Raw genomic sequence first — 115,343 nt, 5'->3', positions numbered from 1 at the left:
TCCAGTTCATCCACTTGTACATGCAGTTGGGATGGGCGGCCTTGGCCGCGACCATCCAGGTGTCCGACCAGCCCGTGGACCCCTCCTTGGGCAGCACTGTGTTGACCTGGACCCTGTTGTCCGCGCCGATGGTGTTGGCGATCACCTGCCAGGTCGTCCCGATCACCGACGTGCCCGACTCGAACGCCTGGACCTCCTTGGTGTAGTCCGACCAGTACTCGCTGACGTTCTCCCGTTGCGCCTTGAGCAGCTCGACGGCCGCGTCGAGTTGCTCGGAGGTCAGCGAGTACGGGTCCTCGATGCCCAACTCCGGCTTGGTCTTCGACAGGTACAGCGCGGCGTCGGCGATGTAGATCGGCGAGTCGTAGGCAGTCACCCTGCCCTTGTACTTACCCGCGTCCGTGAACACCGCCGCCCAGGAGTTGGGTGCGTCGCGCACGACGTCGACGTTGTACATCAACAGGTTCGCGCCCCAGCCGTGCGGGATTCCGTACATCTGGCCGTCGACGGAGTTCCATGGCCGGTCCTTGAGGAACCCGGTGATGGTCTCGTAGTTGGGTACCAGGGAGGTGTTGACCGGGGCGACGTCCCCCGCGTAGATCAAGCGCAGGGTGGCGTCACCGGACGCCGAAACACCGTCGTATTGACCGGTTCTCATCAGCTGAACCATCTCGTCGGAGGTGTTGCCGAGCTTGACGTTGACCTGGCACCCGGTCTCCTTTTCGAAGGGGGTGACCCAGTCGGCGGTGGGATCGTTGGAGCCGTCCTCGGCATAACCCGCCCAGGCAACCAGGTTCAGTTCGCCCTCGCCGTCACCGAGGGCGCTGAGCGGCTCGAGTTTGGGTGGTGCCTGACCGCCGCCCTCCTGCGCTCCGGAGCATCCGACCATCAGCGCCGCACATGCGGTGATGATCAGGCCGAGCTTGATCGCGTGTGACTTCATGGGCGCTCCTCGGGTTGGTGGTCGGGAGTCACCTCGGAGAGGTGATGTACGGCGTCCTCGGGCCAGGCCAAGGTGACCGGTGCGCCGTGGTCGAGGTTGTCGGGCAGCGTGGCGGCCGCGTTGAGCACGGTGGCGGTCAGCGTCGTTCCCGCGGCGGCGACCGCGGCGACCCTAGTGGTCGACCCGCCGTAGATGACCTCGGCGACAGTGGCTTCCACCGTGCGTGTGCCCGGTGGGCCGATACCGCCGGGTGGCAGGACGGCGATCCGCTCTGGCCGCACGGCGAACGAACCGGAGCGACCGAGCAGGGTGCGGGCCGCATCCCCGTCCAGCACATTGGACGTGCCGACGAAGTCGGCGACGAACCGATTCGCGGGATGCTCGTAGACCTCGCGGGAACTCCCTATCTGCTCGATGCGGCCGTCGTTGAAGACCGCGAGCCGGTCGCACAGTGTCAGCGCCTCGTCCTGATCGTGCGTCACGATGACGAACGTGATGCCGACGTCGCGTTGAATCGCCTTGAGTTCCAACTGCATCTGTTCGCGAAGCTTGAGATCGAGTGCGCCGAGCGGCTCATCCAGCAGTAACACCCGCGGGCGGCCGACCAGCGCGCGAGCCAACGCCACGCGTTGTCGTTGGCCGCCTGAGAGCCGGGCCGGGTGTCGCGGTGCGAGGTCGGTGAGGCGCACCATGTCCAGGGCGTCCGCGGTGCGACGGCGACGTTCGGCCCTCGGCACTCCGCGGACCTTCATTCCGTACTCGACGTTCTGGGCGACGGTCATGTGGGGGAACAGTGCGTACTCCTGGAACACCGTGTTGACGTCGCGGCGGCGCGCAGGGAGCGCGGTCACGTCGGCGCCGCCGAGGCGGATCGTACCCGCGGTGGGTTCCTCGAAACCCGCGATCATTCGCAGCACGGTGGTCTTGCCCGAACCCGACGGGCCGAGGATCGCGAACAACTCGCCGTCGTGGACGCTCAGGTCGGCACCCGCCACGGCGATGACCTCCGCGCCGCGTCGGCTGCTCCGGTCGCGGAACACCTTGCGCACACCGACAAGTTCGATCTGCGGACTGGGCGACGCCGCACGCACGGCCGCACGATGGACGGCGATGGGTCCAGAGGACATGGCTGATCCTATGAATTCCCGCGCGCCATCGCAGCGGCATTGCGGGATTCCGCGGGTGTTGAGCGGTCGCACAGCTAGGCTCGCTCACCATGCCTGGACAACGCGCGCCGCGACAGATGAAGAAACTCGTGATCGGCGCCAGTGGCTTTGTCGGCTCGCACGTCGTGCGGCGGCTGGTGACCGACGGGGAAGACGTTCGCGTGATGTTGCGAAAGACGAGTTCCACCAAGGGGATCGATGACCTCGCGGTGGAGCGGTGCTACGGAGACGTCTTCGATGGCGACGCGCTGCGGGCGGCCATGGCCGGATGTGACGTCGTGTACTACTGCGTCGTCGACGCGCGGGTGTGGCTGCGCGACCCGGCGCCGCTGTTCCGCACGAATGTCGAAGGGCTCCGGCATGTGCTCGACGTTGCGGTTGACGCCGGCCTGTCACGGTTCGTCTTCACGAGCACCATCGGCACGTTGGCGATCAGTGATGGCAGGCCCGTGACCGAGGAGGATCCGCACAACTGGGACGACGGTGGTCCCTACATCGAGGCCCGCGTGGCCGCCGAGGATCTTGTCCTGCGCTACGCACGGGAGCGGGGACTGCCTGCGATCGCCATGTGCATCTCGAACACCTACGGACCGGGTGACTGGGGGCCCACGCCGCACGGGGGCCTGCTCGCGCGCGTCGCGGCCGGCCAGTTCCCCCTCCACCTCGGATTCTCGATGGAGGTGGTGGGGATCGAGGATGTGGCTCGGGCCATGGTCCTGGCGGGCGAACGCGGCCGGGTGGGGGAGCGCTACATCATCTCCGACCGCTACCTCAGCACCAAGGAGGTGCATCGGATCGCTGCCGAGGCCGTCGGTGTCCGCGCGCCCCGCATCGGCGTGCCGGTGGCGGTTCTGCTCGCCGCGTCGCGTCTCAACGATCTGGCGGCACGACTGCTGCGGCGCGATCTGCCGTTCGCGAGGGCGGGAGTGAAGATGGCCGACCTGATGTCACCGCTGGATCACCGCAAAGCCGAGCAAGAGCTTGGTTGGGTGCCGCGCCCGGTCGAGGAGTCCATCGCAGCGGCGGCGCGATTCTTCCGGGATCAGCAAGCCTGACGCCAAGGGCGGTGCGGGGCGCCGGGCCGCGGCGCGGATGCTCCCCCCATGCCGCGAGCGCCCAAACGCGCGTGGGAAATCTGGGAATCTCGATACAGATGTGACCGGTGGCGTCAATGAGAGGCCTGGTGCATTTGTCATGTTCTGTGACTCGTGCCAGCTTCTCGGCGTGCCGCACTGAAGTGCGCCGCGGCCGCGCCAGCCGTCCTGGGAATCGGTGGTGCGCTGACGGCGTTGTCGTCGGCCCTCGTGCCGCCGACTGCCACGGCCGCGCCGCTGGGGATCCTGCTCGACTACGCGGCGGGTGTCATCAAGGCGGCCGACATCAAGGCCGCCGGTGCGCACGGAGCCATCAGATAGGTCTCGGACCGCCGACCCGGCGGGGCGTGGATGCTCAGCAAGCCGATTCAGCTTCCTGAGGCGCGTGACCTGTATCAGGGCGGACTGAAGATCGTCTCCTGCTACCAGTACGGCAAGCAGGACACCGCCGACTGGCTGGCGGGGCAGGAGGCCGGTGTGCGGCACGCCAAACGGGGTTGGGAGTTGCACGTCGCGGCGGGCGGGTCACACGGTGCGCCGACCTACACCTCGATCGACGACGACCCCACCTATGAGCAGTACAAGGCGCAGGTTGCCCCATATCTGCGCGGCTGGGAGTCGGTGATCGGCCACGAGCGCACCGGCGTGTACGCCAACTCGAAGACCATCGAGTGGGCGGTGCAGGACGGTCTCGGCGCGCACTTCTGGCAGCACAACTGGGGATCGCCCAAGGGGCTGGCCCATCCGGCGGCGCATCTGCACCAAGTGGAGATCGACAAGCGCAAGGTGGGCGGTGTCGGTGTGGACATCAACCACATCCTCAAGCCGGCATTCGGTCAGTGGGACTGACACTCGCCGATGAGTGAGTAACGGCACTTACCGATGAGTAAGTAACCACAGCAAACTAATCCTCGCCGCGAGAGCGGGCGGGTCGACATGTCGGCCCGATCTGCCGCCATCTGGCTGGCCGCCCGCAGACGCTTCCACCGCCGCGAAATGAACATAACGATTCGATAACAATACTGCTGTGATCTGCGGAGTTATAGCTACTCGACCGTAACCACTCGCATGCAGGACATTTGTCACGGAAGGCTCACGGGCGCTCGGAAGACCGCGTTATCCAATCCTGGGTTACTTGAGCGTAGAACTCGCCAGTAACCATTTGGGGCCCGAAACTGGTCCTAGGCCTTATGACACTCTTAGTACGGCTGCCCGTTGCGGGGCTACCGGAAGATGTCTGGCCGAGCGCCCAAGATCTGGGTGACGCTGGACGGCCGAAGACGGTGCCAGCCGAGATTCGACGCCGAATCACCCCCGACCTCGCAGGGTAGCGAGGTCCACGAGACGACCCGCCGCAGACGAAGCGATACGCGCGAGACAGCGCACGAGGAGAAGACGTGACGATCAACGAACACGACCGGGTGTCCACCAGCCGCAATGGCGAGGTGAGTGACAGGTCGTCCTCGGCCCACAGTGCGCACGCCCTGGTCGATCTCCTCAATGCCGGTGAGCCCTATGCCGTCGCATTCGGTGGTCAGGGCGGCAACTGGCTGGAGAACCTCGAGGAACTGATCAGCTCGGCGGGCATCGAGTCCGAACTGAGCGAGGTCGTCGGCGAGGCCGCACTGCTGCTCGAGCCCGTCGCACGCGAGCTGGTCGTCGTGCGGCCGATCGGCTTCGAGCCGATGCAGTGGGTCCGCGCGCTGGCCGCCGATGAGCCGTTGCCGACCCCCAAGCAGCTCATCACTGCCGCGATCTCGGGCCCGGGCATCCTGCTCAGCCAGATGGCCGCAATTCGCGCTGTGACGCGCCAGGGGCTCGATCTGGCGGGTACCCCGCCGGTCGCCATGGCAGGTCACTCGCAGGGCGTCGTCGCGGCGGAGGCGCTCAAGGCCGGCGGCAGCCGCGACGCCGAACTGCTGGCGCTCCTTCAGCTCATCGGTGCGGCCGGCTCGTTGGTGTCCCGACGCCGGGGCATGGTGGGCCGCGGGGACAAGTCGCCCATGGTGTCGGTGACCAACGCCGACCCCGAGCGCATCGCCGAGCTCCTGGAGGACTTCTCCACCGACGTTCGCACGGTCCTCCCACCCGTCCTGTCGATCCGGAACGGGCGGCGGTCGGTCGTCATCACCGGTACGCCCGAACAGCTGGCCCGATTCGAGCTGTACTGCAGCAAGATCACCGAGCGAGAAGAGGCCGAGCGCAAGAACAAGACGCGCGGTGGCGCCGTCTTCAGCCCGGTGTTCAACGGGATTCAGGTCGAGGTGGGCTTCCACACTCCTCGGCTGGCGGACGGCGTGGAGGTCGTCACCAACTGGGCGGCCCGCACGGGCATCGACCCGGAGCTCGCTCGCTTCCTGACGGAGTCGATCTTCGTTAAGCCGATCAACTGGGTCGGCGAGGTGGAGCGCCTGCACGAGGCCGGCGCCAAGTGGATCATCGACCTCGGCCCGAGCGACACCCTGACCCGGTTGACCGCACCTGTGATCCGCGGACTCGGCGTCGGCATCGTCCCCGCCGCGACCCGCGCCGGTCAGCGCAGCCTGTTCACCGTCGGGGCAGCCCCCGAGGTGGCACCCGCATGGTCGAGCTACGCACCGTCCGCCGTGACGTTGCCGGATGGCTCGGTCAAGCTCTCGACCAAGTTCACCCGCCTCACCGGCCGCTCGCCGATCCTTCTGGCGGGTATGACGCCGACAACGGTCGACGCGAAGATCGTCGCGGCCGCCGCCAACGCCGGCCACTGGGCCGAGCTCGCCGGTGGCGGTCAGGTCACCGAGCCCATCTTCGACGCCCGCATCGAGGAGCTCACTCAGCTGCTCGAGCCCGGCCGGGCCGTGCAGTTCAACTCGCTGTTCCTCGACCCGTACCTGTGGAAGCTGCAGCTGGGCGGAAAGCGCCTGGTGCAGAAGGCCCGTCAGTCGGGCGCGCCGATCGACGGCGTCGTGGTCACCGCGGGCATCCCCGAGCTCGAAGAGGCCGTGGACCTTATCGAGGAACTCAACGGCATCGGCATCAGTAACGTCGTGTTCAAGCCGGGCACCGTCGAGCAGATCAAGTCGGTCATCAAGATCGCCGCCGAGGTGCCCGACCGCGAGGTCATCGTGCACATAGAGGGCGGCCGCGCCGGAGGCCACCACTCCTGGGAGGACCTCGACGACCTCCTGGTCTCGACCTACGGTGACCTCCGCAAGGGCTCCAACATCACGATCTGCGTCGGTGGCGGCATCGGTACCCCGGAGCGGGCCGCCGACTACCTGTCCGGCCGCTGGGCCACGCAGTACGGCTTCCCCCTGATGCCCGTTGACGGCATCCTCGTCGGCACCGCGGCGATGGCGGCGCTCGAGGCCACCACCTCGCCTGCGGTCAAGCAGATGCTCGTCGAGACCTGCGGCACCGAGCGCTGGGTGGCGGCCGGAAAGGCCCAGGGCGGCATGGCATCCGGGCGCAGCCAGCTCGGTGCCGACATCCACGAGATCGATAACGCCGCATCACGCTGCGGCCGCCTGCTCGATGACGTCGCCGGTGACGCCGACGCCGTCGCCGAGCGCCGCGACGAGATCATCGCCGCGATGGGCGTCACGGCCAAGCCGTACTTCGGTGACGTCGACGACATGACGTTCCTGCAGTGGCTGCAGCGCTACGTCGAGTTGGCGATCGGCGACGGCGACAGCACCGCCGACACCCGCAGCGGTGACTCGCCGTGGCTCGACATCAGCTGGCGCGACCGCTTCGAGGAGATGCTCAAGCGAGCCGAGGCGCGTCTGCACCCGGCCGACTCCGGACCCATCCCGACGCTCTTTGGCGCCGACGCCGAAGGCGAAGCGCTGCTGGAGGATCCGCAGGCCGCGATCGCCGCACTGCTGGCGCAGTACCCCGACGCGGAGACCGTCAAGCTGCACCCCGCCGACGTGCCGTTCTTCATCACGCTGTGCAAGACGCTCGGCAAGCCCGTCAACTTCGTGCCCGTCATCGACAAGGACGTGCGGCGCTGGTGGCGCAGCGACTCGCTGTGGCAGGCGCACGATGCCCGCTACACCGCCGACCAGGTCTGCATCATCCCCGGCACCCAGGCCGTCGAGGGCATCACACGCGTCGACGAGCCGATCGGCGAGCTGCTCGACCGCTTCGAGCAGGCGTCGATCGACGAGGCAGTCGCGCTGCTGGCGCAAAAGGGTGAGACCCCGGTTGCCGTGGTGTCGCGCCGTCAGGCCCGTGCCGACGTCGTCGGCCCCCTGGCCGTCGTCCTCGACTCGCCCGACGTCCTGTGGGCGGGTCGCACCGCGATCAACCCGGTGCACCGCATCGGGGAGCCCAGCGAGTGGCAGGTCAACGAGAACCGTTCCGCCACACACCCATCGACGGGTGCGCGCCTGGAACTGGCCGACGGCCAGGTCACGCTGAGCGTGCCGCTGTCCGACATCTGGATCACCATCCGGTTCACCCTCGGTGAGGTCACCGTCGACGGTGGCATGCCGGTCGTCACCACCGAGGACGCATCGGCGGCGATGCGCGCCGTGCTGGCCATCGCGGCCAATGTCGATGGCCCCGAGGCGCTTCCGCCGGTCGTCAACGACAGCACCACCGTCACGGTCAGCTGGGACCCGGAGGAGGTCGCCGACCACACCGGTGTCACCGCCACCTTCGGCGCACCGCTGGCCCCCGGCCTGACCCTGGTGCCCGACGCATTGGTCGGTCGCTGCTGGCCCGCGGTGTTCTCCGTCATCGGGTCCGCGCTCACCGAGGCCGGCTTCCCGGTCGTCGAGGGCCTGCTGAGCTTGGTCCACCTCGACCACGCCGCGCACCTGCTGGCGCCCATGCCGAAGACGAAGGCCGAACTCACCGTCACCGCAACGGCTTCCGCTGCGATCGACACCGAGGTCGGGCGCGTGGTGCCGGTCGACGTCGTCATCACCGACGCTGAGGGCACCGAACTCGCCAAGCTGCAGGAGCGGTTCTCGATCCTGGGCCGCAGTGGCTCGGCCGAGCTGGCCGACCCGCCGCGCGCAGGCGGTGCGATCACCGATAACGCCACCGACACACCGCGGCGTCGCCGCCGCGACGTGTCCGTCACCGCCCCCACCGACATGAGGGCGTTCGCGGTGGTGTCCGGGGACCACAATCCGATTCACACCGACCGGGCCGCCGCGCTGCTGGCCGGTCTGAAATCGCCTATCGTCCACGGCATGTGGCTGTCCGCGGCCGCGCAGCACGTCGTCACCGCCACGGACGGCCAGGCCACCCCGCCTGCCCGCCTCGTCGGTTGGACGTCGCGCTTCTTGGGCATGGTGCTTCCGGGCGACGAGATCGAGTTCCGCGTCGACCGAGTCGGTATCGACCGCGGCGCCGAGATCATCGAGGTCACCGCGAAGGTCGACAACGAGCTGGTCATGGCGGCGAGCGCGCAGCTCGCGGCGCCCAAGACCGTGTACGCCTTCCCCGGCCAGGGCATTCAGCACAAGGGCATGGGCATGGAGGTCCGCGCCCGGTCCAAGGCCGCCCGCAAGGTATGGGACGACGCCGACAAGTTCACCCGCAACACGCTGGGCTTCTCGGTGCTACACGTGGTGCGCGACAACCCGACGAGCCTCATCGCCAGCGGTGTGCACTACCAGCACCCCGAGGGCGTGCTGTTCCTGACGCAGTTCACCCAGGTGGCGATGGCCACGGTCGCGGCGGCCCAGGTCGCCGAGATGCGCGAGCAGGGTGCGTTCGTCGAGGGCGCGATCGCCTGCGGTCACTCCGTCGGCGAGTACACCGCGCTGGCGTGCGTGTCTGGCGTGTACTCGCTGGAGGGCCTGCTGGAGGCCGTGTTCCACCGCGGCAGCAAGATGCACGACATCGTGCCGCGCGACGCACAGGGACGGTCCAACTACCGCCTCGCGGCGATCCGGCCGTCGCAGATCGACCTGCCCGATGACGACGTGAACGACTTCGTCGAGCAGATCGCCGAGCGCACAGGCGAATTCCTGCAGATCGTGAACTACAACCTGCGTGGCTCGCAGTACGCGATCGCCGGCACGGTCCGTGGTTTGGAGGCGCTGGAGGAAGAGGTCGAGCGTCGTCGGGAGATCAGCGGTGGCAAGCGGTCATTCATCCTGATCCCCGGTATCGATGTGCCGTTCCACTCGTCGGTGCTGCGCGTTGGCGTCGATGACTTCCGGCGTGCGCTGCAGCGCGTGCTGCCGGAAGACACCGATCCGGCGCTGGTGGTCGGGCGCTACATCCCCAACCTGGTGCCGCGGCCGTTCACCCTGGACCGTGACTTCATCCAGGAGATCCGCGATCTGGTGCCCGCCGAGCCGCTCGACGAGGTGCTCGCCGACTACGACACCTGGATCAACGAGAAGCCGTGGGAGCTGTGCCGGCTGCTCGTCATCGAGCTGTTGGCCTGGCAGTTCGCCAGCCCTGTGCGGTGGATCGAGACCCAGGACCTGCTCTTCATCGAGGAGGCCGCAGGCGGTCTGGGCATGGAGCGCTTCGTCGAGATCGGCGTGAAGTCGGCGCCGACCGTCGCGGGTCTGGCGACCAACACGCTCAAGCTGCCCGAGTACTCGCACAACACCACCGAGGTGCTCAACGCCGAGCGTGACGCCGCCGTGCTGTTCGCCACCGATACCGATCCGGAGCCCGACGACGACGAGCCCGCTCCCGCGGCGGCCCCGGTCGCCGAGGCAGCCCCGGCCGAAGCCGCACCCGCGGCGCCGGTGGCACCCGCCGCACCCAGCGGCGGCCCGCGCCCCGACGACATCGTGTTCGACGCCGCCGACGCCACCGTGGCGCTCATCGCGCTGTCGGCCAAGATGCGCCTGGATCAGATCGAGGCACTGGACTCCATCGAGTCCATCACCGACGGCGCGTCGTCCCGCCGCAACCAGCTGCTGGTCGATCTCGGCTCCGAGCTGAACCTCGGCGCCATCGACGGTGCCGCCGAGGCCGACCTCGGCGCGCTCAAGGGACAGGTCTCCAAGCTCGCGCGTACCTACAAGCCGTTCGGTCCCGTCCTCAGCGACGCGATCAACGACCAACTGCGCACGATCCTCGGGCCGTCCGGCAAGCGCCCGGCGTACCTGACCGAACGCGTCACCAAGACATGGGAACTCGGACCGGGCTGGGCCAAGCACGTCACCGTCGAGGTGGCGCTGGGCACCCGCGAGGGATCCAGCGTCCGCAACGGCGCACTGGGCGGGCTGCATGACGGCGCCCTGGCCGACGCCGCAGCGGTGGACAAGGTCATCGACGCCGCAGTCTCTGCGGTCGGCGCGCGCAAGGGCATCGCGGTGTCCCTGCCCTCGGCGGGCGGTGGGGCCGGTGGCGTTGTCGACTCGGCAGCACTGAATGAGTTCGCCGAGAAGGTCACCGGGCGCGACGGCGTGCTCGCGTCGACTGCCCGGATGATCCTCGGGCAGCTCGGCCTGGACAACCCGGTCAGTGCCCCCGACGCCACCGACACCGAACTGATCGACCTGGTCACCGCCGAACTCGGTTCGGACTGGCCGCGTCTGGTCGCCCCGGCGTTCGACGGCCGCAAGGCTGTGCTGTTCGACGACCGGTGGGCCAGTGCGCGTGAGGATCTCGCGCGGCTGTGGCTGACCGACGAGGGTGACATCGACACCGACTGGGAGCGGCTGTCCGAGCGCTTCGAGGGTGCCGGACACATCGTGGCCACCCAGGCGAACTGGTGGCAGGGCAGGGCGCTCGCCGCGGGACGCAACGTCCACGCGGCGCTCTACGGCCGTGCCGCTGCGGGAGCGGAGAACCCCGACAATGGCCGCTACACCCAGGAGATCGCCGTTGTCACCGGTGCATCGAAGGGATCGATCGCCGCGTCCGTCATCGGCCAGCTGCTCAACGGTGGCGCCACGGTCATCGCCACCACCTCCAAGCTGAACGACGACCGCCTGGCGTTCTACCGCACGCTCTACCGGGACAACGCTCGCTTCGGTGCTCAACTGTGGGTGGTGCCGGCCAACATGGCGTCCTACTCCGACATCGATGCACTCGTCGAGTGGGTCGGCAACGAGCAGATCGAAAGCGTTGGGCCGCAGGCGATCCACCTCAAGGACGCACTCACCCCCACGCTGCTGTTCCCGTTCGCGGCGCCGCGCGTGGCCGGTGACCTGTCGGAGGCCGGTTCGCGCTCCGAGATGGAGATGAAGGTCCTGCTGTGGGCCGTTCAGCGTCTCATCGGCGGGCTGTCGCACATCGGTGCCGAGCGCGATATCGCCGCACGCCTGCACGTCGTGCTGCCGGGATCGCCCAACCGCGGCATGTTCGGCGGTGACGGTGCCTACGGCGAGGCGAAGGCCGCACTCGATGCAGTGGTGTCCCGGTGGAAGGCCGAGACGTCGTGGGCGCAGCGGGTTTCGCTGGCGCACGCGCTGATCGGCTGGACCAAGGGCACCGGCCTGATGGGTCACAACGACGCCATCGTCGGCGCGGTCGAAGAGGCGGGTCTGACCACCTACTCGACCGAGCAGATGGCGTCGATGCTGCTCGACCTGTGCGATATCGAGTCCAAGGTCGCCGCGGCGCGTGAGCCCCTGACGGCCGATCTCACCGGCGGGCTCGGCGAGATCGAGATCGACATGGCCGAACTCGCGGCGAAGGCGCGCGAGGACGCGGCGGCCGAGGCGCCGGACGACGACGATGACGTCCCGACCGGCACCATCTCGGCACTGCCGTCGCCGCCGCGCGGCTACGCGTCGGCTCCGCCGCCCGCGTGGGCCGACCTGGACGTCGATCCGGCCGATCTGGTGGTCATCGTCGGTGGCGCCGAGCTCGGGCCGTACGGCTCGTCGCGGACCCGCTTCGAGGTCGAGACCTCCGGTGAGCTGTCGGCGGCCGGCGTCCTCGAGCTGGCGTGGACCACTGGCCTGGTCAAGTGGGAGGAAGACCCGAAGCCGGGTTGGTACGACACGCAGACCGGCGACATGGTCGACGAGGGCGAACTGGTGGAGCGCTACCACGACGCCGTCATCGAGCGGGTCGGCATCCGCGAGTTCGTCGACGACGGTGCGATGCCTGCCGATCACGGTGCGCCGCTGCTGGTCTCGGTGTTCCTCGACAAGGACTTCACCTTCGTGGTGTCGTCTGAGGAGGAGGCGCGGGCATTCGCGCAGTTCGATCCCGAGCACACGGTCATCACGCCCGCACCCGAGGGCTCCGACTGGAAGGTCACCCGCAAGGCCGGCACCGAGATCCGGGTGCCGCGCACGGTGAAGCTGTCCCGCAGCGTCGGCGCGCAGATCCCGTCCGGCTTCGATCCGACCGTCTACGGCATTGGCCAGGACATGGCCGGCTCGATCGACCGCGTGGCGCTGTGGAACCTCGTCACGACGGTGGACGCGTTCCTGTCGTCCGGGTTCACCCCGGCCGAGCTGATGCGTTGGGTGCACCCCAGCCTGGTGGCCAGCACGCAGGGCACGGGTATGGGCGGCATGACCTCGATGCAGCGGATGTACCACGGCAACCTGCTGGGCAGGAGCAAGCCGAACGACATCCTCCAGGAGGTGCTGCCGAACGTCTTCGCAGGCCACGTCGTGCAGTCGTATGTGGGCAGCTACGGCGCGATGATCCACCCTGTCGCGGCATGCGCGACGGCGGCGGTCTCGGTCGAGGAGGGCGTCGACAAGATCAAGCTGGGCAAGGCTCAGTTCGTGGTCGCAGGCGGCTACGACGATCTGACGCTGGAGGCGGTCATCGGGTTCGGTGACATGTCGGCCACCGCCGAGACCGACACCATGCGGGCCAAGGGCATCAGCGACTCGAAGTTCTCCCGCGCCAACGACCGGCGCCGGTTGGGCTTCGTGGAGTCCCAGGGCGGCGGCACGATTCTGCTGGCCCGCGGTGACCTCGCTTTGGCGATGGGTCTGCCGGTGCTCGCGGTCGTGGGCTACGCGTCATCGTTCGGCGATGGCGTCCACACGTCGATCCCCGCACCGGGGCTGGGCGCACTGGCCGCAGGCCGTGGCGGCCGGGAGTCGGAGTTGGCTCGCTCGTTGGCGAAGCTCGGCGTCGGCGCGGACGATATCGCTGTGGTGTCCAAGCACGACACGTCGACATTGGCCAACGACCCCAACGAGACGGAGCTGCACGAGCGGCTCGCGGCGGCGATGGGACGTTCGGCGGGTGCGCCACTGTTCATCGTCAGCCAGAAGAGCCTCACCGGTCACAGCAAGGGCGGTGCGGCGGCGTTCCAGATGATGGGCATGTGCCAGATGCTGCGCGACGGCGTGATTCCGCCGAACCGCAGCCTGGACTGTGTCGATGACGAGCTGGCCCACGCATCGCACTTCGTGTGGGTGCGCGAGACCCTGCATCTGGGCGAGAAGTTCCCGCTCAAGGCCGGTCTGGTGACGAGCCTCGGGTTCGGTCACGTGTCGGGCCTCGTCGCGCTGGTGCACCCGGAGGCCTTCCTGAGGTCGCTGACCGCTGAGCAGCGCGAGGACTACCGTCGTCGCGCGGGTGAGCGGGTGCTGAACGGTCAGCGCAGGCTGGCGTCGGCGATTGCCGGCGGGCCCGCGCTGTACGAGAAGCCCGCTGACAGGCGCTTCAACCACGACTCGCCGGAGAAGCGGCAGGAGGCCGACATGCTGCTCGACCCGACGTCGCGCCTCGGCGAGGACGGTTGGTACACGCAGCGATGAGGGCACGTGCCGGGAACACGGTGAGTGCGTGCGCGGGCAGCCGTACGCGGTGCGGTAGCTTCTGCGCGTGAGCATCGTCGGGGTCGGCATCGACCTGGTCAACATTCCGGATTTCGCTGAGCAGGTCGATCAGCCGGGCACTGTGTTCGCTGAGACGTTCACGCCGGGGGAGCGCCGCGACGCCGCGGACAAGAGTTCGTCGGCGGCGCGGCACCTCGCGGCGCGTTGGGCGGCCAAGGAGGCCGTGATCAAGGCGTGGTCGGGTTCGCGGTTCAGCAAGCGGCCGGTGCTGCCTGAGGGCATCCACCGCGATATCGAGATCGTCACCGACATGTGGGGGCGGCCCAAGGTGCGGCTGTCGGGCGCAATCGCTGAACACCTCAAGGACGTGACGATCCATCTGTCGCTGACACACGAGGCGGATACAGCGGCCGCGGTCGCCGTCCTGGAGTCCTAGTTTTCTGCCTCGAACTCGCGGGAGACTGCGCCGTTCAGTCCTTGCGTCCGGTGAATGCGAGGCTGACGCCGAGACCAACCATCGCGACTCCGCCGGCACCGCCGATCGCGGCGATTCTGCGGGGGGACTGAGCGAACCAATCTCGCGCGAGACTGGCGGTCAGGGCCCAGACACTGTCGGAAATCACGGCGATGAGAAGGAAGACGACACCTAGCGTGAGCATCTGGGCCAAAACGTGTCCCGCGGCCGTGTCGACAACCTGAGGCAGTGCCGCAACGAAGAACACGATGGTCTTGGGATTGGTCACACCCACGATGAACCCGTCCGCCAGCACTCTGCTCGGCCGTGCCGCGGGCGAGCCGCCGGCGAGTGCCTCGCCCAACGCGTGCCGGTGCCGGATGGCCTGGACGCCGAGGTACACCAGGTAGGCCACGCCGATCATCTTGATGATGCTGAACGCCAACGCCGAGGCGAATATCAGTGCTCCAGCACCCAGGGCCACGGCAAGGATCTGGATATAGGCGCCCACCGCGTTACCCGCCACGGTCAACAACGCCTGGCGTCGGCCGACTGTCAGCGCCCGACCGACGGTGAACAGGACGCTTGGCCCCGGAATCACAATCACCAGGAACGAGATCAGCCCGAACGCGAGCAGGTGAGTCATGGACGGCATGCAGTGACGATACGTCGACGGACTAGCCTCACGGACATGGTTGATCTGGTCGATCGGGTCCGTGAACTTCTGCCATCGGTGCGTGCCGATCTCGAGGATCTGGTGCGGATCGAGTCGGTGTGGGCCGATCCGGCGCGTCGTGACGAGGTCCGGCGCAGCGCGGAGGCCGTGTCGAAGTTGTTGTCGGCCGCGGGCTTCGGCGATGTACGGATCGTCAGCGAGGGCGGGGCACCCGCTGTGATCGCACACCATCCCGCACCGCCGGGTGCGCCGACGGTTCTGCTGTACGCCCATCACGACGTACAACCCGAAGGCGATCGCGCGCAGTGGAACTCACCGCCGTTTGAGCCGACAGAGCGTGACGGGCGCCTCTACGGGCGTGGTACCGCAGACGACAAGGCCGGGATCGCAACGCATCTGGCGGCGTTCCGGGCCCACGGCGGGAATCCGCCGGTCGGCGTCACGGTGTTCGTGGAGGGGGAGGAGGAGTCCGGCTCGCCGTCCCTTGGCGCGCTGCTGGCCGCCCATTCCGACGCGCTGGCCGCCGACGTGATCGTCATCGCAGACTCCGAGAACTGGAGCACCGAGATCCCGTCCCTGACGGTGTCGCTGCGGGGGCTCGCCGACTGCGTCGTGGAGGTCGCGACGCTCGACCACGGTCTGCACTCCGGGCTGTGGGGCGGGGTGGTGCCCGACGCCCTCACCGCGCTGGTGCGGCTGCTGGCGAGCCTGCATGACGACGATGGCAACGTGGCGGTGGACGGTCTGCACGAGGGGCTGGCCGCCGACGTCGACTACCCGGCGGGCCGGGTCCGCGCCGAATCGGGTCTGCTCGACGGGGTCCGCGAGATCGGTTCCGGCTCGGTGGTTCAACGTCTCTGGGCCAAGCCGGCCATCACCGTCATCGGCATCGACACCACGCCGATAGCGGCGTCGTCGAACACCCTGATCCCGCGTGCGCGGGCGAAGGTCAGCATGCGGGTGGCCCCCGGTGGTGACGCGCGTGCGCACCTCGCGGCCCTTACCCGCCACCTGGAGGCGCACGCACCGTGGGGTGCGCACGTCACCGTGACGCCGGGTGACGTGGGTCAGCCCTACGCGATCGACGCCGCGGGGCCGGTCTATGACGCGGCGCGGGCCGCGTTCCGGAAGGCGTGGGGACGCGATCCGATCGATATGGGGATGGGCGGGTCGATTCCGTTCATCGCCGAGTTCGCCAACGCCTACCCCGACGCCAGGATTCTGGTCACCGGCGTCGAGGATCCAGGGACCCAGGCGCACAGCATCAACGAGAGCTTGCACCTCGGGGTGCTGGAGCGCGCGGCCATCGCCGAGGCGCTGCTGCTGGAGTCGCTGGGTGGCGAGGCCGGGCGCTAGACCGAGATGTCGCGTCGAAGCTTGGCGACGTGTCCGGTGGCCTTGACGTTGTACTGGGCGACCTCGATATTGCCCTTCTCGTCGACGACGAACGTCGACCGGATGACGCCCTGAACGGTCTTGCCGTACATCGACTTCTCGCCGAACGCGCCCCACGCCGTCAGCACCTCGCGGCTCGGGTCGGACAGCAGGGGGAACGTCAGTCCCTCATTGTCGCGGAACTTGGCGAGCTTCTCGGGCTTGTCGGGGGAGATGCCGATGACATCCAGACCGGCCTCATTCAGTTCGGACAGGCTGTCCCGGAAGTCGCACGCCTGCTTGGTGCACCCTGGTGTGGAGGCTGCCGGGTAGAAGTAGACGATCACCTTGCGGCCCTTGAAGTCGCTCAGTTTGACCGTGTTGCCGTCGGCATCGGACAGGCTGAACGCGGGCGCTTTGGCGCCTACCTCCAGGCGGGGCGTCGGTGACATTCGGGATCCCTTCTGGTTGGCCGTGCGCGGCGTCGCGGATCGGCTCAACTAGGGTAGATCGACAAGGCGTAGGCAAGGTGAAGGGGCTGACGTGGCGGACAGGGATCCCGACGACATCAAGCAGGAGATCGACAAGGCCCGCGATCAGTTGGCCTTGACTGTGGACGCACTCGCCGAGCGGGCCAATCCCAGCCGCATCGCCGACGATGTCAAGGCCGGTGTCCTCGATTTCGTGAAGAAGCCCGTGGTGGCGGTGTCCATCGCCGGGCTGGGCACGATCGTCCTCGTTGTGTTCATCCGGCGGATCAAGAACCGCTGACGTCCCCGGGTCGCTGCGTCAGCGGCGGCGGAGCCGGAACAGGTCGGTGAATGAGAATCGCGGCGGATTCGCCGTGCGTCCAAGCCGACTGCAGTTGTAGACCACCACAACGCTTTGCGCTGCGGCTTCGTGCTGTGCCTCGACGACAGGTGGGAGAGTCGAGGTCGTGGCAACAGATGTTGTCATCTAGCTAATTCCTCGCTTCCCTCTCGATCGTTCCTCGATGTCTCGCTCGCGGACTCTACAGCTAACTTCAGCTTAGCAGTCCGTACCCACCGGAGTGGTATTCAAAACATCCAGAAAAGCCTGTTCGCGAAGTTTGTCAGTCTGCGACGCGTTTTCTGAAACAGCTGAAAAGCGACTCATTTGGCGATTACAGCACACCACCGGAATGCTTGCTGGCTAGCGCCGCCAGCAATTTACCACGACGTCAGTCGCAATGCGCGGGGGATAGCCAGAACTGCATCGCCGCGACGGTTTGCGCGGCCGCGATCGCGTCAACCCGAGCTGAGTTGGCTGGTAGCGGGGTGGCCGATCGATTCATCGGCCGTCCGAGGCGTGGAACTTCGCTGGCATTGCAGCGGGGCGCAGAGTTGCTCGGATGGCGATCATGAGCGCCGACTCGAGTGAGCTACCTCATCGGCGTTCCGCCCTGTTGCGGATCGGCGGGGAACCCGGCGGACCTGAGAGCTGAAACTGTCCTGAAACCACAAAAGCCGCAGAGTCTCTGCGGCTTTCGGTGGTGCGCCGTCAGGGTTTCGAACCCCGGACCCGCTGATTAAGAGTCAGCTGCTCTACCAACTGAGCTAACGGCGCGCGTGGAAGACGATAACAGGCAACTGCGGCGCAGATGAAATCCGCATGTCAGACAAACCCGGACGCGTGTAACGATCGCGCCCCTGTCGGCGGTTTCCCTTAGACTACTGCCAAGTAGTGCAACCCCCTGGTCCCGTCCAAACCCCGTTGTGAGGTGCAAGTAGTCATGTGGCGAGTCCATTCGGTGGCCCGTCCGCGTCGGAGGTTGACGAGGGTGGCAGCACTCCTGGTCATGCCCGCCGTTGTATTCGGCCTGAGCGCGTGCAGCGGTTCGGCCGCCGCCCCGTCGCAGCAGCAGACCATCACCGAAAAGGGAACGCCCTTCGGGGACCTTCTGGTGCCCAAGCTGACCGCATCGGTGACCGACGGTGCCGTCGGGGTCACGGTCGACGCTCCGGTGACGGTGAGCGCAGAGGACGGCGTCCTGGGTGCGGTCAGCATGACCGACGAGGACGGCGCGCCGGTCGCCGGTCGACTCAGTCGCGACGAGCTGACGTGGACCACCACCGATCCGCTGGACTACAACGCGCGGTACACACTGAGCGCGCAGTCTCTGGGACTTGGCGGCGTCACCACGCGCTCGATGACGTTCCAGACGCACTCGCCCGACAACCTCACCATGCCGTACGTGTCGCCGGCCGAGGGTGAGGTCGTCGGCGTCGGGCAGCCGGTCGCGGTCCGTTTCGACGAGAACATCCCCAACCGTCGCGCCGCCGAGGCCGCAATCAAGGTCACCACCAAGCCTGCCGTCGAGGGTGCCTTCTACTGGCTCAACAACCGCGAGGTGCGCTGGCGCCCCGCGGCCTACTGGAAGCCGGGCACCACGGTCGATGTCGCCGTCAACACCTACGGCGTGGACCTCGGGGACGGACTGTTCGGTCAGGAGAACGTCAGCACGCACTTCACCATCGGCGACGAGTTGATCGCGACGGCAGACGACAGCACCAAGACGCTGACCATCCGGCGCAACGGTGAGGTGGTCAAGACGATGCCGATCTCGATGGGCAAGAACAGCACGCCCACCGACAACGGCACCTACATCATCGGCGACCGGCTCTCCCACATGGTGATGGACTCCTCGACGTATGGCGTGCCGACGAACTCGCCCAACGGATATCGCACCGAGGTCGACTGGGCCACCCAGATGTCCTACAGCGGCATCTACGTGCACGGTGCGCCGTGGTCGGTGGGCAGCCAGGGCTATAGCAATGTGAGCCACGGCTGCCTCAACGTCAGCACGAGCAATGCGAAGTGGTTCTACGAGAACACCAAGCGTGGCGACATCGTCGAGGTGTCCAACACGGTCGGTTCACGGCTGTCGGGAACCGAAGGACTCGGTGACTGGAACATCCCCTGGGCGCAGTGGAAGGCCGGCAACGCCAACCTCTGACCGTCGAGCGTCGAGCGTCACGACGACCGCACTTCCGCGACATGTCAGTGGCTCGCGGAATCATGTCGAGCATGAGCATCGACAACGAGCTGCTGCGGTCCCTTAGCCGTCACCCTGCGACTGGACCGCGATTGGTTGAGTACGTGGTCACCGGCAAGTGGGCCAAGCCCAAGGCGGGCCTTGCCTTGGCGGACTCAGACGCACCCGCAAGCTGCGACCGCCCGCCGAAGTCGCTGCTGTGGCGGTAGGTCTCATCAACTCCCAAGGCTGAGTTGATGTTCGGGACATCGTCAGTGCCCAGAGACCTGGCCGGGCTCCCAGAGGGTTGAGTTGTGCACCTGGTCGGCTTGGATGCCGTCGTCGTCGGCGATGGAGGTCACACCACTTCCTTCGTGAACTTCGACAAGTTCGTCGTAGGTCCCCGTATCGGGCGATGGTGTTGCCACGGCGTGGCCGACACCGCCAAACACGGCGAAACCGGCCAGGCCGATCGCCAAACTACTTGCGGCAAACAACTTCTTTGTGGTGCTGGAAACCTGCTCGTTCACGGTATTACCCCCCGGTAGGACCCCCGACCAGCCAAGGCGGCAGGTCGTTCTGTTGAAGACCTGTCCATCCCACGCCGATTCCACGCGCGCGTCAATGGTTAGCAAACTATCCGACGCACTGGGGGTCAGGGGTGCCCGGACGCGCGGCGTTCGGCCCACGGGAATGCAAAAGGTGGGAGGGCCAAAAGGCCCTCCCACCTGCTTGGGTGGCTGACGGGACTCGAACCCGCGACAGCCAGGATCACAACCTGGTGCTCTACCAACTGAACTACAGCCACCATTGCTGCTGTGTCGTCTCCGGCACTGCAGCGACGTCGATACTAGCCTCTCGGAGGCTCAGTCGCCGAATCAGATGTCGCCTGCCCGTTGCCTGGCGGACCCAATTCGGCGGCCACCGCGGCGATGTCGCTGGTGGAGGGGCCTGGCTCGGTGACGAACGCGGTGCGGCGGTAGTACTTCAGTTCCCGGATCGACTCGTGGATGTCGGCGAGCGCGCGGTGCGACAGGCCCTTCTCGGGCTGACCGAAGTAGATCCTCGGGTACCAGCGGCGGCACAGCTCCTTGATCGAGCTGACGTCGATCATCCGGTAGTGCAGGAACCCGTCGAGGACGGGCATGTCCCTGGCGATGAATCCGCGGTCGGTGGAGATCGAATTACCGCACAGCGGTGCCGTGTTCGGCTGTTTGACGTGACTTCGGATGTAGTCCAGGACCATCGCCTCGGCGGTGGCCAGATCCGTTGTGGACCTGCGCACCTCCTCGGTGAGGCCGGACTTGCGGTGCATCGTGGCGACCACCTCGACCATGCCGTCCAAGGCGGCATCGTCGGCGTGGATCACCACGTCCACCCCGTCCCCGAGGACGTTCAACTCGGCATCGGTCACCAACGCCGCGATCTCTATGAGTCGGTCCGACCCCAGATCGAGGCCAGTCATCTCACAGTCGATCCAGACCAGTTCGTCACGCACAGCGGTCCACAGTATTCCCACGGCCGACATGCGCCCGACAACACCCACCGAACGCCGGGTCTGACACGTTAGGGTCGGCGCATGACGACGGAATCGACCGCCACCCCCGCGCAGCAGATAGCCGCTGGTTACGTCGGCGAGGGACCCGCTCTGGAGCTCGGCACAGTCGTCGTCGACGGCGTCGTCGACCCGTCCGCGCAGGTGCGGATTCCGCTCGCGACGGTGAACCGGCACGGCTTGGTGGCCGGTGCGACCGGCACCGGCAAGACCAAGTCGCTTCAGGTGATCGCCGAGCAGCTGTCGGCGGCGGGTGTGCCGGTCCTCATGGCCGATGTGAAGGGCGACCTGTCCGGACTGTCCCGCCCGGGCGAGCCAGGAGAGAAGACCACCCAGCGGGCCACCGACACCGGGGACAGCTGGACGCCGACGGCCTATCCGGTCGAGTTCCTGTCCCTGGGGACTAGCGGTATCGGCGTGCCGGTGCGCGCCACGATCACCAGCTTCGGCCCGATCCTGCTGTCGAAGGTGTTGGACCTCAACGCCACCCAGGAGTCCACCCTCGGGCTGATCTTTCACTGGGCCGACCAGAAGGGTCTGTCGCTGCTGGACCTGAAGGATCTGCGCGCGGTGATCCAGTACCTCACCAGTGACGAGGGCAAGCCCGAACTCAAGGCGCTTGGCGCGGTGTCACCCGCGACCGCCGGGGTCATCCTGCGCGCGCTGGTCAACCTCGAGGCCGAGGGCGCGGACACGTTCTTCGGCGAACCCGAACTCGAACCCAAGGACCTGATCCGCTTCGACGCCCAGGGCCGCGGGATCATCACGCTGCTGGAGCTGGGCAACCAGGCGGCGCGGCCGGTGATGTTCTCCACGTTCCTGATGTGGGTGCTGGCCGACCTGTTCACGACACTGCCCGAGGTCGGCGACGTCGAGAAGCCGAACCTGGTGTTCTTCTTCGACGAGGCCCACCTGCTGTTCACCGACGCCTCCAAGGCCTTCCTCGAACAGGTCGAGCAGACGGTCAAGCTGATCCGCTCCAAGGGTGTCGGCGTGTTCTTCTGCACCCAGCTGCCGACCGATATCCCCAACAACGTGCTCAGCCAGCTCGGCGCCCGAGTCCAGCACGCCCTGCGGGCGTTCACCCCGGACGACCAGAAGGCACTCACCAAGACCGTGCGGACCTACCCGAAGACGTCCGTCTACGACCTGGAGGAGGCGTTGACCTCACTGGGAATCGGCGAGGCGATCGTCACCGTGCTGTCGGAGCGGGGCGCGCCGACCCCGGTCGCGTGGACCCGGATGCGCGCGCCGCGCTCACTGATGGACACCATCGGCAACGACGCCATCGCCGCGGCCGCCAAGGCGTCCCCGCTGCAGGCCGAGTACGGCCAGACCATCGACCGCGAGTCCGCCTACGAGCGACTCAACGCGCGCGTCGCCGAACCGGAGACCACCGAGCTGCCGCCGCCCGTGCCGACAGCCGCTCCCGGCGGCGCGAGCGTCTCGGGACAGGTCAAGGTCACGCACGTCACCGAGCCCGGAATGCTGGACAAGATGATGAGCAGCCCCGCGTTCAAGAGCGCGATGCGTTCGGCGGGCACCGTCATCGGCCGCGAGATCACCCGCAGCATCTTCGGCACCGGACGGCGCAAGCGCTGACCGCTCGTTTGGATCCTCGAGACTGCTGGGAGATCGCGATATCTCGCAATTCGACGATCTCACAGCAGTCTCGGCGACTGGGGCTGACGTGCCGCGCGAAGCCGCTAGCCGCCGCCGAGACGTTTGTAGACCGCGCCGACGATCGGCGTGACGATCGAGCGCGGCGCGTACCCGCTGGCCACCGACATCGCCTTGGACGTCACGCCGGGCACGACGCGCATCTTGTTGCGCTCCAGGGCATCCAGCGAGATCTTCGCGGTGTACTCGGTCGAGATCCACAGGAAGTCGGGGATCAGCTTCTCGACGAGCGACTGCTCGGTCTCATCGGGCAGCGTCTCGCGGACCGGGCCGGGCGCCAGCAGCGTGACGTGGATGCCCAGACGCTTGACCTCACCGCGCAGCGACTCGCTGAACGTGTTCGCGAACGCCTTGGACGCCGCATAGGTGGCGTTGTTGGGGATGGGGGAGTTGCCCGCCGCCGAACCCGAGATCAGGATGCCGCCGGCACGCCGTCGCGCCATGCCCGGCAGCACCGCCAGGGCGAGGTCGTGCACGCCAAGCACGTTGAGCTGCACCTGCGCCTTCTCCCCGTCGACGTCGAGGTCGGCGACCGGGCCGAACGTCGCGGTGCCCGCATTCGCACACAGGATGGAGATGTCGCGCTGCGCCAGCTCCTCGCAGAACACATCACGCGCGGCCGGGTCTGTGAGGTCGACCGCGCGCACCTCGACCGTCACCCCGTAACGCTCGGTGAGCCGTTCGGCCAGGGCCGTCAGCACCTCCTCGCGGCGCGCCGTGATGATCAGGTGATGCCCGCGAGCGGCGAGTTCGGTGGCCAGCGCCTCGCCGATGTTCTGCGAAGCGCCGGTGACGACCGCGCGGGCGTCGGGATGGGGAGCGGGTACTGGCATGGCGCCAATCGTAGGGACCCGTCGTGCGACCAATAGAGTTGAGGCCATGACCAGCCCCGGCACGGTGTCGCTGACCGCCGGGAGGTCGCGAGTCGCGGCGTGGGCGCTGTGGGACACCGGCGCCACAGGGATGAACGCCATCGTGGTGACGTTCGTCTTCTCGGTGTATCTCACCGGACAGGTGGGCGCGGGTCTGGACGGGCCCGTCACGCCGGCGGAGTGGCTTGGCCGCGCGCTGACGGCGTCCGGGCTCGTGGTCGCCGTACTGGCCCCCGCGACGGGGATCTGGGTCGACGCCGCGCACCGCAGACGGACGGTGCTCACGGTGCTGACGGGCGCCGCCGTTCTTCTGACGGCCTCGATGAGCCTCATCCGCGACGATCCCGACTACCTGTGGCCGGGACTGGCACTACTGGCGTGTACCGCGGCGTGCAGTGATCTGGCCACGGTGCCCTACAACGCGATGCTCCGCGATCTGTCCACGCCGCAGACATCGGGTCGAATCTCCGGATTCGGTTCCGCAGCGGGCTATTTCGGCACAGTCCTGCTGTTGTTGGTGGTCTACCTCGGCTTGGTCGCCGGTGACGGTGACACCCGCGGGCTGCTGGGAATCCCCGCCGACGACGGCTGGCCGGTGCGGTCGGCGATGCTGCTGACGGCGGCCTGGTTCACGCTGTTCGCGCTGCCGCTGCTGCTGTCCCGTCGTACCGAGGCCGTTGTCGACGACACACCTCGCGTGGGCCTGCTCGGCGCGTACCGCAAACTCTGGGCAGAGTTGACCGACCAGTGGAAACGCGATCACAACATCGTCTACTACCTGATCGCCAGCGCGATCTTCCGCGACGGGTTGACCGGCGTCTTCACCTTCGGGGCGGTACTCGGCGTCACCGTGTACGGCATATCGCAGGCCGACGTCCTGCTGTTCGGCATCTGCGCGTGCATCGTCGCCGCCCTGGGGGCGGTACTGGGCGGACTGATCGACGACCGCGTCGGATCCAAACCCGTCATCGTCACGTCGCTGTCCGCGATGATCGTGGTGGCATCCACCCTGATAAGCCTCGACGGGCCCATCGCGTTCTGGATCTGCGGGCTGCTCCTGTGTCTGTTCATCGGGCCCACCCAGTCATCAGCGCGCACGCAGATGCTGCGCCTGACGGCCGAGGGCAAGGAGGGCGTGTCGTTCGGCCTTTACACGACGACGGGTCGGGCGGCATCGCCGTTGGCGCCGTGGTTCTTCGCGATGGCCATCGCGATATTCGGGACGGACCGCGCCGGCATGGGCGGGCTGGTCGCCGTCCTGGCGCTCGGGTTGTTCGCGATGCTGCTGGTGCGAACGCCCAGATCAGCTGACCGGACTGCAGATAGTCAGGCCTGAGCCCGACCGCTCCTGAAGCGGCACGCCGTTGATCGAGATGGAGCAACCGATCTCGCGACCGACGTTGATGATGCTGACACTCGCCGACTGCTCGGCGGGCGCCGAGAGTTCCACCTGCTTGCTCCAGGGCAGCATGACGTTGAACTCGGTCTGGAACATGCCGCCGCTGTCGATGTAGGTGATGTTGATGGCGCGGCCGGTGCCGGTGACGTCGTAGACGACGGTCTCGGTCTCACCCGGTGTGGCGGACCCTCCCGGCGGTGTTGGGCCCGGAATCGGGAACGGCAGTGGCAGCCGGGGTGCGCTCGGTGTGAGCGTGGTCGTCGGGGGAGCCGTGGTGAAACTCGGCTCGGGAGGCGAGGTGGGGGGTGCGACGACCGTCTCCTGCTGCGATGTGTTGACGACGACCAGCGCGATGACGAGACCGATGACTATGACCACCGACAGCGCCGCCAGCGCCCACAACCACAGCCGCGTGGGGGGCCCCTCTGGCTCGGGGGGCTCGGGCGGTTGGCCAGCCGGGGGGTACTGCGCACCGAACTGCTCGGTCGGCGGCGGCTGATAGGTGTGGGGCGAGTACGGAGGCAGTTGCTGAGTCTGGTCGGGCGTCGGCGGAGCCTGATAGGACGGGCCGTACGACGCCTGGTTCGCGTAAGCCGGATCGGCGTAGCCCGGGTACTCGTAGGGCAGTTGCTGCGTCGGATCCGACTCGTCGCGTCGTGAATCCGTCATGACCACCTCATGGGCGCAAGGGTACCCGCGTGTCGAACGGGCGTGCAGAGACGCCGATCGGGGGTCAACCACCCGTCGGTTTGGGTTTAGCCGAATTTTCGCGTGGGTAAAACAAGATCACGCGCCGTTGGGGCGCAGAGAAATGGAGGCCAATCATGCGAGGACTTCTCGGCGTAATTGTGCTCGTCTGGTTGCTGATCGGTGTGGTCGCCGCCTATCAACGCGACTACTTCAAGACGGCGGAAAACAGTTGCGGCACAGCGGGGACCATCGCGCTCACCGTGGTGGCAGGCCCGCTCAATTATGCGGGCGTCAACCCCAAGGTGACGGATTGCAACGTTCCAGAGCCCAGCCAGTGACCGACCGGTCCTGAGCCTTACAGATTGATTACGAAGGGGATTTAACCATGATTGCCATTGGCGTGATTCTGCTCATTCTCGGCCTGATCTTCTCGGTGCCGATCCTGACCTACATCGGCGTCGTCGCCCTGGTTATCGGGGCGGTGTTCTGGATGCTCGGCGCTGCCGGGCACGCGGTGGGTGGCCGCAAGGTCTGGTATTAGCCGCGCGGAGCGGACATCATTGCCGCCACCGTCATTGCGCGCAGCACTGCGCGGGATGACGGTGGCGGTGTCTGTTTGACGCTGTGCGATACGGAGTTGATCAATCCGAAGCTGGCGTGCGCCATGAGCCGTGCGTCGTCCTCGCCGAGCGCGTCATCGAATCGGCGCAGGACGTCCACCCAGATCTCCACGTACTGACGCTGTGCGCGGCGAACCTGACGCTCGGCCGGAGCGGGCAGCTGTCCGAGGTCGCGGTCCTGGATCCTGATCAGATCGGACTCGCCGAGCGCGAAGTCGAGGTGGAAGTCGATGAGGCCGTGCAGCGTGGTCTCCGCGTCTTCGCCGCGCGCCACAACCTCGGTGGCACCTGCGAGCAGCCGGGTACTGATACCGACCAGGATCTCGACGAGCAGCGCCTCCTTGTTGGGGAAGTGGCGGTAGATCGCCGGTCCGCTGACACCTGCTGCGGCACCGATGTCCTCGAGCCGCACAGAGGTGAACCCGCGCTCGGCGACGAGGTGTTCGGCGGCCGCGATCAGCTGGCTGCGACGGTCGGATTTGGCTCTGCTGCGGGGTGTCTCGACCGTGCCGTGGTCGGCTGACCCGCTGGGCGTGTTCGACACGCGAATCTCCTGACCCGTGGTGGACATTTCAGTTAATCGTTACTAACATCCTACGAGTTAGTCTTCATTAACTCAACTGAATGGGTCCACGATGGCAACGCGGGCATCTCATCGCGAGCAACACCTGGAGCTGGTGGCGCAGTTGCGCACCAAGCTCTCGGCCGCCGCACTCGGCGGCCCCGAGCGCGCCCGGGAGCGTCACGTCAGCAGGGGCAAGCTCTTGCCGCGCGACCGCGTCGACGGACTGCTCGACCCCGGCTCGCCATTTCTGGAACTCGCGCCGCTGGCCGCCAACGGCATGTACGACGACGAGTGCCCGGGGGCGGGAATCATCGCCGGCATCGGCCGGGTGGCCGGGCGCGAGTGCATGGTTGTCGCCAACGATGCGACCGTCAAGGGCGGTACCTATTACCCGCTGACGGTCAAGAAGCATCTGCGCGCACAGGAGATCGCAGGCCAGAACCGGTTGCCCTGCGTCTACCTCGTTGACTCCGGCGGGGCGTTCCTGCCGCGTCAGGACGAGGTCTTCCCCGACCGCGACCACTTCGGCCGCATCTTCTTCAACCAGGCCAATCTCAGTGCCCGGGGCATACCGCAGATCGCGGCGGTGCTCGGATCCTGCACCGCCGGTGGCGCGTACGTGCCCGCCATGAGCGACGAGGCCGTCATCGTGCGGAACCAGGGCACCATCTTCCTGGGTGGGCCGCCACTGGTGAAGGCCGCCACCGGCGAGGTGGTGTCGGCCGAGGATCTGGGCGGCGGCGACCTGCACTCCAAGGTCTCGGGTGTCACCGACCATCTGGCGCATGACGATCGCGACGCGCTGCGGATCGTCCGCCGCATCGTCGGCACACTCGGGCCGCGCACCGCGACACCGTGGGATGTCGCGGAGACAGTAGATCCGATCGCCGATCAGACCGAGCTGTACGACGTCGTGCCCATCGACTCACGCGTGCCCTACGACGTGCACGAGGTGATCACGCGCATCGTCGATGGCGGCGAGTTCCAGGAGTTCAAGGCCGAGTACGGCACCACGCTGGTCACCGGATTCGCGCGCATTCACGGCCATCCGGTGGGCATCGTGGCCAACAACGGTGTGCTGTTCGGCGAGTCGGCGGTCAAGGGCGCGCACTTCATCGAGTTGTGCGACAAGCGCTCTGTGCCACTGCTGTTCCTGCAGAACATCGCCGGCTTCATGGTCGGCCGCGACTACGAGGCGGGCGGTATCGCCAAGCACGGTGCCAAGATGGTCACCGCCGTCGCCTGTGCCCGGGTGCCGAAGATGACCGTGGTGATCGGCGGCTCGTACGGGGCCGGCAACTACTCGATGTGTGGGCGCGCCTACTCGCCGCGGTTCCTGTGGATGTGGCCCAACGCGCGCATCTCGGTGATGGGCGGTGAACAGGCCGCGTCAGTGCTCGCGACGGTGCGCGGTGACATGACGCCCGAGCAGGAAGAGGCGTTCAAGGCGCCGATCCGCGATGAGTACGAGGCGCAGGGAAATCCGTACTACTCGACGGCCCGGCTGTGGGATGACGGTGTGATCGATCCAGCCGACACGAGAACCGTTGTCGGACTAGCCCTGTCGGTGGTGGCACAGGCTCCCTTGGAGCCGGTGTCCTACGGCGTGTTCAGGATGTGACAGTGATGACATTAACTTCGCAGACCGCCTTTGACACCGTCCTGGTCGCCAACCGCGGAGAGATCGCGGTCCGGGTCATCCGCACCCTGCGTGCCATGGGAATCCGCTCGGTGGCGGTTTTCAGTGACGCCGACGCCGGGGCCCGCCACGTCGCGGAGGCCGATGTGGCGGTGCGCCTCGGACCGGCACCGGCACGACAGAGCTACCTCGACATCTCCCTCGTGGTGGCCGCCGCGCGTCGAACCGGCGCGCAGGCTGTGCACCCCGGCTACGGATTCCTCTCGGAGAACGCCGAATTCGCCGCGGCCCTGAAGGCCGCGGGTATCACGTTCATCGGGCCGCCGGTGGGTGCCATTGAGACGATGGGCGACAAGATCGCCGCCAAGGCCGCCGTGTCAGCGTTCGATGTTCCTGTGGTTCCCGGTATCTCACGCCCCGGCCTCACCGATGACGATCTGATCGGCGGTGCGGCAGAGGTTGGCTTCCCGGTGCTGGTGAAGCCGTCCGCCGGTGGCGGTGGCAAGGGCATGCGCGTGGTGCACCAGGCCTCCGAACTGCCGGCCGCACTCGTCAGTGCGCGTCGCGAGGCGGCCTCCGCCTTCGGTGACGACACCCTGTTCCTCGAGCGGTTCGTGTTGAACCCCAGGCACATCGAGGTTCAGGTCCTCGCCGACGGCCACGGCAACGTCATCCACCTCGGGGAGCGCGAGTGCAGCCTGCAGCGTCGCCACCAGAAGGTCATCGAGGAGGCACCCTCGCCGCTGCTGGACCCCGAGACGCGGGCCCGCATCGGTGCGGCCGCATGCGCCACCGCCCGTAGCGTCGACTACACCGGCGCAGGCACCGTGGAGTTCATCGTGTCCGCCGACCAGCCCGACGAGTTCTTCTTCATGGAGATGAACACGCGCCTGCAGGTCGAACATCCGGTGACCGAGATGGTGACCGGCGTGGACCTCGTCGAACAACAGGTTCACATCGCGGCGGGTCACGTGCTGGCGATCAGCCAGGACGACGTCGTGATGACCGGGCACGCCATCGAGGCGAGGGTGTACGCCGAAGACCCCGCCCACGACTTCCTGCCGACTGGCGGTGACGTCATCGATGTCGTCGAACCCTCCGGCGCCGGCGTGCGTGTGGACTCCGGCATCTACCCGGGCACCGTCGTCGGCAGCGACTACGACCCGATGCTGGCCAAGGTCATCGCCCACGCCGCCGACCGGCCCGCGGCGCTGCGTGCGCTGGACCGCGCCCTGGCCGACACGGCGGTCCTCGGCGTGACCACCAACATCGACTTCCTGCGGTTCCTGCTGGTCGACCCGGATGTGATCGCGGGACGGCTGGACACCGGGCTGCTGGACCGTCGCACGCCCGACTACGTCGGTGTTCACGCCAGCGATGACGAACTGATCGCCGCCGCCGCCGACAGGTGGCTGCGCCGCTGGACAACCCGCGGCGATGACCTGTGGGACGTGCCCACCGGTTGGCGGATGGGCGATCCCGCACCCACCACAGCGCGATTGCGCTCAGGTGACCGCACCGATCACGTCCACATCACCGGTGTCCCCACCGATGCGAGCGCGCGGGTCGAGGACGGCGAGGGCCGTTCGCTGACAGCCACGCTCGACGGGCGCACACTGGTGGTGACCCTGGACGGTCTGCGTACCGAGTACGTGGTCGCCGAGTCCGGTGATCGGGTCTGGCTGTCGGGTGAGCGCAACGTCGCCGTCGAGGAACTGCGCGAGGCCCCGGTGCGCCCCGACGACGAGCACAGCGGCGACGCCGAACTCGTCAGCCCCATGCCGGGTTCGGTGGTCGCGGCCGGAGTCGAGGACGGGGCGACCGTCACCGCCGGCACCGTCGTGGTCACCGTCGAGGCCATGAAGATGGAACACGCGCTGTCATCGCCCGTCGATGGCGTCGTCGAACTACACGTCGCCGTCGGCGACCAGGTCAAGGTGGGCCAGGTCCTGGCCCGGATCATCGCAGAGGAGACCACGTCATGACCGAATTCCTTTCCACAGGATCGCTGCCCGACCACTACGACCAACTCGCAAAGACCGTCCGCGACTTCGCCCAGTCGGTCGTCGCGCCGGTGGCCGCCAAGCACGACCGTGAGCACTCGTTCCCGTACGCCGTTGTCGAGGGCATGGCCGACATGGGTCTGTTCGGGTTGCCGTTCCCCGAGGAGTACGGCGGTATGGGCGGCGACTACTTCGCGCTGTGTCTGGCGTTGGAGGAGCTCGGCAAAGTCGACCAGAGCGTGGCCATCACGCTGGAGGCCGGTGTGTCACTGGGCGCGATGCCGGTGTACCGCTTCGGAAACGACGAGCAGAAGCAGGAGTGGCTGCCGCTGTTGGCCAGCGGTAAGGCACTCGGCGCGTTCGGTCTGACGGAGGCGGGCGGCGGCACCGACGCGGGAGCCACGAAGACCACCGCCAAGCTCGACGACGGACACTGGATCATCAACGGCACCAAGCAGTTCATCACCAACTCCGGCACCGACATCACCAAGCTGGTCACGGTCACCGCCGTCACCGGTGAGTCCGGTGGCAAGAAGGAGATCTCCTCGATTCTGGTGCCGGTGCCCACCGAGGGTTTCACCGCAGAACCGGCCTACGACAAGGTGGGTTGGAACGCATCGGACACCCACCCGCTGTCCTTCGACGACGTGCGGGTGCCCCAGGAGAACCTGCTGGGCGAGCGCGGCCGCGGTTACGCCAACTTCCTGCGCATCCTCGACGAGGGGCGCATCGCGATCGCTGCGCTGTCGGTCGGTGCCGCGCAGGGCTGTGTCGACGAGTGCATCAAGTACGCCAAGGAGCGGCAGGCCTTCGGTGCCGCCATCGGCACCTATCAGGCCATCGCCTTCAAGATCGCGCGGATGGAGGCCCGTGCTCACGCCGCGCGTGCCGCCTACTACGACGCCGCGGCGCTCATGCTGTCCGGCAAGCCATTCAAGAAGGCGGCCGCAGTGGCCAAGCTGGTCGCCAGCGAGGCCGCCATGGACAACTCCCGGGACGCCACCCAGGTGTTCGGCGGCTACGGTTTCATGAACGAGTACCCGGTGGCACGCCACTACCGAGACAGCAAGATCCTCGAAATCGGGGAGGGCACCACGGAGGTCCAGTTAATGCTGATCGCACGCGAGGCCGGCCTGTGACCGACGCCGAGGGGACCGCGAAGAAGGTCATCGTCCAGCGGGGCCTGTGGTTCGAGGAGTTCGAGACCGGGGTGCTGTATCAGCACCGCCCGGGTCGGACCATCACCGAAGCCGACAACGTGCTGTTCACCACGCTCACCATGAACACTCAGGCGCTGCATCTCGACGCCGCGTTCTCCGATGCGCAGCCGCCGTTCAACCAACGTCTGGTGAACTCGATGTTCACGTTGTCCACGCTGGTCGGACTGTCGGTGACGCAGCTGACCCAGGGCACCATCGTCGGCAACCTCGGTTTCAGCGATGTCGCGTTCCCGAAGCCCCTGTTCCACGGCGACACGATGTACGCCGAGACCGAGGTGACCGACAAGCGCGAGTCGAAGAGCCGGCCGGGGGAGGGCATCGTCACGTTCTCTCACGTCGCGCGCAACCAGCACGGTGACGTGGTGGCGACCGCATCGCGAAAGACCATGGTGCGCAAGCGCCCCGCCGAGGAAGCCGGAGACGCCTGATGGCATTGACGCACACGGGGCCCGGCTGGTTGTTCTGCCCCGCCGACCGGCCGGAACGCTTCGCGAAGGCGGCGGCCGCGGCCGACGTGGTGATCCTCGACCTCGAAGACGGCGTCGCCGCCAAGGATCGCGAGGCCGCCCGTGCCGCGCTGATCGACACACCGCTCGATCCTGCTCGCACCGTTGTGCGGGTCAACCCGGCGACCACGCCCGATCACGCGCTCGACGTCAAGGCGCTGACTCGCACCGACTACACCACGGTGATGTTGGCGAAGACCGAGTCCGCGGACCAGGTGCGCTCGCTGGCGCCACTGGACGTCGTCGTCCTGGTCGAGACTCCGCTGGGCGCACTGGCCGTCACCGACACCGCGCGTGTCGACAACGCGTACGCGGTGATGTGGGGTGCCGAGGATCTGTTCGCCTCCACCGGTGGCACGGCCAATCGCTGGCCCGACGGCAGCTACCGCGATGTCGCCAAGCACGTCCGCTCGCAGAGTCTGCTGGCCGCCAAGGCCTTTGGGAAGATGGCGCTGGACTCGGTGTACGTCAACATCAAGGACCTCGACGGACTGCGCGCCGAGACCGATGACGCGGTGGCGGTCGGATTCGACGCCAAGGTGGCCATTCACCCCACCCAGGTCGCCGTGATCAGGGCCGGGTACGCCCCGTCCGATGAGGAGATCGAGTGGGCGCGCGCCGTTCTGGAGAAGGCGCGCGCCGAGCGTGGCGTGTTCCAGCACGACGGCCAGATGGTCGATATGCCGGTGCTGCGGCGCGCTGAGCGCATCGTCGCGCTCGCGCCGGGGAACTGACCGGCGCCGCTACTTGCGCTTCGCCGCCGCCAAACGTGCTGCGAACTCAGGGGATTCGATAGAGATAGCCTGCGGGCCGATCTCGACGTCCACGGCGGTGCGGTGCTGATCGACGTCGACCGTGCCCGGATTGGCCGTCGCGCGCATCGATGCCTTGGTGGCCAGGACCACCTCGCGAGGCGCTGAGGCGGGACCGGCGGCGAGTTCCTTGGCTGCCGCGACCGGATCGTCGGAAACCTGCAGCGCCAGGCCGTACCGGACCGCCGCGTCGGCGTCGAAACGCATGCCGAACAGCAGCGACGCCCGTGCGACCTGCGGGCCGACGGCGCGCTGCAGCATCCACGTCGCGCCACCGCCGGGGTGGATGCCGAGCTTCTGGAACCGCGGGTCGAACAGGGCGGCCGGGCCCGCGATGCGGACATCGGCGGCCAGCGCCAGGTTCAGGCCGGCGCCCACGGCGGGGCCGTTCACCGCGGCGATCGTCGGCAGCGAGCAGTCCGCCAGGGCGAGGAATCCGTCGTAGATGACACGCAGGCCGTCCTCGGTGGCGGAGCCGAGCGCGCTCAGGTCGGCACCCGCGCAGAAGGCCTTACCCGCGCCGGTGACGATGAGGGCGTGGACGTCGGGGTCGTCCTCCACGGATTCGACCGCGTTTCGCAGGGCGGCGGAGATCTCCGAAGTGACGGCGTTTCGGCGGTCGGGATCGTTGATCGTGATGAGGGCGACGCGGTCCTCGACCTGCGTCAATACGAGATCAGACACCATCTCAGCCTAGCGGTGCATCACGAGGGAGCAGTATGGCGGCATGGACATCTCCTCGTGCACAGCTCTTGTCACCGGCGCCAATCGCGGGCTCGGTCGGCACTTCGCGTCTGAACTCCTGCGCCGAGGCGCTCGGGTGTACGCCGGCGCGCGCGACCCCGCCTCGGTCGACGTGGACGGCGCCATCCCCGTGGCGATCGACCTGGCGGATCCGGCATCGGTGACCGCGGCGGCCGAGGCCGCCGGGGATGTCACGCTTCTGGTGAACAACGCTGGCATCTCGCTCGGTACCGACTTCCTGACCGCCGATCTCGACGACGTGCGAAAGGAGATGGACACCAACTACTTCGGCACCCTGTCGGTGGTGCGCGCATTCGTGCCCGTCATCGAGCGCAATGGCGGGGGCGGCATGCTGAACGTGTTGTCGGTGCTGTCGTGGCTGAGCATTCCCGACAGCGGCGGGTACTGCGCGTCGAAGTCCGCGGCCTGGTCGATGACCAATGCGCTGCGGGTCCAGCTCGCCGGCCGGGGGATCACGGTGACGGGACTGCACGTCGGCCTGATGGACACCGACATGACCGCCGGCATGGACGGACAGAAGAGCGATCCCGCTGATGTCGCCGCGCTGGGGATCGACGCCGTCGCGGCCGGCGCCCACGAGGTCCTGGCCGATGACGTGAGTAGGCACGTGCAGGCGGGCCTCGCCGCGGGGGTGCCCGGCGTGTACCCGCAGTTCGCCTAGTGATGGCGGGGTAGCTCGCCGACCATCAGTACATCTATTTCTGAATACAGAAAATGATGTACTGTTGTGCCATGCAGACCCTGCAGCACACTGATGCCCTGGCGAGGTTCGGTCACGCGCTGTCCGATTCGACGCGCACGCAGATCTTGTTGAACCTGCGAAAGGGCGGGCGGTACCCCTCGGAACTGGCCGACGACATCGGCGTCTCGCGCCAGATCCTGTCCAACCACCTCGCCTGCCTGCGGGGGTGCGGTCTCGTCGTCGCGGTGCCCGAGGGTCGTCGCGTGCGGTATGAGCTCGCCGATCCGCGCATCGGGCACGCACTCGATGACCTGCTCGGCCTGGTGCTCGCCGTCGATCCGAGCTGCTGCGCCGAGAGCGGCTGCACCTGCTGATGGCCGCGGAACTCGGAATGCCCGGCCTGAGTTCGGGGCCGACCGCGGAACGTCGGCGGCTGCTGTCCCGCCGGATTCGGCTCTTCGTGGCGGCGACCATCACGTACAACGTCATTGAGGCCGTCATCGCACTGACCGAGGGTGCGCGGGTGTCCTCGACCGCGCTGATCGGTTTCGGTCTGGACTCCGTCATCGAGGTGTCGTCCGCGGCCGCGGTGGCGTGGCAGTTCGCCGGCAAGGACCCCGAGTCTCGCGAGAGGGTCGCGCTGCGAATCATTGCGTTCTCGTTCTTCGGGCTCGCCGCCTATGTCACCGTCGACGCCATCAGATCCCTGCTGGGCGTGGGCGAAGCTCGGCACTCGGCGGTCGGGATCGCCTTGGCCGCAGTGAGTTTGGCGATCATGCCCGTTCTGTCGTGGGCGCAGCGCCGCGCCGGGCGCGAACTCGGGTCGCTGTCCGCCGTCGCCGACTCCAAGCAGACCCTGCTGTGCACCTATCTGTCGGCGGTCCTGCTGGCCGGGCTGCTGCTCAACAGTCTGTTCGGCTGGTCCTGGGCCGATCCGATCGCCGCGCTGGTCATCGCCGTCATCGCGGTGAAGGAGGGCATCAACGCCTGGCGGGGCGAGACCTGCTGTGCGACAACCTGTGAGTGATTGACCTACGGCACCTGGGGTTTGATATCCTCGATGATCCACTGCGCGTAGTCCAGGTATTCGTCGACGGTCCGGACTGGCGGCAGGGGGACAGCGCTCACGGTGACTCCCTGCTCGGCCAGCCAGCCGAGGCGGTGCACGATCTCCTGTTCCGACATCCCCGGGCGAACGTCAGGATGGTCGACGACCTCATGCCCCTCGCCGACCATGGGTGTCGAGATACCGTGCATCACGTCGAACGGTCGGCCGTCGTAGGTGGGCTGGGACTTGATGAAATCGATGCGGTCGGCGATCTTCTCCGGCGGAGTCAGGAATGCCCACCAGCCGGAGGCGAATCGCGCAGCGCGTTTGAGCACGACGTCGGCGTCGCCACCGACCCAGATCGGGACGTGCGGTTTCTGAGCGGGTTTGGGGGCGAAGGCGACGTCGTCGAACGACACGTACTTGCCCTGGAACGACGGTGAGTCGCTGACCCACAGTTCGATCATCGCGGCCAGGTACTCGTCGGCCATCTTGCCCCGCTCCCGGAACGGCACGCCGAGCAGTTCGAACTCGCGCTCGAGCCAGCCGACGCCGACGGTCACCATCATCCGTCCGCTGCTCATCCAGTCCGCGGTGGCCAGTGCCTTGGCGAGCATGATCGGATTATGCAGGGGCAGAACGGTGACGCAGGAGTTGACGCGGATCCGTGACGTCGCGCCCGCGATGTAGGCCTGGGCGGCTGTGGAGTGCATGTAGTGCGCACCGGACAGCTCGACATGCGAGTTCGGTATCAGGAAGTGCTCGGGGACCGCGATCATGTCGTAGCCCCACTCGTCGGCGCACTTGATCATCCGCGTCTGATCGGCGCCTGTGACGGCCAGTTCCCACGGCTGCATCATCGCCTTGAGTTCCAGCATGTGGGGGAGGTTGAACGTCAGTTGCACTGTGCATCGCGCCTCTGAATATCGTAGTCAGTCAGTCTCATTCGGGCAGTCCGATGGTCTTGATGGCGAGGTACTCCGTGTAGCCGAGGTCGCCGTTGCGATAGCCGAGACCACTCTGCTTGGTGCCGCCGAACGGGCTGCCGATGCCGAAGTGGGACTTTCCGTTGATGGTGACGTTGCCGGTGCGCATCCGCGACGCCACCGCCAGCGCCCGATCCACGTCGGCGCTGGAGACCTCACCGGACAGACCGTAGATGGTGTTGTTGGCGATCGCGATCGCCTCGTCGTCGGTGTCATACGGCGTGACGGTCAGCACCGGCCCGAAGATCTCCTCCTGGGCGACCTGGCTGTCGGGGTCGACGTCGGCGAGCAGCGTGGGCTGGGTGTAGTAGCCGACGGGAAGGTTCTCCGGAATGCCGCCACCGGTGATGAGGCGCGCGCCAGAGTCGATGCCACTCTTGATCAGGCCGAGCACCTTCTGGCGTTGGACGTCGCTGATCTGTGGCCCCTGCATGATGCCGGGCGTCCACGGGTCGCCGACGGGGAAGTTCTCCATCGACGCCTTCAGGATGGCCAGCCCTTCGTCATACCGGCTGCGGGGCAGCAGAATCCGGCTGGGCAGAATGCAGCTCTGGCCGGACATGACGCACGCCATCATCGCGGCGAGCGGCAGCGCGGAGTTGAAGTCGGCGTCGTCGAGCACGATGTGTGCGGACTTCCCGCCGAGCTCCAGCAGCGTCTTCTTCACGGTCGGGGCGCCGGCGGCGAGGATGGCGCGCCCGGTCGCGGTGGAGCCGGTGAAGGTGATCATGTCCACCCGCGGGTCCGCCGAGAGGGCGGCGCCGACCTCGTTGGCGTTGGACACCACGACGTTGAACACGCCGGCCGGGATGTCGGTCTCCTCGGCCACGATTCGGCCGTACTCGCTTCCGGACCACGGGGTGAGCTGGGCGGGCTTGAGCACCACGGTGTTTCCGGCCATCAGGGCGGGGATGGTCTCGGCGATGTTCAGGTAGAACGGCACGTTCCACGGGGTGATGGCGCCGACGACGCCGACCGGTTCGTAGTGCAGCCTGCGACGGGCCGGGCCCATCTGAGTGGGGTGAACGCCGGTGTCGACCACATAGTCGAACTTCCTGCCGTGCTCGGCCCAGTGCGTGACCTCCTCGATGGGGCTCTCGATCTGGGAACCCGACACCGTGAGCGGACAGCCGACCTCGGTAACCAGGACGCGGCGCAGCCGCTCCTTGTTACGGTCCAGGGCGTCGTGCAACTGCGTCAGGCAGTGATGGCGGAACTCGACGTCGCGAGACCAGTCGGTGGTGTCGAATGCTCGCCGCGCTGCGCCGACCGCGCGTTCCATGTCGGCGACGGTGCCGTCGGTCGCCTGACCGGCGATCTGCTCGGTGGCGGGGTGGATGACGTCGAACGTCGCGCCGCCGGCGGTGGTGACCAGGTCACCGTCGATGAGCATGCGCGGCTCGCCGGCCAATACGCCGGTGTCACTGTCTACAACAGTCATCCCAGTTGCTCCCGTTCGATTCGATCATCGTGTGGTCGAGACTCTACATATATAGAGAGAATGAGTGGAGCGTTTTCGGAGAATCGGATTTACGTTGGGTGCGAGTCTCGGGACTAGCGAGGCGCCGGGTGGTACTCGGAGGCGACGATGCCCGAGACGACGCCGGACATGATGTCGTCGAGGTGCTCTGCGGATGTGATCGTGCGGCTGCCGGTGGTGAACGAGAGCATGACGCCGCTGATGAACGTCATGAGGACGTAGGCCTGTTCGTCGGTGACGGTGGCGTCCGGGTCGGAACCCGCCGGGCGGTGCAGGCGTACCGCGTCGCGAATCAGGTCGAGGTAGCGGTCGCTGTAGCGCGAAAGGATCGTGGCGAGTGCCGGGTCGCGGTTGGCCTGCAGGACCAACTCGAACCGCACCTTGGTCCTGTGTAGGGATGCGCCGGTTCGTGAGCGCATCACCAACTTCGCCAAGCCGGAGGGCTGCGCGTTGACGGCACCCGCTGTCGTTCGGGTGCGGCCCGGATCGGATGTGGCGGCGCTCAGATCGGCGAGATCGAGTTCGGTGACCCGCTCGGCGACCGCGTGGACCAGTGCCGTTCGCGTCCGAAAGTAGAAGGATGCCGTGCCGTCGGGAACGCCGAGTTTGCGGTCAAGCTTCAGGTGGCTCAAGCCCTTGGACCCGTCCTCGGCCAACAGGTCGATGGCCGCGTCGCAGAGTTCGCGGCGGCGTGCGTCGGGGTCGGGTTTTCTACGCATCTTGTGCGGGCAGTGTAGTCAGCGGGCCTGGGCTCACGCGTTCTCCTGATGCATTTGGGAGGAATTCTCGGGCCCATTTCGGTGTGGGCTCGCTGCGGCGTCTGTTATCGTCACGCCTGACTCTACTTTAGTAGAGTAAGGATTTCCCTGAAATCCCTTGCGCCACAGTCGGAGGTAGATGTTGAGCACCGAGATCGATCTCAGTGGACGGCGGGTTGTCATCACAGGCGGTGGCCAGGGTGTCGGGCGAGGTCTGGCGCTCGCCTTTGGCGCGGCGGGGGCCGAGGTACTCGTCAACGACCTTCGCGCCGAGCGTTCGCGGGCGGTGGTCGACGAGATCAGTGCTCGTGGCGGCGCGGCGGTGTCGGTGCCGTTCGACGTCACCGACTACGGCAGCGTCACGGAGGCGCTGACCGCATCGGAGCCGGTCGACATCCTGATCAACAACGCGGGAAACGCCGGTGCCGAGGGATTCGCCGGTCGGGGCCGATTCGCCGAAACCGAACCCGCGGACTGGGAGTCGTTCCTGCGGGTGAATCTCTACGGTGTTCTGCACTGCACGCGCGCCGTGCTGCCGGGGATGGTCTTCAATGAGTGGGGTCGGATTCTCACGATCGTCTCCGATGCCGGACGCACCGGGGATCCCGGGGGCGCCGTCTACGGGGCGTCGAAGGCGGGGGCTGCCGGGCTGACGCGCTCGGTGGCCCTGGAGAACGGGCGCTTCGGCATCACGGCCAACAACATCTCGCTGGGTACCATGCGCACACCGCTGACCGAGCCGCTGTGGGCCGAGCAGGCGGATTCGCCTCAGGCCAAGGCGATCCTGGCGAACTACGCAATCCGTCGCCCGGGTGTGCCCGATGACCTCACTTACCTCGCCGTGATGCTCGCGAGCGATCACGGCTCATGGATCACGGGTCAGACGATCTGCGTCAACGGCGGGTACTCGCTGACGCTCTAGCTCGCGCACCCGCGCTTCGGGAGTCTAAGTAAGGTGGTCGAATTCGCCACTCACCCAACGGATATGTCGCCGCGCCGCGTTTCGCACAACGTCGTGGGCATCGCGCTCGATGGCGTCGCCGCCGAGCGTGTAGAGGCGGTCAAAGTCAACGGCCTCCAAGTCATCGACCAACCGCTGCACGGTGCCCGCGGACATCGGCACGTGCCGGGGGTAGTTGCGCTGGAACGACAACCAGCCGGGGTCGAGGCTCCCGCTGATGGTGTCCCCGGCGAGCAGACTCCCGTCGGGGGTGAGCGCGACGGCGCTCGACGGCATGTGACCGCCTAGCCGGATGACCCGGAGGCCGGGCAGCGGCTGGACCTCCCCGTCCCAGAACGCGACGACGGGGTCGGGGCGCGGAAGCCATTGTCTGGCAGCTGTGTTGACCAATACCGGCACCTGCCCGAATGCGTGGCTCCAGCTGACCTGGGCGGCGAACATGTGCGGGTGACTTGTGGCGATGACGCTCACCCCGCCGAGGCCGCGCACCAGGCTCTCGATCTCGTCGTCGAGGTAGGCGGGCGGATCCCACAACAGATTGCCGTCCGCGGTGCACACCAGAAACGACCACTGGCCGATACCCAGACGCGGCAGCCGCCGAAAACTGTGCACACCCCGGCCGTGGTCGCGGTGCTCGGTGCTGTGTGGCTGCGCCGCCAACTCATCGAGGGTCAGCCATTGGCGGGTGTGTGGGCCGAGGTCGCCGAGTTCCTCATCGGACACCGGCCCCACATCGAAAACGCAGCCGTCCAGGGGCGGCGCTTCGGCCGAATCAGGGTGTTCCAACCCGCAGCCGTCGCATATCCATGTCGTCATGCCGCCGAGGCTATGACCTGAATCTAGGTTGAGGTCAAGCGCTTCCGGCCGGAACCGACTACCAATTGCTTGGCGCGTAGTCCTTCAGGAAGCAGCCGTGCAGATCCTCGCCCTGCTCACCGCGCACGATCGGGTCGTACACGCGGGCGGCGCCGTCGACGAGGTCGAGTGGGGCGTGGAAGCCCTCCTCGGCCAGCCGCAGCTTGGTCGGGTGTGGACGCTCGTCGGTGATCCAGCCGGTGTCGACGGCGGTCATCAGGATGGCGTCGCGCTCGAGCATCTCCGCTGAGCTGGTGCGCGTGAGCATGTTCAGCGCGGCCTTGGCCATGTTGGTGTGCGGATGTCCCGGCCCCTTGTAACCCCGGCTGAACTGGCCCTCCATCGCCGACACGTTCACCACGTACTTGCGTCGCGCCGACGCCGCGGCCATCGCCGGGCGAAGGCGGCTCACCAGGATGAAGGGCGCGGTCTGGTTGCAGAGCTGCACCTCGAGTAGCTCCATCGCGTCGACCTCGTGCACCCGCTGTGTCCAACTGTTGACCGAGGCGGTGTCGGGCAGCAGGCCACCCGCGTCGATGGCCGTGCCGGCGGCGATGCGCTCCGGCGACGCGCTGCGGGCGGTGAGGGCGAGCTCCATGATGGCGTGTGGTGTCTGATGCTCCGCGAGACTTCCCGCGAGCGCCGCCGGGTGTGCGTCGCTGACCCGGTCGAAGGTGACCACATCGACCTGTGCCAGTTCGGGCGGCGGGGTGCGCTCGGCCTCGATCAGTGCGGCGTAGGAGCCCGGGGCACGCCGCACCGTCTGGGCCGCGTTGTTGATCAGGATGTCCAGGGGGCCCTGTGCGGCCACCGTGTCAGCGAGCGCGACGACCTGAGCCGGATCGCGCAGATCGATGCCCACGACGCGCAGCCGGTGCAGCCAGTCGGCGCTGTCTTCCATGGCGGCGAAGCGACGCACGGCGTCGTTGGGAAAGCGCGTGGTGATCGTGGTGTGGGCACCGTCGCGGAGCAGCCGCAGCGCGATGTACATGCCGATCTTGGCGCGCCCGCCGGTGAGCAGCGCCGTGCGGCCGGTGAGGTCGGTGCGGGCGTCGCGCTTGGCTCGGTTGAACGCGGCGCACGGCGGGCAGAGCTGGTGATAGAACGCGTCGACCACGGTGTAGCGGTTCTTGCACGTGTAGCAGGCCCGCGAGCGCTGCAGCGTGCCCGCGCTGGCCCCGACCGCGGTGGACACCAACGGCAGGCCCTGGGTCTCGTCGTCGATGCGCCCGGGTGCCCCGGTGGCCGTGGCCGCGGTGACGGCGTCATCGGCGGCGGTCACCGCATCCCGCTTGGCGTGGCGTCGGGCCAGCTTGACCGACTTCCACAGCGATGCGGTGGCCCGGCGCACCGCCACCGCATCAGGGTGCTCGGGGGGGAGTGCCTCGATCTCGGACAGCACTTTCAGACAGGTGCTGAGCTGCTGCGGATCGATCTCGGTCACCGCTAAAGGGTACGGGGAGACCCGGCAGTGAATCGAATCTGCGACCTTCGGCGGCCACCGGATTGCCCTCCAGCCGGCTCCACATCAGGCAGCGTCGTGGAAGACCAAGCCCAGGGCGAATCGGGTACCGGATCGGATCACGGAGACGCCGTGCCGCATCGGAGCCGCCGACCACCCGCGGCGGGAGGGGACGGGACGATCACGGGTGGTGAACACCAGACCGTGCCCGTGCGGGATGAGGGTGGCGGTGCCGCGGGACTGCGCGCGGGGGCGTTGTTCGTAGAGCAGGAACTCTCCGCCGGTGTGGTCGATACCCGGCTGGTTCAGGTTGATCACCACCTGTAGCGGAAACACCAACTCGCCGTACAGATCCCGGTGCAGAGCGTTCCAGTCGCCCGCTCGGTACTTGAGCAGGATCGGGGTGGGTTTGGTCTGCCCTGCCGCATGACACTGCTGCAGCCACTCCTCGAGGCTGTCGGGCCAGGGCACGTCACGGCCGAGTTTGGTCCACCAGTCGCGCGCGATCGGCAGCAGCTTGGGGTAGAGCGCCGCCTTGAGTTCGGCGATGGCGTCGGGGAACGGCTCGGTGAAGTAGCGGTACTCGCCCTCACCGAAGCGATACCGACCCATGTGCACCGTTGAGCGGAACCGGTCGTCGTCGGGGTAGAGCGACGCGATCTCGGCGGCCTCGTCGGCCGAGAGCAGCGGCCCGGTCAACGCGCAGCCGATGGCGTCGAGATCGGCGTGAACGCCGGTCCAGTCGACGGCCTCGACGCGGTCCCGCCACGGGCTCATGCCGCGGCCTCCAGGGTGAGCAGCGTGCGTTTGGCCTCCACACCGCCGAGGTAGCCGCCCATCGTGCCGTCACTGCGCACCACCCGATGGCACGGCACGACAACGGGTAGCGGGTTGGTGGCACACGCGGTGCCGACGGCGCGCACGGCCTTCGGGTTACCGGCCAGTGCGGCCACGGTCGCATAGCTGGCGGTCAGGCCGTAGCCGATGTCGGGCAGGTGGTGCAGCACGGTGGCGCGGAACCCGGCCGACAGCCGCCAGTCCAGGGGCACGTCGAAAGCCCTGCGATGTCCGGCGAAGTACTCGTCGAGTTGACGGGCGACGGCGTCGAGGCGGGCCGGGACGAGCAGGATCCGGGGGCTGACCTTGTCGGCCAGTGTCTGCAGGACTCGGTCGTGGTCCTCGCTGGCGTATGCGACGCGGACAAGTCCGCGCTCGGTCGCGGCGAGCAGCAGTCCTCCGACGGGGGTGTCGACGAGTCGGTAGGCGACGTCCAGGATGCCGTCGCGCTGCGCGGCGGCGGCGAGGCGGGCATGCAGCTCGCTGAGTTTGTCGGGGGTGGGGTTGGTGCTCCGCGCCATGTCACGGATGAGGTCGTCGTTGTCGGTCATGGGGTCACTCCTTCCCTGGAGTAGGTGCGTCGAAGTGCGGCGATGCCGTCGGCGGCGGCGCGTCTGGCGGCGGTGGCGGTGCCGCCGAGGATCGCGGCGACCTCGGTGTAAGGCAGGCCGGCCAGGTAGTGGTAGGCCACGGCGTGCCGCTGCTTGTTGGGCAGAGCGGCGAGGGCGTCGGCGAGGTCGTCGTCGCGTTCGGGGCGCTGGGTGCCGGGTGTCTCGGGCAGGGTGTCGGTCGGGATTGCGGCGCGGGTTCGGGTGCGGGTGACGTCGATGGCCTTGCGGTGCGCGATGGTGACCAGCCAGGCCTCGACGTTGGCGTCGGCGGGAAGCTGCGGGTACGCCCTCATCGCGGACAGGAAGGTCTCCGACCACGCATCGTCGGCATCGACCGGCCCGAGGACGGCACGGCACACCCGCAGCACTGTCGGTCCGTGATCGGAGACCACCTTCTCGAAGGGCTGTTGGACTGTCACACGCTGTAGACGCTCCGAGGCCGGATTGTGTGAGGTCCGCTCGTCACCCGGCGTTGCCATCCTGGTCGCCCGGGGTGTCGGCGGGGCCGGGCGCGGGGCGGCTCTCCGAGGTGTCGGCGTCTCCGCCAGACGCCACCTCGAGTGCCATGCTTCGGGACCGCAACCGGCCCGTACCCGTGGGCGGCTGCTCGGTTGCCGGCCGCAGTTTCGTGACGCGGCCGACAGCGCGCCGGAGCCCGGGTGGACCCTCGATCCGGAAGAACGTGCCCACCCGTCCCGAGCCATATCGCAGAGGTGAGCCGAGGAGTTCGCCCATCACCACCCCGGCGCCGATGGCGAGCGCTATTGCGGCCGCTGACAACATCTGAGCGAGACCGCGGTCGAAGTCCTCGTCGACAGCGAACGCGAACACCCCCCGGAAGACCGCAAGCCCCGGCAGCAACGGTGTGATCCCGGCCGTCACGATGACAAGGGCCGGTGCCTGCCTGCGGATCGAGATCATGGTGGCGAAGAGGCCGACGGCGATGGCCGCGACCCCGGTGGCGATGACCGGGCTGAATCCGGCTGCGCCGAGGCCGATGAACACCAGTGCGGCGATCGCGGCCGCGAGTCCTGCGGAGGCCATCGAGCGCAACGGGGCGTAGCTGGCGAGGGTCAGGCACACACCGGCCAGCGCAGCGCCCAGTGTGGCGACGATGATCGGCAGCGGCATGTGGGGCGTGATGTAGGTCTGGCTCACGTCGACGTGCAGTTCGATCTCGATACCCGCCACGGTCACGATCTGGAGGGTGGCGAGGATGCCGACGACGATCCCTGCGGTCAGAAACACCGCGTCGCCCAGCCGGGCAAGAGCGGTGATCATGTACCCGGTCAGCGCATCCTGCATCGAACCGACCAGCGTCAACCCCGCCAGCAGCACCACGATTCCGGTGGCCACGAGGGTGGTCAGGCCCTGCCCGGCGAAGCGGTACATCGCCACAGCGACGAGGGTCGCGATACCGGCACCGACAGCCTGCTGGAAGAAGAACGGGGTGCCGATGCGGTTCAGAAGTCGGCCCAGACGGTCGATGACCGCGGAGGTCACCGCGGCCACGATGCAGGTGAGCCATGTGCCGCCGATCAGCATGGCGATACCCAGGGCGAAGCCCGCCCAGGCCGCGGTCGCGAGCCAGCGAGGGTAGGGGTGCGGCCGTTCCGTGAGCACGTCCATCGCCTCGTGCGCCTGGTTCACCGACACACCGCCCGAGGTGATTCGTTGGATCAAGCGGTCGAGTTCGGCCAGTCGGGTGTAGTCGGTGGACCGGGTGCGCACGGATTGCATGATGGTGACGGGCGGTCGGTCTGCGGTCGGCGGTGCGGACACGATGATGGTGGTGAACGTGATGTCGACGACGCAGTCGATGAGTTCGTACGCCTGAGCGACGTCGTGCGCGGTTGCGACGACATCTGCGGTGCCCGAACCGGATGACAGCATCACCTCGGCGAGACGGATGGTGAGGTCGAGCACCTTGCGGGCGTGCAGGTCGCTGACGCCGGCCGACGTGCGGCGCCGTTGACCGGCACCGGTGGCCGGATCCCGGCGACCGCCGCTGAGCGCCATCCGCAGCCCCCGGCGCAGCCGATCGGTGCCGCCTGATCCATCGTGGTCCATCGCTGCAAACGATACTGATCCGGCGCTGCAATCTGGCCGCGCCCCGCCTGACGTCGACGTGGGTCGCGTCACCCGGCTTCGTCGGCGCGCCCGGGTGATCGGGGTGGTTCACATTTGTGACGGTGCACGTCGAGTGGGGCTTCGCGTCGAACCCGTTGAGCCAGTTGATCTGGACGCTGTACCACCGGAATTGGCATGCCCAGCGGTGGGGGCATGCCAATTCCGGCCGTCATCACATGTTGACGCGCTCGCTCGCGCGGGCAGGGATCGAATCCTCCGACTCAGGAATCCCCGGTGCCCAGCGGTCCGCGCGCGTTAGTGCGGCGGAGCCCCTGGACTGGCGGGTTACCGGTTAGGCGGGCTTGATCAGACCCAGCTGCTGCAGCACGGTGACACCATCGTCGAGGCCGACTTCTTCAACGATGAGGCCGTCGACGACCTTGAGCACCGACGTGCCGGTGAAGCGCATCGTCTTGCCGGTGCCGGCCGGCAGCGCGCCGATCGGCATGTCGTCGAAGGCCTCGCCAGTCTGGGTTCCGCCGCCGATCCACTGCCCGACGACATAGTCGCCCTCGGCGATCAGGTCGGCGGTGGCACCGAACGCCAAGTCCGGGAACGCGGCCCGGAACTTAGTGGCGAAGGCGCGGACCTCGTTGCGGCCCTTGCACGGAGCGTGCAGCGAGTACTCGAACCGGATGTCCGGCGCGGCCAGGGCGTCGATGACATCGGGATTGAAGTCGGCGCCCCAGAACTCGTTGAACCAGCGCCCGACGACGGCCTTGTTCTCTTCGATCGACATGAAAGTCCTTCCCTACGTGTGAATGTGCGGTGCCTCGGGTGGAGGCACTCAGTGGGAAGACGTCCGCGCCGGGCCCAATGTGAGGTCGACGGTGCAGGACGACTTGTGTCGGTCCAAGCCTGGTCTGCTCAGCCGGCGAAGACGTGAACGCAGGCGTGACCGCCCCGAGTGTGCTCAGCTGAACATCGCGCTGGCGCAACGTCCCGTAGGGGATCGATCACTCGCTCATGCTCGTCAGCCGACCTTGCGTTCACTGAGGCGCAGCTGCACGGTCGCAGAGTCTGTCACCGTGATGCCGATGAGTGCCAGGTCCTGCAACCGCTCGTCGGTCACCTGCGACGTCGCATCGTGCACCAGGACGGCGCGATAGTCGCGCTCTGAGGCGTCGAACAGTGTCGCGCGCGGGCAGTTGGGCAGGTTACAACCGGCTACGACAAGCGTGGTGACGCCCCGGTCACGTAAATGCTGATCGAGCCCGGTGCGGTAGAACGCGCTCCACCGAGGCTTGAACACTATGTGCTCGTTCGCGCCGACCTGCTGAAAATGAGACTGCCGCAACAATTCTGGCTCCAGCAGTACAGGACGAGGAAGAAGCTCAGCCGGAATCTGCGAACCGTCCGTGCCGGGTGCGGCGATGTGTTGTCCGGCGAGGACCTGCGCGCGACGAGGAAGGTCGACGTCGTCATCCCCGGGCTCATACAAACGGACGACGTGCACGACCGGTCGACCCGCGGACCGGAATCCCGCCGCCAACTGCGCCATCACCGTCAGCTTCTCGGCCGTTCCAGCGACAGCGGTAGGACCATAGACGAAGTCCGACTGAACGTCGATCAGAACCAGCGCTGAATGCTCCCACTCGGGGGCAACGAAGTCTTCGGAACTCACCAATCGATGATCGCAGAGACCGCCGCGGCGTGATCACGGGATCCGACGCCGGGCGGCCTCCGCTGTGACTGCTTCAGGCCAGCCCTACCACTGGTAGGGGAGAAACTTTCCGTTGAAGGTGACGACGACTCGATCGCCTTGTGGATCCTCGTGTTTCGCGAAGTCCACAGAGAAGTTGATCGCGCTCATGATTCCGTCCCCGAATTCCTCGTGGATCAGTTCCTTCAGGGCTTGGCCGTACACGTCGATGGCCTCGTGGAAGCGATAGACGGTTGGGTCCGTGGCCAGGCCGTCATCGGCGATTCGGTAGGGCTGGCGCTGAAGCGCAGCGATGACCTCAGCGTCGAGGTTGAGCTTCTTGCCGACAGCTTCGGCGCACTCTTTCGGCACCGGGTGCTTGCCGAGCAGGGCCGCGACCGTCCACACGAGCGGTTTGTCGATGTGGTCGGCGAGTTCCCGCCAGGTCAGGCCCTCCGCCAAACGTGTCTCGTTGAGGATTTGACCGGCTTCTTCTTTGTCGATCGCTGTGCGGGACATAAGTACTCCTGGAGTCATAGGTGGAATGCCGCCGACATCGTGGCGCTATGCCTTGGCAGTGTAGGAACGTGCCCCGGAGCCGGCCAGTCCGCCGCCGTCGAAGATCAGGTACTCGTCGCGGATCGTGGTTCCGCCGAAATAGCTCTCCAGAATCTCGCGGGTGCCGGCGGCGTATCGGGTTTGCGCCGATAGTGACGAACCCGAGATGTGAGGAGTCATGCACGCCCGCCCACAGCGAACAGCCCGAAGTTCGGAACTAGCATCGAACCCGTGGAAAAGGCCGGTGTCGACGAGAACATTCGAGTCAGCGGACTGCTCAACGCCCAGGTGAAGGCCGCGCGACTTTTCGACGAGGTCGAGAGCCGGGAGTTGGTGCGCGCCGGCGCGAACACCCTCGACACCGCTCGGGACAACCCGCCCGACCGTGTCATCGCAGGCGACGACTCCAGCATCCGGACGTCACGGGCGAGAATTTGTTCGACCACATCGTCTCCCTGCGAGGGTCACGGCTGGGAGTTCGGCGGCGTGATCGCCGACCACCTCGTTGGCGAGTTTCCACATGAGAAGATCGCCGGCGACGAGATCGATTCCTACATCGCACCGGGGTCGAACCGTCCAATGCGACGAAAAGATCGCTCTGGCAGAGAGTGTCACTGGATCCTGGAGGTCCACCTCGTCGACCGGGACCGCCGATACGGCGGCTTCCATGAGGAACTGCTCGATATTGTCTGAGCGGCCAGCTGGCTCAGCGCCGCAAGAGATCGCGAACGTTGACGCGCGTCAGCGGCGCGAGTTCGATGTCACCCGGCGCCGCCAGGTCGACCCAGGCGATCTCGTCGATTTCTGCCGCTGCGTATGGCTGCCCCTCGACGCTGACCAAGAACAGCTCGGCGTCGACAAGGTGCCCAGGCTCGTTCGCCGCCTCAGCGATGTGCCGGCCGAGTTGCTGAGTCTCCGACGCCGCCACACCGAGTTCTTCGGTGACCTCACGCCGTACGGCTTCGGTGGCGGTCTCACCAGACATGATCTTGCCGCCCGGCTGCATGAATGTCGTCGTTCCGCGCTTGCGGACCAGGAGGACGCGATCATCGGCGTCGACGATAACCGCTGCCGCGACGCGGATGACCTGCCCGGGGTTCGTGTCCGTCACGCGGCCGAGCCTAGCCCGGCTGGTCGCGTAGGCGGTCCGACCTAACGTGTGAACAGCGATAACTCGTTGCCGCGCACCGGATCGAACGGCAGGGTCAGCGAGACGTATCCGTTGCCGGGGTCGCGGACGTAGTCGAGATAGTCGGGTGTGCCGTTCTCGGCGAGGACGAGCGCGTTGGGTTGTAGGTGCGGTTCCAACAGCTGCAGTACAGGGCGATAGAGGCTGAACGCACCGTCGAGGTGGACCAGGTCTATCAAGCCGCCCGCCCCGTCGCGCAGTGTGTCGAGGGCGTCGCCGACCCGGATGTCGACGAAATCGGCCAACCCGGCGGCATTCAGATGCTCTTGTGCCCGAGCGGCCTTGGTGGGCTCGAGTTCCGTGCCGATGACTGTGCCACCGCCGTTGTCGCGGAGGGCACAGGCGAGATGGATCGTCGAGATGCCGAAAGACGTGCCGAACTCTACGACGCGGGTTGCGGTGCGGGTGCGCGCGCAGATGTAGAGCAAGCGCCCGAATTCCGGTGTCACGCTGAGGAAGTTGTCCACCGCTTGGTGATAGAGCCCCTTGTAGTCCTCGGCCTCGGCTTCCAGCACGCCGGTCAACGGGTCGATTCCCGGTTCGGTGTTCTCGAGTAACTCGGCGATGAACGGTTGGTCGGCGATCTCCGCCTCACGGAACAGGCGCTCGAGGACGCCTGCGACGGGTGGGGTGGTGAGTGAGTCCATCAAAGTTAGGTTACCCTAATTTCGGTGGCAGGTGGGCTTCACCCAGAAGCTTTGACCGTGAGCCGGCGCGCGGCTCGCCCCCAAGGGGTATGCCTTTTTTGGTCGTCACCACATGTTGACGCGCGAGGAAAAGGAGTGTCAACCACCCGCAGGGCACATGGGCACCCCTGTCGAACGGGCCGCAAAGTGGGCGCTCATGCTCGGGTGTGGGTCCTGCTAGCCATGCCCCCGGATTCGTGTCTCCGGTGCGTTGTGCTGCGTTGGAGGAGGGGCTGGATTCTGAGTCGTTGTGGTGAGCGGCCTCAGCTAACGGAACTGTCGCCAGAAACGCATCGCCATCGAGGGCGTGCCAGGCTGCTGAAACCTTCAAGTGCTTGGCTGCGCACTAGTGTGGCGCCCCCGGCAGGGATCGAACCTGCGACCAGCCGCTTAGAAGGCGGCTGCTCTATCCACTGAGCTACGAGGGCAGCGGCACTCACCTTAGCCGAGATCGTGCAACCGATGGATGGGGTGTCTCTTACTCTGGGGCTACTCTGGAGCCGATGGCCGCACACCACACGAAGGACAAGGGCGATCTAGGTGTTGCCAAGGCTCACGCCGACTTGGCAAGCCAAGGTTTCACCGTCCTGTTTCCGGCGACGGAGCATGCGCCGTTTGATCTCGTCGCCTATGCGGCTGGAGAGTTTCACCGCCTTCAGGTGAAGTACCGTTCTGCACGCGCGGGCGCCGTCAAGGTGCAGTTCCGGTCAATGTGGGCAGACCGCGACGGTACGCACACGACACCGATGGATAAAGGTGCAATCGACTGGGTCTGCATCTACTGTCCGGAGACTGATGAGTGTTACTACGTCCGGCCCGACGCGCATTGCTCGTCCGTCACCCTTCGTGTTGTGGCCAGCAGGAACGGCCAGCACGTAGGCGTGTTGGAGGCTGCCGCATTTCGCGAGCTTCCACGCCCGATTCCCCGCTGACCTCGATGGGTGTGCACTACTCAATCACGCGCCGAGGTCGTCGGGCGGAGTGGAGGAGTGCTGCTCTGCCCGACGTCGACGTGACAACCCCTGAAGGTGCTTCGCGCCGACACGCTGCGGACTAGCGTGGTCACCGCACGGGCAACCAGGGGAGGGAGCGATACGCCATGAGCGACCTGCCGGAGTTGGATGCGGCCGGACTTCCCGAGGAACTGAGCGCAGTCGACCAGTTACTCCATCGTGGCGAGGCCAACCCCCGCACCCGCTCGGGGATCATGGGTGTCGAGCTGCTCGATTCCACGCCGGACTGGGCGCGCTTCCGCGCACGGTTCGAGTACGCCTCGCGGAAGGTGCTGCGGCTGCGGCAGAAGGTCGTGATGCCGACGCTGCCCACGGCCGCGCCGCGGTGGGTCGTCGACCCCGACTTCAACCTCGACTTCCACGTCCGCCGGGTCCGGGTGCCCGAACCGGGGACACTGCGTGAGGTGTTGGACTTGGCCGAGGTCGCGCTGCAGTCGCCGATGGACATCACCCGACCGCTCTGGTCGGCGACCCTCGTCGACGGTCTCGCCGACGGTCGCGCGGCGACCATCCTGCATCTGAGCCACGCGGTCACCGACGGGGTGGGCGGGGTGGAGATGTTCGCCAACATCTACGACCTCGAGCGCGATGCCGTGCCGCAGGGTGACGCGCCGCTGCCGATCCCGCAGGACCTGACGCCCAACGAGCTGATGCGCGAGGGAATCAACAAGCTGCCCGGCTCGCTCATCGGCAGCCTGCTCGGTGCCGCCGGGGGAGCGGCCTCCGCGCTGGGCCGGATCGTGCGGGACCCGGTCTCCGCGGTCGGCGGCGTGGTCAACTACGCCCGCTCGGGGGCGCGGGTCATGGGTCCGGTGTCGGACCACTCGCCGCTGCTGCGGCGACGCAGCCTGACGACGCGCACCGAGGCCATCGATATCGACTTCCGCGATCTGCACAAGGCGTCCAAGGCGGCGGGTGGCTCCATCAACGACGCCTACCTGGCTGGGCTGTGCGGCGCACTACGGCTCTACCACGAACGCAAGGGCATCCCGGTTGAGACGATCCCGATGGCGGTTCCGGTGAATCTGCGGTCAGCCGATGACCCCTCGGGCGGCAACCGCTTCGCCGGGGTGAACCTGGCGGCGCCCGTCGGTGTCGTAGACCCGGCCGAACGCATCCTGATGGTGCGCGAGCAGATGACGCGCAAGCGCGAGGAACGCGCCATCGACATGGTGGGGTCCATCGCGCCGGTGCTGAGCCTGCTGCCGGACGCCATCCTCGAGTCGGTGGCCGGATCGGTCGTCAGCTCGGACGTGCAGGCGAGCAACGTGCCGGTGTACCCGGGGGACACCTTCATCGCTGGCGCGAAGATCCTGCGTCACTATGGAATTGGGCCGCTGCCGGGTGTCGCGATGATGGTGGTCCTGGTGTCGCGCGCCGGCTACTGCACGATCACCACCCGCTATGACCGGGCCTCCATCACCGACCCCGCACTGTGGGCGCGCTGCCTGCTCCGCGGTTTCGACGAGGTCCTCGCACTCGGCGGTGACGGCCGAGCCGCCCCGGCATCATTCACACCCGACGCACCCGATTCCGTTCCATCGTCCAATGGGAGTTCTGCGCAATGAGTTCGAGTAACGGCAAGTCCGCGCGTCGAGGCGGGCAGGGCGCCGTCCGGTTGCCGGGCTCGGTCGCCGAAATCCAGGCCAGCCCCGAGGGGCCGGAGATCGGTGCGTTCTTCGACCTCGACGGCACCCTGGTGGCCGGCTTCACCGGCGTCCTGATGACGCAGGACAGGCTGCGTCGCGGTCAGATGAGTGTCGGTGAGTTCATCGGCATGGTGCAGGCCGGGCTCAATCACCAGCTGGGGCGCTCGGAGTTCGAGGACCTGATCGGCAAGGGTGCCCGGATGCTGCACGGGAACTCGCTCAGTGACCTCGACGAACTCGGCGAGCGCCTGTTCGTGCAGTCGGTGCAGAAGCGCATCTATCCCGAGATGCGCGAGATGGTGCGTGCGCACATGGCCCGCGGCCACACCGTCGTGCTCAGCTCGTCGGCGCTGACCGTCCAGGTCGAGCCCGTGGCCCGGTTCCTCGGCATCTCCAACGTCTTGAGCAACAAGTTCGAGACCGATGACGATGGCCTGATCACCGGCGAGGTGCAGCGGCCCATCATCTGGGGTCCCGGAAAGGCCAGGGCGGTACAGAAGTTCTCGGCGGAGAACGGCGTCGATCTCGCCAAGAGCTACTTCTACGCCGACGGCGACGAGGACGTCGCCCTGATGTACCTGGTGGGCAACCCGCGCCCCACCAATCCCGCCGGCAAGCTCGAAGCCGTTGCCATCAAACGGGGTTGGCCGGTGCTGCGCTTCTCCAGCCGCAGCGGAACCAGCGTCGTGTCACAGATCAGAACCGCGGCGGCCATCGGGTCGCTGGTACCCGCAGCCGCCGGTGGCATCGGCCTCGGTCTGCTCACGCGCAACCGCAGGCTTGGGGTGAACTTCTTCACCTCGACGTGGAGTCGGTTGCTGATGGCAGCCATCGGTATCGACCTCAACGTGCTCGGCGAGGAGAACCTCAAGGCCAAACGCCCTGCGGTCTTCATCTTCAATCACCGCAACCAGGCCGACCCGCTCATCGCGGGCAGGCTCGTCAGCGACAACTTCACCTCGGTCGGCAAGAAGGAACTCGAGAAGGACCCACTGATGGGCACTCTCGGCAAGGTGATGGACGCGGCGTTCATCGATCGCGATGACCCCAAGGCCGCCGTCGAGAGCCTGCACAAGATGGAAGACCTTGCGCGCAAGGGTCTTTCCATCCTCATCGCGCCCGAGGGAACCCGCCTGGACACCACCGAGGTGGGCGAGTTCAAGAAGGGCCCGTTCCGTATCGCCATGGCCACCGGGATCCCGATCGTGCCGATCGTGATTCGCAACGCCGAGGCCATCGCCGAGCGCAATTCGGGCACCTTCAACGCGGGTTCGGTTGACGTGGCGGTGTTCCCGCCCATCGACGTCGGCGACTGGACCAATGAGAACCTGTCCGAACGCATCGCCGAGGTGCGACAGCTCTACCTCGACGCGCTCAAGGACTGGCCCCGCGACACGCTGCCCGACGCGCCGCCGTATGCGCGGTCGAGGACGGCGAACAAGGCCCCCGCCCAGAAAGCCGCAGCCAAGAAGGCGCCCGTGAAGAAGGCGGCGGCGAAGAAGGCCCCGGCCAAGGCCGTTGCCAAGAAGGCCGCGACCAAGAAGACAGCAGCCAAGAAGACGGCGACCAAGAAGACGCCCCCCACCGCAAAGGGGCGGCCGTGAAGGCGACCGCAGACGAGATCGCCAGCTTCACACCCACCGGAGACGCCCTGGTACTGGCATCGGTCTCATCACCGGCGGAACGTGATCTGCTCAACGACTGGCTTGGCGCTCAACGGCGCCAACACCCCGACGCGCGCATCGAGGTGCTCGAGCTTCCCGGCGACGACGACCCGCCACCCGCGGTGCTCGCGCGCCTCGTCGGACTGCTGGACAGCGACGAGGACCGCTCCGTCGTGCCCGTGCGGGTGTTCTGGATTCCCGGCGGGCTGCCGACGCGATTCAAGGTGGCCGCCCTGCTGTCGGGCCGGGAAACCTACCGGCCGCCGCAAATGCTGCAGCATCGGATCCTGAGGAAGGACGCGTCGCGGGCCAGGGTCGTCGCCGGTGAACCCGCGACGGTATCCGCACTCCGCAAGAACTGGAGCGACACCACCGTCGCCGAGAACCCCAGGGAATTCGCGCATTTCGTGATCCGCCGAGCCATCCTCGCGATCGAACGCGTCGAGCTTCGGCTGCTGGGCCCCGAGTACAAGTCGCCGCGCCTGATCAAACCCGAGATGCTTGCGTCGACGCGGTTCCGAGAGGGGCTTGAGCAGATCCCCGGCGCCACCGTCGAGACTGCCGGCGTCATGCTCGACGAACTCTCGACAGGCTGGAGTCGATTCTCGGTCGACCTGATCCCGTCGCTGGGCCGGGCGATCTTCAGCCGCGGATTCGACCCGAACATCGACTACGACCGCGGCGAGGTCGAGGCGATGCGTGGGGCGCTGGAGAACCACCCCGCAGTGCTGCTGTTCTCGCACCGCTCGTATCTCGACGGCGTGATCGTTCCCGTTGCGATGCAGGAGAATCGCCTGCCCCCGGTGCACACCTTCGCAGGCATCAACCTCTCCTTCGGCGCCATGGGGCCGCTGCTGCGCCACTCCGGCGTCATCTTCATCCGCCGCAAACTCGACGATCCGCTCTACAAGTACGTGCTGCGCCAGTTCGTCGGCTACATCGTGGAGAAGCGGTTCAACCTCAGCTGGTCTATCGAGGGCACCCGCTCGCGCACCGGGAAGATGTTGCCGCCCAAGCTCGGACTGCTCGCCTATGTCGCCGACGCCTACCTCGACGGGCGAAGCGACGACATTCTGCTGCAACCAGTGTCCATCAGCTTCGACCAGCTACACGAGACCGCGGAGTACGCGGCGTATGCCCGCGGCGGCGAGAAGACGCCCGAGGGCCTGTCCTGGATGTACAACTTCATCAAGGCCCAGGGTGACAGGAACTACGGCAAGATCTACGTCCGCTTTCCGGAGGCGGTGTCGATGCGCGAGTACCTGGGCGAACCGCACGGCCAGATGGCCACCGACGAGGCCGCCAAACGACTTGCGCTGCAGAAGATGGCATTCGAGGTGGCCTGGCGCATTCTGCGGGTCACACCGATCAACGCCAGTGCTCTGGTCTCGGCGTTGCTGCTGACCACCCACGGGGTCGCGCTCACCCTCGACCAACTGCACCACAGCCTGCAGGACTCCCTGGACTACTTGGAGCGCAAGCAGATTCCGATGACCAACAGTGCGCTGAGGCTGCGCACGTCCGAGGGCGTCCTCGCCGCGGTCGACGCGATGTCCAATGGACACCCCATCACCCGGGTGGACGGCGGGCGGGAGCCGGTGTGGCTGATCGCTCCTGAGGACGAGCACGAGGGGGCGTTCTACCGCAACACACTCGTCGACGCCTTCCTGGAGACCTCGCTGGTCGACCTCGCTCTCGCACACGCCGCGCGCGCTGAGCGTGACCACCTCGAGGTGTTCTGGACGCAGGTGATGCGGCTGCGCGACCTGTTGAAGTTCGATTTCTACTTCGCCGATTCGGCGGCCTTCCGCGAGCACGTCGCCGAGGAGATGTCGTGGTTCGGCAAGGACGCGGCAGAGGGCGCCTCGGACTGGGAGCGCGATATCGCCGCCGGCCGCGAGCGGATCAACGAGATACTGCGATCCCGGCGGCCACAGGTTGCCGGCGCGATGCTTCGCCCCTTCATCGAGGCCTACGAGATCGTCGCCGACGTGCTGCGCGATGCACCCGTCGACATCGACGAGAAGGACCTGACCGAACGCGCCCTCGGTGTCGGCCGCCAGTACGTCGCGCAAACTCGGGTCAGCAATGAGGCGGTGTCGGCCCTGCTGTTCGCCACGGCGCGCCAGGTGACCGTCGACCAGCACCTCATGGAACCGGCCGCCGACCTCGCCGAACGTCGGGGGGCCTTCGTGCGTGAGCTTCGGGGCATCCTGAGCGACATGGACACGGTGCACCAGCTCTCGCGCGATCAGTTCATCGCGCGGGAGCAGTTGCGGAGGGCGTCAGCCGCCACCTGATCGTCGCGTTGTCACCGAGCCATACCCTGGTGGCATGACCACAGTCGCGCCGCGCAGCGTCCGCCACGGCACCGTATGGCCGATTCTGGTCGGCGTCGGCCTGCTCGCGGGTGTCACCGCGGCCGCGATCGCCGGTCTGGCCCTGGCCGATGCGCTGACCGCGACGGGTCTGCCCAACCCTGGACCGGTCACCAACTACGGTCTGCCGTTCGTGCGTGCCGCCGGAGAGATCGCCGCCGTCGTCGCGGTCGGATCGTTCCTGATGGCCGCGTTCCTGGTGCCACCGCAGACCTCGGGGGTGCTCGACGCGTCGGGCTACCGGGCATTGCGACTGGGCACCGTGGCGTCCGGGGTGTGGACGGTGTGCGCCGTCATGCTGATCCCGCTCACCGTCTCCGACATCACGGGACAACCCCTGTCGTCGCGCCTCAGCCCGGCCGACATCTGGTCGGTCGCCGATCTGGTCGAGGTGGCCGGTCTGTGGCGGTGGACCGCGGCGCTGGCGGCGATCGTCACGATTGCCGCCATCCCCGTGCTGCGCTGGTCGTGGACACCGGTGTTGTTCGCGGGCTCTCTGCTCACATTGATGCCGCTCGCTCTCGCGGGGCACTCGTCATCGGGCGGCTCACACGACCTGGCGACCAACAGCCTGATCATCCATCTGGTGGCGGGTGCGCTGTGGGCGGGCGGGCTGCTGGCGCTGCTCGCGCACGCCCTCCGCGGCGGTGAGCACGCCCACCTGGCGGCGCGGCGCTTCTCGTTGATCGCGCTGTGGTGCTTCGGCGCGATGGCGCTGTCGGGAGTCATCAACGCCCTGGTCCGCATCCGCCCGGCTGACCTGCTCAACAGTGGTTATGGCTGGCTCATCGTCGGCAAGACCCTTGCGCTGTGCGTGCTCGGTGTCATCGGGTGGCAGCACCGTCGGCGCGGGGTGGCCGCCCTGGCCGCCGACGCCGACGACCGTCGGCCGCTGATCCGGCTGGCGCTGGTGGAGGCACTGGTGTTCGGGCTGACCTTCGGCATCGCCGTCGCGCTCGGCCGCACACCGCCACCGCCGCCACCCGTGCTCAACCCCTCGATACCGGTCGTCGAGATCGGCTACGACCTGGCCGGCCCGCCGACGGTGGCGCGGCTCCTGTTCGACTGGCGTTTCGACCTGATCCTGGGGACCGCCGCGATCATCTTCGCCGCGGTGTACCTGGCCGGGGTGGTGCGTCTGCGGCGGCGCGGTGACGCGTGGCCGACGGGCCGCATCGTCGCCTGGCTGTGCGGCTGCGCCATCCTGTTGTTCACGACGTCGTCCGGTGTGGGGCGCTACATGCCCGCCGTGTTCAGCGTGCACATGTCGGCGCACATGCTGTTGTCGATGTTGGTGCCGGTGCTGCTGGTGCTGGGCGCTCCCGTGACGCTGGCGCTGCGGGCGCTTCCCGCTGCCGGCCGTGGCGACCCGCCGGGGCCTCGGGAGTGGCTGCTCGCCGCGTTGCACAGCAGGGTGTCGCAGTTCTTGACGCATCCCATCGTCGCCCTGGTGATCTTCGTTGCCGGCTTCTACGGCCTCTACTTCGGTGGCATCTTCGACGCCGTGGCGGGCAGCCACGCCGCACACGTCGCGATGAACGTGCACTTCCTGCTCAGCGGCTATCTGTTCTATTGGGTGGTGATCGGAATCGACCCCACGCCTCGCCGGATCCCGCCGCTGGCCAAGCTCGGGATGGTCTTTGCGTCCCTGCCGCTGCACGCGTTCTTCGGCGTGGTGTTGATGGGCACCCAGGAAGTGCTGGCCGGGAGCTTCTACCAATCGCTCAAGCTGAGCTGGCACACCGATCTTCTCGGCGATCAGAAGCTGGGCGGCGGAATCGCCTGGTCGGCGGGCGAGGTCCCGCTGATGCTGGTGCTGATCGCGCTCCTGGTGCAGTGGCGGCGCAGTGATCAGCGCACCGCCAAGCGCCTCGATCGCGCCGCGGACCGCGACGACGACGCCGACCTCGCCGCGTACAACGCGATGCTGGCCGAGATGGCGCGCCGCGAGTCGGGTTCCCGCTAGCCGACGGTCCATCCCCAGTCCGGCATTCATCCCCAGTGCCCGGCCTGTGGGACCCCGGAGCGTGGGCACCGTCGGCGGCCCGATGGTGAATGGGTGTCGACGGGACACCAGGTCCCGCCACGCTCAGGAGGGATTCAGTCATGTTCGAGACACCCATCACCATCGTCGGCAACGTCGTCACCGATCCGGTGCACCGCCAGGTGGGGGAGCACGAGGTGTTCAAGTTCCGCATGGCGAGCAACTCGCGCCGCAAGACGGGGGAGGGAACGTGGGAGACCGCCGACACCCTGTTCGTCTCGGTCACCTGCTGGGGCCGGCTGGTCTCGGGGGCGGCTGCAGCCCTGGTCAAGGGCGATCCCGTGATCGTCGTCGGCAACATCTGCACGAGCGAGTACGAGAAGGACGGTGTCCCGCGGACGTCGGTCGACCTGCGGGCCACGGCCATCGGGCCCGATCTCACCCGGTGCAACGTGCGCATCGACCGGACGAAGCGGCAGATCGAGGCGCCCAGGTCGGAACCGACCGACGAGAATTCCGACGACGTGGAGGACTCAGCGGAGGAGCTGTCGCTGACGGCCTGACGCCGCTGCGGCGGCCAACCTGAGCACGCCTAGGATGGTTCGCGGGTAATCACCCGAGAACGAAAGGCAACGGCAACGGCATGGCCGAATTCATCTACACCATGCGGAAGGTCCGCAAGGCGCACGGCGACAAGGTCATTCTTGACGACGTCAACCTGAACTTCCTTCCGGGCGCGAAGATCGGCGTCGTCGGTCCCAACGGGGCCGGTAAGTCGAGCGTCTTGCGGATCATGGCCGGCTTGGATCAGGCCAACAACGGCGACGCGTTCATCGCGCCCGGGGCAACGGTCGGCATCCTCATGCAGGAGCCGAAGCTCGACGAGACCAAGACCGTCCGCGAGAACGTTGAGGACGGCGTGGCCATCAAGGCCAAGCTCAACCGGTACAACGAGGTCGCCGAACTGATGGCGACGGACTACACCGACGAGCTCATGGAGGAGATGGGTCACCTCCAGGAGGAACTCGACGCCGCCGACGCCTGGGATATCGACTCCCAGCTGGAGCAGGCGATGGACGCACTGCGTTGCCCGCCGCCCGACGATCCGGTGACACACCTCTCCGGCGGTGAGAAGCGCCGTGTCGCGCTGTGCAAGCTGCTGCTGTCCAAGCCGGATCTGCTGCTGCTCGACGAGCCCACCAACCACCTCGACGCCGAGAGCGTGCTGTGGCTCGAGCATCACCTCGCCGACTACAAGGGCGCGATCCTGGCTGTCACGCACGACCGGTACTTCCTGGACAACGTCGCTGAGTGGATCCTCGAACTCGACCGCGGCCGCGCGTACCCGTATGAGGGCAACTACTCGACCTATCTGGAGAAGAAGGCCGAGCGCATCGCGGTGCAGGGGCGCAAGGACGCCAAGTTGCACAAGCGACTGCAGGAGGAGCTCGCCTGGGTGCGTTCCGGCGCCAAGGCCCGCCAGGCCAAGAACAAGGCCCGCCTCGGCCGGTACGAGGAGATGGCCGCAGAGGCGGAGAAGACGCGCAAGCTCGACTTCGAGGAGATCCAGATCCCGACGCCGCCGCGACTGGGCAACGTCGTCGTGGAGGTCGAGCACCTCGACAAGGGGTTCGATGGCCGCGTCCTGATCAAGGACCTCTCGTTCACCCTGCCGCGTAACGGCATCGTCGGCGTGATCGGCCCCAACGGTGTCGGCAAGACGACTCTGTTCAAGACCATCGTCGGTCTCGAGGAGCCAGACAGCGGTGTCGTGAAGGTCGGCGAGACGGTCAAGCTGAGCTACGTCGACCAGAACCGTGCGGGCATCGACCCCAAGAAGAACGTCTGGCAGGTCGTCTCAGACGGGCTGGACTACATCGAGGTCGGGCAGAACGAGATCCCGTCCCGGGCTTACGTGTCGGCGTTCGGCTTCAAGGGCCCCGATCAGCAGAAGCCCGCAGGCGTGCTGTCCGGTGGTGAGCGCAACCGGCTGAACCTGGCTCTGACGCTCAAGGAGGGGGGAAACCTCATCCTGCTCGACGAACCGACCAACGACCTCGACGTTGAGACGCTGAGTTCGCTGGAGAACGCGTTGGAACAGTTCCCCGGCTGCGCTGTGGTGATCTCGCACGACCGCTGGTTCCTCGACCGCACGTGCACGCACATCCTCGCCTGGGAGGGCGACGATGACAACGAGGCAAAGTGGTACTGGTTCGAGGGCAACTTCGGTGCCTACGAGGAGAACAAGGTGGCACGGCTCGGCGCCGACGCAGCGCGGCCGCATCGGGTGACACACCGACGGCTGACACGGGACTGACGCCGACGGCACAAGAGCGCACCGTGGTTTGGGAGGGCCACTAGTGTTGCACCTGCGTGCCATGGAGCCGCTCGCTCCATGGGGCTTGCGGCGCCACCCAATGACGTCGGTACGCAGGCGAGAACGGGAGCGATCGGATGACGGTGAATCCTGGAAGCGGCGGAGACTTCGGCGGATCGGCTGAGGCGACGACGGTTCTTCACCACGATCCCAATGCCAAGGGGCCCAACGCCAAACTCGCCAGGGCGTATCTGCAGACCCAGCAGGGTCCGCACGGAGACGCCCCTGCCGCAGACGCGACGGTCACCGCCCCCATCGGGCAGTCGGTCGAGGGACGACTCGTCACCTCCGCACTGCTGGAGGCCCACAACAAACTGGGCCGTCAGCGGACGCTCGGGGAGACCAAGGTCGCCGTCTACGGCGACGAGGCGGGTGTCGGTCCCGCGCTTCAGGTCGTCACCGATCAGAGCGACATGCTCATGGATTCGGTGACGGTGCTTCTGCACCGAATCGGCGTCGCCTACGTCACGATCATGAACCCGGTCTTCCGGGTGCGACGCAGTCCCGCTGGTGAGCTGTTGGAGATGCATCCGGCCGCCGATCCCGACGCGCCCCGGGACGGTGTCGAGGAAACCTGGATCCACGTTCAGTTGGCCCCCTCGGCCGACCCGAAGGCCGTTGCCGAGGTGGCGGCGCTGCTGCCCAGCGTGCTCGCCGACGCGCGCCAGGTGGCACTGGACTCCGGCGCACTGAACGCCACCCTGGTCGGACTGGCCAACGCCCTGGACTCGGATGTCGCTGGGCATTTTTCGGGCTACGACCGCCGTGACGTCGCCGCGCTGCTGCGGTGGTTGGCCGCGGGCCACTTCGTGCTGCTCGGCTACCAGCGATGCGCCGTGCGCAATGGTGAGGCCTCGGTGGATCCGGCGAGCCGCCTCGGCATGTTGCGTATGCGGACCGACGTGCTTCCGCAGCTGACCGAGGCCGAGGACCTGCTGGTGCTGGCGCAGGCCACCCTGCCCAGTTTCCTGCGCTATGGCGCCTACCCCTACATCGTGGTCGTCCGGGAGAACGCATCCGGGCAGACCATCGAGCACCGGTTCGTCGGCCTGTTCACGGTGGCGGCGATGAATGCCAACGTCCTCGAGATCCCGCTGATCGCGCGGCGAGTCAACGAGGCGATGGCGATGTCACACGGCGATCCGAGCCATCCCGGGCAGCTGATGCTCGACATCTTCCAGACCATTCCGCGTTCGGAGCTGTTTGCACTCAGTGCCAGTGAACTGCTCGAGATGGGCAAGGCGGTGGTGGATCTGGGATCGCGCCGCCGAGCCCTGCTGTTCCTGCGAGCCGACAAGCTCGCGTACTTCGTGTCCTGCCTGGTGTACCTGCCGCGGGATCGCTACACGACAGCCGTGCGACTTGAGATGCAGGACATCCTGGTTCGCGAGCTCGGCGGCGAGTCCATCCAGTACACCGCGCGCGTCAGCGAATCACCCTGGGCAGTGGTGCACTTCACCGTTCGGCTGCCGGACAGCCCGTCACCGTCGCGGATCGACACGTCGATGGATAACGAGACCCGGATCCAGAGCCTGCTCACCGAGGCGGCCCGCACCTGGGGGGACCGGCTCATCGGCTCGGTGAAGTCCGAGGCGATCAGCAGGGCGGATGCGCAGCACTACGCCACCGCGTTCCCCGAGGTCTACAAGCAGGCGTTCTCGCCGGACGACGCGATCGGCGACATCGCGATCATCGAGGACCTTCAGAAGGATTCGGTCAAACTCGTCTTCTCCGACGACGAGGCACACGGTACGCAGCTCACCTGGTATCTCGGCGGCCGGTCTGCGTCGCTGAGCGAGTTGTTGCCGATGCTGCAGTCGATGGGTGTGGTGGTGCTCGAGGAGCGCCCGTTCACGGTCACCCGCGCCGACGGCATGCCGGTGTGGATCTACCAGTTCAAGATCGCGGTGCACCCGTCGATTCCCGATGCGGAGAACACCGCCGAACGGGAGGCGACGGCGCAGCGCTTCGCCGAGGCCGTCACCGCGATCTGGCAGGGACGCGTCGAGATCGACCGATTCAATGAACTGGTGCTGCGGGCGGGCCTGACGTGGCAACAGGTGACTGTGCTGCGCAGCTATGCGAAGTACCTGCGGCAGGCCGGTTTTCCGTACAGCCAGTCGCACATCGAGACCGTCGTCAACGGCAATGCGGGCACCGCGGCCGCCCTGGTCCACCTCTTCGAGGCGCTGTTCGACCCGTCCGAGTCCGACACCCGACCCGACGCACAGGCCGCCGCCGCAGCGGTCGCCGCCGATATCGAGGCACTGGTCAGCCTCGACACCGATCGTGTGCTGCGGGCCTTCGCCACGATGATCCAGGCCACCCTGCGGACCAACTACTTCGTCACGCGAGAGGGTTCTGCACGCGAGCAGAATGTGCTGTCCATCAAGCTCAATCCGGGCCTGATCGACGAATTGCCGTTGCCTCGACCGCGTTACGAGATCTTCGTCTACTCGCCTCGGGTCGAGGGCGTGCACCTGAGGTTCGGCCCGGTGGCGCGCGGCGGCCTGCGGTGGTCGGACCGCCGCGAGGACTTCCGCACCGAGATCCTGGGCCTGGTCAAGGCGCAGGCGGTCAAGAACGCGGTCATCGTGCCCGTCGGCGCCAAGGGCGGCTTCGTGCTGAAGAACCCGCCCGCTCAGACCGGAGACGCCACCACCGACCGCGAGGCCCTTCGCGACGAGGGCGTGGCCTGCTACCGGCTCTTCATCTCCGGCCTTCTCGACCTGACCGACAACGTCGACACCGTGACCGGCGCCGTCGTCGCACCGCTGGGAGTGGTGCGACGCGACGGTGATGACGCGTACCTGGTCGTCGCCGCGGACAAGGGCACGGCGACATTCTCCGACATCGCCAACGACGTCGCGAAGTCCTACGGCTTCTGGCTCGGCGACGCATTCGCCTCGGGCGGTTCGGTGGGCTACGACCACAAGGCCATGGGCATAACCGCTCGGGGCGCGTGGGAGTCGGTGAAGCGCCACTTCCGAGAGATGGGCGTCGACACCCAGGCCGAGGACTTCACCGTCGTCGGCGTCGGGGATATGAGCGGCGACGTGTTCGGCAACGGCATGTTGCTGTCCAAGCACATTCGGCTCGTCGCGGCGTTCGACCATCGCCACGTCTTCCTCGACCCAACTCCCGACGCGGCGAGTTCATGGGTGGAGCGCAAGCGCATGTTTGAGCTGCCGCGGTCCAGCTGGGATGACTACGACCGCTCGCTGATCAGCGAGGGCGGCGGGGTGTACAGCCGCGAGCAGAAGTCGATCCCGATCAGCCGCGAGGTGAGCACCGCGTTGGGGCTGCCCGCCGACGTCGAGGAGATGACGCCGCCCGCTCTGATGAAGGCGATCCTGCAGGCCCCCGTCGACCTGTTCTGGAACGGCGGCATCGGAACCTACATCAAGGCCGAGACGGAGTCGGACGCCGAGGTCGGCGACCGTGCCAACGACGCGGTGCGGGTGAACGGTAATCAGGTGCGCGCCAAGGTGATCGGTGAGGGTGGCAACCTCGGCGTCACCCAGCGCGGACGCATCGAGTTCGACCTGGCCGGTGGCAGGGTCAACACCGACGCGATGGACAACTCGGCAGGTGTGGACTGCTCCGACCACGAGGTCAACATCAAGATCCTGGTCGACGCGCTGGTCACCGCGGGGAAGGTGAGCGCCGACGAGCGCACCGAGCTGCTGATGTCGATGACCGACGAGGTCGGCGATTTGGTGCTGCTCGACAACAGCGATCAGAACGATCTCATGGGTACCAGCCGGGCCAACGCGGCGAGTCTGCTCACGGTGCACGCCCGCCAGATCAAGGACCTGATCGCCAAGCGCGACCTCAACCGCGAACTCGAGGCGCTGCCGTCGGAGAAGGAGATCCTGCGGCGCACCGAGGTCGGGCTGGGGCTCACGTCACCGGAGCTGGCGACGCTGATGGCACACGTGAAGCTGGCCCTCAAGGACGAACTGCTGGCCACCGACCTGCCCGATCAGGAGGTGTTCGCCGTCCGGCTGCCCGACTACTTCCCGGCGCTGCTGCGTGAACGGTTCGGCCCCGACATTCGCAACCATCAGCTGCGGCGCGAGATCGTCACCACGATGCTGGTCAATGACCTGGTCGACTCCAGCGGAATCACCTACGCCTACCGGATCACCGAGGACGCGGGTGTGGGTCCCGTCGACGCGGTGCGCAGCTTCGTCGCCGTAGACGAGATCTTCCGTGTCGGTGAGGTGTGGCGCCGGATCAGGGCGGCCGGGGCGGACGGTGTTGCCGTCTCGGTGACAGACCGGATGACGCTGGACCTGCGCCGGCTCATCGACCGCGCCGGGCGCTGGCTGCTGAACTACCGGCCACAGCCGTTGGCTGTCGGCGCCGAGGTGAACCGGTTCGCCGCGAAGGTCGCGGCCCTGACCCCGCGGATGTCGGAGTGGTTGCGCGGCGCGGACCGCGACATCGTGGCCAAGCAGACGGCGGAAATGGTCGACAGAGGTGTTCCCGAGGATCTCGCCTACATGGTGGCGACGGGGCTCTATCAGTTCAGCCTGCTCGACGTCATCGACATCGCCGACATCCTCGAGCGCGAACCCGACGAGGTGGCAGACACCTACTTCGCGCTGATGGACCATCTCGGCACCGATGGACTGCTCACCGCGGTATCGGGTCTGGCTCGCGACGATCGGTGGCACTCGTTGGCGCGGTTGGCGATTCGCGATGACATCTACGGCTCGCTGCGATCGCTGTGCATCGACGTGCTGGCCGTGGGAGAGCCCGACGAGACCGGTGAGCAGAAGATCGAGGAGTGGGAGATGACCAACAGCTCTCGCGTGGACCGTGCGCGTCGGACCCTCACCGAGATCTACGAGGACGGTGAGACCGATCTCGCCACGCTGTCGGTGGCGGCACGGCAGATTCGAAGCATGACCAGAACGAGTGGGACGGGGAACACTGCGTGACCGACGCGCAAGATCGCTTCATCACACCGGTGCCGGTGCGATGGTCCGATATCGACATGTACCAGCATGTCAATCACGCGACGATGGTGACGATCCTCGAGGAAGCCCGCGTACCCTTCCTGTCGAAGCCGTTCGCTGACGACTTCGTCACCACCGGACTGCTCATCGCCGAGGTGCGCGTCGCCTACAAGGGTCAACTGCGGCTGGCGGATTCGCCTCTGCAGGTGACGATCTGGGTGAACCGGCTGCGAGCCGTCGACTTCACGCTCGGCTATGAGGTGCGCTCGGTGCTGGCCGACCCCGACTCGAAGCCCGCCGTCATCGCCGAGACACAGCTGGCTGCGTTCGACATCGAGGAGCAGAAGCTGGTGCGCCTGGCGCCGCACCATCGCGAGTACCTCCAGCGGTACCAGCGATGAGCACTGGCGAGCGGGGCCTGTGGCTAGACCCCGGCCACCGCGACGATCTGAGTACGTTCGTCGACCACGTGTTGCGCCTCGACGAATCGGCGGTCATTCGGCTCCGCGAGCGCTCTGACGGCCAGGTGGTCGCTTGGGTGGCAACGGGTTTCGATGTACTCGCCAGCCGGGTGGTCAAGGCCACGGTGCGACCTGCCGACCTATCCGTCGGAGCCGACGCGTTGGCCCGCGCCCTGCCGCTGATGGATGACTCGGGCTACGTGGACACCGGGTTCGCGATGGACTCGGCCTGGCGCGGAGTGCTGCCGCCCGAGGTCGGCTTCGCCCACCTCGATGATGTGCCGGCCCGTGAGGTGCTCGACCTGGCCCAACGCGGTGTCGCGCTGGCCAAGGAGCACGGCGTCCACGGCCCACCCGCGTCACTGCTCGATCAGGAGGTCGTCGCGGTCAGTTCGGGTGACGATCTCGTCGGCGTGCCGATGCGCTGCGTGTTCGCCTTGACTGCAATGGGTTTCCTTCCGCAGGCGCCATCATCGGGGGAGGGTTTCTCGCCCGAGTCGGTGGCCGCCGATGAGGTCGTCCGGGTGCGCGTGCTGCCTGCGTGGCTGCGCATCGACGCCCGCTTCGGCAGTGTGTACCGCCGCCGCGGCGATCCGGCCGTGGTCCTCCGCTAGGTTAGCGGGCCCAACCCGACCTAGCGATTTCGGCGCGTTTCGGAGCGCTGACCGCTCCAAAGCGCGCCGAAATCACGAACTAGCGGAACCACGCGGCGGCGGCGGGTGCCAGTGCGCCGTCGACAAGCGGCGCACTCGCGATGAGTAACTCACCGGCTGGCACAGCCACCGGGTCGCTGCGGGTGTTCAGCACGCATGTCAGGCCGTCGGTGCCGCGGAAGGCCAGCACGCCGTGTGGCATGTCGAGCCATTCGACGTTCGAGCCGAGTTCCCCACGCCCGTGGCGCAGTTCGATGGCATTGCGGAACAACGTCAGCGTCGAGTCGGGGTCACCGTCCTGCGCCTCGACGGTCAGCGTCGACCAGTCGGCCGGCATCGGCAGCCAGGTGTCGGCGGTGCTGGAGAAGCCGAACGGCGGAGTGTCGCCCGACCACGGCATCGGCACGCGGCAGCTGTCGCGGCCGCGCTCCTCGTGACCCGAGCGCTCCCACACCGGGTCCTGCAGCACGTCGTCGGGCAGGTCGACGTTGGGCAAGCCGAGTTCCTCGCCGTTGTAGACGAACACCGCTCCGGGTAGCGCCAGCATCACCAACGCCATCGCCCGCGCCCGAGCCAGGCCCATCGGTCCGCCGCCGTAACGGCTGACCTCTCGCTCGACATCGTGGTTGGACAACGTCCAGGTGGGCGGTGAACCCGCGAGATCAGCTGCAGCCAAGGAGTTCTCGATGGCTTCGCGCACCTCATCGGCATCGAACTCGGCGCGCACCAGGCGGAAGTTGAACCCCAGGTGCAATTCGTCGGGCCGCAGGTACTTGGCGAAGTCCTCGTTCTTGAACACCCAGATCTCACCGATCGTCACGGCGTCGGGATGATCGTTGAGCACCGTTCGAATGCTGCGGTGGATGTCGTGCACGCCGTCATGGTTGAAGCGCGGATCGTCCTCGTCGTGGCTGAGCATCGTCAGATCCGGCACGCGCATGTCGGGCAGGCCGGGCGGTTTGGACATGCCATGCGCGACGTCGATGCGGAAGCCGTCGACACCGCGTTCCAGCCAGAACCGCAGCGTCTTCTCGAGGTCGTCGAACACCTCGGGGTTGTCCCAGTTCAGGTCGGGCTGCTCGGCGTCGAACAGGTGCAGGTACCACTGGCCCGGGTTGCCATCGGACTCTGTGACACGGGTCCAGGCGGGCCCGCCGAACACCGACACCCAGTTGTTGGGCGGGTGAAGCCCACCGTCGCCCCGACCGTCGCGGAACACGTACCGGTTGCGCTGCGTGCTGCCCGGACCGGCCGCCAGCGCGGCCTGGAACCACGGATGCTGGGAACTGGTGTGGTTGGGCACCAGGTCCATCGTCACCTTGATGCCGCGTGCGTGCGCGGCCTCGACGAGCCGGTCGAGTGCGTCAAGGCTGCCGAACAGCGGGTCGACGTCACGGGGGTCGGCGACGTCGTAACCGTGGTCGGCCATGGGGGAGACCATCACGGGGTTGAGCCACAGCGCGTCGACGCCGAGGCCCGCCAGGTAGTCGAGTTCTCCGGTGATCCCGTCGAGGTCGCCTACGCCGTCACCATTGCTGTCCCGGAACGAGCGGGGATACGCCTGGTAGAAGACGGCGCGGGACCACCAGGTCTGCTGGGAGTCGGTCACGCCCACTCATCCTGCCCGAAGTCAGAACGACGAGTTGACCATCGAATCCGCGGCCATCACGAGGTAGTTCACGAGGGCGCGGCGATGGTCGTCGTCCAGGGTCTGTGCGTCGATCTCGGCGACGGCGGTGTGCATGCAGCGCAGCCACGCGTCACGTTCGAGGAAGCCGATCCGAAACGGCGCGTGCCGCATCCGCAGACGCGGATGGCCCCGCTGCTCGGAGTACGTGCGTGGGCCGCCCCAGTACTGCTCGAGGAACATCCGCAGACGCTCCTCGGCGCCGTCCAGATCATCCTCGGGGTAGAGCGGACGCAGGATCTCGTCCTCGCGCACCAGCGCATAGAACCGCGACACCAGGGTGCGGAACGTATCGGCGCCACCGACCTCGTCATAGAACGAGCGGGGATCGTCAGTCACCACTCCATTGTCTCCCGAGCCGCGGCGGCGCTCGCAGACCCGTCGGTGTCACCGGCTGTTCATCGGACTGACCTGCGAACACGACGAGAATTGTCGTGCGGATAGCTCGGATCCATGGTGGACTGTTTCCTCGGAGGGCGTATGTCGCAGCGAACCAAGAGCCGCGGCCACCGGCATCACGGGACCGCGGGGGTAACGGGCGGGCTGTCGGCTGCTCCAGTCCTGCATGGTGTGGAGACCTGCGGAGCCGGCAACTCGACGTCGATCTGGGGGCGCCGACGCGTCCTCCTGCTGAACTCCACCTACGAACCGTTGACGGCACTGTCGATGCGGCGTGCGGTCATCATGCTGATGTGCGGCAAGGCCGACGTCGTGCACGATGACCCCAACGGACCGGTCATCCACTCCGCCACTCGCACCATCGTGGTGCCCTCGGTGATCAGGCTGCGGACCTTCGTGCGGGTGCCCTACCGGGCCAGGGTTCCGATGACACGTGCAGCCCTGATGCATCGCGACCGGTTCCGGTGCGCCTACTGCGGGCTCAAGGCCGACACCGTGGACCACGTCGTACCCCGCAGCCGCGGCGGAGAACACTCTTGGGAGAACTGCGTCGCCGCATGCGCGACGTGCAACCACCGCAAGGCCGACCACCTGCTCACCGAGCTCGGCTGGACGCTTCGCTCGGCGCCGCTGCCCCCCAAAGGCCAGCACTGGCGGCTGCTGTCCTCGGTCAAGGAACTCGACCCGGCCTGGATGCGGTACTTGGGAGAGGGCGCGGCATGACGGGCAGCCCGCTCTTCGTGCAAGCGCTCGAGCTCTGCTGATACGGTTTGCGTCGTGAGCACAGCCTTGGCCCATTCCCTGATGGGCGGCATCCCGCTGGTGATTTTGCTGGTCTTGGTGGCCATAATCTATCGCCGCAAGGGGCCCCATCCAGCGACGTACAAGTTGTCCGAGGAGTGGACGCACGAGCCAATCCTCTGGGCGGCCGACGAACCCGCGGATCACGGCCATGGCGGCCACGGTTCGCACCTGACTGTGGGAGGTGGCGCAAGTGGTAAGTGGTGAAATCGTCAAGACCGTCGACTCCGCCGTTCTGCCGTACGGATTCGCGCACACGTCGAGCGGGCGGATCTCCGGCGTCACCGAGCCCGGTGAGCTGTCGGTGCACTACCCGTTCCCGACAAAGGACCTGGTTGTCCTCGACGATGCGTTGAAGTACGGCTCACGCGCGGCCAAGGCCCGCTTCGCGGTGTACCTCGGCGATCTCGGCGCCGACCCGGCGGCCACGGCGCGTGACATCCTGGCCACGGTGCCGACGCCCGGCAATGCCGTGCTGCTCGCCGTGTCGCCGAATCAGAGGGCCATCGAGGTCGTCTACGGCTCCGAGGTGAAGGGCCGCGGTATCGAGGAGGCTGCACCGCTGGGCGTCTCCGCGGCAGCCGCGTCCTTCAAGGAAGGCAACCTGATGGACGGCCTGATCAGCGCCGTCCGCGTGTTGTCGGCCGCCGTCTCGCCTGTCTGACCTGTCCTCGGGCGCTACACCCTCGAAGACTTCGCCCGTCACCGTCCCCGCTCTGGGGTGTGGACGCTGTCCTGCGCATATCGCACGTCGGTGGCGCTCGATCGCCGCAGCGCGGAAATTTGCGCCGGGTTGGCCCGCCACTGGGCAATAGACTTAGGGCGTTCGCTGCGGCGGGGAGGACGTTCTGGTGGGTGCGCTCGACGGGTTCTACAGGACATGGTCGAACGCGCGGTCCACTTTCGGAGAGGGAACGCCATGGGGCGGGGAGTCCTTCGACGCGAGCCCGACGTTGCGGCAGCTGCAGTCGAACCTGGTAGGAGCCAAGCCGAGCTCTCAATGGTCGGGTTCGGCAGCGGATTCCTATTCGACCGCCAATGACAAGCAGGCTCACGTACTCGGCGAGATGGCGAACCTCGACCAACGGCTGCGCGCCGAGGTGGACAGATCCGCCAGCGTGGTCTCCGCAGGTCGCAGAGACCTCGAAACGGTGCGGCAGTGGGTGCAGAACGCAGCGGCGTCGATTCCCAACCTGAATTCGGCTCAGGGACAGCGCATGCTCATGCCGATCGTCAGCAAGGGATCAGGCGAGATCGCCGAGATTCTGCAGCGGTCCAATGCCGAGTCGAACGCCATCGCGCGCCGGATCCGCGGTCTCGACGGCGAATACCGGATGCTCGGCGGCGATCTCAAGCTGGGGGAGGGCAAGGATCCCGACGACGGACCCCAGATGCTGGTGGGAGACAAGGAGGAGCCGTGGCGGTATCCCTGGGAGCCGCCGCCTCCATCTGACTCGGCGCCTGGTGGCGGCCGTTGGGATTTGGGTCAGGGGTACCCTCCAGGACCGAACGGGGGTCCACCGATGGGCCCGATCGCACCGCCTTCGCCGTGGAGCAAAGACCTCCACCCGCCCATCGCAGGTGGACCGTCCGGTCTTCAAGACGTCGTGGCACCTTCGCCAAACGGATGGGGGGTGAAACCTCCACTCGTGCTTAAAGAGGCGTACAAATTCAGGGTGACCGGGGAGACGTTCAATGGCGCCCCCGATCACGTTCAATGGGTCCAACGGGATGGAATGTGGCACCAGGCACAATGGGTCGACTACAACTTCGAGGCCGAGCACCTACGCCAGCTCGTCGGCAATATCTCGATGCCTCCGACGGGACTCGACCGTTGGCAACCGATCGACATCAAGGACATCTACGCGATTCAGGTGGACAACCCGCGGTTACCTCTTTACGTGCCAAACCCGTTCGGCGGGCAAGTCATGCTTGATCCGAAGCGGCCGGCGGTGTCGGCGGGATGACGATTGACGTGTCACGGCGCGTGCGTTGGATCGTGCTGGTGTCTGTCGTCGCGGTGCTCATCGGTGGTGGCGTGGCCGTTGCCATATGGGCGACCCGGGACGACTCGTCGTCATCGGTATCACAAGCGGATTGTGCTTTGGTCGAAGACGTCGGTCACCAGTGGTACGCGATGGAGGCGGCGGTTCGCCAAGTGCTGGAACAAGGTGCCGGTGAGTCTAGTGACTATCTGGCCGCTGCTGAGTATGAAGCGACAATGGCTGAGACACTGCGCAAAGCGTCGGGTTCGGCTTCTTCGCAAGAGATCAAGAATCAACTCCAGACGTGGGCAGACGGGGCGGCATTGTTCGCGCAGACACAGCGAGACGTCGCCGAGCGAGAGCCCGGGACGCCTCCCGCGCCGAACGTCGAGTCAGATTTCATCCGCGCGGCGACGAAGGCCAACGACGCTTCAATCGTCCTCGTCGAGCTATGCCCGAATATGCCATCTGAAAAGTCCTGACGGGACGTCCGCTCGGAAGCTTGAGCTCGCTCCGTTCGTCGAGGCGTTTGCCGCGCCGTCCCTAAACGACGAAAGCCGGTGATCCCCGCGGATCACCGGCTCTTTGTTGTCGCTGTGCTACTGCGCCGCGTCTTGCCTCTGGGCGATCGCCAGCAGCTCTTCGCGAACCGTCGACTGGGGCAGGGCGTTGATGCGCGCGTACAACCGGCGACGACTCATCGTGCGCTTCAGGTCTGAGCGAAACTTCGCAATGGACATGTACCACTCCTACGTTGTGCTCTGGGTCACAGAGACTTGGTTGCTGTGTGCCCGCCGACATGAGGATCGCTCGGTCGGCGGACTACTCCATGGTCCGTGTTAACGCTGTGTAAATCAAGCTCTGACGTGTGATCTTGGGCTCACCGGCGGTTGGTCACCGTGATACGACGGAGTCGTCAGTCGCCTCGGGCGATGACCAAATGGGTGTCGGAATTGTTTGCTGGCGGATCAGTGCTAGCGGGTCAGCCCGTTGAGGACTGCGCCGAGAGGTCCGCGCGGATCCGCACGTAGCGCTCAAGGAAGGTGCGCTCATCGAGCCGCTTGCGGCGCAGCCATCCCGTCACCTCGTCATTGCACTTGCTGGCATTGCACGCGGCACAGGCCGGCACCACATTGTCGATGGTGTAGCGCCCGCCGCGCGAGATTGCCATGACGCAGTCCCGCTGCAGGGGCTTGTCGGCCGCGCCGCAGTAGGCGCACCCGTTCCAGGCGGCCTTGATCGCCGCCCATTCGGCGGGGGTGAGGTCGTTGACGACGGCGGCGACGCGTCGCTTGCGTCTTTTGGCAGCGCGTGCCCTGCGACTGTTGGGTGCGGCCACGGGTAGATCATCCGGCGCGAGCGTGCGTGAACTCGGATAGGACACCGGCGTGTCGGCCTCAGACGCGCACGCTCGCGGGAAAAGGGGGAGGGTTACGAGGCGTCGAACCGTCGCGCCCGCAGTGCCCGCTCGACTCCTGCGCGACCCTCGACCACGAGCCGCCGCAGCGCGGGCGGCACGTCGTCGTCGGCCAGGAACGCGTCGGCCGCATCCAGACCCGCCTGGCTGATGTCGGAGGACGGGTAAAGCCCGATCACCACGGTCTGGGCGACCTCGCTGGACCGCCGTTCCCACACCCCCGAGATCGCGGCGAAGTACTTGGCCGAGAAGGGTGCCAGCAGTTCGGCCTGCCCTGGCTGGACGAAGCCGGTGACGATCGACCGGGTGGTGATGTTGGCGATCGTGTCGTCCTCGATCACCTCCTGCCAGGCGGCCTCCTTGACCGCGGCCTGCGGACGGGCCGCCGACGCCGCGGCGGCGTTGCGCTTGCCCGCCGCCGTCGGATCACGCTGGGCCTCGGCGTCGATGAACGGCGTCTCGGGACCGTCTGCGTCGATATCGCCGCTGGCCGCCAATGCGGTGACGATCCGCCACCGTAGGTCGGTGTCGAGCACCAGGCCCGGCAGGTTGACCGCGGCCGGCTCGTTGTCCAACAGCGTCGCCAGGACGGCGACATGATTGCGCGACAGCACTGACGTGCACAGCGCGTTCACGAACGCCAGCTGGTGATCGGAACCGGGTGCCGACTCGCGCGCCAGATCCAGCAGTCGATCGCCGAACGCGGGCCAGCCGTTGGAGCGTGCCCACTGCGGGTCGGCGTACGCGCTGAGCGCGGTCTGCGCCTGCAGCAGCAGCCGTTGGGCGACCCCGACTTCGGTCTCGGCGTGCACGCCGCCCATCACGAGTACCACGAAATCGCGGGCCTTCATCTCGGCCTCGCGTGTCATCTCCCATGCCGCGGACCACGCCAACGTGCGGGGGAGTGAGTCGGCGATGTCGGCGACCCGGTTGAGCACCGTGTCGAGCGACTTGGGGTCAAGACGCAACGAGCAGTAGGTCAGGTCGTCGTCATTGACAAGGATCAGCTTGCCGCGAGAAGCACCGTGCAGCGCAGGGACCTCGGTGGTGTCGCCCTCGACGTCGAGTTCCTCGCGGTGGGTGCGCACCAGCTGGCCCGAACCGTCATCGTCGTAGATTCCGACGGCCAGCCGGTGTACGCGGGTCTCGCCCGCGCCCGGTGCTGCACCGCTCTGGTTGATCGCAAACCGGGTGAACTTCCCCGCCTCGTCGACGTCGAAGTCGGCGCGCAGCGTGTTCAGTCCGGTGGTCTTGAGCCACTGCTGGCCCCAGTCGCTGAGGTCGCGTCCGGACGACTTCTCCAGTGCGCCAAGCAGATCGGCGAATGTGGCGTTGGCGAAGGCGTGGTCGCGGAAGTAGTCGCGCAGACCGGCTAGGAACGCCTCGAGCCCGACATAGGCCACCAGTTGTTTGAGCACGCTTGCGCCCTTGGCGTAGGTGATGCCGTCGAAGTTCACCTCGACCGCGGCCAGGTCGGGGATGTCGGCGGCGACGGGGTGGGTCGACGGCAACTGGTCCTGCCGGTAGGCCCACGACTTCTCCACGTTGGCGAACGTGGTCCACGCCTGCTTGTACTCGGTGGCCTCGGCCTGGCACAGCACGGATGCGAACGTCGCGAAGGACTCATTGAGCCACAGGTCATCCCACCAGGTCATCGTGACCAGGTCGCCGAACCACATGTGCGCCATCTCGTGCAGCACCGTCTCGGAGCGGCGTTCGTAGCTGTAGCGGGTCACCTTGCTCCGGAAGACGTAGTCCTCCAGGAATGTCACGGCCCCGGCGTTCTCCATGGCGCCCGCGTTGAACTCGGGCACGAAGAGCTGGTCGTACTTGCCGAATGCATAAGGGACGCCGAAGTTCTCATGATAGAAGCCGAACCCCTGCTTGGTCTCGGTGAACAGCCGCTCGGCGTCCATGAACTCCGAGAGCGAGGCGCGGCAGTAGATGCCCAGCGGAATATCGCCGTGCGCATCGGAGTAGACGTCGTCCCACCGCGCGTAGGGACCGGCGATGAGCGCCACCAGGTAGGTGCTCATCCGCGGCGTGGTGACGAAGGTGTGCGAACCGCCGTCGGAGCCTGATGTCGCCGCCGGAGCGGCTCCGGCAGAGACCGTCGCGCCGTTGGAGATCACCTGCCAGTGCGCCGGGGCCGTCACGCTGACGTCGAAGGTCGCCTTGAGGTCGGGCTGGTCGAAGCAGGCGAACATGCGCTTGGCGTCCGCGGTCTCGAACTGCGAGTACAGGTACACCTCGTCGTCGACGGGGTCGACGAAGCGGTGCAGTCCCTCGCCGGTGTTGGAGTACAGGCAGTCGGCGTCAACCACAACGACGTTGTGCTCGGCAAGACCGACCAGCGGGATGCCGGTGGACTCGTCGTAGCCGGAGACGTCGATGTCCACACCGTTGAGCGTCGCGCCGTGCACGGCTGCGGCGGCGATGTCGATGACGGTGTCCGCCCCGGCGAGCGCACTGAACTCGACGGTGGTGGTCGAGCGGAAGGTGCGGTCGCTGGGCCCTCCGGAGCCGTCCGTGAGATCCAGGACGATGCGATAGGCATCGACGGTGATGAGGGCGGCGCGCTCGGCGGCCTGGTCGCGGGTCAGATTGGGAAGTGCCACGTCGAACAACACTAGACGGAGGTCGGGAACACGGCGTGGACACGCACGGTTGTGCTGAACTGAGTTCTGTCCACGTCTCGAGAGGATTGCGTCTGATGGCCAAGAAGGATGTCGCCGGTTTCTGGTTCGACCCGCTGTGCCCGTGGTGCTGGATCACCTCCCGCTGGATTCTGGAGGTGGAGAAGGTCCGGGACATCGACGTGGAGTTCCACGTTATGAGCTTGGCCGTGCTCAACGAGGGACGCGATCTGCCCGAGGAGTACCAGGAGGCGATGAAGACGGCGTGGGGTCCGGTGCGCGTGGCGATCGCCGCCGAGCAGGCCAAGGGCAACGAGATCCTGCGTCCGCTGTACACCGCGATGGGCACCAGAATTCACAACGAGGGCAACAAGGACTTCGACGACGTGATCAGTGGCTCGCTCGAAGAGGTGGGCCTGCCGGCCGAGCTGGCCGAGGCGGCGACGTCGGACAAGTTCGACGAGGCACTGCGCAAGAGCCACCACGAGGGTATGGACGCCGTCGGCGACGACGTCGGCACGCCGACCATCCACGTCAACGGTGTCGCGTTCTTCGGGCCGGTGCTGTCGCGGATACCTCGCGGCGAGGAGGCAGGCAAGCTGTGGGACGCGTCGGTGATCTTCGCGGCCTACCCGCATTTCTGGGAGCTCAAGCGCTCGCGCACCGAGGCACCTGAGTTCGACTGACCTGGGTGATTCTCACTCGACGGTGAAGATCATCGAGTGCCAGCCCGTTGAGCCGTCGGGGACCGGGCCCGGATTAATCAGCCGCAGCCTCTCCTCGGCCTGCAGCCGACCGGTGCCGTCGGTGGCGCGGCAGGTCACGGTGTGCTGACCGGGCGGCAGCGCCGTCGTGAGCCGGAACATGCGCCACGTGAACGGGTTCACCTCGGGTGCCAGATCGGCGGGCTGCCAGTCGCCGGTGTCGAAGCGCAGTTCGACACCACTGATGCCGCGGCCCTGCGCCCAGGCGGTGCCCGCGACCGTCACGTCCCCGCCCTGCACGCGTTGGAACGATGTCGGCGCGTCGATCCGCGACGAGATCTTGATGGGGGCGACGCCCGGCGGCTCGCCGTCCCACCCGCGTCTGACCCAATACGGTTTGACGTCGAAGGTGGCGAGTTCGAGTTCGGTGAGCCACTTGGTGGCTGAGACGTACCCGTAGAGGCCGGGCACCACGGTGCGCATCGGGAAGCCGTGCTCGGGCAGCAATGCCTCGCGATTCATCCCAATCGCCACCATCGCCTCCCTGCCGGCGTTGCGCAGCAGCTCCAACGGTGTGCCGAGGGTGAATCCGTCCACGGAGTGTCCGACGACCTGCTGGGCGTCGTCGCGAACACCGGCCCGTGCGAGTAGGTCCAGCAACGGCACGCCGATGAAGTTCGCGGTCGAGACATACGGCCCACCAACCTCATTCGACACACAGGTCATGGTGATGGTCCGCTCCACCAGCGGCATGGACCGGATGTCGTTGAAGCTGAACTCGAGCGGCCGCTCGACCATGCCGGTGATGCGCAGCGCGGCATCCTCGGCGCGCAGCTGCGGCACGGCGAGGTTGATGTCGATCCGGTAGAAGTCGGCGATCGGGGTGATGAAGCTCGGCGTCCCGAGTTCGGGGAACGCCGCCCCCGCCGGAATAGGCGGCGCAGGGATCGTGGGGACAAGCGCACCGACCGCGCGTCGCGACGCGGCCACGTCGATCCGTCGAGCCAGCCCGAACCCGCCCGCGCCGGCCAGCACCGCGCCCGCCGAGGCAGTAACCGCGCCCACCACGAAGCGTCGCCGTCCCAGACCCGCGCCGGGTGTCGGCGCCGGTACGGGATCCCGCGGCAGCGCACGTCCGCGCAACCACCACAGCACCGCCACCCCCGCGACGGCGGCGGCCAGCGGAGCGAGCAGGCCGGGACCGCCCCCGGACTGCTCGCGCACGGCCAGCGTCCCGAGCACCCCGAGGACGACGATCGCCACCACACCGGGCACCACACTGCGCCGCGAGATCAGCCCGATCACCAAGCCGATGACGGCGAGGGCGATGGCCATACCGACCAGGAGGGCGGGTTTGTCGTTGGTGCCGAAGGACCTGATGGCGAAGTCCTTGACCGGGGCGGGTGTGCGGTCGATGACCGCGTCGCCCACGGCCAGAAACGGCGACGCGGTGGGCAGCAGCAGGAGACCGGCGACCAGATGCCCGACGCCCAGCGCGGCGAGCACCGCGATGAGCCCGGTGGGGGCGGCCCGGACGATGGGGACGCGGGTCTTCGTCATGACGGTGATTCGGCGCCACGGCGGCGCGGGATGGATCGGTGTCGTGACGCAACGCTGACGTCGCCCGGCGCGTGAAGGTGAGGATAAGTCGTCTGATCCGAACTTGGTCGTTCCGGTTGCAAGTATCTGTCGAGCACGTCAAAGTGCTCGCATGACAGCGGCTGAACCCACTACCGACGGCACCTACGGGGACCGCATCGTCGCGGTCGAACCCGGCGGCAACGAATTCATTGCCGATGCCGACCGGCACGGGCGCCCCAGCCAGCTGCTGTGGACCTGGGCGTCACCCAACCTTGAGTTCGCCACGATCTTCCTGGGCGTGCTCGCGGTGGCCTACTACGGCATGACGTTCTGGCAGGCCGTCGCCGGCATAGTGGTGGGCGCAGGCCTGGGCACACTGGCGCACTCTGTCCTGTCCGCCCGCGGTCCGGTGCACGGCGTGCCCCAGATGGTGCTCGGACGTCTGGCGTTCGGTTTCAAGGGCAACGCCGTGCCGTCCACGCTGATGTCGATCACCGCCGGAGTGGGCTGGTTCGCGACCAATAGCGTCAGCGGTGCGTTCGCGCTCTCGACGCTGTTCGGCGTCGGCCCGCTGCTGGCGCTGGTGGTGGTGGTTGTCGTCCAGACCGCGCTGGCCTTCTTCGGACACAACCTGGTGCAGGCGTTCGAGCGCCTGGCCTTCCCTGTGCTCGCGGTGATCTTCGCAATCGCCTCGGTGGTCATCCTGACCAAGGCCGACCTCGGTGCGCCTGCCGTCGACGGCGGCGTCGGCGGGATGGGTGGTTTTCTGCTGACCGTGGGAACGACCTTCGGCTATGTTGCCGGGTGGGCGCCCTACGCGGCCGACTTCAGCCGCTATCTGCCGCGCACCGTATCGCCGCTCCGCACTGGCGTTTTCGGATCCGCCGGCCTGTTCCTGGCGTGCACCGTCCTCGCGATCGTCGGTGCGGCCTCGGTGACCATCGCGACGGCCGGATCCGACAACCCGACCGACGCGTTCACCGGTTCGCTGCCCGGCTGGCTCGCCAGCGCCACGCTGTTGGCCATCGCGATCGGAGCCATCGCGGCCAACGCCATCAACGTCTACTCGGGTGCGATGGCGTTCGTCACCACCGGGGTCAAGCTGCCCGCGCATATCGCCCGCGCGCTGGCCACGGTGTTCTTCGGGGTCGCCGGCTTCCTGATCGCCTGGTGGGCGCTGGCCGACGCCGCTGCCAGCTACGAGGCGTTCCTGCTGCTCATCGCGTACTGGATCGGGCCATGGCTTGGTGTGGTTTTCGCCGACCAGTATCTGCGCCGCGGCCACCGGATCGACGGCTTCCTGTATGACCGCAGCTACACCAACTGGCCGGGCCTGGCGTCGTTCCTGATCGGCCTGGTGGTCTCGGTGCTGCTGTTCTGCAATCAGGAGAGGTTCGTCGGCTACATCGTGCGAGCCGTACCGGAACTGGGGGACATCACCTTCTTCGTCGGTTTCGTGCTTGCCGCCGGCTGCTACCTTGTGTTCTGCCGAGCCAAGATCGAAGCGGAACGAGTTGCCTTGTGACACCGGAGGAAATGCTTGAGGTTGCCGTCGCCGAAGCCCGAAAGGGGCTTGCGGAGGGCGGGATTCCGATCGGCGCTGCCTTGTTCCGCGACGACGGCGTGCTGCTGGGCAGCGGCCACAACCGGCGGGTCCAGAACGACGACCCCTCCGTGCACGGTGAGACCGATGCGTTTCGCAACGCGGGCCGCCAGCGCGACTACCGCTCGACGGTGATGGTGACGACGCTCTCGCCGTGTTGGTACTGCAGCGGGCTGGTGCGGCAGTTCAACATCGGGGCCGTGGTGATCGGGGAGTCCAAGACGTTCACCGGTGGACATGACTGGCTGGCCGAGAACGGGGTCAGCATCACGGTGCTCGATGACCAGCGCTGCGTGAACATGATGGAGGAGTTCATCGCGGACCGGCCGGAACTGTGGAACGAGGACATAGGGGTAGCAGAGTGAGTGCGATTGCGACAGTGGACATGTCGCGTTGGTACGCCGGTGGCGCCGAGGCCGACGCGCTGGCCGCCGAGGTGGACGAGGGGCTGCAGCGGGCGGGGTTCATCGTGGTCACCGGGCACGGTGTGGACGCGGACCTGGCGGCGCGCGTGCGAGCGGCGAGCCGGGAGTTCTTCGCGCGGCCCGATGAGGTCAAACAGCGCTACTCGGTGCCCGTCGGCGGGCACGGCTGGATCGGCCCGGGTGCCGAGGCGAACGCCTACGCCGAGGGAACCGAGACCCCGCCGGACCTCAAGGAGAGCTTCAGCCTGGGTGCCGAAACGGCCACCGGCGATCCGGAGGTGGACCGAATCTGGTTCGCGCCCAACGTCTGGCCGGCCGAGGTGCCGCAGCTGCGGACCCTCGTCGAGGAGTACACCGCGGCGATGCGCACGATGTCCGATCATCTGCTGGCCCTGTTCGCGCGGGCACTGGGACTGTCCGAGAACCCCTTCACCGCACTGGCGAGCCGCCCCACCTGGACGATGAACATCAACCACTACCCGCCGGTGAGTGTGGTCGGCGAACCCGAGCCGGGGCAGTTCCGGATCGGCCCGCACACCGATTTCGGCACGGTGACGGTGCTCGACCGTGAGCCGGGAGCAGGCGGTCTTCAGGTCTACTCCGAGGAGGCGGGCTGGGAGGACGCCCCGTGGCAGCCGGGCGCGCTGACGGTCAACATCGGCGACCTGCTGGAGCACTGGAGCGGGCGGCGCTGGCCGTCGGGCCGACATCGGGTGCTGCCACCGCAACCGCATGCCCCGGAGGAGGACCTGGTGTCGCTCGTCTACTTCTACGAGGCCAACCACGACGCGCTCGTGACTCCGCTGGAGCCGCCGGTCGGGCGGGTCTCGGGGCTGTCGCCGGTGACGACGGCCGACTTCATCAAGGAGCGGCTCGACGCCATCACCGTGGCCTGAGCATTGCGAGCGACCCGGCGGCAAGAAGTAGGGTATCGACCATGCGCGTCTACCTCGGTGCTGACCACGCCGGTTACGAACTCAAGCAGGCGATCATCGAGCATCTCAAGGCCGGTGGTCATGAGCCCGTCGACTGCGGCGCCCACACCTATGACGCGCAGGACGACTACCCGGCGTTCTGCATCGCCACGGCGGTCCGGACCGTCGCCGACCCCGGCAGCCTGGGGATCGTGCTCGGTGGGTCGGGCAACGGCGAGCAGATCGCGGCCAACAAGGTGCCCGGCGCCCGCTGTGCGCTGGCCTGGAGTACCGAGACGGCATCGCTTGCGCGCCAGCACAACAAGGCGCAGCTGATCGGCATCGGTGGCCGCATGCACACCGAGGCCGAGGCGCTCGAGATCGTCGACGCGTTCCTGTCGACGCCGTGGTCGGAGGAACCGCGCCACCAGCGTCGGGTCGACATCATCGAGGCCTACGAGTTGACGCACGACGCGCCTCCCGTGCCCGACGCCTCGGCGTAACCCGTGCCCGAAGGGCACACCCTGCACCGCCTGGCACGGCTGCACCAGAAGCGGTTCGGTCGCGCTCCTGTCGTCGTGACCAGCCCGCAGGGGCGCTTCACCGAATCCGCGGCGGCGATCAGCGGCAAGGTGCTGCGCAGGTCCGCTGCCCACGGCAAGCACCTCTTCCACCACTACGACGGCGGTGCGGTGGTGCACGTGCATCTCGGGCTGTACGGGACGTTCACCGAGCACCCCATTCCCATGCCCGCACCCGTCGGCCAGGTCCGGATGCGGATGCTCGGCGCGGAGTACGGCACCGACCTGCGTGGGCCGACCGCGTGTGAGGTCATCAGCCGTACCGAGGTCGACGACATCATCGCGAGGCTGGGGCCCGACCCGCTGGGGCGCAACCCCGACCCGGGACCGGCATGGGCGCGAATCAGCAAGTCGCGCAGACCGATCGGTGCGCTGTTGATGGATCAGGCGGTGATCGCAGGCGTGGGCAACGTGTACCGCTGCGAGTTGTTGTATCGCCACCTCATCGATCCGCATCGGCCGGGCACGAACATCGGCCTCGAGGAGTTCGACGCCGCCTGGACCGACCTCGTCGCGTTAATGAAGGTCGGCGTGAGCGGCGGCAAGATCGTCACGATCCGACGCCCCGACGACAAGGGCGCGCCGTCCTATCGGGAGGGCCGTCCACGCACGTATGTGTACCGACGGGCCGGCGAGGCATGCCGGGTGTGCGGTGACACGATCCGCACCGAGGTCATGGACGGCCGCAACCTCTTCTGGTGTCCGACCTGCCAGATCTGACGCCGCGCGCCGCCTGCTGATTGACGGGAGAATCAACGCGTGGAACTCATCCTCGTCGTCGTAGGCGCCATCGCGGTCACCGCTGTCGCACACCGGCGGGGGCTGGAACCCGCGTTGATCATCGTCATGATCGGCGGCGCGGTGTCGTTCCTGCCGGACTTCGAGGCACCCGAGCTGGACTCGCACATCCTGCTGACGGTCGTGTTGCCCCCGCTGCTCTACTCGGCGGCGCTGAACTTCTCGTTCCCGACGTTCCTGCGCAACATCAGGCCCATCCTCGGGCTGGGTGTGGGTCTGGTCGTGGTAACCGCGTTCACCGTCGCGGCGGTGGCCTCGTGGCTGGTGGTCGTGCCGTTGACGTTCGGGACGGCACTGGTCCTCGGCGCGATCGTGGCCCCGCCCGATGCCGTCACGGCGGTCGCCGTTGGCCGCAAGCTCGGGCTGCCCAAGAAGGTGATGGCGATCCTCACCGGCGAGAGCCTCATCAACGACGCCGCCGCCCTTACGCTGTTCTCGATCGCCGTCGCGCAGGTCGCGGGAACCCACACGTTCATCGAGAATCCGTTCCTGCTGTTCACCTACAGTGCCGTGCTGGGGCCGGTCGTGGGTGCGGTGCTCGGTCTCGTCACGCTGTGGATCCGCAAGCGGCTGGCCAATCCGGGGTTGGAGACGGTGCAGGGTCTGGTGGTGCCGTTCGCGGCGTTCATCACCGCCGAGGAGCTGCACGCATCCGGCGTGCTGGCAGTTGTGGTCGCGGGTTTCGTGGTCGGCAACGGCACCCTGTCAGCGGGCTATCAGACCCGGCTGCAGGAGCGCTACGTGTGGAACTCGGTCGACGTGCTGCTCGAGGCCTTCGTGTTCGCCTACATCGGGCTGCATCTGCGGTTCGTTCTCGAGGATCTGCGCGACGCCCACGAATCGCTGGCGGAAGTCGCGGTCGCCGCGCTGGTCGTGCTGGTGCTGGTAATGCTGATCCGGCCGCTGTCGGTGCTTCTCATGTTCGGTCGCAACAAGCTCTCCAGTCACGTCGAACGCAAGCTCAGTGTGCCTGCGCCCGCGGTCGGACGCGGCGCGCGGGGAATGCGACGCGCGGACAAACCGCCGGGCAAGTGGCGGTCCCGGATCGACCGGCGGTCACTGTCGTGGCAGGAGAACGTCGTCGTGTCGTGGACGGGCATGCGCGGGGTGGTCACCCTGGCCGCGGCTGCCGCCATCCCGGTGACCACCGCGAGCGGTGAACCCTTCCCCGAGCGGGCCACCATCCAGGCCATCGCGTTCGTCGTCAGCGTCGGCACGCTGCTGATTCAGGGGTGGACCCTGCCGCCGCTGATCAGCCGGCTCCGCCTGTCGCGCTTCTCCGACGACCATGCCGCGGACCGCGGCGAGGAACTCAAGGCCGAACGCGCCGTGCACGACGCCGCTGAGGAAGTGCTGGCGCAGTTCCGTGCAAACCCGCCTGCGGGTATGGACCCGCACGTGCTCGCCGACATCGGCAACACCATCGCTCGGCATTCGCAGGACGCCGACCAGATGCCCGACCCCGAGGCGCACACCAAACGCGCCGAGGTGTTCTCGGCGCTGTACCGCGAGGTGCTGTCGGCGCAGCGCGCCGCGCTGATCGCCGAACGGGACGAGGGCCGCATCGAGGACGAGGCCGTCCGCGGCATGTTGGAGCGACTCGACCTGCAGGAGGCCGGCGTGTCAGCCAGGCTGGAGAGCCGGCTCTAAACCCGGGGGACCGGGGCTAGAAACCCCCGAAGTCGCCGCCCCCGCCGAAGTCCCAGCCGCCGCCGTCGCCGCCTCCGCCCCAGCTGTCGCCCCCGCCACCCCAGCTGTCGCCGCCGCCTCCGCCGTCATCGAAGCCGCCAGCGTCCTGGCCGGCGCCATCGAGCTGACCCTGGTCCATACCGTCCTGGAAGCCGTCGCCGTAGCCGTTCTCGAAGGCCTGCGCGTCGTAGCCGACCCCGCCCATACCCGAGAACAGCGTGCTGAACAGCAGCACCGAGCCCATGCCCCAGGCGCCCGCGACCAGGGCGGGCTTCCACCACGGCTCGGAGTACCAGCCTGCGGGCACCGGTCGGCCGGCGACTCGGCCGCCGGGGTAGTAGTTCGGCGTGCGCTGTGACGGGGTCGGGGATGCCTCGATCTGGCGGCCCTCGAAGTCCACTCGGCGGTCCTCGGTGACGGTGCCCGCCGCGCGTTGCCCGCTCAGCGTCTCGAGTTCGGGACCCGGGTCCATGCCCATCGCCACCCGGGCCGCGCGCACGTAGTACAGCCCCTCCATGGCGCTCTCCTTGGCAAGCAGGGCCTGCTTCGCGGTCGTGGCCTGGTCGATCTGCGAGCCCGCGGCGGTGTAGCGCTCGGAGGCGTCGGCGAGCGCCTGCTTGGACGCGTCGTCGGTACCGGACAGGTTGATCACCTGGCCGCCAAGCCGCTCGATGAGGCGCCGGGCGTCGGCCTTGGCGTCGGCCAGTGACGCGGCACTGCGCTGCCCGGAGGCCTTCGATGAGTTGTAGACCGCGAACGCGATTGCGCCGAGTACGACGAGGATGAGCACCAGCAGAAAGCCGTCCATGAGCCCAGCCTACCGACGGAGACGCCCAGGAAGGCGTTGATGAACGCGCAGCTGAGTGCGCTCTCAGGAGAACACGCCGAGGCGGTATCGCGATGCCGTCGCCTCGTCGCCCGGGGTTGCTGACAGCGCTCGGGGTTTCAGGAGAATTTCATTCTTGACTAATTCCAGATTATGGGCCAGGCTTTGTTTGTGGCGACGATCACCGACTTCCAGCAGATGCTGCGTCGGTCCGACCTGCGAGTCACCCGCCCTCGAGTGGCAGTACTGGGCGCGGTGTACGAGCACCCGCATGCCGACACGGATTCGATCATTCGTGCTGTGCGAGAAGAGCTGCCCGACGTGTCGCACCAGGCTGTATACGACTCGTTGCATGCATTGACCGCAGCGCGGTTGGTGCGGCGTATCCAGCCGTCAGGCTCCGTGGCTCGTTACGAGTCACGCGTCGGCGACAACCACCACCACGTCGTGTGCCGGACGTGTGGGGCCATCGCCGATGTCGACTGTGCGGTCGGTGGGGCACCCTGCCTGACCGCGTCAGATGACCACGGTTTCACGATCGACGAAGCCGAGGTCATGTACTGGGGCGTGTGCCCCGACTGTTCCACTGCTCCAACTAGATAACCCCTTAACCCGCCAGCCCCGGAAAGGATTTGTCATGGCCGAAACACACCCACCCATTGGCGAAGCTCAAACAGAACCCGCCGAAAGCGGTTGTCCCATGCAGATTAAGCCCCCCGTCGAGGGCGGCAGCAACCGTGATTGGTGGCCCAATGCGGTGAATCTGAAGATCCTGCAGAAGAATCCCCCCGCGATCGACCCGACGGATGAGGGCTACGACTACCGCGAGGCCGTCAAGTCTCTCGATTTCGAGGCCTTCGAGCGCGATTTCGATGCGCTGCTTACGGATTCGCAGGACTGGTGGCCGGCGGACTTCGGTCACTACGGGCCGCTGTTCGTCCGCATGTCGTGGCACGCAGCGGGCACCTACCGGGTCGAGGACGGGCGCGGTGGCGGCGGACGCGGTATGCAGCGCTTCGCCCCGCTGAACAGCTGGCCCGACAACGTCAGCCTGGACAAGGCGCGCCGTCTGCTGTGGCCGCTCAAGAAGAAGTACGGCAAGAAGATCTCGTGGTCCGACCTGATCGTCTACGCCGGTAACCGCGCCCAGGAGCACATGGGCTTCAAGACCGCCGGCTTCGCCTTCGGCCGCCCCGACTTCTGGGAGCCCGAGGAGGACATCTACTGGGGTGCCGAACACGAATGGCTGGGCTCCCAGGATCGGTACGCCGGTTCGGGTGGTGACCGGACCAAGCTGGAGAACCCGCTCGGCGCAAGCCATATGGGTCTGATCTACGTCAATCCCGAAGGCCCCGAGGGCAATCCGGATCCAGTCGCCGCGGCCATTGACATCCGCGAGACCTTCGGCCGGATGGCGATGAACGATGTCGAGACGGCCGCGCTGATCGTCGGCGGCCACACCTTCGGCAAGACCCACGGTGCCACTGACATCGAGAACGGGGTGGAGCCCGAAGCCGCACCGCTCGAGCAGATGGGCCTGGGCTGGAGCAACCCGGGCGTCGGCAACGAAGCCGTCAGCAGCGGCCTCGAGGTGACCTGGACCCATACCCCCACGAAGTGGGACAACTCGTTCCTGGAGATCCTCTACGGCAACGAGTGGGAGCTGACCAAGAGCCCGCAGGGCGCCAACCAGTGGAAGCCCAAGGACGGCGGCTGGGCCAACTCGGTGCCGATGGCCCAGGGCTCCGGCAAGACCCACCCGTCGATGCTGACCACCGACCTGTCGATGCGCATGGACCCGATCTACGGCGCGATCACCCGCCGCTGGCTGGATCACCCGGAGGAGCTGGCCGACGAGTACGCCAAGGCCTGGTTCAAGCTGCTGCACCGCGATCTGGGGCCGGTGGCTCGCTACCTCGGGCCGCTGGTGCCCAAGCAGACCTGGCTGTGGCAGGACATCGTTCCGGCAGGCAAGGCGCTGTCCGATGCCGATGTCGCGACGCTCAAGGCGGCCATCGCAGAGTCGGGCCTGACCACCCAGCAGCTGGTGGACACCGCGTGGAAGGCAGCGGCGTCATTCCGTTCCAGCGATCTGCGCGGCGGTGCCAACGGCGGACGGATCCGGCTGCAGCCGCAGCTGGGCTGGGAGGCCAACGAGACCGAAGAGCTGTCGCAGGTGATTCGCAAGCTCGAGGAGATCCAGCAGGCGTCCGACACCGGGGTGTCCTTCGCCGACCTGGTGGTCCTCGGCGGTGTCGTGGGTGTCGAGAAGGCGGCCAGGGATGCCGGGTTCGACGTCACGGTGCCGTTCACCTCGGGTCGTGGCGACGCCACCCAGGAACAGACCGACGTCGAGTCGTTCGCCTACCTGGAGCCCAGCAGCGACGGTTTCCGCAACTATGCGGGCAAGGGCGACAGCCTGCCGGCCGAGTACCGCCTCATCGACCGGGCCAACCTGCTGGGTCTGTCGGCTCCCGAGATGACCGTGCTGGTCGGCGGTCTGCGAGTGCTGGGCGCCAACTACGGTGGCTCGGATCTCGGCGTGCTCACTGCCAACAAGGGACAGCTGACGAACGACTACTTCGTCAACCTGACCGATATGGGCACCAAGTGGGCGCCGTCGCCGGCCGATGACGGCACCTACGTCGGCACCGACCGCACCAGCGGTGCGCAGAAGTACACCGCCAGCCGTGTCGATCTGCTGTTCGGCTCGAACTCGCAGCTGCGGGCACTGGCTGAGGTGTACGCCGAGGACGACGCCAAGGAGAAGTTCGTCAAGGACTTCGTCGCGGCCTGGACCAAGGTGATGAACGCCGATCGGTTCGATCTGACCGCCTGATAGCAGCAACCTGAGTACCTCGACGCCCAGGTCGGCCCCCGTGGCTGACCTGGGCGTTCGGGTAGCTGGGATGGCCCAGCGCATGTCCGAAAAGCAGAAAACCGCCCTAACCAGGGCGGCTCTCTTGGAGCGGGCGACGGGAATCGAACCCGCGTAGCTAGTTTGGAAGACTTTTACCTGGGCGGCTGGGCAAAGGCCGAGTGCTGGTCAGCCACGACGCGGACCGGGCCGAACCAGCGCGAACCGGTCCGGACCGAGCCGGTTGGGTCGGGTGTCTGCTGGTAGAGCTACTGCGTGTCCGGGGGTGCAACCGAGGTACAAGCCCGACGAAATCACCGGCGCTCTGTCAGTGCGCTCTCATACCATCGGCGCATGACGAAAGTGATCACGCACTCGCATCTCGAGAACGGCAGGGTCGAAGGCGACGTCCTGGTGTGCGATGGCGGTGACCTCACTCTCACCGGGAAGATCACCGGCACCCTCACCATCGGCCGGGGCGGATATGCACTCGTATGCGGCACAGTAGGAAAACTGGTTGTCCGTGACGCTGGAGGCGCTCGACTCGACGGCACATGCCAGGGAGACGTCCGCAACGACGGCGGAGAACTGAAGATCGATAGGAACGCTCAGGTGAACGGCTCCACCTACGGCTACGTGGCGACCGTCTGACGTGACACGCCGAACACAATTTGTTGTGTTGCGGTGCGCTGTCGGACACCAGGGGTAGTGTCTGGAACATCGTCGTAGCTCAACGGATAGAGCGCCCTTTTCTCAAAGGGGAGGTTGCGGGTTCGAGTCCCGTCGGCGGCTTAGGAAGAGGCACGTCGAGCTGCACACCCGCGCTCCGTGCCTCTTCTGCTGTCTGCGCCGACCACGTCTCGGCGGTCCTCGCAAGTCGACTCACAAACTGATGATGCTTGTCACCCAACGTCGGTACTGTCTGCTCGCAACGACTATCGGGCGGGCGGGGCGTGCAATTAGTGACTAACGACCAAGATGTGGCGCGACTGCGGGAGCACGTCGGGCAGAACATCAGCAACATGCATTCCTTTCCTGAGGGGTGGCCTTCGAACGTCGAGCTGGCGCTCATCGACACCGTGTTGTCGATTCGCGCTCGGTACGGGGTGACGGCTGAGACGGGGGTGCGTGGCGCCATCAAGCGATACAAGGCCGCCACGGGTCGAGCCGAATGGAACGATCTGAAGACGCTGGCGGGTGTTGACCCCGCGTGGCTGTCCGGCGTGCTGGCGAATCGCCAGAAGACAGGCGGCGTGCCCAAGGCGGAGGCAATTGTCTCGGCGGCTGGGCGACTTGCCGACGTCGGCGTGGTGCACTCTGCTGATATCGACCGAGGCTCAGAGGTTCACCGGCGCGCGTACTGCGGCACACGCGGACTTGGCCCAGTGACTTGGCAGTACTTCCTCATGCTGATTGGACACGACGGAGTGAAAGCCGACACGTTGGTCACTCGCTTCGTCACTGAGGCTGTTGGCCGCAGGTTGGACTCAAAGTCGGTCGCGCAGTTGGTGACCAAGACTGCCGCGGAACTCCAGATTCCAGCGGCCGATCTTGATCACTCGATCTGGCGGTACATGAGCAACCCCCGCCGTAGCTGACCCGACAGAATCCGCCAGCCCTCGGCCCGGAGTAGGAGGACTCTCGCGCCGAGGGGCTGGCGGTGACTGTGGGTTGTGTTAGGGCTGGCTCGCTGGGCGCATCACCGACGTGCCGGGCGACCTCGGACGTTCGGATTGATCGGCGGGGTGGTGCCCTGGTAGCGGCCACCCAGCTGGGCGGGGTGCGGTCTGGGGCGTCGGCGGTGCGCGTGTATCGCGCGCCTTGCTCGTCCCAGTCGGTCCAAACCTTCGGCGGGTAGAGGCCTTCGTGCGACAACTCGCTCTCGCCGGGGGTGGGTCGGGACGCGTCCTTCATCAGACGAAGATCTGGGTGTCGGCTGGGGCTGTGTACGGGGCCGACTGGGTGATCTGGATAGCCACTGCGGCGGATCGGTGTCGAACCCCGGCGCCGACCGACCTCAGGAAGAATGAGTCAATGGCGGCTGGGATTCCGATGTTCGAGATCAGCCGCTTCATGGGCCGCTCCAAGCCCAGCGCCACCGAGACCGTCTACGCGCACCTGCTCGGCGACGACCACAGCGCCGCGATGGGCGCGCTCGGGGGACTGGCCGCCGCCACAACAGAGGCTCACGCCGGGAACGTGATCCGCCTCCGGGGCTAGTCGCCCTCGTCGTCGCGGTCGGCCAGATCCTTCAGCTGCCTGATGAGTTCCTCCAACAATTCGTTGTCCATGTGAATCTGAATTCCTATGGGATGAACGATGTGTTGCCCTTCGGCTGCGATGAGCCGCGCGGGCATCGTCTCGACGAGCACCAGATACTCCTCGATGAAGTCCTCCATGCCGCTGAGCGGTAGGTCCACTAAGCGTGCGCATGTGTCGAGGACGTTGATGAAGTCGCTAGGCGCCGCGACGCCGCGGACTCGTTGCGCCAGTTGAAGATAGCGATCATAGAAGTCCATCAGCCGTGTTGCGACGTGGACGATCCCGTCGGGGTCCGCGTCCGACTCATCTTCGGGCGTTCCGAACACCGATTGGAACGCATCTGTCAGCAAGAAGCCATTCATTTGTTGACCCACCTGCTCGACGTCGTGCACGGTGTTTCGGGCCAAGTCCGCCAAGTCGTCGAAGGTGGTGATCCGATCTCCCGTGGGGTGGGCAAACCCGAGGCGGTGGTCGCGCATCGCCATCGACATCGCTTCCCGTCGCTGGACCAAGACGGACGCGAACGCTGCCCACCGCCAGGAATGCGGGCGCTCTTGCAGGAGCGCAACGAGGCCCTCCTGAGTTGCCTGCACTTCGCCGAACCGGGGCTCGTCATCGGCGGGGTCAGCGGGGTCGGTCTGCTCCGTCATCACTGCGTCGAGCTTTTCGCGGATGGCCTCGATGACACCAGCAACCCCTTCGCGCACTCCGTCGAGGTCTCCGATCGTGCCCAACAGCCCCTTGACGTCATCGAGCTTCGTCGAGTCGAGACGCACTGGAAGGATGTACGCGCCCTGAGTCATCATGCGACGGCGCAGTGCGGCCTTGCGCTCGACGCCGCACCACTCTTTCTCGGCGTACTCGCGCGAGATGAACATGACAACGTATCGGGCCTCATCGCGATAGAGGGTTGTGAAGACCTCGGTCAACTCTTCGCCCCAGAGCGCCGCCTTGTAATCCGCGTCGTAGAAGACGCGGTCTTTTGGCAAGCCAAGTCCGCGCACCACATCGTGCACGAAATCACGCTGCTCACCCGCGAACGACACCGCGATGTCGTACTTGTACTGGGTCGGCACGTCCGTGGCGTTTCCCTCCGGCGGTTCGCCGGTTGCTTCATCAGTCATCGTCATCTCCTGTTGTTTGAGGCTCCCTTCGGTCGTGCGGAAACCAGCGCGTTCAGAATAGGAGAACGTGTGTTCGATTCAAGAGGACACGCTGTGTGCGGGGCGACGGTGAGCGGCGTACACGCAACATTGATCACGGGCGTCGCAAATGTCCCACGGGCCTCAGGCGGTTGGAGCCTCAGCAGCCTTTCCGGGGTACGGCGTCAGCAGGCGGACCGTGGTCCGGAACGCAGAAAACCGCCCTAACCAGGGCGGCTCTCTTGGAGCGGGCGACGGGAATCGAACCCGCGTAGCTAGTTTGGAAGACTAGGGCTCTACCATTGAGCTACGCCCGCGTGCAGTGCAACGCAGACTGTACCGGCGCCGACGTAGTCAAATCCAATTGAGTGCGTCGCGTGTCGGACCCGTAGTATCTCGTGCGCAGCGAGACACGGGGTGTAGCGCAGCTTGGTAGCGCATCCGCTTTGGGAGCGGAAGGCCGCAGGTTCAAATCCTGTCACCCCGACAGACACCCACATCGAACGAGCATGCAAGGAGCACCGCAGTGAAGAGCACCGTCGAGAAGTTGAGCCCGACCCGGGTTCGCATCAACGTGGAGGTGCCCTTCACAGAGTTGGCGCCCGACTTCGATCGCGCGTTCAAGGAGATGGCCAAGTCGATCCGCATGCCCGGATTCCGTCCGGGCAAGGTGCCGGTGCGACTCCTCGAGCAGCGCGTCGACAAGCAGGCCATGTTCGAGCAGGTCATCGGCGAGGCAGTGCCCGGCCGCTACAGCGAGGCCGTGGCCACCTCCGAGGTCAAGCCCCTCGGGCAGCCGGAGATCGACATCACGAACAAGCAGTACGGCGAGGATCTGGCGTTCACCGCCGAGGTCGACGTTCGCCCCGAGATCACGCTGCCCGATCTGGCGGCGCTGAAGATCGAGGTTGACCCGATCGAGGTCTCCGACGATGAGGTCGACACCGAGCTGCAGAACCTGCGGGCCCGCTTCGGCACCCTCACCGGTGTTGACCGCCCGGCCCAGGACGGCGACTTCGTGTCGATCGACCTGTCGGCCACCGTCGACGGCGAGGACGTGCCGGAGGCCAAGACCGAGGGGCTGTCCCACGAGGTCGGCTCGGGTCAGCTCATCGAGGGTCTCGACGAGGCGATCAAGGGCCTGAAGGCCGAGGAGAGCAAGGTCTTCAAGACCACCCTCGTCGCGGGCGAGCACGCCGGCAAAGAGGCCGATGTCACGGTCAAGGTCAACTCCGTCAAGGAGCGCGAGCTTCCCGAGCCGGACGATGAGTTCGCGCAGCTGGCAAGCGAATTCGACACCATCGACGAGCTCAAGGAGAGCCTCGTCGAGCAGGTGAAGCGGGTCAAGCGCGTCCAGCAGGCCGAGCAGATCCGGGACCGCGCACTCGAGGCGCTGCTCGAGCAGACCGAGATCCCGCTGCCCGAGGCCATCGTGCAGGCGCAGGTGGACGACACGCTGCACAACGCCATCCACGGCCTGGAGCACGACGAGGAGAAGTTCGCCGAGTCGCTGGAGAAGGAAGGCAGCTCGCGCGAGGCGTTCGATGCGGACAACCGCACGAATTCCGAGAAGGGCGTCAAGACGCAGCTGCTGATGGACGCCGTCGCCGATCACCTCGACATCCAGGTCGGGCAGACCGACCTCACCGAGCGTCTGGTGCTGATGTCACGTCAGTACGGGCTCGAGCCGCAGCAGCTGCTGCAGGTCCTCCAGCAGAACAACCAGCTGCCCGCGATGTTCGCCGACGTGCGCCGTGGCCTGACGATCGCCGCCGTGGTGCACGGTGCGACGGTCACCGACACCGAGGGCACCGAGATCGACACCGCGGAGTTCTTCGGGCCGCCGAACGCCGAGCAGCCAGCCGAGATCGCCGCAGATGACGACGACGCAGACGACGTCGCAGATGACAGCGTCGCCGTCGAGGAGAACGCGGCCGACGACGACGTGGCGGCCGACGACACGAAGTGACGCTGTGAGCGAACGCCGGCGTTCTAGGGAGTGCACGGCGTCGTGGGTTGGTTAGTGTCGGTGGACATGAACGACGAGTACGAATACTCGAAGAAAGCAGGTATCCAGTCGTGACTGAAATGCGTGCGAGCACGTCGGGGCTCAACCTCGTCGACTCGGTCTATGAGCGGTTGCTCGCCGAGCGAATCATCTTCCTGGGCTCGCAGGTCGACGATGACATCGCCAACCGGCTGTGCGCGCAGATCCTGCTGCTGTCAGCGGAGGATCCCACCAAGGACATCCACCTCTACATCAACTCGCCGGGCGGCTCGATCAGCGCCGGTATGGCGATCTACGACACGATGGTGCTCGCACCATGTGACGTCGCCACCTACGGCATGGGCATGGCCGCCTCGATGGGCGAGTTCCTGCTCGCCGCGGGCACCAAGGGCAAGCGCTACGCCCTGCCCCACGCGCGCATCCTGATGCACCAGCCGCTGGGTGGGGTCACCGGTAGCGCCGCCGACATCGCCATCCAGGCCGAGCAGTTCGCGGTCATCAAGAAGGAGATGTTCCGGCTCAACGCCGAGTTCACCGGCCAGACGATCGAGCGCATCGAGGCCGACTCCGATCGCGACCGCTGGTTCACGGCGCAGGAGGCGCTGGAGTACGGCTTCGTCGATCACATCATCACCAGCGCCAACCTCAACGGAGTGAAGCCATGACCGACCACACCGACCCGAGACTGGCCCCCCAGGCGCGCTACATCCTGCCCTCGTTCATCGAGCACAGCAGCTTCGGCGTCAAGGAGTCCAACCCGTACAACAAGCTGTTCGAGGAACGCATCATCTTCCTCGGCGTCCAGGTCGACGACGCGTCGGCCAACGACATCATGGCGCAGCTGCTGGTGCTGGAGTCGCTCGATCCCGACCGCGACATCACCATGTACATCAACTCGCCCGGTGGCTCGTTCACGTCCCTGATGGCGATCTACGACACCATGCAGTACGTGCGTGCCGACATCCAGACCGTGTGCCTGGGGCAGGCCGCATCGGCTGCGGCCGTGCTGCTGGCGGCTGGAACGCCGGGTAAGCGCCTCGCGCTGCCCAACGCCCGCATCCTGATCCACCAGCCGTCGCTGGGCGGTGTCATCCAGGGGCAGTTCTCCGACCTCGAGATCCAGGCCGCTGAGATCGAGCGGATGCGCACGCTGATGGAGACCACGTTGGCCCGTCACACCGGCAAGGACGCCGAGACGGTGCGTCGGGACACCGATCGCGACAAGATCCTGACGGCCGCACAGGCCAAGGAGTACGGGATCATCGACACCGTCCTCGAGTACCGCAAGCTGTCCGCGCAGAACGCCTGACGTCCGAACGGCGCGAATGCGCCAGCGCCGGTACGGTCGAAGTGTCCCTCTCGTGCCCGAAACTCTCCGCCGGATAACGGCGGCGACACGCCAGCGACACGGTGGCGCGTCCGGCGGGCCGTGGGGGACGACACGGGATATGTTCTCCTCCTACGCAGGTGAATATCACCGACGCGATTCGGCTTTATCGGTCGATGGCGACGGAACATACGGGTAGCGTCGGGTTACACCCGAGGTGTCCCTCCGGATGACAGATGTCGACGGCGATCGCAGAAAGTAGGCCAGCAGGACAATGGCACGCATTGGAGATGGCGGCGACCTGCTGAAGTGCTCGTTCTGTGGCAAGAGTCAGAAGCAGGTCAAGAAGCTCATCGCCGGGCCCGGCGTCTACATCTGCGATGAGTGCATTGACCTGTGTAACGAGATCATCGAGGAAGAACTCGCTGACGCCGATGACGTCAAGCTCGACGAGCTGCCCAAGCCCGCCGAGATCCGCGAGTTCCTCGAGGGTTACGTCATCGGACAGGACACCGCGAAGCGCACGCTGGCCGTCGCGGTCTACAACCACTACAAGCGCATTCAGGCGCAGGAGAAGTCGCGTGACTCGCGGGCCGAGCCCGTCGAGCTGTCGAAGTCCAACATCCTGATGCTCGGTCCGACCGGTTGCGGTAAGACCTACCTGGCGCAGACGCTCGCCAAGATGCTCAATGTCCCGTTCGCCATCGCCGACGCCACCGCGCTCACCGAGGCCGGCTATGTCGGTGAGGACGTCGAGAACATTCTGCTCAAGCTGATCCAGGCTGCCGACTACGACGTCAAGCGCGCCGAGACCGGCATCATCTACATCGACGAGGTCGACAAGATCGCCCGCAAGAGCGAGAACCCGTCGATCACCCGCGACGTGTCCGGTGAGGGTGTGCAGCAGGCGCTGCTGAAGATCCTCGAGGGCACGCAGGCGTCGGTGCCGCCGCAGGGCGGGCGCAAGCATCCGCATCAGGAGTTCATCCAGATCGACACGACGAATGTGTTGTTCATCGTGGCGGGTGCGTTCGCCGGCCTGGAGAAGATCGTGTCCGATCGGGTCGGCAAGCGCGGCCTTGGCTTCGGCGCCGAGGTGCGGTCCAAGGCCGAGATTGACACGCAGGACCACTTCGCCGAGGTCATGCCCGAGGATCTGATCAAGTTCGGTCTGATCCCCGAGTTCATCGGTCGCCTGCCGATCGTCGCCTCGGTGACCAACCTCGACAAGGAATCGTTGGTCACGATCCTGTCGCAGCCCAAGAACGCACTGGTGAAGCAGTACACCCGCCTGTTCGACATGGACGGTGTGGAACTGGAGTTCACCGACGAGGCGCTCGAGTCCATCGCGGACCAGGCGATCCACCGTGGCACCGGTGCCCGCGGTCTGCGCGCCATCATGGAAGAGGTCCTGCTGCCGGTGATGTATGACATCCCCAGCCGCGACGACGTCGCCAAGGTGGTCGTCACCAAGGAGACCGTCGAAGACAACGTGCTTCCGACCATCGTGCCGCGCAAGCCGCAGCGCAGCGAGCGCCGCGACAAGAGCGCCTGAGTTTGATCGCAGAATAGCCTCCGCCACGGCGGGGGCTTTTTCTGTTGTGCGCTACGGGCTGAGTGTTGCCGTGATACCGGCGAGCACCGTCGTCAGCCCGACTTCGAATGATGCGTCCGCATCGGGGTTGAACAGGACGAGGCGAACCCGAGCGGTGAGCGGAAACCGCTCGGCGTCAAGCAGTTCGGCATTGGCGTACGGGTTGTCCTCGTAGTCGACGCCCGACCTGGCCTGCTCCTCGATGGCGCTGCCGGTGACATAGTGCAGCAAGACCAGGACCGTCTGCGCGGCCGCGTCGAGATCGAATCCGGCGGACTGCAGACCAGTCAGCACCATCTCGTTGGCGGGCCGGGCGGACGGGGTCGCTGAGCCGACGAACACACGTGCGCCGTCGCGGTATTGCAGCAGCGCCGACCGTAGCGTCCGCGCGACATCGGCGAGCCAATGCGCCACGGAGTCGCCATCGCCGAGTGGTCGCAGTCGTTGGCAGGCCTCGGCCGCGATGACGTCGGCCATGGCGTCGAGCAGCTCGCGCTTGTTCCTCACATGCCAGTAGAGGGTGGGAGCCTGCACGCCGAGCGCGGAGGCCAGGGTCCGCATGGAGAGACCGTCGAGACCGTGGTCGGCGAGCAGGTCCAGGCCCGTCCGGGCGATGACGTCACGGGTCAACTTGGGCGACACACCACTCACCCTAACACTGTTAGAGTCGTCTCTAACGACGTTAGAGAGGGGTGCGAAATGAGTGATGTCATCGTGGTCGGTGCAGGTCCAACCGGGTTGATGCTGGCGTGTGAGCTGGCATTGGCAGGCGTGACGGTGCAGCTGATCGACCGGTCGCCGGAGCGCTCGGATGCCTCGCGGGCGGCGGGGATGAATGCCCGCACCATGGAGATCCTCGATCAGCGCGGGATGCTTGAAGCCTTCGCGGCAGCGGGACGACCGATGGCGGCCGGGCACTTCTCGGGGATTGCGCTGGACACGGCTCTGCTGCCGACACGGCGTCCCTACACGTTGGCCATCATGCAGGCCGACACCGAACGCGTGTTGGAGGACTTCGCCACCCGGCTGGGTGTGGGGGTGCAGTGGTCCACGGAGCTGACGGGCATCGAGCAGGGCGACACCGGTGTCACGGTGACGACCGACGGTGTGGCGGGGCCCGCATTGCATCAATCCCGGTACGTAGTGGGCTGTGACGGCGGACGCAGTGCGGTACGGAGATTGATCGGTATCGAATTCGACGGCGCTGATGCCCAGTTCGTCACGCTGCTAGGTGACGTCGAGATGGAGCACCCGCCTGCCGAGCGCACCTTTCTGCAGCGGCGGGACGCCGGCACCGTGACCGTGCTGCCGTTCGGTGCACTCTCCGGTGACACATGGGCGCGTGTCATGGTCACCGAATACCGTTCACCGGGTGCCGATTCGGGGGAGGTGACCATCGACGGGTTACGCGGGGTGCTGCAGAGTGTCGCGGGGACCGACTACGGCATCCACACGCCTCGCTGGTTGTCCCGATTCGCCGATGCCTCCCGGCAGGCGACCCGCTATCGCGACGGCCGAGTCCTGCTGGCCGGCGACGCCGCACACATCCATCCGCCGCTCGGTGGTCAGGGCATGAACATCGGGATGCAGGATGCGGTGAACCTGGGGTGGAAGCTGGCCGCGGTGCTGCGAGGCGTGGCCGACGAGGCATTGCTCGACAGCTACCACGCCGAGCGTCATCCAGTCGCCGCTCGGGTGCTGACCAACACCCGGGCGCAGACCGCCCTGCTCGACGAGGGGGAGAACGTCACTGCGATGCGGCAGACGTTCGAACGACTGTTGAGTGTTGACGCCGCCAATGAGCAAGTGGGCGCCGAGATCTCAGGCCTCGACGTCTGCTACCAGGAGGGTGATCACCCCTTGGTGGGTCGACGGGTCCCAGACGGTGACATCATGGTCGGTACTCGGCCGCGGCGCGTCTATGAGCTGCTGTATCCGGCACGACCGGTGCTACTGACCTTCGACATGCAGATGGACGACGAGGCCGAGGCGAACCTGAGCGACCACGTCGTGCGGGTGGCGGCCGACAGCGTGGTGCGTCGGTGGCGGCTGCCGGTGATCGGTTGGGTCCCGCTGCCGGCCGCGCTGTTGATCCGGCCCGACGGCCATGTGGCCTGGGTTTCCCGGGACGGATCGACCGACGGACTCCGGCGGGCGGCCGCACGAATCGGCGCAGCCGGTCAGCTGTAGGTGATCCGTTTGCTAGTGTCGGGGTGGGCGCGCAGGACCGCCCGACGTCCGCTCGAAGGGGCTCAGCCTCCCTGCAGCTGTATCACGTTGTGACCGACCTCTTCTCGGCCCGACTTCGCGGACGCGGGCTCTCGAGAGGAGGCCGTCATGGCCAGCACCCTGCCCAATAATCCCTCCCTGGATCGGCTGCGTGATTCCGCACGCAGACTGCAGCGAGGGGTCACCGCGTCCGATCCCCAGGCGCTGGACCTCGTCCGGCGATACCATCCGCGGCCCGATATCGCACTCGGTGACGCCCCCGTTCGGTTCGCCCTGCACAATGCGCAACTGACCGTTGCCCGACGCTACGGATTCTCCGGATGGCCCGCCCTGGTGCACTACCTGGCACTCGCCGGAGACATCAGCGTCGACCCGAGCGGAGTCGACGAGGACGCCCTCGACCCCGCGGACCGATTCTGCGCGCTGGCCTCGTTGCGCTACGACGACGCCGACGCCCCATCGCGGCGCCGGGCCGCGGCGAAACTGCTCAAGGCTGACCCGGGGTTGGTCGAGCGGCACGTGTGGGCGGCCGCGTCCGCGGCGGACCCGGTCGCCATGGGCCGCCACCTCGCCGTCAGACCCGCGCTGGCGACTGCCCGCGGTGGGCCCTTCGGCTGGGTGCCGCTGATGTATCTCTGCTACTCACGCGCCCCGATCGACCGTGGCGAGGCCAAAGTGCTCGCTGCTGCAAGGCTTTTGCTCGATGCCGGGGCCGACCCGAACGCGGGCTACCTGTGGTGCGGAATGTCGACGCCGTTCACGGTGCTGACCGGCGTGTTCGGCGAGGGCGAGCAGGGTCCTCGCAGACAGCCGCGGCACCCGTTCGCGTCCGCACTGGCCACGCTGCTGCTGCAGCGGGGAGCGCACCCGGTAGACCAGCAGACCCTCTACAACAGGATGTTCCGACCCGACAACGCGCACCTGGAACTGCTGTTCGCGCACGGGCTGGCCGACGCGGCGCCGAGCCCATGGGAGCGTCTGCTCGGTGAGGCGATGGAGACGCGGGCGCAGATGTGGCAGCGCCAGATCAGCTGGGCTGCCGAGCACGGATTCACCGACCGCCTGGATCTGCTGGCCCGACACGGTGTCGACGTCTCGGATGTCGATGTCATGGTGCCCGCGCTTCCAGATGACCCGAACACCCGTGACGATGACGGTGCGACACCCCTGCACCATGCCGCTTGGGACGGTGACCTCGACCTGATCGAGCGGCTACTGGCGGCCGGGGCCGATCCGACGGCGACTGACACCCGATTCGGAACGACCCCGCTGGGGTGGGCCGAGCACGCCTACCAGACCGAGGCCGCTGACCTGCTGCGGCCGCTCAGCCCGGGTGCTTGATCCGGTCGGGCCGGGTGTAGACGTTCATCGACGCGCCGCGCAGGAAGGCCACCAGGGTGAGGCCGGCCTGACTGGCGAGGTCGACGGCCAACGACGACGGTGCGGAGACGGCGGCGAGCACCGGAATGCCCGCCATGACGGCCTTCTGCGTCAGCTCGAATGACGCCCGCCCACTGACGAGCAGCACGGTGCCGGTGAGCGGGATGCGTTCGTTCTCGACCGCCCAGCCGATGGTCTTGTCGACGGCGTTGTGGCGGCCGATGTCCTCCCGGACCACCAGCAGCGTGCCGTCCGCATCGAACAGCGCGGCGCCGTGCAGTCCGCCGGTGCTCGCGAAGACCTTCTGCGCCGCGCGGAGTTGGTCGGGCATGGCGGAGAGGGTTTCGGCGGAGACGACTGTCGGGTCATCACCGGGGGAGTGCCTGCTGATGGTGCGCACGGCGTCAATGGACCCCTTGCCGCACACGCCGCACGACGACGTGGTGTAGAAGTTGCGGGTCACATCCAGGTCGGGCAGCGCAACGTCCGGAGCGAGTCGCACGTCCAGCACGTTGTAGGTGTTGGTGCCGTCCTCTCCCGTCCCGCGGCAGTACTCGACACGGGCGATGTCATCGCGATGCTCGATGACGCCCTCGGTGAGCAGGAAACCCTGTGCCAGTTCGATGTCCGAGCCGGGGGTGCGCATCGTAACGGTGATGGCGGAACCGTTGAGCCGCAGCTCCAGGGGCTCCTCGACAGCCAGCGTCTCGGGCCGGGTGGTCACCTGATCCCCGTTGAGGTGACTGACTCGCCGCCGCGCGGTGACCCTACCCATGCGCAGGCTCCAGTCGGATCACGACGGCCTTGGACACCGGCGTATTGGACTTGAGTGCGGTGTGGTCCAGTGGAACCAGGGGGTTGGTCTCGGGGTAGTAGGCGGCGGCGTTGCCGACGGGCGTGGAGTACGGCACGACGAGGAAGTCCTTCGCGCGGCGCTCCTCGAGATCGCCTGCGGCGTTGCGGTACTCGGAGATCAGATCCACGCGGGCGCCCTCGGCCAGGCCGAGGCTGGCGATGTCGGTGGGGTTGACGAACACCACGCGGCGGCCACCCTTCACGCCGCGGTAGCGGTCGTCGAGGCCGTAGATCGTGGTGTTGTACTGGTCGTGGCTGCGCAGCGTCTGAAGTACCAGACGCCCCTCCGGCACCGGCACCCACTGCAGCGGCTCGTTCGTGAAGTTGGCCTTGCCGGTGGTGGTGGGGAATTCGCGGGAGTCGCGCGGTGGATGCGGCAACTGGAAGCCGTCGGGTGCGCGAACCCGGGCGTTGTAGTCGGTGCAACCGGGCACCACGTCGGCGATGGCGTCGCGGATGCGATCGTAATCGTCGACCAGCTCCTCCCACGGCACCGGATGATCCGCGCCCAGCACCGCACGCGCCAGTTGGCACACGATGGCCACCTCGCTGCGCAGGTGCTCGCTGGGCGGTGTCAGGCTGCCGCGCGACAGGTGCACCATCGACATCGAATCCTCCACCGAGACAAGCTGTTTGCCGCCCGCCTGGAAGTCCTTGTCGGTGCGGCCCAGGGTGGGCAGGATGAGCGCGGTTCGGCCGTGCACGACGTGGCTGCGGTTGAGCTTGGTGGACACCTGAACCGTCAGCGCACACGTGCGCAGTGCCGCCTCGGTGACCTCGGTGTCGGGGGTGGCCGATGAGAAGTTGCCGCCCATCCCGATGAACACCTTGGCCCGGCCGTCGCGCATGGCCCGGATGGCGTCGACGGTGTCGTACCCGTGCTTGCGCGGGCTCTCGATGCCGAAGCGAGAATCCAGCGCGGCGAGGAACTGCTCGGGCATCTTCTCCCAGATGCCCATCGTGCGGTCGCCCTGAACGTTGGAGTGCCCGCGAACCGGGCACACCCCGGCGCCGGGCTTGCCGATCATGCCGCGCATCAGCAGCAGGTTGGTGGCCTCGCCGATGGTGGCCACCGCGTGCCGCTGCTGGGTCAGTCCCATCGCCCAGCAGAAGACGGTCCGTTCCGACGCGGCGAGCATGCCCGCGACCCGCTGCAGCTGTTCACGACCGATTCCGCTGGCCTGGGTCACCGTGTCCAGATCGACTTCGCGGGTGCGGGTTTCGTACTCGTCGAAGCCCGCGCAGTGCCGCTCGATGAAGTCGCGGTCCAGGACTGAGCCCGGAGCCGCGTCGTCGGCCTCCAGTAGCAGCCGGCCAAGGCCCGCGAAGAGTGCCATGTCGCCGCCGAGCCGGATCTGCACGAACTCGTCGGCGATCGGGACGCCGTGCCCCACCACGCCGTGCACCTTCTGCGGGTCCTTGAACCGCATGAGGCCCGCCTCGGGCAGCGGGTTGACGGCGATGATCTTGGCGCCGTTGGCCTTCGCCTTCTCCAGGATGGACAGCATCCGGGGATGGTTGGTGCCCGGGTTCTGCCCGGCGATGAGGATGCAGTCCGCGTTCGCGACGTCCTCCACCGTGACGGATCCCTTGCCGATGCCGATGGCGTCGACAAGCGCCGTGCCCGAGGACTCGTGGCACATGTTGGAGCAGTCCGGCAGGTTGTTGGTGCCGAAACTGCGCACCAACAACTGGTAGAGGAACGCGGCCTCATTGCTGGTGCGCCCGGAGGTGTAGAACAGGGCCTCGTCGGGGCTGTCGAGTCCGCGCAGCTCATCGGCGATCAGTCCGTATGCCTCATCCCAGCCGATGGGGCGGTAGTGCGTGTCCCCAGGTCGCAGCACGACGGGCTCGGTGAGCCGGCCCTGCTGCGACAACCAGTACTCCGGCTGGCCGGCCAGATCGTGGACCGAGTGGCGGGCGAAGAACTCGGGTGTGACCCGTCGCTTGGTGGCCTCCTCGGCCACGGCCTTGGCGCCGTTCTCGCAGAACTCGGCGAGCTTGCGGCCGCCGTGCTCCTCGGGCCAGGCGCACCCCGGGCAGTCGAATCCGTGGCGTTGGTTCAGCTTGGACAGGGCCACCGCGGTCCGCACCGGACCCATCTGCTCGAGCCCGCGCCGCAGCGACACCGCCACGGCGGTAACCCCTGCGGCCTCGTCCTCGGCGCCTGTGACGATGATCTCTCGCTCGTCGATGGTCGCGTCGATGTCAAGGTCGGGGTGGCGCCGGGTTCCCATGTCTCCAGCTTAGGCGGGACGTCCACGCGAACCCATTTCCCGACGTTCACGGCCGGCATTGTGACGGCGACATCGACGTAACAATTCCGGAACATGGCGTTTCTAAGGTGAGCCGGTCACGTCCGCGAATGAGTTGCGGGCGCACGCGGGGAGAGGAACTCCATTGAGTGGAAATGTGGTCAGGCGGCAGGCCATCACCAGCGTCGAGGCCTACGTGCCCCCCGCCATCAGCTTCGACCCGGCCGAGGCGCCCGGCGAGATCTTCGGCTCCAACGTCTTCACGCTGGCCGAGATGCGTCTGCGTCTGCCCAAGTCGGTCTACAAGTCCGTTGCCGCGAGCATCGAGAAGGGCGCCAAGCTGGACCCGTCCGTCGCCGACTCCGTCGCCTCGGTGATGAAGGACTGGGCGCTGTCGCGGGGTGCCACGCACTATGCGCATGTCTTCTACCCGATGACCGGGTTGACCGCAGAGAAGCACGACAGCTTCCTCGAGCCGGTGTCTGACGGTCAGACGCTGGCCGAGTTCGCAGGCAAGACCCTCATTCAGGGCGAGCCGGACGCCTCGAGCTTCCCGTCGGGTGGTCTGCGTTCCACCTTCGAGGCGCGTGGCTACACCGGCTGGGACGTCACCAGCCCGGCCTACATCCTGGAGAACCCCAACGGCAACACGCTGTGCATCCCGACGGTGTTCGTCTCGATGACGGGTGAGGCGCTGGACTTCAAGACGCCGCTGCTGCGCAGCCAGCAGGCGATGGGTGCCCAGGCCGAGCGCATCCTGAAGTTGTTCGGGCACAGTGACTTCGACCAGATCGTGTCGTTCTGCGGTCCCGAGCAGGAGTACTTCCTGATCGACCGGCACTTCTTCCTGGCGCGCCCCGACCTCATCAACGCGGGCCGCACGCTGTTTGGCGCCAAGCCGCCCAAGGGCCAGGAGTTCGACGATCACTACTTCGGCGCCATCCCCGAGCGGGTGCTCGGCTTCATGATGGACACCGAGCGTGAGCTGTTCAAGCTCGGCATCCCGGCGAAGACCAGGCACAACGAGGTCGCGCCGGGGCAGTTCGAGATCGCGCCGATGTTCGAGCGGGCCAATATCGCCGCCGACCATCAACAGCTGCTCATGACCACGTTCAAGACGATCGCCAAGAAGCACGGTATGGAGTGCCTGTTCCACGAGAAGCCGTTCGCCGGCGTCAACGGGTCGGGTAAGCACGTCAACTTCTCGCTGGGTAATGCGCAGTTCGGCAGCCTCCTGGTGCCCGGTGACACCCCGCACGAGAATGCGCAGTTCCTGGTGTTCTGCGCCGCCGTCATCCGCGCGGTGCACAAGTTCTCCGGCCTGCTTCGGGTGTCGGTGGCCTCGGCCACCAACGACCACCGTCTCGGCGCCAACGAGGCGCCGCCCGCGATCATCTCGATCTTCCTGGGCGACCAGCTCGCCGATGTGTTCGAGCAGATCGCCAAGGGTGCCGCGACGTCGTCGAAGGGCAAGGGCACCATGATGATCGGGGTCGACACCCTGCCGCACCTGCCGACCGACCCGGGCGACCGCAACCGCACCAGCCCGTTCGCGTTCACCGGAAACCGGTTCGAGTTCCGTGCGCCGGGCTCGGGTCAGACCATCAACGTGCCGATGATCATCCTCAACACGATCATGGCCGACTCGCTCGACTACATGGCGACGGCGCTGGAGAAGGCCGTGGGCGAGGGCGAGGACTTCGACATGGCGGTGCAGAAGCTGCTCACCGAGATCATCACCGAGCACGGCGCCGTGGTGTTCAACGGTGACGGCTACTCGGACAACTGGCAGGTCGAGGCGGCCGCGCGCGGACTGCCCAATCTCAAGACGACGCTGGACGCCATCCCGGAGCTCGCGAAGCCGGAGGCGGTCGAGGTCTTCGAGCGCTACGGCGTCTTCAACGCGCGCGAGTTGGAGAGCCGCGCCGAGGTCCGCTACGAGACCTACGCCCTCACCATCACCGTCGAAGCCAAGCTGACCCTGGAGTTGGGGTCGACCGTCGTGCTGCCCGCGGCGATCCGCTACCAGACCGAGTTGGCGCAGAATGTCGCGACGCTGAAGGCGGCGGGTGTCGAGCCGGACCTGACGCTGCTGCAGACGGTCTCCGCGCCGATCTCCGACCTGACCGGGGCGCTGACCGCGCTGAAGACTGCGATGGCCGAACACGGTGGGGACACCGCCGCGGAGGAGGCCGCCCACGCGCAGAGCCTGCTGCCGCTGATGGACGCGGTGCGAGCCGCCGCTGACGCGCTGGAGGGTGTCGTCGCCGACGATCTGTGGCCGCTGCCCACCTACCAGGAGATGCTCTACATCCTGTAGCCGGAGCGCCGGTCTAGGGAACGCTCGGTCCGGTGGTGTCGTCGGTGGCGCGGCCGCCTGCCTTGTAGAGCAGCCGTTTGAGCTCGTGTCGCTCGTCGGCGGTCAGAGTGGACAGGACACTCTCGTCCACGGCGTGGATGGCCGCTTCGCCGCGCCTGAGCAGTGCCTTGCCCTCGCGAGTCAGCTCGGCCGGCAAAGGCCTGCCCGCGGGAATTGATGCCGGACGCGTGACCGCGCCACGGTCCTCGAGTGCCTTCAGCACCTGGTTCATCGCCTGCGCCGAGACCTGGTTGTCGCGGGCCAGCTCGGCGCTGGTGAGCCCCGGCTGCACGGAGAGAACGCGCAAGCAGACGAACTCCGGCATGCTCAGCCCGAGCGGGGCCAGCTCGGCGATGGCTCGGGGTCGCAGCGCCGACATCACGCGATACATGAGGTAGCCCAACGGCTGGTCGTCGGCTTGTTCCATGGCACACATGCTGACAGATGCTATGAGCCGGCTGTGCGCACTCAGGCGGATGACGTCGACTTTTGCGGCGCACCATCAAGCTCCTTGACACCCACTGCGGGCGTCCGTATCAAGGAGGTTGATAGGTAGTTGGGCGGATGCAAGTCGCAGCTGTCACCTCGGAAAGGAAACAACGAGATGTCTTTTGGTGGATTCTCAGGCGGACCTGGCTTCGGCGGACCGGACTTCGGTGGGCCCGGATTTGGCGGACCCGGCGGTGGCGGCTTCGGGTTCGGTGGTCCCGGATTCGGTGGCGGCCCCGGCTTCGGCGGTTTCGGCGGCAAGGGCTTCGGCGGCCCCGGTGGAAAGGGCCCGTGGGGTCTCAAGCGTGCGGCGTTTGTCACCGGTGCCCTGCTGCTTGACGGCCCGGCGGATGCCGCGCAGATCGTGCAACGTGTCAGCGACGCGACCGACGGCGCCATCACCCCGCCGCAGGATATTGCCGACCTTGCCATCGGCCTGCTCGCCGGCCGCGGTGTGGTGACCGTCGACAACGGCACCGCGACCCTGACCGAGTTCGGCAAGAACCTGCTCGCATGGCGCGGCGTCAGCAGCGAGACCGTGCACGCATTCCTCGGGAAGGCATCCAAGTTCATCGATGTCATCAAGATCCACAAGGGGCTGCGCGAATTCGGTGAGCTGGCTCGCTCCATCGTCCTCGGCGGCACCGACGAGCAGAAGGCCGCGCTGGCCGAGAACCGGACCAAGATCCTGGACGCGATCACCGACGCCAAGAAGGCACTGCACCGCTCCCTCGGCGAGAGCTGACACCCTCACCAACCCGACCCAGTCGTCGAGACTGCGGTCAGATCGTGGAATCGTCGAGATTCGCGATCTGACTGCAGTCTCGCGGGTGGCCTGGGGTCATCTGCCGTACTTGGTGACGTACTCCGTCATGGTTTTGAGCTGATAGCGCGAGACCTCCGGGGCGGACTCGTCCTCGGCGAACACCGACGACACCATCACCGCGTCGGGCCGGTCGTAGAAACCGATCTCGGCCAGGCCGCCGAAGAACTCGTCCCAGTCGACGTCACCGTCGCCGATCTTGAGGTGCTGATGCACCCGCGCCGGGTTGCCTGGGGGATTGGTGATGTAGCGCAGGCCGTGGCTGCGGTGGTGGTCCATGGTGTCGGCGACGTGCACCAGGCGCAGCTTGTCGCCCGCGGCCCGCATGATGTCGATCATGTTGGCGCCCATATGGAACGTGTGGCATGCGACGTAGACCATGCCGATGTTGGGGGAGTTGACGCCGCGGATGATCCGCACCGCCTCCAGCCCGTCCTCGACGAAGTCGTCGGGGTGTGGATCGATGCGAACGTCGATGCCCTCGCGCTCGAAGATGGGCACCAGTTCCTCCATGGACCGGAAGAACGCACGCTCGGACTCCTCGGCCTTCTCGGGACGGCCGGAGAACTCCGTGTTGATGACGTTCACGCCGAGGTCGACGGTGATCTGGACTACCCGCTTCCAGTTGCGCACCGCGGCCTCTCGCGCGTCCTCGTCGGGACCCGACCAGCGCAACACCGGCAGCACCGACGCGATACCGACACCGGCATCAGTGCAGGCCTTGCGGAACTTCGACACCAGGTGATCGTCTGCCCGCGGGTGGTTGAAGAACGGGATGAAGTCGCGGTGCGGGGTCAACTGCAGGTGCTCGTAGCCGAGATCGGCCACCACGCGGGGGAATTCGAGCAGCTCGTAGTCATGGTGGAACGGCGTGGGATCCAACGCGATCTTCACGTCACGCTCCGGTGATCGATGCGCGGTCGACCATCGTGACCTCGACGGGCAGCCCGCTGGTCAGGGACTCCACGCCCGCCTCGCACACCGCCGCGGCGGCGTAACCGTCCCACGCGGTGGGCCCGTCGACGTTGACTCCACTACGGACGGCGTCGACCCAGCGCTGGAACTCGGTGTCGTAGGCCTGACCGAACCGCTCCCGAAAGCCCGGCGTGATCTGCCCGCCCCGGGTCCCCGGCGCGCCCGTGCGCACCAGCCCGACGTCCAGGCCGATCATCGCGCTGCCCCTTTCCGCGACGACCTCGGTGCGGACCTCGTAGGCGACACCAGTCGTCACGAACAGTTCGACATCGACGTGTTTACCCGAAACGGTCCGCAGTATCGCGATCTGCGGGTCGGCGAGCCCTTGGGGCGCACCGGGATTGGCCGAGGGCTTCACGATCTGGATCGAGGCGATCTCCTCGTCGAACAGGAAGCGGGTGACGTCGACCTCGTGGACGAGGGAGTCGCGGACCACCATCGCGCTGTCGAAGCTCGGTGGCACCGCGGGGTTGCGGTGCGCGCAGTGCAGGACGAGCGCGCGGCCCAGGTCGCCCGAGTCGAGCAGCGCCTTGAGTTGGGCGTACTCGTGGTCGAATCGGCGCATGAAGCCGACCTGAATGAGTCGTGTGCCGAGATCGGCCTCGCGCTTGACGACCTCCAACGACGTGGCGACATCGGTGGTCAGCGGCTTCTCGCACAGCACCGGCTTGCCGTGCTCGAGGCAGGCGAGCAATTGCTTCTCGTGAGTGGGACCCGGGGTGGCGAGTACGACGGCGTCGACGTCCGGATCGGCGATCGCGTCGAGCGGGTCGACGATGGTGCGACAACCGGGGATGGTGGCGGCCAGCTGCTCGGCCTTCTCGGTGACGTAGTCGTTGACGACCGACACCCGGGCACCGGAGATCCTGGTGCTCAACCGGGCGACGTGATCGGCACCCATGACGCCCACTCCGAGGACGGCTACACGCAAGTCGGACATGGCTTCTGAGTTCTCCTGAGTTAGTTGAAGCGAACGGATGGCACGCCGCACGACCCGAGGTAGGACCGGGTGCGCTTGGCGATGGGCAGCGGGGCGTCGATCTCACACGGATACATGTCCTGCTCGACGATCGCGAACACGTCGATGCCGAGCCCCTCGATCTCGGCCAGCAGCGGTGGCATCTCCGGAATTCCCAGCGGGGGCTCGATCATGGCGCCGAGCTTGACGGCCTCGCCAAACGGCAGGTCCTCGGCCTCGACCTTGGCGCGTACCGCGGGATCCACCTGCTTGAGATGCAGGTAGCCGATGCGTTCGGGTGCACGCCGGATGATGGCGATGTTGTCACCACCGCAGTAACTGATGTGCCCGGTGTCCAGGCACAGGTTGACGAACTCGCCGTCGGTGCCGTCGAGGAAGCGGTACACGCTCTCCTCGGTGTCGACGTGGCTATCTGCGTGCGGGTGGTATTGCGCGCGCACGCCGTACTTCTCGAACATGGCCCTGCCGAGATCGTTCATGCCCTGGGTCTTCTTGCGCCACTGCGCGGGAGTGAGGTTGCGGTCCTCGAGCACCGCACCCGTGGCCGGGTCGCGCCACATCTCCGGGATCACGACGACGTGCTTGCCGCCAACTGCCGCCGTCAGCTTCGCGACATCCTCGATCTGGGACCACACTGCACCCCACGAATCGTCCTGATGGAGATGCTCGAAGACCGTGCCCGCCGACAGCTTCAGGTTGCGTTGGGCGAGTTCATCGGAGAGTTTGGCGGGATCGGTCGGCAGGTAACCGAAGGGGCCGAGTTCGATCCACTCGTAGCCCGACGCCGCGACCTCGTCGAGGAATCGGGTGTACGGGGTCTGCTGCGGATCGTCGGGGAACCAGACGCCCCAGGAGTCGGGGGCCGAACCAACGAGAATGCTTGCCATGGTGTTTCGTGTCCTCTTAGCGATCGGAGGGGCGGATGTGGGCGCGCTGGATGGTCTTCCATTCGGCGTAGGTCGTATACGCGGCGCGGGTGGAGTCGAGTGCCGACACCTCGCTGACGGGAACGTCCCACCAGGACTCGCTGTCGGGTGCGGGGATCATCGGATCGGTCTCGACGTGAATCACGGTGGTGCGATCGCTGGCCTTGGCCACCTTGACGGCATCGCCGAACTCGGACGCCGTGGCGACCTTGATGACGTCGGCGCCCAGGCTGGCGGCGTTGGCGGCGAGATCGACGGGGAGCTTGTCACCGTCGAGGCGGCCGTCGTCGCTGCGGTAGCGGTAGGACGTACCGAACCGCTGTGACCCCAACGCCTCCGACAGTGACCCGATGGAGGCGAAGCCGTGGTTCTGCACCAGCACGACGATGACCTTGATGCCCTCCTGCACGGCGGTCACCAACTCCGTGGCCATCATCAGATAGGACCCGTCGCCGACCATGACGAAGACATCGCGGCTGTCGTCGGCCATCCGGACACCCAGGCCGCCCGCGATCTCGTAGCCCATGCAGGAGTATCCGTACTCGACGTGGTAGCCCTTGGGATCCCTTGTCCGCCAGAGCTTGTGCAGATCGCCGGGCATGGAGCCGGCGGCGCAGACGACGACGTCGCGGGGATCGCTCAGGGTGTTCGCCAGGCCGATCACCTGGTTCTGGTTGAGCGCCGCGCCCCGCTGGCCGTCCGTGATCGCGTACGCCGCGGAGACGGTGTCGTCCCACTCCTTGGCCAGCGCGGCGGTGCGCGACCGGTAGTCATCGCTGACCGAGTAGTCGCCGAGCGCCGCCTCGAGTGCCTCGATGGCCTCCCGCGCGTCGGAGACGACGCTGATGCCGCCCTGCTTGACCGAGTCCAGCGACGCCACGTTGATGTTGACGAACCTGACGTCGGGGTTGTTGAACGCGGTGCGCGATGCGGACGTGAAATCGCTGTAGCGGGTACCGATGCCGATCACCACGTCGGCCTCGGTGGCCAGCGCGTTGGCTGCGGTGGTGCCCGTGGATCCGACGGCTCCCACACACTGCGGATGGTCGTAGGACAGCGCGCCCTTGCCTGCCTGGCTCATGCCGACGGGGATGCCGGTACTCTCGCAAAACGCGGCGAGTGCCTCGGTGGCACCGGAGTAGACGACGCCGCCACCGGCGACGATCAGCGGTGTGTGGGCCGACCGGATCACCTCGGCGGCGCGCGCGATCACCGAACGTTCCGGCAGCGGCCGGGCGATATGCCAGGTGCGTTCGGCGAACAGGGATTCCGGCCAGTCGTGTGCCTCAGCCTGGACGTCCTGCGGGATGGCCACGGTCGCCGCGCCCGTCTCGACGGGATCGGTGAGCACACGCATCGCGCCGAGCAGCGCGGCGGGCAGCTGCTCGGGGCGCCACACCCGGTCGAAGTAGCGCGACAGCGGTTTGAATGCGTCGTTGACCGTGACGTCGCCGCTAGCCGGCAGTTCCAGCTCCTGCAGCACGGGGGAACTGACCCGAGTGGCGAACGTGTCGGCGGGCAGCAGTAGCACGGGCAGCCGATTGATGGTCGCCAACGCGGCGCCGGTCAGCATGTTGGTGGACCCGGGGCCGACGCTGGCGGACACCGCCCAGGCCTGCAGGCGGTCCCTCTGACGGGCGTAGGCGACGGCACTGTGCACCATGGCCTGTTCGTTGCGTCCAAGCACGTACGGAAGCAGTGGCGCGGTGCCCGCCTCGGCGGCGGCGACCTCGTCCTCGAGCAGCGCCTGGCCCAGGCCCGCCACGTTGCCGTGGCCGAAGATGCCGAAACAGCCTGCGAAGAATCTGCTGCGCTCACCGTCGCGTTCGACGTACTGGGCTCCGAGGAACCGAACGGTGGCCTGCGCCACCGTGAGTCGGATGGTCGGCTCGGCGTCGGGCGTCTTCTCGGCTCGTTTGGGTGCGGTGGAGACCACGTTTACGCTCCTCTTGGGTCGTGGAGGGGCAGGCGGGGGTCGACGGCCTGGTTGTCCCAGGTGCCGCGGAGCCAGGTGTGCTCCGGGTCGTCGACGATCTTCCAGGCGCGTTCGGCGCCCGGTCCGGCCATGACGTTGAGGTAGTACATGTGATAGCCCGGCGCGGCCACCGACGGACCGTGGTAGCCGTGCGGCACCAGGACGACGTCGCCGGTGCGGACCTCTTCGAGGACCTCGATCGGACGGTCCGGGGTGCCGTACACGCGGTGGTAGCCGAAGCCGCGGGAGCCATCCGGACCGGCCGCGATCTCGAAGTAGTAGATCTCCTCGAGTTCGCTTTCGGTGGCGGTGGTCTCGTCGTGTTTGTGCGCGGGGTAACTCGACCAGTTGCCGCCCGGTGTGATGACCTCGCAGGCGATCAGCGAGTCGGCCTCGAAGACGCCCGCGGTACCGAAGTTGTGCACCTGGCGGCTGCAGTTGCCGGCACCGCGCAGTTCGACCGCGACATCGGCGGCCGCGACGCGCCGGTTCGGGAACGACCGCTTGGCCCGGGCGCCACAGATCGCGAAGCGGCCCTCACCGGAGATCACATAGGACTGATCGACGCCGAGATACACCATGTCGGACGGGCCGTCGAACACCGAGGCCCTGGGCGCCACCTCGAACGTCTCGCCGCCACATTCGACGGTGCCACCGCCCGCCAGCGGCAGGATCATCACCTCGGTGTCGCCAGTTGTCAACGAGATGGTTTGACCTGCAGCCAGTTCGACCACCTGCAGACTGGACTCGGTCCAGCCCGCCGACTCCGGGGTGACATCCACGGTGTACGGAGCTGTCGCGCTGTTGGCGGGGATGTAGAGCTTGCTATGCACCTCTCACCTCACCATCGACACGGCCGTGGAGACGGCGGATGCGACGTCTTCATCGGGTGGGTAGAGCAGTGTGCGACCGACGATCAGGCCGCGCACCGACGGCAGCTCGAGCGCCTTCTCCCAACTGGCGAACGCCTCATCGGGATCGGCGGGATCACCGCCGAGGAGCAGCGTCGGCATGGTGGTGGCCTCCATGACACGGTCCATCTCGTCGACGACGGGCAGCTTCATCCAGGTGTATGCCGACGTCGAGCCCAGTCCCTGGCCGATGTGGATCGACTTGATGACGGCGTCGGGGGAGAGGTCGTTGCGGACCTTGCCCTCGATGCGGGTCGACATGAACGGTTCGAGCATGGCGATCAGTCCGTGTGCCGCCAGTTCGTCGATGGCCTGTGCGCACGCGGCCATCGTCGCCACCGTGCCCGGGTCGTCGAGATCGATGCGGCACAACATCTTCCCGCCGTTCATGTTGGCCGCCGCCGTGGACGCGGCGGTGGCCGCCGTCATGCGGTCATCGAGTTCGAACGACGCGCCCGCCAGACCGCCACGGTTGAACGACGAGAACACGACCTTGTCCTCCAGAGCCCCGAGTAGAAGCAGGTCGTCGAGGATGTCGGAGGTGGCCAGCACGCCGTCGACACCGGGATCGGCCAGCGCCGCGCGCAACCGGTCCAGCAGATCGACGCGGCTGTTCATTGCCGTTGGGCGCGAACCGACAGCCAGGGCGCCGCGGGCGGGATGGTCGGCGGCGACGATCATGAGGCGACCGTCGCCACGCACCGTGGGCCTGGTGGTGCGGGCCTGCCAGGCCCTGGCGATCGCGAGCGGGTCGCAGGCGCGGAGGTCGGTGACAGCGGCGTAGTCGGCGCAGACCGTGCCCTGCCTAGACATTGACGGCTCCCACTGCGGTCTGTTCGGCGAGCGCGGCGACCTCGTCGGCCCGCGGCATCGCCGTCGAGCACTCGAGGCGGGACGCGACGATAGCGCCTGCCGCGTTGGCGTAGCGCAGCGTCTTCTCCAGTGGCCAGTCGTGTAGGAGGCCGTGGATCAGGCTGCCGCCGAAGGAATCCCCGGCCCCAAGGCCGTTGACGACGTCGACCTCGTTGGGCGGGACGGTGACCGAGCTGTGCCGGGTCCTGCCCAGCACCCCGCGCGGTCCCTGTTTGACGATGGCCAGTTCCACGCCGAGGTCCAGCAGCGCGTCGGCAGCCTTGTGCGGGTTGGACTCGCCGACGGCGATCTCGCACTCCTCGCGGTTTCCCACCGCGACCGTGACGTGTCGCAGCGCGCGTTGCACCTGCTCGGTGGCCGCGGCCGGCGACTCCCAGAACATCGGTCGGTAGTCCAGGTCGAGGACGGTCAGGGGTTGCCGCTCGCGCGCCGCCCACGCCGCGAAGTGTGCGCTGCGGCTGGGTTCTTCGGACAGCCCGGTGACGGTCGACCAGTACAGTCGCGCGCCCCGCACCGCGTCGACGTCGATCTCGTCGGGCCGGATCTGAAGATCGGGTGCCGAGGGCTTCCGGTAGAAGTACAGCGGGAAGTCATCGGGCGGGAAGATCTCGCAGAAAGTGACTGGCGTGGGGTACTCGCCGTGCACCGTCACGTACCGGTTGTCGACGCCGAGGTCGGCGAGTTCGGCACGCACGAATCGCCCGAACGGGTCGGCGCCGACGCCGGAGATCAGAGCGGTGCGGTTCCCCAAACGTGCTGCAGCGACGGCGACATTCGCCGCACTGCCGCCGAGAAACTTGCCGAACGTCTCCACGTGCTCGAGGCCGACACCGGTTTGGAGGGGGTAGATGTCGACGCCGCAACGCCCGATGGCGAGGACGTCGAACGGTTCGGTGCTTGTCAATTCATCTCCCCGGACAGTGGTGGACTGGGCTCGTCTATGACTGTGCCCCGCGTCACTCCGCCGTGTCAATAGTTTGTCCTGACATTCGGACTTTCAATCATGCCGGTGATAGCATCCGGCTACTGTTTCTCGTCAGTAGCCCGAGATCGGAGTAGGCGTGCCCGTAGCGGTTGAGCTCGACAGGTCCAGCCCGGTTCCTCTCTACTATCAGCTCGCCCAGGCGATCGAAGCCGCGATCCGCGACGGAGACCTGGCGCCGGGCGATCGCTTCGAGAACGAACTCGCACTGGCGAAGCGCCTGACGCTGTCCCGGCCCACCACCCGACGTGCGATCCAGGAACTGGTCGACAAGGGCCTCTTGGTGCGCAAACGGGGCGTCGGGACCCAGGTCGTCCAAAGCCCGGTGCACCGCCGGGTGGAACTGACCAGCCTGTTCGACGATCTCACGCGTGCCGGGCAGACACCCACGACCGAGCTTCTCGAGTACCAGCGGATGGTGGTCGATGAGGAGGTCGCGACGGAGCTGAACCTCGCTGCCGACGCCGAGATCGTGATGATCCAGCGGCTGCGGTGCGCCAACGGCGAGCCGCTCGCGGTGATGACGAACTACCTGCCCGCCGACCTGGCGCCGGACGCCGAGGAACTCGAGGCGAGCGGCCTGTACCAGGCGCTTCGCACGCGTGGCGTGCACATCCGGTTGGCGCGCCAGCGGATCGGTGCCAGGCCTGCCACCAGGTCGGAGGCACGGCTGCTCAACGAGAAGGCGGGGGCTCCGCTCCTCACGATGAGCCGCACGGCGTTCGACGACTCCGGCAAGGCCGTCGAGTACGGCAGTCACTGCTACCGCGCGTCGCGGTACTACTTCGAGACCACGCTCGTCGACCGATGACGGCGGCGGGGCGTCAGCTGAACGCCTGACGGAATCGCTCCAACGCCACGGTGCTGTCACCGGACGCCCACGCCTCGAGGCCGACCGTTCCGCTGAACCCGATCTCGCGCAATGCCCTCGCGATGGCGGGGTAGTGGATCTCCCCGGTGCCTGGCTCACAGCGGCCGGGGACGTCGGCGACCTGGATCTCGCCGATGGCGTCGCCGCACCGGCGGACGAGCTCGACGAGGTTCCCCTCGCCGATCTGTGCGTGATACAGGTCGAGCATCATCTTCACGTTCGGATGCGCGACCGCCTCGACGAGTGCCAGCGTGTCCTTCGCGCGTGCCAGTGGCACACCGGGGTGGTCGACGATCGTATTCAGGTTCTCGACGCAGAACGTCACGTTCGCTGCGGCGCCGAGGTCGCCGATGCGCTCGAGTGCTCGCCCCGCTGTCAGCCACATGTCGCCGGTGGTGCGGTAGCGGGGCCGGGCCGCCTGACCGTCGACGAGTTCGGCGGTGTGCAGGTTCAACCGCGGAACCCCAAGGGTCTCAGCGGCTTTGATGCTCAATTC

100 protein-coding genes, 6 tRNA genes and 3 pseudogenes (2 of these 109 running past the window's edge) are annotated in these 115,343 nt (G+C 67.0%); 60 read left to right on the top strand and 49 right to left on the bottom strand.

Annotated features, from left to right (window positions below; genetic code table 11):
• Together ABIA65_RS30100 and ABIA65_RS30095 are read right to left on the bottom strand one after the other, a co-directional pair.
• Positions 1-943: the 5' portion of an ABC transporter substrate-binding protein gene (locus ABIA65_RS30100; RefSeq protein ID WP_354525828.1), read on the bottom strand. It extends 242 nt beyond the left edge of the window; the window shows 943 of its 1,185 coding nt (coding positions 1-943); it begins with the start codon at positions 941-943; its stop codon lies beyond the left edge, outside the window.
• Positions 940-2,070 (bottom strand): ABC transporter ATP-binding protein, encoded by a 1,131-nt coding sequence (locus ABIA65_RS30095; protein ID WP_354525827.1) that lies wholly within the window; start codon positions 2,068-2,070, stop codon positions 940-942. Before ABIA65_RS30095 ends, ABIA65_RS30100 begins: the two co-directional genes overlap by 4 nt.
• 89 nt (positions 2,071-2,159) lie before the next feature.
• On the opposite strand from ABIA65_RS30095, the gene ABIA65_RS30090 reads away from it, so the two are divergent.
• From ABIA65_RS30090 to acpS, 4 genes and pseudogenes are all read left to right on the top strand, one after another.
• Positions 2,160-3,164, top strand: coding sequence for an NAD-dependent epimerase/dehydratase family protein (locus tag ABIA65_RS30090; protein ID WP_354525826.1), 1,005 nt, complete (start codon positions 2,160-2,162; stop codon positions 3,162-3,164).
• A 153-nt stretch (positions 3,165-3,317) separates the two neighbouring features.
• A pseudogene (locus ABIA65_RS30085) lies at positions 3,318-4,052 on the top strand (DUF1906 domain-containing protein).
• A gap of 548 nt (positions 4,053-4,600) precedes the next feature.
• On the top strand, positions 4,601-13,852 hold the full coding sequence (locus ABIA65_RS30080) for a fatty acid synthase subunit beta domain-containing protein (protein ID WP_354525825.1): 9,252 nt from the start codon (positions 4,601-4,603) through the stop codon (positions 13,850-13,852).
• A 67-nt stretch (positions 13,853-13,919) separates the two neighbouring features.
• Complete coding sequence (gene acpS, locus ABIA65_RS30075; RefSeq protein WP_241404274.1) at positions 13,920-14,309, top strand: holo-ACP synthase AcpS; 390 nt, start codon at positions 13,920-13,922, stop codon at positions 14,307-14,309.
• Positions 14,310-14,343: 34 nt separating this feature from the next.
• On the opposite strand, the gene ABIA65_RS30070 is transcribed toward acpS, so the two are convergent.
• Positions 14,344-14,982 carry a LysE family translocator gene (locus ABIA65_RS30070; protein WP_354525824.1) on the bottom strand — a complete coding sequence of 213 codons (639 nt, stop codon included), beginning with the start codon at positions 14,980-14,982 and terminating at the stop codon, positions 14,344-14,346.
• Positions 14,983-15,018: 36 nt separating this feature from the next.
• Between ABIA65_RS30070 and ABIA65_RS30065 the strand changes: the two genes are divergently transcribed.
• On the top strand, positions 15,019-16,359 hold the full coding sequence (locus ABIA65_RS30065) for a dipeptidase (protein ID WP_354525823.1): 1,341 nt from the start codon (positions 15,019-15,021) through the stop codon (positions 16,357-16,359).
• On the opposite strand, the gene bcp is transcribed toward ABIA65_RS30065, so the two are convergent.
• Positions 16,356-16,829, bottom strand: a complete 474-nt coding sequence (bcp, locus tag ABIA65_RS30060) for a thioredoxin-dependent thiol peroxidase (protein ID WP_354525822.1) — start codon at positions 16,827-16,829, stop codon at positions 16,356-16,358. The genes ABIA65_RS30065 and bcp overlap by 4 nt on opposite strands.
• Before the next feature lie 91 nt (positions 16,830-16,920).
• On the opposite strand from bcp, the gene ABIA65_RS30055 reads away from it, so the two are divergent.
• The gene (locus tag ABIA65_RS30055) at positions 16,921-17,148 is read left to right on the top strand and encodes a DUF3618 domain-containing protein (RefSeq protein WP_354525821.1); all 228 of its coding nucleotides are present in this window, start codon (positions 16,921-16,923) and stop codon (positions 17,146-17,148) included.
• 740 nt (positions 17,149-17,888) lie between these two features.
• Here the strand turns inward: ABIA65_RS30055 and ABIA65_RS30050 are convergent.
• Positions 17,889-17,964, bottom strand: a tRNA-Lys gene (locus tag ABIA65_RS30050).
• Positions 17,965-18,130: 166 nt separating this feature from the next.
• Between ABIA65_RS30050 and ABIA65_RS30045 the strand changes: the two genes are divergently transcribed.
• Both ABIA65_RS30045 and ABIA65_RS30040 read left to right on the top strand, forming a co-directional pair.
• The gene (locus ABIA65_RS30045) at positions 18,131-19,354 is read left to right on the top strand and encodes a L,D-transpeptidase (protein WP_241404279.1); all 1,224 of its coding nucleotides are present in this window, start codon (positions 18,131-18,133) and stop codon (positions 19,352-19,354) included.
• A 71-nt stretch (positions 19,355-19,425) separates the two neighbouring features.
• Positions 19,426-19,602 (top strand): hypothetical protein, encoded by a 177-nt coding sequence (locus ABIA65_RS30040; protein ID WP_241404280.1) that lies wholly within the window; start codon positions 19,426-19,428, stop codon positions 19,600-19,602.
• A 42-nt stretch (positions 19,603-19,644) separates the two neighbouring features.
• On the opposite strand, the gene ABIA65_RS30035 is transcribed toward ABIA65_RS30040, so the two are convergent.
• The 3 genes from ABIA65_RS30035 to orn all read right to left on the bottom strand — a co-directional run bounded on the left by ABIA65_RS30035 (position 19,645) and on the right by orn (position 20,870).
• A complete protein-coding gene (locus tag ABIA65_RS30035) occupies positions 19,645-19,902 on the bottom strand; it encodes a hypothetical protein (protein ID WP_241404281.1) in 258 nt (85 codons plus the stop codon).
• Positions 19,903-20,107: 205 nt separating this feature from the next.
• A tRNA-His gene (locus ABIA65_RS30030) sits at positions 20,108-20,180 on the bottom strand.
• 42 nt (positions 20,181-20,222) lie between these two features.
• Positions 20,223-20,870: an oligoribonuclease gene (gene orn / locus ABIA65_RS30025; RefSeq protein ID WP_241404282.1), complete on the bottom strand. Its 648-nt coding sequence runs from the start codon at positions 20,868-20,870 to the stop codon at positions 20,223-20,225.
• Positions 20,871-20,951: 81 nt separating this feature from the next.
• Here orn and ABIA65_RS30020 point away from each other — a divergent pair, with 81 nt between their 5' ends.
• Complete coding sequence (locus ABIA65_RS30020) at positions 20,952-22,529, top strand: helicase HerA-like domain-containing protein (RefSeq protein ID WP_241404283.1); 1,578 nt, start codon at positions 20,952-20,954, stop codon at positions 22,527-22,529.
• Between the two features lie 104 nt (positions 22,530-22,633).
• Here ABIA65_RS30020 and cmrA read toward each other — a convergent pair whose 3' ends face one another.
• Positions 22,634-23,440 (bottom strand): mycolate reductase, encoded by an 807-nt coding sequence (gene cmrA, locus ABIA65_RS30015; protein WP_241404284.1) that lies wholly within the window; start codon positions 23,438-23,440, stop codon positions 22,634-22,636.
• A 46-nt stretch (positions 23,441-23,486) separates the two neighbouring features.
• Between cmrA and ABIA65_RS30010 the strand changes: the two genes are divergently transcribed.
• Positions 23,487-24,815 (top strand): MFS transporter, encoded by a 1,329-nt coding sequence (locus tag ABIA65_RS30010; protein WP_354525820.1) that lies wholly within the window; start codon positions 23,487-23,489, stop codon positions 24,813-24,815.
• On the opposite strand, the gene ABIA65_RS30005 is transcribed toward ABIA65_RS30010, so the two are convergent.
• Entirely contained in the window at positions 24,783-25,547 is a 765-nt protein-coding gene (locus ABIA65_RS30005) for an MmpS family transport accessory protein (RefSeq protein WP_354525819.1), read from the bottom strand. The genes ABIA65_RS30010 and ABIA65_RS30005 overlap by 33 nt on opposite strands.
• Before the next feature lie 155 nt (positions 25,548-25,702).
• On the opposite strand from ABIA65_RS30005, the gene ABIA65_RS30000 reads away from it, so the two are divergent.
• Positions 25,703-25,906, top strand: coding sequence for a hypothetical protein (locus tag ABIA65_RS30000; protein WP_241404287.1), 204 nt, complete (start codon positions 25,703-25,705; stop codon positions 25,904-25,906).
• Between the two features lie 47 nt (positions 25,907-25,953).
• Positions 25,954-26,109, top strand: coding sequence for a DUF6131 family protein (locus tag ABIA65_RS29995; protein ID WP_241404288.1), 156 nt, complete (start codon positions 25,954-25,956; stop codon positions 26,107-26,109).
• Here ABIA65_RS29995 and ABIA65_RS29990 read toward each other — a convergent pair.
• The gene (locus tag ABIA65_RS29990) at positions 26,106-26,732 is read right to left on the bottom strand and encodes an SACE_7040 family transcriptional regulator (protein ID WP_241404289.1); all 627 of its coding nucleotides are present in this window, start codon (positions 26,730-26,732) and stop codon (positions 26,106-26,108) included. The genes ABIA65_RS29995 and ABIA65_RS29990 overlap by 4 nt on opposite strands.
• A 91-nt stretch (positions 26,733-26,823) precedes the next feature.
• Here ABIA65_RS29990 and ABIA65_RS29985 point away from each other — a divergent pair, with 91 nt between their 5' ends.
• The 5 genes from ABIA65_RS29985 to ABIA65_RS29965 are packed head-to-tail and all read left to right on the top strand — an operon-like array spanning position 26,824 to position 32,855.
• Positions 26,824-28,374: a carboxyl transferase domain-containing protein gene (locus ABIA65_RS29985; protein ID WP_241404290.1), complete on the top strand. Its 1,551-nt coding sequence runs from the start codon at positions 26,824-26,826 to the stop codon at positions 28,372-28,374.
• 5 nt (positions 28,375-28,379) lie between these two features.
• Positions 28,380-30,377, top strand: a complete 1,998-nt coding sequence (locus ABIA65_RS29980) for an ATP-binding protein (protein ID WP_241404291.1) — start codon at positions 28,380-28,382, stop codon at positions 30,375-30,377.
• On the top strand, positions 30,374-31,534 hold the full coding sequence (locus ABIA65_RS29975; protein WP_241404292.1) for an acyl-CoA dehydrogenase family protein: 1,161 nt from the start codon (positions 30,374-30,376) through the stop codon (positions 31,532-31,534). Before ABIA65_RS29980 ends, ABIA65_RS29975 begins: the two co-directional genes overlap by 4 nt.
• Positions 31,531-32,043: a MaoC family dehydratase gene (locus ABIA65_RS29970; RefSeq protein ID WP_241404293.1), complete on the top strand. Its 513-nt coding sequence runs from the start codon at positions 31,531-31,533 to the stop codon at positions 32,041-32,043. The genes ABIA65_RS29975 and ABIA65_RS29970 overlap by 4 nt, the downstream gene beginning before the upstream one ends.
• Positions 32,043-32,855 (top strand): HpcH/HpaI aldolase/citrate lyase family protein, encoded by an 813-nt coding sequence (locus tag ABIA65_RS29965; protein WP_354525818.1) that lies wholly within the window; start codon positions 32,043-32,045, stop codon positions 32,853-32,855. The genes ABIA65_RS29970 and ABIA65_RS29965 overlap by 1 nt, the downstream gene beginning before the upstream one ends.
• Before the next feature lie 9 nt (positions 32,856-32,864).
• Here ABIA65_RS29965 and ABIA65_RS29960 read toward each other — a convergent pair whose 3' ends face one another.
• A complete protein-coding gene (locus ABIA65_RS29960) occupies positions 32,865-33,617 on the bottom strand; it encodes an enoyl-CoA hydratase (protein ID WP_241404295.1) in 753 nt (250 codons plus the stop codon).
• Between the two features lie 43 nt (positions 33,618-33,660).
• On the opposite strand from ABIA65_RS29960, the gene ABIA65_RS29955 reads away from it, so the two are divergent.
• The 3 genes from ABIA65_RS29955 to ABIA65_RS29945 all read left to right on the top strand — a co-directional run bounded on the left by ABIA65_RS29955 (position 33,661) and on the right by ABIA65_RS29945 (position 35,407).
• Positions 33,661-34,359 carry an SDR family oxidoreductase gene (locus tag ABIA65_RS29955; protein WP_241404296.1) on the top strand — a complete coding sequence of 233 codons (699 nt, stop codon included), beginning with the start codon at positions 33,661-33,663 and terminating at the stop codon, positions 34,357-34,359.
• A 71-nt stretch (positions 34,360-34,430) separates the two neighbouring features.
• Positions 34,431-34,754 carry an ArsR/SmtB family transcription factor gene (locus tag ABIA65_RS29950; protein ID WP_354525817.1) on the top strand — a complete coding sequence of 108 codons (324 nt, stop codon included), beginning with the start codon at positions 34,431-34,433 and terminating at the stop codon, positions 34,752-34,754.
• On the top strand, positions 34,754-35,407 hold the full coding sequence (locus ABIA65_RS29945; protein ID WP_241404298.1) for a cation efflux transmembrane domain-containing protein: 654 nt from the start codon (positions 34,754-34,756) through the stop codon (positions 35,405-35,407). Before ABIA65_RS29950 ends, ABIA65_RS29945 begins: the two co-directional genes overlap by 1 nt.
• A 5-nt stretch (positions 35,408-35,412) precedes the next feature.
• On the opposite strand, the gene ABIA65_RS29940 is transcribed toward ABIA65_RS29945, so the two are convergent.
• The 3 genes from ABIA65_RS29940 to ABIA65_RS29930 all read right to left on the bottom strand — a co-directional run bounded on the left by ABIA65_RS29940 (position 35,413) and on the right by ABIA65_RS29930 (position 38,613).
• A complete protein-coding gene (locus ABIA65_RS29940; RefSeq protein WP_354525816.1) occupies positions 35,413-36,333 on the bottom strand; it encodes a TIGR03619 family F420-dependent LLM class oxidoreductase in 921 nt (306 codons plus the stop codon).
• 37 nt (positions 36,334-36,370) lie between these two features.
• The gene (locus tag ABIA65_RS29935) at positions 36,371-37,855 is read right to left on the bottom strand and encodes an aldehyde dehydrogenase family protein (RefSeq protein ID WP_354525815.1); all 1,485 of its coding nucleotides are present in this window, start codon (positions 37,853-37,855) and stop codon (positions 36,371-36,373) included.
• Between the two features lie 113 nt (positions 37,856-37,968).
• The gene (locus tag ABIA65_RS29930; RefSeq protein WP_241404301.1) at positions 37,969-38,613 is read right to left on the bottom strand and encodes a TetR/AcrR family transcriptional regulator; all 645 of its coding nucleotides are present in this window, start codon (positions 38,611-38,613) and stop codon (positions 37,969-37,971) included.
• A gap of 178 nt (positions 38,614-38,791) precedes the next feature.
• Here ABIA65_RS29930 and ABIA65_RS29925 point away from each other — a divergent pair, with 178 nt between their 5' ends.
• On the top strand, positions 38,792-39,574 hold the full coding sequence (locus ABIA65_RS29925; RefSeq protein WP_502919635.1) for an SDR family NAD(P)-dependent oxidoreductase: 783 nt from the start codon (positions 38,792-38,794) through the stop codon (positions 39,572-39,574).
• A gap of 24 nt (positions 39,575-39,598) precedes the next feature.
• Here ABIA65_RS29925 and ABIA65_RS29920 read toward each other — a convergent pair whose 3' ends face one another.
• From ABIA65_RS29920 to ABIA65_RS29875, 10 genes and pseudogenes are all read right to left on the bottom strand, one after another.
• The gene (locus ABIA65_RS29920) at positions 39,599-40,429 is read right to left on the bottom strand and encodes an MBL fold metallo-hydrolase (protein WP_354525814.1); all 831 of its coding nucleotides are present in this window, start codon (positions 40,427-40,429) and stop codon (positions 39,599-39,601) included.
• A 58-nt stretch (positions 40,430-40,487) separates the two neighbouring features.
• Positions 40,488-41,912, bottom strand: a complete 1,425-nt coding sequence (locus ABIA65_RS29915; protein WP_241404303.1) for an SDR family NAD(P)-dependent oxidoreductase — start codon at positions 41,910-41,912, stop codon at positions 40,488-40,490.
• 84 nt (positions 41,913-41,996) lie between these two features.
• Complete coding sequence (locus tag ABIA65_RS29910; RefSeq protein WP_241404304.1) at positions 41,997-42,707, bottom strand: 2OG-Fe(II) oxygenase; 711 nt, start codon at positions 42,705-42,707, stop codon at positions 41,997-41,999.
• On the bottom strand, positions 42,704-43,288 hold the full coding sequence (locus ABIA65_RS29905) for a methylated-DNA--[protein]-cysteine S-methyltransferase (protein ID WP_354525862.1): 585 nt from the start codon (positions 43,286-43,288) through the stop codon (positions 42,704-42,706). Before ABIA65_RS29905 ends, ABIA65_RS29910 begins: the two co-directional genes overlap by 4 nt.
• A gap of 26 nt (positions 43,289-43,314) precedes the next feature.
• The gene (locus tag ABIA65_RS29900) at positions 43,315-43,797 is read right to left on the bottom strand and encodes an RNA polymerase sigma factor (protein WP_241404305.1); all 483 of its coding nucleotides are present in this window, start codon (positions 43,795-43,797) and stop codon (positions 43,315-43,317) included.
• 43 nt (positions 43,798-43,840) lie between these two features.
• Positions 43,841-45,448: a threonine/serine exporter family protein gene (locus ABIA65_RS29895; RefSeq protein ID WP_354525813.1), complete on the bottom strand. Its 1,608-nt coding sequence runs from the start codon at positions 45,446-45,448 to the stop codon at positions 43,841-43,843.
• Between the two features lie 352 nt (positions 45,449-45,800).
• Positions 45,801-46,247, bottom strand: a complete 447-nt coding sequence (locus ABIA65_RS29890) for an ester cyclase (RefSeq protein ID WP_241404307.1) — start codon at positions 46,245-46,247, stop codon at positions 45,801-45,803.
• A 234-nt stretch (positions 46,248-46,481) separates the two neighbouring features.
• Positions 46,482-47,132, bottom strand: a complete 651-nt coding sequence (locus ABIA65_RS29885; protein WP_354525812.1) for a cysteine hydrolase family protein — start codon at positions 47,130-47,132, stop codon at positions 46,482-46,484.
• 84 nt (positions 47,133-47,216) lie between these two features.
• Positions 47,217-47,669, bottom strand: a complete 453-nt coding sequence (gene cynS, locus ABIA65_RS29880) for a cyanase (protein WP_241404309.1) — start codon at positions 47,667-47,669, stop codon at positions 47,217-47,219.
• A 45-nt stretch (positions 47,670-47,714) separates the two neighbouring features.
• Positions 47,715-47,888, bottom strand: a pseudogene (locus ABIA65_RS29875) (NAD-dependent formate dehydrogenase); the annotation flags it as partial.
• A gap of 51 nt (positions 47,889-47,939) precedes the next feature.
• Here ABIA65_RS29875 and ABIA65_RS29870 point away from each other — a divergent pair.
• A pseudogene (locus ABIA65_RS29870) lies at positions 47,940-48,401 on the top strand (hypothetical protein).
• A 13-nt stretch (positions 48,402-48,414) separates the two neighbouring features.
• Here the strand turns inward: ABIA65_RS29870 and ABIA65_RS29865 are convergent.
• The 3 genes from ABIA65_RS29865 to ABIA65_RS29855 form a co-directional block, all read right to left on the bottom strand.
• Entirely contained in the window at positions 48,415-48,819 is a 405-nt protein-coding gene (locus tag ABIA65_RS29865; protein ID WP_354525810.1) for an NUDIX hydrolase, read from the bottom strand.
• A 41-nt stretch (positions 48,820-48,860) separates the two neighbouring features.
• Complete coding sequence (locus ABIA65_RS29860) at positions 48,861-49,544, bottom strand: O-methyltransferase (protein ID WP_241404311.1); 684 nt, start codon at positions 49,542-49,544, stop codon at positions 48,861-48,863.
• A 391-nt stretch (positions 49,545-49,935) separates the two neighbouring features.
• Positions 49,936-50,011: transfer RNA gene (locus ABIA65_RS29855), tRNA-Arg, on the bottom strand.
• A 75-nt stretch (positions 50,012-50,086) separates the two neighbouring features.
• On the opposite strand from ABIA65_RS29855, the gene ABIA65_RS29850 reads away from it, so the two are divergent.
• The 10 genes from ABIA65_RS29850 (at position 50,087) to ABIA65_RS29805 (ending at position 66,690) form a co-directional block, all read left to right on the top strand.
• Positions 50,087-50,515 (top strand): group I intron-associated PD-(D/E)XK endonuclease, encoded by a 429-nt coding sequence (locus tag ABIA65_RS29850; RefSeq protein WP_241404312.1) that lies wholly within the window; start codon positions 50,087-50,089, stop codon positions 50,513-50,515.
• 167 nt (positions 50,516-50,682) lie between these two features.
• Positions 50,683-52,164 carry a wax ester/triacylglycerol synthase family O-acyltransferase gene (locus ABIA65_RS29845; RefSeq protein WP_241404313.1) on the top strand — a complete coding sequence of 494 codons (1,482 nt, stop codon included), beginning with the start codon at positions 50,683-50,685 and terminating at the stop codon, positions 52,162-52,164.
• Complete coding sequence (locus ABIA65_RS29840) at positions 52,161-53,849, top strand: HAD-IB family hydrolase (protein ID WP_354525809.1); 1,689 nt, start codon at positions 52,161-52,163, stop codon at positions 53,847-53,849. Before ABIA65_RS29845 ends, ABIA65_RS29840 begins: the two co-directional genes overlap by 4 nt.
• Positions 53,846-56,209, top strand: a complete 2,364-nt coding sequence (locus ABIA65_RS29835; protein WP_354525808.1) for a glycerol-3-phosphate 1-O-acyltransferase — start codon at positions 53,846-53,848, stop codon at positions 56,207-56,209. Before ABIA65_RS29840 ends, ABIA65_RS29835 begins: the two co-directional genes overlap by 4 nt.
• Before the next feature lie 34 nt (positions 56,210-56,243).
• Complete coding sequence (locus ABIA65_RS29830; RefSeq protein WP_241404316.1) at positions 56,244-58,253, top strand: bifunctional copper resistance protein CopD/cytochrome c oxidase assembly protein; 2,010 nt, start codon at positions 56,244-56,246, stop codon at positions 58,251-58,253.
• Positions 58,254-58,393: 140 nt separating this feature from the next.
• Positions 58,394-58,834: a single-stranded DNA-binding protein gene (locus ABIA65_RS29825; RefSeq protein ID WP_354525807.1), complete on the top strand. Its 441-nt coding sequence runs from the start codon at positions 58,394-58,396 to the stop codon at positions 58,832-58,834.
• 80 nt (positions 58,835-58,914) lie between these two features.
• Positions 58,915-60,588: an energy-dependent translational throttle protein EttA gene (gene ettA, locus ABIA65_RS29820; protein ID WP_241404318.1), complete on the top strand. Its 1,674-nt coding sequence runs from the start codon at positions 58,915-58,917 to the stop codon at positions 60,586-60,588.
• A 137-nt stretch (positions 60,589-60,725) separates the two neighbouring features.
• The gene (locus tag ABIA65_RS29815; RefSeq protein WP_241404319.1) at positions 60,726-65,597 is read left to right on the top strand and encodes an NAD-glutamate dehydrogenase; all 4,872 of its coding nucleotides are present in this window, start codon (positions 60,726-60,728) and stop codon (positions 65,595-65,597) included.
• The gene (locus ABIA65_RS29810) at positions 65,594-66,016 is read left to right on the top strand and encodes an acyl-CoA thioesterase (protein WP_241404320.1); all 423 of its coding nucleotides are present in this window, start codon (positions 65,594-65,596) and stop codon (positions 66,014-66,016) included. The genes ABIA65_RS29815 and ABIA65_RS29810 overlap by 4 nt, the downstream gene beginning before the upstream one ends.
• Positions 66,013-66,690: a DUF8185 domain-containing protein gene (locus ABIA65_RS29805; RefSeq protein WP_354525806.1), complete on the top strand. Its 678-nt coding sequence runs from the start codon at positions 66,013-66,015 to the stop codon at positions 66,688-66,690. The genes ABIA65_RS29810 and ABIA65_RS29805 overlap by 4 nt, the downstream gene beginning before the upstream one ends.
• A gap of 79 nt (positions 66,691-66,769) precedes the next feature.
• Here ABIA65_RS29805 and ABIA65_RS29800 read toward each other — a convergent pair whose 3' ends face one another.
• Together ABIA65_RS29800 and ABIA65_RS29795 are read right to left on the bottom strand one after the other, a co-directional pair.
• A complete protein-coding gene (locus ABIA65_RS29800; protein WP_354525805.1) occupies positions 66,770-68,338 on the bottom strand; it encodes a glycoside hydrolase family 13 protein in 1,569 nt (522 codons plus the stop codon).
• Between the two features lie 21 nt (positions 68,339-68,359).
• A complete protein-coding gene (locus tag ABIA65_RS29795; RefSeq protein ID WP_241404323.1) occupies positions 68,360-68,755 on the bottom strand; it encodes a globin in 396 nt (131 codons plus the stop codon).
• Positions 68,756-68,896: 141 nt separating this feature from the next.
• On the opposite strand from ABIA65_RS29795, the gene ABIA65_RS29790 reads away from it, so the two are divergent.
• From ABIA65_RS29790 to ABIA65_RS29770, 5 genes are all read left to right on the top strand, one after another.
• Complete coding sequence (locus ABIA65_RS29790; RefSeq protein ID WP_241404324.1) at positions 68,897-69,538, top strand: HNH endonuclease; 642 nt, start codon at positions 68,897-68,899, stop codon at positions 69,536-69,538.
• An 81-nt stretch (positions 69,539-69,619) separates the two neighbouring features.
• Positions 69,620-69,823 (top strand): aa3-type cytochrome oxidase subunit CtaJ, encoded by a 204-nt coding sequence (gene ctaJ / locus ABIA65_RS29785; protein WP_463775079.1) that lies wholly within the window; start codon positions 69,620-69,622, stop codon positions 69,821-69,823.
• On the top strand, positions 69,810-70,280 hold the full coding sequence (locus ABIA65_RS29780) for a DUF5130 domain-containing protein (protein WP_354525804.1): 471 nt from the start codon (positions 69,810-69,812) through the stop codon (positions 70,278-70,280). The genes ctaJ and ABIA65_RS29780 overlap by 14 nt, the downstream gene beginning before the upstream one ends.
• 187 nt (positions 70,281-70,467) lie before the next feature.
• Entirely contained in the window at positions 70,468-71,583 is a 1,116-nt protein-coding gene (locus tag ABIA65_RS29775; protein WP_354525803.1) for an EspA/EspE family type VII secretion system effector, read from the top strand.
• Positions 71,580-72,083 (top strand): hypothetical protein, encoded by a 504-nt coding sequence (locus tag ABIA65_RS29770; protein WP_354525802.1) that lies wholly within the window; start codon positions 71,580-71,582, stop codon positions 72,081-72,083. The genes ABIA65_RS29775 and ABIA65_RS29770 overlap by 4 nt, the downstream gene beginning before the upstream one ends.
• Before the next feature lie 117 nt (positions 72,084-72,200).
• Here the strand turns inward: ABIA65_RS29770 and ABIA65_RS29765 are convergent, their stop codons facing one another.
• The 3 genes from ABIA65_RS29765 to pepN form a co-directional block, all read right to left on the bottom strand.
• Positions 72,201-72,341: a hypothetical protein gene (locus ABIA65_RS29765; RefSeq protein WP_241404329.1), complete on the bottom strand. Its 141-nt coding sequence runs from the start codon at positions 72,339-72,341 to the stop codon at positions 72,201-72,203.
• Positions 72,342-72,583: 242 nt separating this feature from the next.
• A complete protein-coding gene (locus ABIA65_RS29760; RefSeq protein ID WP_241405573.1) occupies positions 72,584-72,940 on the bottom strand; it encodes an HNH endonuclease in 357 nt (118 codons plus the stop codon).
• A 92-nt stretch (positions 72,941-73,032) separates the two neighbouring features.
• On the bottom strand, positions 73,033-75,636 hold the full coding sequence (gene pepN, locus ABIA65_RS29755; protein ID WP_354525801.1) for an aminopeptidase N: 2,604 nt from the start codon (positions 75,634-75,636) through the stop codon (positions 73,033-73,035).
• A 95-nt stretch (positions 75,637-75,731) separates the two neighbouring features.
• Between pepN and ABIA65_RS29750 the strand changes: the two genes are divergently transcribed.
• Positions 75,732-76,340, top strand: a complete 609-nt coding sequence (locus ABIA65_RS29750; RefSeq protein ID WP_354525800.1) for a mycothiol-dependent nitroreductase Rv2466c family protein — start codon at positions 75,732-75,734, stop codon at positions 76,338-76,340.
• A 12-nt stretch (positions 76,341-76,352) separates the two neighbouring features.
• Here ABIA65_RS29750 and ABIA65_RS29745 read toward each other — a convergent pair whose 3' ends face one another.
• The gene (locus ABIA65_RS29745) at positions 76,353-77,918 is read right to left on the bottom strand and encodes a molybdopterin-dependent oxidoreductase (RefSeq protein WP_354525799.1); all 1,566 of its coding nucleotides are present in this window, start codon (positions 77,916-77,918) and stop codon (positions 76,353-76,355) included.
• Between the two features lie 151 nt (positions 77,919-78,069).
• Between ABIA65_RS29745 and ABIA65_RS29740 the strand changes: the two genes are divergently transcribed.
• Genes ABIA65_RS29740 through ABIA65_RS29715 form a run of 6 tightly spaced genes read left to right on the top strand, consistent with a single transcriptional unit; the run spans position 78,070 to position 83,910 of the window.
• Complete coding sequence (locus tag ABIA65_RS29740; protein ID WP_354525798.1) at positions 78,070-79,464, top strand: purine-cytosine permease family protein; 1,395 nt, start codon at positions 78,070-78,072, stop codon at positions 79,462-79,464.
• Positions 79,461-79,907, top strand: coding sequence for a nucleoside deaminase (locus tag ABIA65_RS29735; protein WP_354525797.1), 447 nt, complete (start codon positions 79,461-79,463; stop codon positions 79,905-79,907). Before ABIA65_RS29740 ends, ABIA65_RS29735 begins: the two co-directional genes overlap by 4 nt.
• Positions 79,904-80,863, top strand: a complete 960-nt coding sequence (locus tag ABIA65_RS29730; protein ID WP_354525796.1) for an isopenicillin N synthase family dioxygenase — start codon at positions 79,904-79,906, stop codon at positions 80,861-80,863. Before ABIA65_RS29735 ends, ABIA65_RS29730 begins: the two co-directional genes overlap by 4 nt.
• 41 nt (positions 80,864-80,904) lie before the next feature.
• Positions 80,905-81,384 (top strand): ribose-5-phosphate isomerase, encoded by a 480-nt coding sequence (locus tag ABIA65_RS29725; RefSeq protein WP_241404336.1) that lies wholly within the window; start codon positions 80,905-80,907, stop codon positions 81,382-81,384.
• Positions 81,385-81,387: 3 nt separating this feature from the next.
• The gene (locus ABIA65_RS29720; RefSeq protein WP_354525795.1) at positions 81,388-82,182 is read left to right on the top strand and encodes an Fpg/Nei family DNA glycosylase; all 795 of its coding nucleotides are present in this window, start codon (positions 81,388-81,390) and stop codon (positions 82,180-82,182) included.
• 39 nt (positions 82,183-82,221) lie between these two features.
• Positions 82,222-83,910: a cation:proton antiporter gene (locus ABIA65_RS29715; protein ID WP_354525794.1), complete on the top strand. Its 1,689-nt coding sequence runs from the start codon at positions 82,222-82,224 to the stop codon at positions 83,908-83,910.
• A gap of 16 nt (positions 83,911-83,926) precedes the next feature.
• Here the strand turns inward: ABIA65_RS29715 and ABIA65_RS29710 are convergent, their stop codons facing one another.
• Positions 83,927-84,757: a DUF1542 domain-containing protein gene (locus tag ABIA65_RS29710; protein ID WP_354525793.1), complete on the bottom strand. Its 831-nt coding sequence runs from the start codon at positions 84,755-84,757 to the stop codon at positions 83,927-83,929.
• A gap of 216 nt (positions 84,758-84,973) precedes the next feature.
• Between ABIA65_RS29710 and ABIA65_RS29705 the strand changes: the two genes are divergently transcribed.
• The 6 genes from ABIA65_RS29705 (at position 84,974) to ABIA65_RS29680 (ending at position 89,852) form a co-directional block, all read left to right on the top strand.
• Positions 84,974-85,378 (top strand): Fur family transcriptional regulator, encoded by a 405-nt coding sequence (locus ABIA65_RS29705; protein ID WP_371747093.1) that lies wholly within the window; start codon positions 84,974-84,976, stop codon positions 85,376-85,378.
• Positions 85,379-85,412: 34 nt separating this feature from the next.
• Positions 85,413-87,614, top strand: coding sequence for a catalase/peroxidase HPI (katG, locus tag ABIA65_RS29700; protein ID WP_354525792.1), 2,202 nt, complete (start codon positions 85,413-85,415; stop codon positions 87,612-87,614).
• 372 nt (positions 87,615-87,986) lie between these two features.
• Positions 87,987-88,283 (top strand): hypothetical protein, encoded by a 297-nt coding sequence (locus ABIA65_RS29695; protein ID WP_354525791.1) that lies wholly within the window; start codon positions 87,987-87,989, stop codon positions 88,281-88,283.
• 68 nt (positions 88,284-88,351) lie between these two features.
• Positions 88,352-88,421 (top strand) — tRNA-Glu (locus tag ABIA65_RS29690).
• A 164-nt stretch (positions 88,422-88,585) separates the two neighbouring features.
• Positions 88,586-89,230, top strand: coding sequence for a DUF8548 family protein (locus tag ABIA65_RS29685; protein ID WP_502919634.1), 645 nt, complete (start codon positions 88,586-88,588; stop codon positions 89,228-89,230).
• A gap of 436 nt (positions 89,231-89,666) precedes the next feature.
• A complete protein-coding gene (locus ABIA65_RS29680) occupies positions 89,667-89,852 on the top strand; it encodes a hypothetical protein (protein WP_354525789.1) in 186 nt (61 codons plus the stop codon).
• Here ABIA65_RS29680 and ABIA65_RS29675 read toward each other — a convergent pair.
• Together ABIA65_RS29675 and ABIA65_RS29670 are read right to left on the bottom strand one after the other, a co-directional pair.
• Entirely contained in the window at positions 89,849-91,024 is a 1,176-nt protein-coding gene (locus ABIA65_RS29675; protein WP_354525788.1) for a TIR domain-containing protein, read from the bottom strand. The genes ABIA65_RS29680 and ABIA65_RS29675 overlap by 4 nt on opposite strands.
• A gap of 255 nt (positions 91,025-91,279) precedes the next feature.
• Positions 91,280-91,353, bottom strand: a tRNA-Gly gene (locus ABIA65_RS29670).
• A 96-nt stretch (positions 91,354-91,449) separates the two neighbouring features.
• Between ABIA65_RS29670 and ABIA65_RS29665 the strand changes: the two genes are divergently transcribed.
• The 5 genes from ABIA65_RS29665 to clpX all read left to right on the top strand — a co-directional run bounded on the left by ABIA65_RS29665 (position 91,450) and on the right by clpX (position 95,926).
• A tRNA-Pro gene (locus tag ABIA65_RS29665) sits at positions 91,450-91,523 on the top strand.
• Positions 91,524-91,562: 39 nt separating this feature from the next.
• Positions 91,563-93,005, top strand: coding sequence for a trigger factor (gene tig / locus ABIA65_RS29660; protein ID WP_354525787.1), 1,443 nt, complete (start codon positions 91,563-91,565; stop codon positions 93,003-93,005).
• Between the two features lie 119 nt (positions 93,006-93,124).
• On the top strand, positions 93,125-93,709 hold the full coding sequence (locus tag ABIA65_RS29655) for an ATP-dependent Clp protease proteolytic subunit (RefSeq protein ID WP_241405574.1): 585 nt from the start codon (positions 93,125-93,127) through the stop codon (positions 93,707-93,709).
• A complete protein-coding gene (locus tag ABIA65_RS29650; RefSeq protein ID WP_241404347.1) occupies positions 93,706-94,353 on the top strand; it encodes an ATP-dependent Clp protease proteolytic subunit in 648 nt (215 codons plus the stop codon). The genes ABIA65_RS29655 and ABIA65_RS29650 overlap by 4 nt, the downstream gene beginning before the upstream one ends.
• A gap of 292 nt (positions 94,354-94,645) precedes the next feature.
• On the top strand, positions 94,646-95,926 hold the full coding sequence (gene clpX / locus ABIA65_RS29645; RefSeq protein WP_241404348.1) for an ATP-dependent Clp protease ATP-binding subunit ClpX: 1,281 nt from the start codon (positions 94,646-94,648) through the stop codon (positions 95,924-95,926).
• A gap of 51 nt (positions 95,927-95,977) precedes the next feature.
• Here the strand turns inward: clpX and ABIA65_RS29640 are convergent, their stop codons facing one another.
• A complete protein-coding gene (locus tag ABIA65_RS29640) occupies positions 95,978-96,607 on the bottom strand; it encodes a TetR/AcrR family transcriptional regulator C-terminal domain-containing protein (RefSeq protein ID WP_354525786.1) in 630 nt (209 codons plus the stop codon).
• Between the two features lie 57 nt (positions 96,608-96,664).
• Here ABIA65_RS29640 and ABIA65_RS29635 point away from each other — a divergent pair, with 57 nt between their 5' ends.
• Together ABIA65_RS29635 and ABIA65_RS29630 are read left to right on the top strand one after the other, a co-directional pair.
• The gene (locus ABIA65_RS29635; RefSeq protein WP_354525785.1) at positions 96,665-98,155 is read left to right on the top strand and encodes an FAD-dependent oxidoreductase; all 1,491 of its coding nucleotides are present in this window, start codon (positions 96,665-96,667) and stop codon (positions 98,153-98,155) included.
• A 147-nt stretch (positions 98,156-98,302) separates the two neighbouring features.
• Positions 98,303-99,535, top strand: a complete 1,233-nt coding sequence (locus ABIA65_RS29630; protein ID WP_354525784.1) for an ankyrin repeat domain-containing protein — start codon at positions 98,303-98,305, stop codon at positions 99,533-99,535.
• On the opposite strand, the gene fdhD is transcribed toward ABIA65_RS29630, so the two are convergent.
• Positions 99,519-100,349: a formate dehydrogenase accessory sulfurtransferase FdhD gene (fdhD, locus tag ABIA65_RS29625; protein WP_241404352.1), complete on the bottom strand. Its 831-nt coding sequence runs from the start codon at positions 100,347-100,349 to the stop codon at positions 99,519-99,521. The genes ABIA65_RS29630 and fdhD overlap by 17 nt on opposite strands.
• Entirely contained in the window at positions 100,342-102,666 is a 2,325-nt protein-coding gene (locus ABIA65_RS29620; protein ID WP_354525783.1) for an FdhF/YdeP family oxidoreductase, read from the bottom strand. The genes fdhD and ABIA65_RS29620 overlap by 8 nt, the downstream gene beginning before the upstream one ends.
• A gap of 163 nt (positions 102,667-102,829) precedes the next feature.
• On the opposite strand from ABIA65_RS29620, the gene ABIA65_RS29615 reads away from it, so the two are divergent.
• A complete protein-coding gene (locus ABIA65_RS29615; protein WP_354525782.1) occupies positions 102,830-105,004 on the top strand; it encodes a glutamine synthetase III family protein in 2,175 nt (724 codons plus the stop codon).
• A gap of 13 nt (positions 105,005-105,017) precedes the next feature.
• Here the strand turns inward: ABIA65_RS29615 and ABIA65_RS29610 are convergent, their stop codons facing one another.
• The gene (locus tag ABIA65_RS29610) at positions 105,018-105,470 is read right to left on the bottom strand and encodes a MarR family winged helix-turn-helix transcriptional regulator (RefSeq protein ID WP_354525781.1); all 453 of its coding nucleotides are present in this window, start codon (positions 105,468-105,470) and stop codon (positions 105,018-105,020) included.
• A 177-nt stretch (positions 105,471-105,647) separates the two neighbouring features.
• On the opposite strand from ABIA65_RS29610, the gene ABIA65_RS29605 reads away from it, so the two are divergent.
• Positions 105,648-106,277 carry a hypothetical protein gene (locus ABIA65_RS29605; protein ID WP_354525780.1) on the top strand — a complete coding sequence of 210 codons (630 nt, stop codon included), beginning with the start codon at positions 105,648-105,650 and terminating at the stop codon, positions 106,275-106,277.
• A gap of 96 nt (positions 106,278-106,373) precedes the next feature.
• On the opposite strand, the gene ABIA65_RS29600 is transcribed toward ABIA65_RS29605, so the two are convergent.
• From ABIA65_RS29600 to iolC, 7 genes are read right to left on the bottom strand one after another with little or no spacing between them, the layout of a single operon-like run.
• Positions 106,374-107,249 (bottom strand): sugar phosphate isomerase/epimerase family protein, encoded by an 876-nt coding sequence (locus ABIA65_RS29600; protein ID WP_354525779.1) that lies wholly within the window; start codon positions 107,247-107,249, stop codon positions 106,374-106,376.
• A gap of 1 nt (position 107,250) precedes the next feature.
• A complete protein-coding gene (locus tag ABIA65_RS29595; RefSeq protein WP_241404357.1) occupies positions 107,251-108,270 on the bottom strand; it encodes a Gfo/Idh/MocA family protein in 1,020 nt (339 codons plus the stop codon).
• Between the two features lie 20 nt (positions 108,271-108,290).
• Positions 108,291-109,196, bottom strand: coding sequence for a sugar phosphate isomerase/epimerase family protein (locus ABIA65_RS29590; protein WP_354525778.1), 906 nt, complete (start codon positions 109,194-109,196; stop codon positions 108,291-108,293).
• Positions 109,197-109,212: 16 nt separating this feature from the next.
• Positions 109,213-111,171: a 3D-(3,5/4)-trihydroxycyclohexane-1,2-dione acylhydrolase (decyclizing) gene (gene iolD / locus ABIA65_RS29585; protein WP_354525777.1), complete on the bottom strand. Its 1,959-nt coding sequence runs from the start codon at positions 111,169-111,171 to the stop codon at positions 109,213-109,215.
• A gap of 2 nt (positions 111,172-111,173) precedes the next feature.
• Positions 111,174-112,043 (bottom strand): 5-deoxy-glucuronate isomerase, encoded by an 870-nt coding sequence (iolB, locus tag ABIA65_RS29580; protein ID WP_354525776.1) that lies wholly within the window; start codon positions 112,041-112,043, stop codon positions 111,174-111,176.
• A 3-nt stretch (positions 112,044-112,046) separates the two neighbouring features.
• The gene (locus ABIA65_RS29575) at positions 112,047-112,934 is read right to left on the bottom strand and encodes a Cgl0159 family (beta/alpha)8-fold protein (protein WP_354525775.1); all 888 of its coding nucleotides are present in this window, start codon (positions 112,932-112,934) and stop codon (positions 112,047-112,049) included.
• Complete coding sequence (gene iolC / locus ABIA65_RS29570; RefSeq protein WP_354525774.1) at positions 112,927-113,898, bottom strand: 5-dehydro-2-deoxygluconokinase; 972 nt, start codon at positions 113,896-113,898, stop codon at positions 112,927-112,929. Before iolC ends, ABIA65_RS29575 begins: the two co-directional genes overlap by 8 nt.
• Positions 113,899-114,055: 157 nt before the next feature.
• Between iolC and ABIA65_RS29565 the strand changes: the two genes are divergently transcribed.
• The gene (locus ABIA65_RS29565) at positions 114,056-114,787 is read left to right on the top strand and encodes a GntR family transcriptional regulator (RefSeq protein WP_241404363.1); all 732 of its coding nucleotides are present in this window, start codon (positions 114,056-114,058) and stop codon (positions 114,785-114,787) included.
• Between the two features lie 13 nt (positions 114,788-114,800).
• Here the strand turns inward: ABIA65_RS29565 and ABIA65_RS29560 are convergent, their stop codons facing one another.
• Positions 114,801-115,343, bottom strand: partial view of a TIM barrel protein gene (locus ABIA65_RS29560; protein ID WP_354525773.1) — the 3' portion only. It continues 231 nt past the right edge of the window; only the last 543 of its 774 coding nucleotides appear in the window; its start codon lies off the right edge, out of view; its stop codon occupies positions 114,801-114,803.

This window comes from Mycolicibacterium sp. 624, from assembly GCF_040548615.1.
In the GTDB taxonomy this organism is placed as follows: Bacteria; Actinomycetota; Actinomycetes; order Mycobacteriales; family Mycobacteriaceae; genus Mycobacterium.
Note: the sequence above shows the minus strand (reverse complement) of the source record. Positions and strands in the feature narration are given on the sequence as shown.

Bases quoted from the DNA above. Each gene is read 5' to 3' on its own strand.
- ABIA65_RS29805 (WP_354525806.1), top strand. From the start codon at position 66,013: ATGAGCACTGGCGAGCGGGGCCTGTGGCTAGACCCCGGCCACCGCGAC.
- ABIA65_RS29595 (WP_241404357.1), bottom strand. From the start codon at position 108,270: ATGTCCGACTTGCGTGTAGCCGTCCTCGGAGTGGGCGTCATGGGTGCC.
- ABIA65_RS29770 (WP_354525802.1), top strand. From the start codon at position 71,580: ATGACGATTGACGTGTCACGGCGCGTGCGTTGGATCGTGCTGGTGTCT.
- ABIA65_RS30070 (WP_354525824.1), bottom strand. From the start codon at position 14,982: ATGCCGTCCATGACTCACCTGCTCGCGTTCGGGCTGATCTCGTTCCTG.
- ABIA65_RS29635 (WP_354525785.1), top strand. From the start codon at position 96,665: ATGAGTGATGTCATCGTGGTCGGTGCAGGTCCAACCGGGTTGATGCTG.
- ABIA65_RS29620 (WP_354525783.1), bottom strand. From the start codon at position 102,666: ATGGGAACCCGGCGCCACCCCGACCTTGACATCGACGCGACCATCGAC.
- ABIA65_RS29895 (WP_354525813.1), bottom strand. From the start codon at position 45,448: ATGGACCACGATGGATCAGGCGGCACCGATCGGCTGCGCCGGGGGCTG.
- ABIA65_RS29650 (WP_241404347.1), top strand. From the start codon at position 93,706: ATGACCGACCACACCGACCCGAGACTGGCCCCCCAGGCGCGCTACATC.
- ABIA65_RS29630 (WP_354525784.1), top strand. From the start codon at position 98,303: ATGGCCAGCACCCTGCCCAATAATCCCTCCCTGGATCGGCTGCGTGAT.
- ABIA65_RS29980 (WP_241404291.1), top strand. From the start codon at position 28,380: ATGACATTAACTTCGCAGACCGCCTTTGACACCGTCCTGGTCGCCAAC.
- ABIA65_RS29830 (WP_241404316.1), top strand. From the start codon at position 56,244: ATGACCACAGTCGCGCCGCGCAGCGTCCGCCACGGCACCGTATGGCCG.
- ABIA65_RS29825 (WP_354525807.1), top strand. From the start codon at position 58,394: ATGTTCGAGACACCCATCACCATCGTCGGCAACGTCGTCACCGATCCG.
- ABIA65_RS29985 (WP_241404290.1), top strand. From the start codon at position 26,824: ATGGCAACGCGGGCATCTCATCGCGAGCAACACCTGGAGCTGGTGGCG.
- ABIA65_RS29610 (WP_354525781.1), bottom strand. From the start codon at position 105,470: ATGGAACAAGCCGACGACCAGCCGTTGGGCTACCTCATGTATCGCGTG.
- ABIA65_RS29850 (WP_241404312.1), top strand. From the start codon at position 50,087: ATGGCCGCACACCACACGAAGGACAAGGGCGATCTAGGTGTTGCCAAG.
- ABIA65_RS29860 (WP_241404311.1), bottom strand. From the start codon at position 49,544: ATGGACTCACTCACCACCCCACCCGTCGCAGGCGTCCTCGAGCGCCTG.
- ABIA65_RS29725 (WP_241404336.1), top strand. From the start codon at position 80,905: ATGCGCGTCTACCTCGGTGCTGACCACGCCGGTTACGAACTCAAGCAG.
- ABIA65_RS29765 (WP_241404329.1), bottom strand. From the start codon at position 72,341: ATGTCCATTGCGAAGTTTCGCTCAGACCTGAAGCGCACGATGAGTCGT.
- ABIA65_RS30090 (WP_354525826.1), top strand. From the start codon at position 2,160: ATGCCTGGACAACGCGCGCCGCGACAGATGAAGAAACTCGTGATCGGC.
- ABIA65_RS29710 (WP_354525793.1), bottom strand. From the start codon at position 84,757: ATGGACGGCTTTCTGCTGGTGCTCATCCTCGTCGTACTCGGCGCAATC.
- ABIA65_RS29950 (WP_354525817.1), top strand. From the start codon at position 34,431: ATGCAGACCCTGCAGCACACTGATGCCCTGGCGAGGTTCGGTCACGCG.
- ABIA65_RS29945 (WP_241404298.1), top strand. From the start codon at position 34,754: ATGGCCGCGGAACTCGGAATGCCCGGCCTGAGTTCGGGGCCGACCGCG.
- ABIA65_RS29705 (WP_371747093.1), top strand. From the start codon at position 84,974: ATGCTGCGTCGGTCCGACCTGCGAGTCACCCGCCCTCGAGTGGCAGTA.
- ABIA65_RS29750 (WP_354525800.1), top strand. From the start codon at position 75,732: ATGGCCAAGAAGGATGTCGCCGGTTTCTGGTTCGACCCGCTGTGCCCG.
- ABIA65_RS29745 (WP_354525799.1), bottom strand. From the start codon at position 77,918: ATGACGAAGACCCGCGTCCCCATCGTCCGGGCCGCCCCCACCGGGCTC.
- ABIA65_RS29890 (WP_241404307.1), bottom strand. From the start codon at position 46,247: ATGTCGATCGAAGAGAACAAGGCCGTCGTCGGGCGCTGGTTCAACGAG.
- ABIA65_RS29965 (WP_354525818.1), top strand. From the start codon at position 32,043: ATGGCATTGACGCACACGGGGCCCGGCTGGTTGTTCTGCCCCGCCGAC.
- ABIA65_RS30045 (WP_241404279.1), top strand. From the start codon at position 18,131: ATGTGGCGAGTCCATTCGGTGGCCCGTCCGCGTCGGAGGTTGACGAGG.
- ABIA65_RS29995 (WP_241404288.1), top strand. From the start codon at position 25,954: ATGATTGCCATTGGCGTGATTCTGCTCATTCTCGGCCTGATCTTCTCG.
- ABIA65_RS30040 (WP_241404280.1), top strand. From the start codon at position 19,426: ATGAGCATCGACAACGAGCTGCTGCGGTCCCTTAGCCGTCACCCTGCG.
- ABIA65_RS29590 (WP_354525778.1), bottom strand. From the start codon at position 109,196: ATGGCAAGCATTCTCGTTGGTTCGGCCCCCGACTCCTGGGGCGTCTGG.
- ABIA65_RS29975 (WP_241404292.1), top strand. From the start codon at position 30,374: ATGACCGAATTCCTTTCCACAGGATCGCTGCCCGACCACTACGACCAA.
- ABIA65_RS29930 (WP_241404301.1), bottom strand. From the start codon at position 38,613: ATGCGTAGAAAACCCGACCCCGACGCACGCCGCCGCGAACTCTGCGAC.
- ABIA65_RS29935 (WP_354525815.1), bottom strand. From the start codon at position 37,855: ATGACTGTTGTAGACAGTGACACCGGCGTATTGGCCGGCGAGCCGCGC.
- ABIA65_RS29920 (WP_354525814.1), bottom strand. From the start codon at position 40,429: ATGACGACATGGATATGCGACGGCTGCGGGTTGGAACACCCTGATTCG.
- ABIA65_RS30065 (WP_354525823.1), top strand. From the start codon at position 15,019: ATGGTTGATCTGGTCGATCGGGTCCGTGAACTTCTGCCATCGGTGCGT.
- ctaJ (WP_463775079.1), top strand. From the start codon at position 69,620: ATGGGCGGCATCCCGCTGGTGATTTTGCTGGTCTTGGTGGCCATAATC.
- ABIA65_RS29815 (WP_241404319.1), top strand. From the start codon at position 60,726: ATGACGGTGAATCCTGGAAGCGGCGGAGACTTCGGCGGATCGGCTGAG.
- cynS (WP_241404309.1), bottom strand. From the start codon at position 47,669: ATGTCCCGCACAGCGATCGACAAAGAAGAAGCCGGTCAAATCCTCAAC.
- ABIA65_RS30000 (WP_241404287.1), top strand. From the start codon at position 25,703: ATGCGAGGACTTCTCGGCGTAATTGTGCTCGTCTGGTTGCTGATCGGT.
- ABIA65_RS29955 (WP_241404296.1), top strand. From the start codon at position 33,661: ATGGACATCTCCTCGTGCACAGCTCTTGTCACCGGCGCCAATCGCGGG.
- ABIA65_RS29695 (WP_354525791.1), top strand. From the start codon at position 87,987: ATGACGAAAGTGATCACGCACTCGCATCTCGAGAACGGCAGGGTCGAA.
- ABIA65_RS30020 (WP_241404283.1), top strand. From the start codon at position 20,952: ATGACGACGGAATCGACCGCCACCCCCGCGCAGCAGATAGCCGCTGGT.
- ettA (WP_241404318.1), top strand. From the start codon at position 58,915: ATGGCCGAATTCATCTACACCATGCGGAAGGTCCGCAAGGCGCACGGC.
- ABIA65_RS29655 (WP_241405574.1), top strand. From the start codon at position 93,125: ATGCGTGCGAGCACGTCGGGGCTCAACCTCGTCGACTCGGTCTATGAG.
- ABIA65_RS29680 (WP_354525789.1), top strand. From the start codon at position 89,667: ATGGCGGCTGGGATTCCGATGTTCGAGATCAGCCGCTTCATGGGCCGC.
- ABIA65_RS29605 (WP_354525780.1), top strand. From the start codon at position 105,648: ATGTCTTTTGGTGGATTCTCAGGCGGACCTGGCTTCGGCGGACCGGAC.
- ABIA65_RS29905 (WP_354525862.1), bottom strand. From the start codon at position 43,288: ATGGCGCGGAGCACCAACCCCACCCCCGACAAACTCAGCGAGCTGCAT.
- ABIA65_RS29675 (WP_354525788.1), bottom strand. From the start codon at position 91,024: ATGACGATGACTGATGAAGCAACCGGCGAACCGCCGGAGGGAAACGCC.
- ABIA65_RS29740 (WP_354525798.1), top strand. From the start codon at position 78,070: ATGACAGCGGCTGAACCCACTACCGACGGCACCTACGGGGACCGCATC.
- ABIA65_RS30005 (WP_354525819.1), bottom strand. From the start codon at position 25,547: ATGACGGATTCACGACGCGACGAGTCGGATCCGACGCAGCAACTGCCC.
- cmrA (WP_241404284.1), bottom strand. From the start codon at position 23,440: ATGCCAGTACCCGCTCCCCATCCCGACGCCCGCGCGGTCGTCACCGGC.
- ABIA65_RS29845 (WP_241404313.1), top strand. From the start codon at position 50,683: ATGAGCGACCTGCCGGAGTTGGATGCGGCCGGACTTCCCGAGGAACTG.
- bcp (WP_354525822.1), bottom strand. From the start codon at position 16,829: ATGTCACCGACGCCCCGCCTGGAGGTAGGCGCCAAAGCGCCCGCGTTC.
- fdhD (WP_241404352.1), bottom strand. From the start codon at position 100,349: ATGGGTAGGGTCACCGCGCGGCGGCGAGTCAGTCACCTCAACGGGGAT.
- ABIA65_RS29790 (WP_241404324.1), top strand. From the start codon at position 68,897: ATGTCGCAGCGAACCAAGAGCCGCGGCCACCGGCATCACGGGACCGCG.
- ABIA65_RS29910 (WP_241404304.1), bottom strand. From the start codon at position 42,707: ATGAGCCCGTGGCGGGACCGCGTCGAGGCCGTCGACTGGACCGGCGTT.
- ABIA65_RS29925 (WP_502919635.1), top strand. From the start codon at position 38,792: ATGTTGAGCACCGAGATCGATCTCAGTGGACGGCGGGTTGTCATCACA.
- katG (WP_354525792.1), top strand. From the start codon at position 85,413: ATGGCCGAAACACACCCACCCATTGGCGAAGCTCAAACAGAACCCGCC.
- clpX (WP_241404348.1), top strand. From the start codon at position 94,646: ATGGCACGCATTGGAGATGGCGGCGACCTGCTGAAGTGCTCGTTCTGT.
- ABIA65_RS30010 (WP_354525820.1), top strand. From the start codon at position 23,487: ATGACCAGCCCCGGCACGGTGTCGCTGACCGCCGGGAGGTCGCGAGTC.
- ABIA65_RS30095 (WP_354525827.1), bottom strand. From the start codon at position 2,070: ATGTCCTCTGGACCCATCGCCGTCCATCGTGCGGCCGTGCGTGCGGCG.
- ABIA65_RS29575 (WP_354525775.1), bottom strand. From the start codon at position 112,934: ATGTCTAGGCAGGGCACGGTCTGCGCCGACTACGCCGCTGTCACCGAC.
- ABIA65_RS29840 (WP_354525809.1), top strand. From the start codon at position 52,161: ATGAGTTCGAGTAACGGCAAGTCCGCGCGTCGAGGCGGGCAGGGCGCC.